We start from the raw sequence: 113,588 nt of genomic DNA on the forward strand, positions 1-113,588 counted from the left end.
ATATCATCCTGGGATCGGTTCCTATATGTGGAAACGATCCGGTTGGAAAAAAGCAGTTTTCTGAAGTAAACTCCCATATTTGGACAGGTTGAGTTTTGTTGTCTATTCTTGATCTTCATGAATTCCTCATGTGTAAAATAAAGTAGCAGTCTCTTTGTCCTTAAATTCTTCTCATTTTTCATAACTGATATTTATTGCCTGTGGATCAATCTTCTGGTTGTTCTGTATGGTTTTAGACCGATTTTGCTCGCCCAATCATTCAGGTCCTTATGTCCATCATAAAGCCCGCTCTGGTCATTGAACTTAGGGTCAAGGGAGACAGCATATTGGGTAAGGTTCTTTCCAGGAGGATCATTATCTAGAAAAAGGGAGACTTTTTCATGGGCTTTGAACTTCGGTAAAGCCCTCCCAAATAGGGAAATACCGTTGAGTACAACGAAATCTACTGAATCTGGGCCTATTCCACGGTTCAGTGTCCGAAATGTCAGGAAATCCATGAATCCTTCGAACACCATGACCTCTTTGTTACCTGATAATATACTGGTGATATCCTTTGGAGAACTACTTCCCTTGAAATACGGATTCCTGAGTTCGAGACCGCCATGGTCATTGGCGAATCCAATTCCGAGATAGGATCTGTCGCGTACCCTAAAGGTTATCTCCCTACAATATTCATCAGCGATCGAAATCGATACCCTTCTTTCCTGGATATACCTCATTAAACTATCTGAACGTAGAGATACGTTACCAATGATTTCCATTTTATGATCAGCATGGTGCTGTGTCTCGGGAAAAGCTATCCGATGCGGGCGTAAATTACCTGAGCCGGAAATGTTTTTTATGAGTTCTTTAATGCTCGTGCCCTGATGGATGATAGCAAAATCAATGAGATTGCCACCTTTTCCGATTCCATAATCATACCAACGGTTCAATTTCCTGTTGATCTTGAAGGACGCTTCGGTTTCATGGCGTAGTGGTGAGAGATACCAAAAATCATTTCCCCTGATCCTCTGTGGAGATATTCCACAACTGGCAAGGTAATCCACCAGATCCAAATCCCGGATCTGATCAAGGATGTCATGTGGGTTTGAAGGTTCCATTTCAGCATCTGAGTTACAACGGTCTAATTTCAGGATCAGATTCCAAATCTGGAATACATATATAAAATCGGCAATGGGTCCAATGGAATAATACACCGTTGGAAAGTATATCTGATTTTTATTTCCTGGGTTTGTATAGGGGGATTTTGGTGGAATAGAATATCGGATCATTTTCAAACCTATAGATTCATCTTTCTTTACAAGAATAATGTCATATACCCTTCGACAAGAGATACGTGCATAAGCTTGTCTGGAACTTTCAGCCAAGGCATCCTCCTGAGCTTTATATCGGGCCAGTAAAGAAACGGCCCACAAATTAGAGTGGGCCGTGGTTTGTCTACAGTCTTTTCACTATAGAGTTATAAACCGGATCTATTCTTCATTCCATAATTCCTGGACCCTTTCCACAAAAAGCCCTATGTGGTTGCCATCCATCAATCCGTGATGTCCATGAATGGAAACAGGCATTGTTTTTCGTCCGTTATCCTCTGTTACTTTTCCAAAGGAAATTTTCGGCGAACTGTCAGGGTAGGAGAAACTTCTGGCGTGGGAGAGGGCTGTGAAGTCTATCCATGGAATGGCCGAAAAGTGGATGACACCTTCGCCAGAAACAGCAGGGATTAAATTGTTGGACTGCTGTACTCGTTCAATCTCTTTAAGTGCTGCTGCATAAAAATCGATTTCGTCCTTGTAGTAATCCATATAGGCAAAGCCAAAAGTGCCATTTGGTCGGTTGATGGTAGGCGATGCATCTATACTGTCAAAGAGATACACCTGCCTGTCGTGGATCCTGTAACGGAAATTTTCTATTTCGTTGGCGGCCCTTAATGCTCTGAATAAATAGTATAGAAAAAAGGAATTTCCCTTTTCTTTGGCGGTTTTATATGCCTGTGTGCAGTCAATGTTAACCGTTGCGCCAAAAAACGGTTCTTCAAATTGGGAAAAGAATAGGAAATGTTCCTTTCTGTTCCACTGTTCAATGTCAATCAATGTTTTCATATCTACAAATAGTTCAGGATTCCGTCAATGCTCTTCAGTTCCACAAAATTAACGTGTTTCAAATTATGTTCATGCTGTTCGTATGTCCATGTCACATGGTAGGGAATGTGTCCGCCGTATCCGCCCAATTCCAGAACAGGCAGTATATCCGATTTAATGGAATTGCCCAACATCAGGAAATTTTCCGGCCTGCAGTCCAAATTTTTTAACAGCTTTTGATAATCGCTCACCTTTTTATCGCTCATTATTTCGATATGATCAAAATAGTCCTCCAATCCAGATCTTTGCAGTTTACGTTCCTGGTCTAATAAATCACCCTTGGTGGCTAATATCAACCTAAACCTGCCTTTCAACTGTTCCAGCGTTCTGGGCACGCCCTGCAGTAGTTCGATAGGTTTTTGTAGAAGTTCCTGTCTATTGGCTATGATTTTATCAATCAGTTCCAATGAAGCAGTTCGGTTGGAAACACGGCTAGCGGTTTCCATCATACACAGCATAAAACCTTTCACTCCGTAGCCATAGAGGCTCAGGTTCTTCATTTCGGTATTAAACAGTTCCTGCGATACCGAATGCTGGGGCAGATAGTTTTCAAGCAATTCGCAGAATTGTTTTTCCGCTTCCTGAAAGTATGGCTCGTTCATCCATAAAGTGTCGTCTCCGTCGAATGCTATTGTTTTTATACTGTCTTTCATTTATTTACTTTTGTATTATTGAAATGCAAAAATCAACAAACTGAAAAACTAAAAAAAGGACATTTGTCCCGACCGATATATGTTGCGAACTAACCAAACTTTTTTAGGGTATGTGAAAGAGCTTTACGATAATCAGCAACGTAGGGAAAATATTATGGAAAAGCAATATTCCAAAGGGCAGAAGTTGTTCTTTCAAAATGAAAGGGCAACTAAAGTTATGTTTATCAAAGAGGGTGTCGTCAAATGCTTTTTTACGGAAGACAACGGCAAAGAATATATACTGGAGTTTTTAGGCAAGGGCGAAATCATTGGCGAAATTGAATTTATCAGAAAAATCGTTAGTCTTTGCAATATCGAAGCAATGACGGACGTAACGGTTTATGCTGTATCTCCTGGATATTTTGCGGAACTAATAAAGAATGACATAAAACTTAACAATCTGTTACTAGATGCTTTTGCGGAACGTATAATCAATACGGCAAGTCGGGCTTCATTCCAACAATTGTATACCATAGAGCATAGCTTGGCTAAACTCTTGGAGCTACTATCCAAACAGGACATGCACATGTCAAAAGAGGATATCGCTTCATATCTCGGTATTACAGTAAGAAGTCTTAACAGGGCGTTCAAAGGTCTTTCGGAATGATTTAGGAGATCCAAAAAACGGCCGATTTCTTTGGACGGTCTCCGGGATAATTTTGAAGGTCCAAAAAAGAGAATAACCACCCGTTAAATCTCTACAATTTCTTTAAAATAACATTGCTGATATTTTAGTCAGATATATTGGCATAAATCTGCATTGTGCGATTTCCTTTTCCTTACTTTTTTACCAGGATACCATGCGGAACCCCTTCGGTAAAAAAGCTTTAAAAAAGGTAAGGCTTGTCAAATAACAAGTTTTTTTCATAAGGGAATCCGATTCTTTGTGGGAATATTCAGCTAAGTGCTGAATCCTGCATACTTTCCATTTACTTTAATCCTACATATAACCTGAACTTTCCATTTTTCTCCCAAGCGGTCTTTTTAAGTTAGTATATCTCTAACGATTAAAAGTAACTTTTTGGTAAACCTACTTTTTCCAGCTTTCTATCACCATACCAAAAAAATATTTTCATGCCTTTTTTTATCATTGTGGTAAGTATTAATCCACCGTGAAGTTATTATTCGTTTTCATGAAATATTTGCAGTGGTGCTATTCAAGGATTGATGATAAAATCCTAAATTAGGAATATATAATTTAAATGGGCGGATGTTGGACATAATAGTAAATAAACCATAAAGTTATAGCAACGATATGAAAGAATTTTGGGAAGAACACTTTATTGATAAGCAGGAAATGTGGGGCTTTGAACCTGCCAGGTCTGCTCTGATAACCAGAGATTATTTTAAAGAAAATTGTGTGAGGAATTTGCTTATTCCCGGTATCGGCTACGGACGAAATGCCCAAGTTTTCAAACAGATCGGAATAGATGTGACCGGCATAGAAATATCCCAAACTGCTATTGATCTAGCAAGGAAACACTACGGAAGCGGAATGGTCATTCATCACGGTTCTGTAACTGAAATGCCTTTCGATACCATCCAATATGATGGTATATTTTGCCATGCGTTAATTCATTTGTTGAACAGTAAGGAAAGAGCCGCTCTAATAGCGGGTTGCTATGACCAACTAATCCAAGGAGGGCTTATGGTATTTACTACCATTACGAAAGAAGCCCATACATACGGTCAAGGTAAATATATCAGCAAAGATCGTTATGGAATGTTTGGCGGAGTAACGATGTTCTTTTACGATAGAGAGACAATACAGGAGGAATTTGGGAGATATGGACTGATTGAAGTAACCGAGGTGAATGAAAATTACCCATTTTATTTGATAAAATGCAAAAAATAGTGAAGGAAATGAGGGAGTTATATAATACATGACCTTATAGATCATAAGATTGTTATTTCATTCCAGAGGACAATTCTTCTAATTTAGAGCTCCTCCTTTGATGAAAAGATGATTAGTGATCCCTTATTCGTGTGTGTACCTTCTGTTTATGCTCTTTTTGGATTTATTGAAAGGTGCTTGATTGTAATCGAGGGGCATAGCATATCCGTGAAAAACCGGTCAGTGCGCTTGAGCCACATCCTTTATCTAAGTTAATTCCTCGATTTAAACGATACCTATTAATAGGTTAAAAATAGTCCTCGGTAGAGTTTAGATGGTTTGAAATAATCTGAATGACCAAAATGATTATTATCAATAAAACGATTACAAATACAATCGATATCAAATCGATCATTTTTTCCTTCTGTTCGTTATTTTCCATTATTGGCCGGTTTTGGAGGTCTTACCGAAACCAGATCAGGTCCCAGATTTGTTTCCTCCAACAAAAGTAAACAAAATATGGCTGGAGCGGAAATTATTTTCGTCATTCTAAAGATAAATATTGATATTCCGTAATATTTTTTCGGTTCTGTATTTATGTTTATAGCGGGCCGTTTGGTTTATTGCTCTCCGATAGGTATCTTTCTGAGGCCCATCTGGCCATCTTGGCGTTCGAACGTTTTGCAAACCACGTATCCTATGGTAAATTCCGTCTTTCAGCAGGAATTTTAATGGTATTATATTTTTGTTGTTTTTTTGTAATCCCAATGCAAAGTACATAAAGAATCCTTTGACTTATATCGGTGGTTATGTTTTCTAAAATCATTGGTCATACATTTTCCAAGGTAGCTGGTATCGTTTCCAATAAAATTTTCCTTTATCAGTTCACCATCCTGCCAGTTGACCAAAGGAAGTTAATCCGGTCCATATCCCTAATGGATATCGGAATAAGCAATCGGCCCACCATTGAAGTTCTCTCGGGAATTCCTATTAAATAGACTACAAAATTGCCTGACATAAGAATACACTCCGGAGAAGAAAATGAATGGAATTTTAACGATGAGATTATTATAAATCTCACTAGATATTCTTTAGAGATCAAGGGGAGATTATTTAAAGGAGTATATAGAGAAATCTTTATCAAATCATTATCCGTCGGCTCCATGCATATTTGGCAAAATCCTCAGTTTCCCCTAAGATATAGTAAAGTACCGATCCTAGAGTATAGAAAGCAATTGTATTTTTCCCAATGGGGTTATTTCAAATTCATATGGATAATTTAGCAACTTATCTGTCTCCTTTTTCTTTGATGCAATCTTGGACTTCTTTAATAGCCTTGATAGAGATTGTTTAAATTCCGGATAAACCTCCAGATCAAGTAAACTCATATTGTGATATACCCTGTTCAGGATAACGTGTTCAAGATTTAATAACTCCATAACACATTTGTATAAAGCCATAATTTTTATCAGAAGAATTAACGTTTTAGTTAGATATGATTTAACGTTGTGTATTATACAAAAACCAAAAGGAATTGTTTTATATTTTTTTGAACTTTTGGGATTTTCCGTTGTACTATATATAATCGATGACTTTTCCATTGTAATTATAGTAATTGTTTCAAGATGGTACAATGGTGCCATCTTTTTTTGAAAGTATATCTTCCCAATAATTCCATTTGACTAATTTCAAAAGACAACATGTAATTTAATTTTTTTTGGTTAGCTTTAACCTGATAATATTAGTCACCCTGCCGTTGGGTAAATTGGTTCGCAAGCCTACATTACTCGATCGTAGGCTTGTTTGTTTGAGTTATAAGGGTCGAATTATTACTGGGCCGGAAAACATTAGCGTTTTTTTATTCTGCTAGGGACCCATGGTAGTATTTGCTATGGATAGCATTAAACAGGATTTTCCCTTTTTCGGGGGCTCTATTTCATTACATTCTATGGTTCCCAAAATATTTATCTGAAGGAAATTTTTACAACGTAGTAAATCCAATATTTTTTATTCCAAAAATAAAAAAACCACTCCGAAGAGTGGTTCTGAGATGAATAATTATAGAATAGATTATTTAATCCGCTTTACTGTTAAGGTTTGTGTCCGCCAAAGCCGTGAGATTTTTATCGCAAGCTTTTTCCTCCTTTAGTGTGGCCAAAAGTAATTTCACTGCTTCCTTGTGCCCTAGCACCTTGGCAAATGCAGCCAAAGTCCCATAAGTAGCTATTTCGTAATGTTCAACCTTCTGTGAAGAAGCTATTATACCTGCGTCCCTAACGGGTCCCACCTCAGTTTCCTTCATTATTCCCTCACTTTCCTCCAATAGACCAGCCATTGCATCGCATTTTTCTGCCGAGGCCTTCTTACCTATGGATTTAAAAACTTCTTCCAACCTGGAAACGTGTTCCTTGGTTTCTTCTAGATGGGATTGCACCGCTGATTTCAATTCTTTAGCTGTAGCATTTTTTTCCATTTTAGGTAGAGCTTTCACCAATGCCTTCTCTGCCCAATAGATATCTTTCAGGCCATCCTCAAAAAGGCCTTGAAGATCTTTTGCTGCATCTGCTTTTGCTTTAACTTTTGTTTCGTTGGTAGGACTTTTTTTTGTTGTAGCCATAATTTTAAAATTAGATTGTCTTTTTAATAGTAAACACTAACCATCCTTTGTAGTTTTATTTTTTTTTATTTTGAACGATAGATATCTGCAATTTTAATTTTCAGCCAATCATTCGTGCGGAACATTAAATGTGTGTTTTGATAAATTGTAATTACGCGATTGTCATATTGCGATTTATTGACTTCATTAATTCAGGATTATTCCTATATTTCTGGAATGAAAAACACCATCACGGCTAGGATGACTATACCCAACCATATATTCTTGGAGCAGGGTGGTCTATCATACCTTCAAAGTCAGATCAATATAATCTCAAAAGACCTGCAGCAAGAATATGGATATAATCACATTGAATATCTTGATCATAAATTGGAGGATTCTCATATGGTTACTGCCGATTCAGACCATCTCGTATTTGTGATAACTTTTGGAGTGGAATAATTTTTATCTTGCCTCAACCTTTTTATTGGAATTATAAACCTGCATATTTTATTATTCAATTCGAATGGATAAGGAATCCTTATTATCTTAAATAATTTGCATAAATGGTTTAATATCCGTTTTATTAAACTTTCCTTAAAATTTAACTTCCCTCCTTCAGCCATCCCATTTCGAAAATATTAATTATGAATAGCTCTAATATTGAAATTAGATAGCAGGACGCCTATACTTTCTTAACATTTTGTGGAATTATTACAAAATGTGGTATCTTTTTAATTATTAAATTTATAACATGGAAAAATTAGCTCATTTACCATTGGATAAAAGGGAACAGATTTTGGAAATTCTTGAAATCATTAAGGATGTGGCTTTACCTGAAAAAGTGATCTTATTCGGGAGTTTTGCTAGAGGGGACTGGGTGGATGATGAATATCTAGAAGGAGGAGCAACCTATAGTTATCGAAGCGATTTTGATTTTTTAGTTGTAACAAATGGATCTAAACTTCAAGAATTTGAAATAAAAAACCGTATTGAAAATAGAACAGGGAAATTTAAACATCCTGTAAATCCTTTGGTCCATGAAATTGATCATATAAATTATGGGCTAGAAAGAGGTCAATATTTTTTTAGTGATATAATTAAGAATGGAATATTATTATATGACACGTTTAGGACAGGTTTTATTTCTACAAACCCTCTTTCAATTCCACAGCAAATTGAGAATGCTCAATTTTATTACGAGAATTGGGTGGAAAGTGGGAGTAGAATGTTAGATCATGCAAAATTAATTTTTGAATCCTCTATTTCTAAGGGATATAAATTAAATGAGGTGTTGTTTTTACTACATCAAACAGTAGAAAGGTTATTTGCCGGATTAGGTTTGATATTTACGGGTTACAAACCAAAAACACATAGTATAAAAGAATATAGAAACTACACAAAGTCAATTTCAGAAGATATTAATAATGCGTTTTGTTTTCCACCTACCTCAGAAGAAATTAGATTATTTAATATTCTTCAAAAAAGTTATATAGATGCTAGATACAAATCAGATTTCTTTATAGACAAATCTGATCTCCAAATGTTAATAAATAAAGTGGAAATATTAGAAAAATTGGTGATTAAGTATTCAAAAATGAAAATAAAAAGTTTGAGAGCTTAGCTTCTTCTTTTTTTGCGTGTTGAAATATACTTAGGCATATCTATTTCAAAATTAAATAATTCATTTGGCTGAAGTTCTAAAGCTTTACATACTGCAATTAGACCACTAACTGAAATGTTATTTTTTCCTCTAACTATTCTATATACCTGACTGTAACTAAACCCAGTTCTATCTTCAATATCTTCAAGTGTGATATCCTTTATTTTCGCAGTCTCCCAGAGTTTATTTCTAATTAATTCTAATATCTGTTTGTCAATGTATTGTTCAGGCATAAACAAATAGACATTTAAAAAAACGAATTTGTTATTCCAAATTTGGAATAAAAATTAATTATTAATATCTTTGTTAAACATTCATTGGTCAGGCGTGAGAAACCTAGAACCAATTTGAATGAATATTATAAACTTACATTTCCCTATAAAAAATTCAGGAGAGGCCTCCTTTGGTTTGTGGACGCGTAGTTTCTCACGCCCAACCATGGGACAAAGGAGCGGCCTTTTCTGTCAGTACAGATCAGATTCATTATATCTGATCTACGACCTTAATAGGTTGGTGATCTCACCTCCTGAATGATATTAGTCTTAGTCCTAAACTGGACAGATCAATAATTTCTTTCGACTATTATTTCTTAAAATTCTTTGGTGCCGTTCTGATCAACAGAACAGTGTCCAAAGGAAATATTACCAATTATGAAAACTTATTTTTTTTATTCAGCTCGAAAGCATTTAAGATATATGCATTTGCTTTCATATCCATTTATTTTCACTCGACTCATAACCCGTCTATGTATTAAGTGGAAATTATCCCTAATAGTACCAACGTTAATCTGCTTTGTAAATGTGTTAAATGCCCAGCAGATCCGTTCAAATCAAGCGAACGGGGAAATTCAGCGATTGGAGATCTCTGAAGGTGCACACCTACCGGAACCAATCTGGAACATTTCTGTGGACCTGGTTAACCATCCTAGCGGAAATTCCAGAATGTCGCTGGGGGAAATCGCGAATACTGAGCTTGTGGTCCTGGATTTCTGGGCCACATGGTGCGCACCATGTGTTGCCGCCATACCAAAGAACATGGAGATCCAGCAGGAATACAAGGACCGATTGATGTTTGTTCTGGTTAGCAGGGAAGATCGGGAAACTCTAAAAGGATTTCTGGATAGACAGTCATCAGATCAGGGTCTATGCCCATCCTGGACCGTATGGGGAGACAGTATCCTTCACAGGACCTTTCCAACAAGGCTGATCCCAAATTATGTGATCATACATAAAGGGATCTATAAAGGAGCGTTGGAGGCAGACCAATTGACCCGGGAAAATATTCAAAGGATGCTAGAGAATGACTGGGAAGGAATAAAGTTCAAAAAAAAGGAGAAGGCAATTACACATAGGTATGATGAGAATGGTCTTCTCTATGTTGATGGGAATGGTGGAGGTAAGGAGTTTATAGCATACCATTCCGTCTTCGGACCGTATAATCCCTCCTTGGGATATGGTAGTACCAAAGGGATCATCCCAAGTGAAAATGGAGGAAGGCTGAGCTTTCTGAACATATACATACCATGGTTCTACCAGGTGGCCTACGGTGCTGGGAGGAACACCTATTACCAGCTGAACCGGGTGGTTCTTGATGTTGCCGATCGATCAAAGCTGATACATACGGACTCGGGCCTCGATGCAAAGGAGTGGATAGAGGCAGGGAACGTCTATAATTATGAACTTTCGGTCGGCCCTGCCCTAGGGGACCGGTTCTATGAGATCATGAAGCAGGATCTGGCCAGGATCTTTCCCCAATATACCGCCCATGAAGAGATCAGGGACATGGACTGTTGGGTGCTGAAGATCATGGATAGAAACAGGCTGGATGGCCACCGGACCAGGTCACTTAACACCCGCACAAAATTTGATATGTTCGGGATCTCGCTTGAGCGGATCTCCCTCAACGGTTTTTTTTCAATGATGAAGGACTATTTCATGCAATCCAGTACGGAGCCTTTGATCGCGGATTTCCAGTATCCGGATCTTATCGATATCGAACTATCCACCCAGATGTCGGATATAAATAAGGTCAATGATTCCCTGAGGGAATATGGAATCCGGTTCATTAAGGAGAAAAGGCCCCTACAGATCCTTGTGATCAGTGATAACCCCAAAAAAGATCAAGATGAAAACTAAAGATATAATAGTATTCCTGTTCCTTATTTTTCTGGGTATGTGCCAGAACGCCAATTCCCAGCAACTCCTACGGGGAGTCGTACTGGATGCATCCAGCCACGTTCCCATCCCACAGGCCGTTGTCCTGCATAACGGAAAAAGAACTATGACCGATTCCGTTGGAGCATTCCACCTGAGGGTTCGGACCGGTGATAGGATCAGGGTGACAGATATTGCCCACCATCCAAAGGAACATGTTTTTTCGGATGCGGATGGAACAGATCTGACCATATTACTGGAACCATTGGTAGAGCAGCTGGAGGAGGTTGTGGTCAGTTCCGGGTACCAGGAGCTCTCCAAAAAGGATGTCACGGGATCCGTAGCTGTTGTTTCCAGGGCCGAGCTGGATAAGAACCCAGATCCGAATATCCTGTCCAGGCTCCGTGATGCGGTCCCGGGATTGATATTCAACAAGCTGGACGTCCTACAGCGGCAGAGCATTTCCATAGGTGGGAAATCCACCCTGTTCGCCAATTCCGAACCATTGGTGATCCTGGACAATTTTCCCTACGAAGGGGATATTTCTGATATAAACCCCCAGGATGTCCAGAGTATCACCGTGCTCAAGGATGCTGCAGCTGCAGCAATCTGGGGAGCGCGGGCAGGGAATGGGGTCATCGTGATAAAGAGTAAAAAAGGGATAATTGGACAATCCAATAAATTCAATGCTTCCATGAACCTGGGTATATCGGATCCAGTCGATCTTTTCTACAATGCCAGAATGACAAGCCCCGAGTTCATAGATATGGAAAAAAGACTTTTTGAAAATGGATATTACCGTTCCCAGGAGTCATCCCAGAGCAATACGCCTCTATCCCCCGCGGTCGAACTTATGATCGCTCACCGTGAAGGTCTGATCAGCGCCGATCAGCTTGACCTTTCGCTCATGGAACTGGGCGCACATGATGTCCGTAAGGACCTGATGAAGGAAGTGTACCGGCCTGAAATGCGCCAGCAATATGCAGTTTCCCATTCCTTTTCCGGCAGGGGTAATGCGGGCATGGTTTCCCTGGGCTACGATAGGAACAGGGAGAACCTGCAGGGGAATTCCAACGACCGGCTCAACCTGACATTCAACCAGCAGATCAAGGTATGGAAGGATCGGATTACCATTACGCCCGGGATAGGTTTTACCCAAAGGGCGGGTGATAGGCCAAATAGGATCCCTGTCGATCTGCGTTTCGGTTCGACCTCCATATATCCCTATGCGGTCCTGAGGTCACCCGAGGGCGATCCCTTGGCAGTAACGAGGAGCTACCGTAGAAAATTCCTGGAATCTGCGCTGCAGCAAGGGCTTTTGGACTGGGAATATGTCCCCCTTTCGGATGTGGAACACCTCCAGTTCAGGACCAACGACAGAATGCTCAGGGCCTCCCTGAATGCAGACCTTGAACTGCTCAGCGGTCTGAAGCTATCGGCAGACTATCGCTGGTTAGGGAGCTGGTCCTCCGGGAAGAGCCTCTATGGTCCCCAGAGCTATTATGCACGGGACATGGTGAACAACTATACCTTCCTTAACGGCGGACAGCTGCAGTATGGAATTCCACAGGGAGGGATCCTTGATGGCAGGTACGGGAACGGGAGTTCCCATAATCTCCGTACCCAGCTACAATATGATAAGGACTGGGAAGACCATCGGTTTAACATCCTGGTCGGAGGCGAGGTGTCCGATGCAAATTCACGGACCGATTCATACCGCCTCTACGGATATGATCCCGAGCACCATGTAAGTGGTCCGGTGAACTATCTTGTCAACTATAAGCAGTACAGCAGTCCGTTCTCCAGGAGGATTCCCTATCAGGATTCCGGATCGGACCTGACGGATAGGTTCCTTTCCTATTATTCCACATTGGGATATTACCTGAAGGACAGATATCTGTTCAATGCCAGTGCCAGATTGGACCGCAGTAATATTTTCGGGGTCCGGAGCAATCAGAAGGGCATTCCATTGTTCTCCCTTTCTGCTGCTTGGTCACTGGATAGGGAGGATTTCTTCCGTCCCTTGAGCCACCTTTTTTCCGGTATGAAACTTCGTTTGAGCTATGGACATACGGGGAATGTGGATAATTCCCTTTCCTCCCTGATGGTCGCTCAGAGAAGTCCCGTGACAGCCGACCACACTGGGCTGCCCTATTCGACCATTATGAATCCGGCAAATCCCGAACTGAGATGGGAACGTGTGGCAATAAGCAATATTGGGATAGATATGGTACTTTTAGGGGGGAAACTCGACGTGACCCTGGATTCATATAGGAAAATTGGAAGGGACCTGCTGGGCAGCATAGATTTCCCAACGTCTTCCGGAATTTTCAGCTTCTATGGCAATACCGCGGGTACAAAGACCTGGGGGACCGATATCTCCCTGAAGGGTAGGTTCCCGATCAGTGCAAAGGCCTCCTCGACCACTTCCTTCATGTTCTCCTACAATAGGGATGAGGTCACCCATTACACGCTGGAACATCCGGTGACAAGTGTCCTTTCCGCGGGCCAGATAGGGAGCTTCCCCGTTGTCGGTAGGCCCATCCACAGTATCTTCGCGTACCATTGGAGTGGTCTTGATTCCGATAATGGTAGACCGCTGGGCATGATCAATGGGGAGGTTTCGGGTGATCATAGAAAGATTATCCAGTCCTCAAAGTTGGAGGACCTGCTCTTTGTTGGGACCTCCAGGCCAAGGATGTTCGGATCCCTGCGACAGGAATTCATCTATTCCAACATGAGCCTTGCAATCGGACTTTCCTACCGGTTAGGATATTGGTACCGTAGGGAGTCCGTCAATTATAACCATCTGTTCACGGCGACCAGGGCGCATGGGGATTTTTCAGAGCGTTGGAAGGTCCCAGGCGATGAACTTTACACACAGGTCCCCTCCATGCCGACGGTAAGGGATAATAACGAGGTCCTGTTCTATACGAACTCGGCCATTCTGGTGGAGCCCGGTGACCATATACGGATCCAGGACATTCGGGCACAGTACCGTTTCCAAACAAGGGAAATCCCCGGTACAGTGGCACTGTTCGGACATATTGAAAATGTTGGGATGCTGTGGAAGAGCAGCGGGAAGAAGCTGGACCCGGACCATCCCAACCAGAAGGCCCTGAGGTACTGGACATTTGGTATGAGGATCGATTTTTAGGATTATTTATTATGATGAAGATGAAAAATAGATTTATGACGATGGCCATGATCGGTATAACAATGGCCATTCTGGGATGCGGAAAGGATTTTTTGGAGAAAAGGAAGGATATTTCCCTGGCCGTACCCCGGACACTCGAGGATGCAGAGCTTCTGCTCAACCATACCAACCAGAACTTTGGGACGACCCCAGGCCTGCAGATCATCTCTGCCGACGAATACACTATGGAAGAACCGAACCTGAACTCCCTCAGTATTACGGAAAGGAGCAGTTTCCTATGGTCGCGTGATTTCTACCAGGGGGAAAGGTTCAATCTGGATTGGACCTATATGTTCTCCCAGGTATATTACGCCAATACCGTGATTGAACTGATCGATGGGATGGGGGCGTTGGAAGGACCACAAAAGGACCGTGCCGATGGCCTACGGGGCAGGGCGCTGTTCCATAGGGCCCATGCCAACTGGTGGCTGGCCCAGCTGTTTGCGGAGAATTACAGACCGGGACAGAACGACGGTTCACTGGGCATTCCACTTAAGAGGACCGGGAATATCCATGAGGATCTCAGGGTCTATTCCCTAAAGGAGACCTATGATTTTATCCTTTCGGACCTCAGGGAGGCAGAACGGCTGCTTCCGGCAGTCCCGAGCGGACTTTCCAGTCCATCCAAACTTGCCTGTGATGCATTTTTTGCGCGGATATTCCTGGATATTGGAGATTATGGCCAAGCCCTGGCACACGCTGACCTTGCCATCCCGAAACTTTCCCTAATGGATTACAATCAGTTCGGACTGGAAAACGATAGCAGGCGCCCGTTCCCTGGACTCTTTCCCTCGGGGAACCCTGAAGTAGCCTTTTTCTCAAGTGCGATCCCCTACGGTTGTCCCGTTTTTGGCAACGGATGTAGGGTGGACCCGCAAATCTATGCTTCCTTTGAGCAAGGTGACCTTCGAAAGAACCTGTTCTTTTATCGATTTGACGACCAGCAAAACGTTATTTTCCGGGGCTCCTATGGCGGAGCTTCCGTGTATGCACTGTTCACTGGCCTCGCATTGGACGAACTCCTGCTCATCAAGGCCGAATGCCTGGCAAGGGAGAACGAAGGACCAATGGCGGTCAAGGTCCTCAACGACCTACTGGAGACAAGGTTCGATCCGGCCTCCTTTTCCCCAAGGGTCCATACCGATGATCGGGGCACCCTTGATATGGTACTCATGGAACGCAGGAAACAGCTCCTGGCAAGAGGGCTCCGCTGGTCAGATCTGAAAAGGCTGAACAGGGAAGTAGGTCGGGAGGAATGGTTGAAACGTTCGTTTCCTAAAATGGGCGAGTTTGTACTTTCCCCCGAGGATCCCAGATATATTTTCCCTATTCCAATGGAGGAGGTTGAGCGTTACGGCCTTGAGGTATATCCCCGATGATCTGGGCCTAAAGTAAGGGGAGGTTGACCAACCCATTGGCCTAGCCCCCCTTACTTCCTATTTCCCATGCAATGGGGACAGTTTATATTAGGGGGGCTGATGGCACTTCCCATGGATACATTCAAATGATGCGGAGGTAAGGAGCCGCTCTGATTGCTGGCCCCCTTATTATCATCTAGATTGCCCGGCGCATTCCTTTCCAAAATAATAGGGCTGATGAGTTCGCCAACCCCCAATAGGAAACAAAGTGGGGAATTTGCCTATAAATCGTAAACTACATCGAGCCTATTCCGACCACTGGCATTAACCCCAGCTAAAACAGGTGCTACCACTGTTCCATTTCCCAAATGGCCCAGGTATTGCTTCGCCGGTGTACAACCAACGGGATAAGAGTGGGCCATCCTTTTAGCTCAATGCTCCAGAACCCAGAGACCCGGGGCTGGAAATGGCAGTAATCCTAGAAACAGATAGAACCTTGTATCGACCATCTTTATGAACATATGATCGGTTGCCAATTTGTTCTAATTTTCCCAATCGACAGTGCATTTGACAATATATGGAAATTACTTTGCTTTCCCGGCTACAGTGAGCCGCCTAATCCATTTTTGCCATATCGAGCATATTAGGTATTAGGTTCAGTTTCTGACCAACGGAGGAAACATATAATAAATTGAGTTATTAAAATTTTATCTTTATATTCATGCCAATAAAATTTAAGGAGAAAGGTTTTATATTTGGACAGCGAACTAATTCAATGGACCATAGTTGTCATCCTGATCGTTTTCATTGTTCTGGATATCCTTCGTGTCGTTAACAGACATGGAAGGGACTGACCATGCAGACTGATCTGATGGCCCTATTGTGTACCAGAATGTAAACCTTCACTGATTATGTCCTGTTGGTCGATCTGAACGGCTGCATTGCCAACCTCCCTACTGTGCTGATCCAGTGTCTTTGGCCGATAGCAAAAGGTTCCCTCCGATAGAGCTTGGTTAGAATGGAACAGATCTGTCATCTGTTGCGCACGGGCAGACCGGTACGGCCCTATATTTTAAGGAATTCTTTTATGCTCCTGTTATTGCCGTATATCACAATGATCTCTCCTTCCTGTAATATGGTATCAGGCTTAGGGATGCCATGTAGAACTGTGGTTACTATCCTGCTCCTGCCGATAAGTGTATCACGTTCCGTTTTTTTGAGGATGGTCAATACCAGGATCTCATAATGCTCTCTAAATCCAATCTCCTGGATCGATCGACCCACGTACTTCTGTGGGATGATGGCCTCAACGATACTGTAGTTGGCATTTAGTTCAAACGAGTCCACCAAACCACTAAGACAGAGTTTTTTTGACCATCTTTCAGCAGTTTCCTCTTCGGGATGGACAATTTCAGAGATCCCGATGGCATTCAGGACCTTCTCATGTAGACTGTTTACCGCGCGGCTTATGATCCTTTTGACGCACGCTTCCTTGCACAGTGCAGTTACCATTATATTTGCTCCCTCGTCCTCGCCAATGGCAACAATGACCACGTTCGTGTTTTTCAAAGGAAGGGAGTTGAAAGCAACCGGATCGGATGCATCTAAGGCAATGGTATGGGTGATGTGTTCCTTTAGAGCTGAAACGCGTTCCAGCTTGATATCCACACCTATCACTTCGTTACCCTGTGCCGTAAGTTTTATAGCTAGGGATGCGCCAAAATTTCCAAGGCCAATAATAATGAATTTCATAAGTCTAGTTAATGGTTAGTTCTTCCTTTGCATACCGGTATCCGGTAAATTTTACCTTCCTGAAAATCGCGATCATAATGGAAAGCATCGTTACCCTCCCTATGAACATCAAAACGATCAGCACGGCCTTGCTTGCCATGGACAGCTTAAAGGTGATCCCGAGTGTAAGACCTACAGTGCTATATGCCGAGAAACACTCAAAGGCGATCTGAATCAGGGTGAAGTCGTTTTCAAAAACACTGATTAGCAGGATGCAAATCCCTATGACAAATAGAGACAGGGTCATGGTAGCGAATGCCCTTTTGATGGTGATTTCCGCGATCTCCCTCCTGAAGATCTCCAGCCTTTCCTTTCCTCGCACCAGGCTCAGGATGTTCAGTACGGCCACAGCAAATGTACTGGTCTTGATGCCCCCACCCGTTGAGTTCGGCGAAGCCCCTACCCACATCAAAAAGATTACCAAGAGGATGCTGTGTACCTGAAGGTTGGCGAAATCTATGCTGTTGTACCCCGCAGTGCGGGGGGTGCTGGCCGTAAACAGGGCAGTTATCCACCGTCCAATAGTGCCATGCCCACTGAAGGCTGACTGGCCCTCCAATAACCATAGAATGATGGTAGCAGTTAGGGTTATGCTGAATGTCGTGATCAGGTTGATCTTGCTATTGATGTTTATTACCCAGGGTTTGGAGGGATATTGGTCCTTTGAATATCTGTTAATCAGTCGATTGCTTAGGTGCTTGATGTACCGTAAAAGGTTGATCACGATTGGAAAGCCCAATCCTCCCAGAACGAACAGAATGATGATGATAAGCTGGAAGGGGTAATTGTATACCAGGGTTTCATCTGCAAGCCCAGATTCGAGCGTAGAGAAACCAGCATTGCAGAAAGACGAAATGGAATGGAATGTACAGAAGAACATATGCTGGACAAATCCATTCCCGACAGGAGGGGTGCTGAAAAAAAGTAGGGCTGCCCCAACCGCCTCAATGGCAAAGGTGATGAGTATGATCCGCTTCAAAAGAAGGAATACTTCGCCCAACTTATCCGAATTTGCAATGTCCCTACTTGCTAATTGGTTCTGGTAGGAAGAACCCCCTTTGAAGAAATAGGCGAAATATGAAGCAAATGTCAATATGCCTAGTCCACCCAGCTGGATCAGGATCATTATTGAAATCTTGCCAAATGTTGTGAAGGCCGATGCAGTATCCACGACAATAAGACCAGTCACACATACTGCACTCGTTGCAGTGAAGAGTGCGTCTATCCAGGACAGCTGCTGGGTATTGGACACTGGGAGATGTAGGATCATCGCGCCCAATAGGATCAGAAAAATAAAACTACCGGCAAAAAGCTGGGCAGGGTTGTAAATTCTCTTCAATTCTAGTTCCTTTCTCCAAAATTAAAAAATAGTTGCGAAAAAATCACAGATGCTCCAATTTATCTGAATACTGTCCTGTGTGGTTCAGTTTATTTTTTCCATGCCTTTTTTGGATCTGTGTCGGAAGATGGCCCACCATCCAACCTTCTTTCTGCTTTTCGGCACTCGGGAAATTCAGTACTATATTTCATCTTTCCTGAATGTACAGCAGGGACCCAAAGATGGCTCACAGGATCTTTTTGTTGTTCATCAGGAACCAACTGGCATTCCTATACCGATCCAGTTCCTTTTTCAGTAGTTCTGGCCATTTTTCCAGGGATGAAATAATAAGTTCTTCACCATCACTGTATTTCCTTTTTGATCTGGCCAGTAACTGTAGCTGGTCAAGTTCGGTCTGTTCGGGATATTTTTCCATCGTCTCGCATAATATTGGGGACCCCCATATTTCCTTTCAGATCTCTGTATGTGCCCCCGGGTTTCCATGATAATAGATATGGTCAAAAATATCAAAAAATATCACGGAACGTAAGTCATCTACTGATCATAAGAACTCTGGGAATGCTGGTTAGAGGGCGCTGGCTCCAACCAATTCATGGGATTTTTTTTTCATGACACTGCGTTTCAGATTTTTATCGGTATATTTGTTTACGTTTATTATGGTAACTTGAACAAAGTTTACTATCCATCCCACCTTCTTCAATGAGGGTGGGATTTGTTCTAAATATGGGCCTCCGGATCTGGGCCAGGCCGTGTGTCTATCGATCGGGAATCCCTAAGCTAAATTCGATCCTTAAAACCCTGTGGAAATCCTACCATCACCAGCTCTTATTCATCAAGTGCGGAGATTAGGGTTGATTTGACCGAAATCTTTTATATATTTGGGTGTTTGTCAGAACACCCTTGATGCGCATAAGCTCAAGGTAAACAAAATGCAAAGGTAAAATTTGATTAGGATAGTACCTTCGGGTACTATCTTTTTTTGGTAAGTTTCATAAAATCACTAGTATATTAATTGATCGGTCCCCGCTTATATTTTGGCGGGGATTGTTCATTTGGACCAGGTGAAACGGGGACTCCCTGGTTTTATCCAGGAGATTTAACGGAGATCCCATCCAAGGCTGACAGATAGCATACTTAAGGGCGGGAACGGGCTTTGAAATCATAGGTCTTTGGTCAATTTTCCTGGCTCCTGTTCGTGCAGTGCACGCTGGGGACAGTGAAAGGCACCATATCTGGAACCCGCAAAATCCCTTATTTAATGAAATGGAACCATTTTTAGAATCAGGTACAGCTGTAGTTTGGCTGTATTTACCGTATTGTATGTAAATATCCATTGGTAAAATTTTCGGCCAGGTCGAAGTGCTCTCTCGGTTCGGTTCCATCACATGTGGGATATTATCCCAATCTTGTCCATATGTTCCTTGACATTTATCACCGCCGCACCATCTATCGGTTTAAGGACCCAGGAAATGAAGTTTGATATCTTACAAAAACATTCAATTTGGACAAACCGATTGCACCACCCCTACTGAAGCTGGTACATGTCATTTCCATCAGCAACAATTCCAATCTCCACATAATAATTTGAAAGTGGGGCTTGGACCACATTGGTCAACGATGAAGATCGATGAGAATTATGGACCATTTAGGAAGCAAAAGATAATCGAAGGCTGACCAAAAAAAGGATGGACATGGAAACAACAGAAGTATTCGGGCCGACATCCTAGTGGGTTGGTCAGGTCGCATGAAATGCCATTCCTCAAGGATTGATGAGGTTCTTCTTTTCAATTGGAAAACCGCATTCAAGGCCATTTCTTGACTGGGTATGCCTGCCAATGGACAGATTTTTAAGGTAGTCCCAAACGATCTACGATGAACTTGTGGCTGTCTGTTAGGGACTGTTTAATTTGGTGAGTTCTGCATCAGCACCCTAGAATGCCCGAATTGTCCTCATGAATGGTAAGCATAGCGATCCGGATAGGGTACCAATTGATAGAGGTGGAGACATACCTGGATCGATCGCCCAACTTGGAACGGATTTCGACCTTTTACCTTCAAAATATCCAGGTCTGCAAAATGGGATAGGTGGTCCGTCGTTTCAATACACGTCTTCGGGAGCGCATTTACCTATTGGGAGGGAATTGGGTTAATTAGTGACGATTGAGGCCTTTTCTATCCAGATTTCCACTCGTTTTCTGTCCATTCCGTTAAGGACCGTTTTTCCCCTTATCAGTATGGGCCTGTCGGAAGCCCTTACCTTTTTCCCTCCGGATAGTGTCACTTCTACCATGGCGGGTATCCCGTCCTGTCCACAGAACATACATTGATCGATAGGGAGAACGGACAGCAGGAACCTATTGTGCCTGAAGCCGGGTTTAATCGGGACGACATATCCTTGTAATGCTACCATTTTGCCATCCATGGCCTCTAGCCTCGGAGGAAAATGAGGTGCATAGACTTTTTTGCCTTTTTCGGTAGTCACCCTGTACATCAGCAGATCGAACGTTTCCCAAGCGCTGTTCATGATAGGTACATGTTCGGTAAGATGCTTGGCTTCGTTTATATTCTGCTGGGCGGAAGCCGTTGGGACCACCGTAATCAAACAGACCAATAAAATACTTCTAAGTGATAATCCTGTCATATCCTGATGATTGGTAGTTTTCAAATATATAAAAAAAATCAATATCGCAACAATGTTGCATTTAATAAAATTTATGATTACTTTTGGACAAAGACATATATGAGTGCTATACCCAAAAGTTTTGAAGAGTGGAGGATCTGCATCGAGCAGAGATGTGGTATCCCGCTGACACTGGAATTTGCAGAGGAACGCCTGTCCATTTATTTGGATGAAAATCTCCCGGAGACACAGCGTTTTGTGAAGCTTTATGGTGGGGGTCACCTTTGCAACATTAGGGAATGGCTTTCCCGGGCCATTTCAGAGAAACGAAAGCCGGAAATCTAATTAAATATTATACCATGAATAAGAAACTACCTGTAACCGTGTTGAGCGGCTTTTTGGGGGCTGGGAAGACCACACTATTGAACCATGTTCTGCATAATAAGGAAAATCTGCGGGTCGCTGTAATCGTCAACGATATGAGTGAGGTCAATATCGATGCGCGGACGGTGGAGCGGGAAGAGGTGTTATCGCGTACGGAGGAAAAACTTGTCGAGATGAGCAACGGCTGTATCTGCTGTACACTCCGTGAAGATCTGATGGTAGAGGTGGAGCGTTTGGCCAAAGAGGACAGATTTGACTACCTGCTGATAGAGAGTACCGGTATCTCCGAACCGATCCCGGTTGCACAGACGTTTAGCTATGTGGACCAGAACAATGGAATTGATCTTTCATCCTTTAGCTATATCGATACGATGGTGACCGTGGTGGACTGCTATAACTTTTTCAATGACTTTGGCAGTGCTGAGACACTGAGCGACAGGTATCTGACGGATGACGATCTGGATAATAGAACCATTGTCAACCTATTGACCGATCAGATCGAGTTTGCCAATGTGATCATCCTCAACAAATCCGATCTGGTGTCTGAAGAAACATTGGGTATCCTTGAAGCCGCGATCCATAGACTAAACCCGGGTGCAAGAACTCTCCGTGCCCAATTTGGCAAAATTGATCCGAATGATATCATAGGTACGGGATCATTCGATTTCGATGTAGCCTCATCATCCGCCGGCTGGATCAAAGAGCTGGAAACTGAACATACTCCCGAAACAGAAGAATATGGGATTTCTTCTTTTGTATTCCATTCGCAGAGACCATTCCATCCCCAACGTTGGCACAACTATCTTAATGTAGGTTACCCGCACAACATGATCCGGGCAAAGGGACTGTTCTGGCTGGCCTCACGTCCAGATGCAGCGATCAGCTTCAGTCAGGCCGGAGGAAGCCTGCGTCTTGAAAATGCGGGTTCGTGGTGGAGCAGTATGCCCGAAGAAATGCGCTATCGGTATCCAGGATATGCCGATGTACGTAATGACCTTTTGAAACGTTGGCACCCGGAGTGGGAGGATCGCAAAAACGAACTGGTGTTCATCGGCCAGAACCTTGATAAAGAAAAGTGCCTATCAGAACTTGAAGCCTGTCTTCTCACAGAAGATGAAGCCGATGACTGGAGATTTTCCTCGTGGAAGGATGAATTCCCAAAGAACCTCTAATCACTTTCGTCGCTATAAAAAGACGGGACTGGATCATTAAAGCTGGGTTTGGAGATGCCATTTGGAAGCTCCCCCTGAAGATTATTCAAAAAAGTATGCTATGAAGGAAAAAACGAATTTTGATGTTATTATTATCGGTGGCAGCTATGCCGGACTGTCTGCCGCGATGTCCTTGGGCCGCTCGCTCCGTGAGGTGCTGATCGTTGACAGTGGTCTTCCCTGTAATCGGTATACACCACATTCACACAATTTCATTACGCACGACGGTGCCGTACCCGGGGATATCGCAGCGAAAGCTAAAAGCCAGGTCCTGGAGTACAGGACAGTGGCCTATCACCAGGATATTGCTCTGAGCGGACAAAAAATCAATACCGGATATCAGATCAATACCCGGTCCGGTAAAACATTTCAGGCAAAAAAACTCATCTTCGCAACGGGTGTAAGGGATATCTTTCCGGCCATTAAAGGTTTTGAAGAGTCTTGGGGGAAATCGTTAATCCACTGTCCGTACTGCCACGGTTACGAGGTTAAGGGGCAGAAGACCGCTATTCTGGCCAATGGAGAAAGGGCCATACATGTAGGTGGTCTTGTTGACAACCTGACCAAGGATCTTACGGTTATAACGAGAGGGAAAGCAGATTTTTCGGAAGAACAATGGAAATCGTTGGAAAGAAACAGGATCCGGGTCATCGAACGGGATGTGGTCGAGGTTATGCACTATAACGGTCAGATAAAAGCAGTACTATTTGATGATGGCACGCATGAAAATTATGATGCGGCCTATGCGGCCATTCCCTTTGAACAGCATTGTGATATTCCGGTATCCCTTGGCTGCGAACTGACCCAGGCGGGACATCTGAAAGTCGATCAGTTCCATCAGACCAACGTTGGCGGAATTTTTGCTGCGGGGGACTGTACCTCAATGTTCCGATCTGTGGCAAATGCCGTTTCTACCGGTAATATAGCAGGTGCAATGGTCAACCACCAGCTTGTTCAGGATAGCTTTTAACCACTGGTACGAATTAACTGTCCATCCCTTCGGTCAAGGGGTATAGGCCCTTATTCCCCCGATTCCAGGAAATAATTGCCAACCCCAACCGGAGCGTTCAGGGGACATGATCGGGTGCTGCAACGGTAGGGTATGGTTGGCTGGAAATCGATGGAACAAGACGCCCGTTGGACCGCGGTCCCGGGGAAACTATGGATTATGACCTGGAGACCTATATTGAACCGATACAAAAAACCTCTACAGAGGGGATTGGGATTACCACCCAGGTAGAGCAAAGGATGAAACTGCTCTATGGGTTTCGGGAAGCTTTCTGGTATTTGTCGACAGTGTCTCCCTAAACGTTAAAACTTTCCTTGTCAAGAAGATATATCCAGCCAGGTTCCTACCCATCTTTGGTCGGTTAATCGGACTATCCATCAACCTCTTTTTTATGTAAAGAACTTTGGATAGTTCCCAACTTGTACAAAAAATCCAATTCCCAGGCTTAAACAAATATAGTTCCTCCTTTTAGGAAACCCAGGTGAAGCTCCTGCATACGTCCAAGAATTTGCTATTTGGGTTTTACATGATGACCACGCAATGGGATAACCTCATATGCTGTGTGCAATCCAAAGCGATTCATCCAGATTCCCGGAATCCTGATCGCCAACACAGTTAGGGAGGTTTTTGGATGCAGGGAGTTCTTACCTTAGGAACGTAGCCTACAAGTCTCCTGACGGAAAGTTAGAATTTCAAGATGTGTAAGGAGTAAGTTAAAGCTTGAACCATCCTTTGAAAGCCGGGGGGACCAAATAAGGTGGCCATCAAATGGACGGCCACCTCCGTTATGCTTAGCTCCTGGTATTACGGAAGCTCATAACTTCCCCTGTCGGATAGGGGTGTTCCTGAGTTCTGCTCCGGTGTCTCTGTTTCCGTGGGCGGGGCTTCAAACCGGAACTTGCATACCTTGCTAGGATCCGGTTTACAGGTGTGGAGACCATCTACTGGTATCCACTGGTTGGTTGAATAGTCGTACCCATAATCCATTGTGGGAGAATTTGAGTACGCACTAGCAGTAATTGCAGCCGCTGCGAGCAAGGTTCCTCCGAGTATCCTTTGGGAACCTCTTGATAGTTTTCTGTTCATGATATGATTGTTTAAAGTTTAACTGTTCTTTTACTTTCCATGGCTAGGGCAGAAATTCCCAATCCGACCAATACCAGATTGAATATCAGGTGTTCAGTCCAGTTCAAGGATTCAATTAGACCAGAGCAGCTGCACTGTGAATGGTGCATCCCAGTCACCATCATGATGGTGATATATATGGTGAAGGTCCCCATCAGCACTACTGAACACCATAACCCGATCCTTTCATATCTGCCAAAAGCGAACAGCAGAATGGAAGAAAGGCATAATTCAAGGATCGGTAGTGCCGGAGCTATCACCGGGGCGATGCCCCTCACAATTGGAACGCTCTTCAACTGGGTCCTGAATTCTTCCAGACCAAGCAGTTTATCCATGCCCGAATAAAGATAGATTAGGCCATAGACGGATCTGGCAATATTGAAGATCAACCGATCACTTACGGAGTATCCTCTTCCAAGATTTCCCTTTACGGGGTGGGGCGATCCGATATCTGCATTGCTGCATAATGGATCATTCTGCCCTGGCACATCCAAACCGCCTTGCAGTTGGTGTCCCGATGACTTTCCGATATCCCCTTGCGGGGATTGGAAGACCGCCGATTTTCTGTTGTGGATCTTTCTTTCCATGAGTATCAACTGTTTTTGACAAATTTACCGACCGATTTGGAACGGGGATGGAAGGTCTGGGCATGCCGAATTATCTGTTTTGCCCATTGAATAGTAGAAACCGCTGCATTTTCTGCACGGTATCCCTTGATATTCCCAGAAGATCGGCCTGCTCCCTTTGTGTGGTAAGTTTCCGAAGTTCCGGAAAAAGGCGGTCGAACAACAGGTACCTTTCCGATGGGGAGGTGGATTCTTTGACGGTCAACATCTTGGCCAACGCCCTGGAGTTGTTGTTTGAGAGAATGTTAACCAGGCATGCCGTATTGGGGTCCTGTTCTAATCCCTGACGTATTTTTTTATTGCCAATGACAAGTATCAAAGATTTCCTAAGGGCGACAATATCCCCCATGATGCATGTGGTACTGTAGGGATGTATGGTAGTGGAGATGGACTGGTACTGTCCAGCGATCAGAACTAGCCTCCTGCGGCCCTTCCAGCTACCTTCCTTTTCCCGGGCCAGAAGTCCGTTCATGACCAGTCCGGTTATTTTAAGGTTCGAACCTTCATGGAAGAGGTATTCTCCCCGTTTCAGGTTCAGGATTTCAAAGGATTCCATGGCCCATTGGAGATGGTAGTCTTCCAAGTGGCAATGTTTTGCCCAGAATTCCATCAGATCTAGGAAGACTTTTGGGGCCTTCAAATTTCGGTTCATTTCAAATTGTGGCTAACTGCTGGGGAAACTGCTGGCTCATGTGCCTGTTCCCCGCCCGGACATACGGTTACAAAAGTGATTTTTTTTGTCCACCTACCATCTATGTTTCCTCCGAACGCACATATTCCATGGATAAAAAGCAGTTTGCATTTGTTAAATCCGTCAACCGGCATTATATATATTTTATATGAAGATTGGGCAGAGATGGTTTGCACATATCGCCTGTAAGGGACAAATTTGGGTAGATCGATTCAAAGCCTTCTTGGCCGGAAGCCGTAAATCCGATGCGAGATCGGATACATTGTTAAACAAAAACCGGACATACTATGGATTTATCAGCATTGGTCTCCCTAATAGAAGTCCTTTCAGAAACTCCAGTTTCAGTCGAGGGAATGAAGGATCTATTTTCAGGGGACTCATCTGAGAGGAAATGCAACATTGTGTTTCCGTTTTAACTGACCCAAAGGTGCGCATTTACCTTTGCGCACCTTACCTGGAAAACCATTTACGGATCCATGGCTTGCCCTGAAGCTTTGATTGACCATATGTTATTAACCAATAAGACCTTCTCTTTTCCGCTGGAGGAGAAAAGCTGGCGGGAATTCGCCTACTTTTCTGCCAATGTGTGCCATATATTCGGGCCAAAAAATTTTAAGGATGCATTTTCATTGTTCGAAAGGGCAATTGTGTTCTCGCAGATTCAATCAACCCACCATTTCCAGAAAAAACAGGAAATCGAACTCGACCCTAAGGGGGCAGGGCAGGATCCTGAACTGTTTGTCACCTTCCATTATGGCAAGTACAGGATGCTCCCTCTGCTCCTGATTACCTCTGGCAGATCGGTGGCGGTGGTAATCTCGGAGGAAGTATATGAAAAGTATTCGCGATTCTATTCTGGATGGATGCAGACTGATAATGGTGGACCGAGGCTTTTTCTTGAAAGGGCCGAGAACCCATTCCTGGGCCTGCGAATTAGAGGGCACCTTGAGCGGGGAGTAGATATTTTTGTATACGCTGACGGGAATTCGGGTTCGAAAGGTTCAATTGTTCCCGATGGACTAAGGGACCAGCAGCTCCTAATGGGATCAATCGGTATAAGGAGCGGATTCATGGAACTGGCACACCTGCTTTCTATAAGGACCCGATTCGTGCTGGAAACCTCAGCCAGCGTGGACGCTGAACCCTATTTGCAGGTCATCGAACGGTTTGACCCAAAAGAATTCAGGGACAGGTCGGATTTCGTCGATACAAGTATACGGAGGATATATGCCCGTTTTTCTGAATATCTGAAGGATTCACCAGTGAACTGGGAATCCCTTTTCTACCTCCATCAATCAAGGCCTATATTGTCCGATAAAAACATCTGGAGTCCTGAACACAGGGTCATGCCCCTCTACTTCCCAAATATACTGGACAGGTTCAGTTATAGGGTTCATCAGGTCGATTCCCAGACCCATATTGGACTTTGTAAATTACTTTTGGACTGAAGCGACGGATTTCGTATTTTAAGGGCAGCAAGATATGCCCACATCCAACAAAGGACCAGAGCCATGAGGAACCAGAGGAATTATTTGATCAAATTGCACGTGATCAGTTGGATGGTCTACGCCCTGCTGTTCTATGCCATCAACAAGTTGGGCAACCAGGACCTTTCCTTCTGGACCGTTCTGGTGTCACTCCCTTTCTTTGCGTTCGTATTCTACGGCGTGAGGACCATTCTAAAGAGGTGGATAGGAACAGGCAAAATCTTGGCAGGGATCTGCCTTCTTGGAGGGTTCCTGGTGATATGCGGGCTTTTGGTCTATCTGATGACCTATGGCTGGCAACAGAAAGGGATCGTATACGGTAAATATGTCGTTCAGGGAAAGGATTTCGATCTCCGGGAGTTTATCCAGACCTGCCTTATCATGTTGGGACATTTCACTTTTCTGGCAATCCTTGATTTCCTGAATTCCAAAAGAATGAACGAAATTGCAGAGAAAATCGAGCAGATGGAGATGAGGTTCAGGGAAGAGACACTCCGTAAGGACTATGAATACCATGGTCAGGCTGAACAGATCCCATCACATTTTCTGCTTAACGTATTCCAGATGTGGGAAAGCCAGTTGGGGACGGCAAATTCGCAGATCGGATCCCAGCTCACCCAGATGTACCAGCTGGTGGAATATTTCATGGGTTCTGGAAGTGTGGACGGGGGACGGGAAATCCTGTTGAGCAAAGAGATAGAAATGGCAAGGAAATACCTGTCGCTCCAGATGCTGATCTCCTCCAGAAAGCCACAGATGGAATGGAAAGTCTCGGGGAACACCAAGGGAGTGGTCATACCACCAACTACCCTTCTTGGTCTGGTGATGAACATATTCAAGCATGGATCGGCTTATGATCCCCTGCACCCGGCAGTTATCGAGGTGGATGTGCAGAGGGATTCCTACAGGATTCTGGCAAGGAACAAATGCAATCCTTCAGGTCATGGCCTGATCAGCCATGGGCTTGGCCTTGTTCATATGAGGAACCGTTTGGATACACTTTTCAAGGACCGCTGCCAGTTGAAGATCGAAAGGGACCAGGATATTTTCCTGGTCGACATCTTAGTAAGGTTAATCTAGGCATTATGATGAGAAAACTGTATACCATCCTGGTCGATGATCAGGAAGTATTTCTGGAAAAAATGAGATCGGAATTCAAAAAGATAGAATTCGTGGAATTAGCAGGTAGCTTCACCAACCCTATGCATGCACTGCGGTTCCTGCGGGTGAACCCGGTTGACCTTATCATTCTGGACGTCGAAATGGAAGGCATTAACGGATTCGAGTTCATGGATGCCTCCCCGAAAAGGGAGGTCCTTACGATTCTGTGCACCGCCCACCAGAGGTTCGAGGAACTGGGGTACGACAAGCGTGTGGTCGATGTCCTTTTCAAGCCTGTTGAACCCTTTCGCCTTAAGGTCGCACTTCAGCGTGCCCTTGATGCCCTTAATTTCACGAACCACCGAATGGACAATCAGTGGAATGAAATCGAGGACAACTATGACTACTTCCACCTGAGTGGCCCCGGAAAGGGCCAACGGGTAAGGGTGTTCCACCGGGACATCGTCTATCTTACCGCGGTGGATGGAATGGTGGAGATCACTACCATAAACAGGCACAGTATCCATATGTCCTATAGATCCATGAAGGATATCATAGGGGGTACATCACAGGGACTTTTCCTACGGTGTTCCAGGAAATATGCTTTCAATGTTAATTTTTTTCATTCCTATCGTGACCATAAGGTCTACCTGAACCATACCGAAGAACCATTGGATCTGGGAAAGATCAGATTATCTTCGGAGTTCAAGACATTTCTTGATACGAATAAAATTTAGAATTAGGGTCAGTAAAACTTTGCCGCCTTCTCAGAAGGATAAATCATAGGTTCGGTCTATTTTATCACTAAGATGGAAAACCCGACTTATAAACAGATTTATTTTTTCAAAAATCTACTTGAACTGATCATCGTATGGAGAGCAGAAAAATTTCCTCCGCCAGATCTACCTGATAGGACCGGACTGTTCAAACAAATGCAGGAATATTGCGGAGAGTTCCAAAAATCGCTCGAGGAAGAGCTGCTGGGACCAGTGGAATCAATGGAACAGAAGAAGAAGCTGATGGACATGTATGTCCAATTGCAGCAGATACTCAGCGGAGGGTGGGTTCTTTTGGAAATGAAGTCCCCCCAAAGTGAAGCGGATTTGGTCTTACAGGCTGTGGTGGGCCATGTTTCTGAAATGATGAACTCCATTCTGGAAAAGCTGGAATGTCCGATCCCCGGATCGTCCAAGTATCCGGACCTTGCGGATGATAGGGAGCATATTGCGGATCTCTTTGAAAAAACAAAACCTTTCTGGACAGGGGACCTCCACATGGGGCTCATGGGGGAAAGGATCAAGGAGTACATAATTGGTACTGATCTGAGGTTCTTTCCAGGTAAGGATGCAGGGCAGTATTTTTTAAAGGTGCTCAGCTCGGTTGGCGGCTGGGACTGGTCGGAGGATCTGGCCCACCCATTTTCGCCAAGTGGAAGATTCCTATTCTACATGAACTATAACTCCAAGGCATTTATGGACGATCTAGTTCGTTGTATCCAGCATAAGGTCTCCGAGCAGCCCACATGGGATGCCAAGTTCGTGGTACTCTTGGATTGCCGAAAAAAAATGCTGCAGATGCACTTCCGAAAAGATGCCGTCCTCAATCCCGCCTATCAGGGGGTCCGGGAATATCTAGAGAGCTGGTTCGAGGCAGAGATCTTCTATTTGGAAAATGCGGGGGTATTGGTGGAAGGGAATAAGCCAAGAACAGTGAGGACAGAGGTAAATCCAGCAAATAAGTTGATGTGCAACCTATCGGCCGACCAACTCTCGATCCTTCTAAGGGCAATGGATGAGATCCGCCTGGTAGAGGCAAGGTCCCTCAGCCAGGTCTATAGGATGATCGTGCCGTATCTCTCTACAAAGAACCGAAAACACCTGTCCGCTGATTCCCTACGGGTAAAGTCCTATCAGGTTGAACGATCGGATAGGGAGCAGGTATTGGAGGTTCTGGATCGGATGGCATCGAAGGTCAGCGCCCTTTGATCTTGGCGCCATCCAAATGGAAGCATAAATTTTATTGGATTGAATAATGGTCCGTAATAAATTCAGGACGGGTCATTAGTTCTAAAAATTATCCTTCTATGGTCGTTGTATCGTCCAAACCTAATTCCTTTCTTTCCATAGATCTGCGATTATCCGTTAAAGGCCTCCGTAAAGGATAACAAAGCACCGCAATTGGAAAAAATAAAGATATAAAATGCCGGTGGTGAAAAGGAAAAGGTGGATCCTATTTATTGCTAGATGTGCCATATCCGCATCGTACCCAATCCTGGCCTAAGTAATCGGAAGAAAAGTGAGGAAAAAATACAGTACCACCCTGGTCCAAAGTGTTTTAGGTACACCATCTGGGACTGGTGTACCTAAAACCATAATAGTTTTTATTATGGCAGATTCCTGTGACTCCTTGCACCTTTTCGATCAATGCCCATGATGGTACAGTACTGTTATCATTCTTCTAATCCAAAAAAATAGGTTTCTATCCTAAGTTCATTCGAATCAGGCTTTCCCAAAGAATGATGAAATTGGAATACAGTTTCAGTCCTGGTGCCTAAACCTACATTCTGTACGAACAGCAGTAGGACATAAAGGATTCTGACCATAACCACTCCGGGGGTAGATAATTAATATGGTGATCCAAAAGGACATTGAAAATGCGCTTGGCATGAATTTATATCCTGTGAGGTTCTGATCCTTAGATATCGTATTATAAAAAATCCTTGCCAAAATAAACTGGCAAGGATACTAAAACAATTATTATTAGGGATTTAATTTAGCAATCAAAAAATGGGCAGTACCAGAAAGTACCACCCTTACAAGTTATACCTAATCATTTACCAGACCTGATATTTTATCAACCAATAGCCTGATGAACATTTAAATCTAATTAATTTTTTTAGCTATTACAAGCTAATGACGAGGAGTTGTGGCATGTCTGGCAAATGTATATCAACACAGCACCGGATGCTATAAACTTTGATTCGTAGACCATTCCAACAATAGAAAAAGGGGTAGCATTTTTAAGTGCTACCCTATTCACATTTACCTAAGTAATCCACCAGAATCAATTTCGATTATTTAATAAATCTGAGAATCATTCAAATATATTGAATATTCCATAAAAAACAATCCCTGTCGGAAAGGGGCCAACAGGGAAAATTAAATTAGATGTGAGAATGCCATTACTGTATAAAGGTAATCGAAACCTCGTGGAAACGGATATTCCTATCCGTTAATTTTTGTATAAGGAATTGTTAATAATCGGGCCATTGTCTTTTCAAAACCTCCATGGCTCTCCACATTTTCTTCATGTAGATTAATCTATAAGTACTTAATGTTCTTTATTATGACATCTATCATAGCTGTCCCAAAAAGAGTAAGCAGGACAAGCGACTGGCTGACTGCCCTGTTCATATTATTTATTAAAGGTATCCCTTGGAGGTATTATCAGGAATAGGAGTTTATGTTGAATTAATATGAAGTAGAGTACGTGTTGATCTCCTCGTTCGGGAACCGATCTTCAGCACAGGTTTCGTTATTCGTTAATATGACCGAAAAGTGGAGGCCGTAGGACATGATGGGTTAAATGTACTTTAATTCCCCATGTCAGAAATCAAATTGGTATTATCGACATATGGTTTCTGATAATGTTTATTTACCGTATTACCTCCTTTCCAACGGCTCTTACCATCTGGTCCTTCCGCTGTATTTTATCCAGTCACTGGGATAAAATTTTTAATAAGCGAAATATGCGTAATTACGCTTATGTTTGGGATGAATATTGCTTTATTTACTCCGAACTGGCAATTCCTGCAACTAACATCAATATTCCTTAAAATAGAATGATGATGTTAAATTATTTGGAGAACGTTATCCTTTATAGGGTATACCAAAATAAGAGTTTATTGGATCTTGAGATGCATCCCAACTTTAAACCTACGTTAGTGAGATTGGTTCGGTCCTCCAAACTGGTCCCTAAAAATGATAACGGTATAATTTCGGAATACCCTATGAATTCGAGATAACCAAATTGGGGATTCGACAATTGTTCTCCTGAATCGATCGATTGGTGGTCATATTTCCGGGCATGGCCATCCTTTAGGATAATTCATCTTTTTTTTCCGGGTAAAGTTACTGGTGGGGCTTGGCAATATATATCTGGTGGCTTCGTTGGTCCGGATCAGATCCCAAGAAGGTGTAGGTGGGGCATAATATCCTCCCGAATATATTTTGATCCCGCTTGATCTTGCGATACCTTACCGACGATCGGCTCGATCCGACTTCAACCACACAGCTAAATACCTTCGTTTACCAGTTCAACCTGCCCAATAACCTTTAGGCAGGCAAACCACTTGCGTTTTTGGGAGTGGAATAAAGTATCTGGACAAGGCATCCCAGCGGAACCGTCACGCCATCTCACCGAGAGGAATTTTTGCCATATTCATCGTGACAATTCTCTTATACAGAATGGGTTATGGCCTGTTGGGGTCCATATGGCAAACTTAGCAGTGTTTCCATGTTCCTATTAATACACCGATCCCTCGCTCCATTTTCCAGAACAACCCCATCATTTAGCAAAATTAAACAACCTTGGTCCATTTGGTTCTTCTGTTTCCATAAGCTGGTCCCTTTTTGTCCGGTATTGACACAAAATATCTTGCATCATGCCTTTGATAGAAGTTCGTTCTCCCAGAGAAGGGTTACTATTTATAAAAGGGGCAGTTTAAAATCCATCCTTTGAGCCGTTATTTTATCCCCCCATTATCGATCGGTCTGCGCCGATGCACTGGGATCCATGTCTGCATGGGTACAATTCTGGGTACAGGTCCATATTGTACTTGACCCATCTATGTTAATGGACTTTCTTTGGTCATATTGTTTTGCATAGTCCGAGAAGGATGTGTGAATGTGGATCCTGCCCCGTGAGGGGAATGGATTTAACTGTAACGATCGAATAGACATTTTTGAACCCTCCGGTGTGCTCCATGGTGCAATGCACAGGAAAATTACATGCTAAGGGATGCAACACCGCAGGGCTTCATTTTAAACCAGATATCTTATGAGAACACCAAAAAAGAACAGGGACTCCATTCCTGGAAAATTCAGTTTCATTCGCACCATGCTTTCACTTGCATATGTGCTGATCGTGCAGGGCAGCATATACGCCCAGGATGGGATTTCCGGAATAAACGAAGCTAACCAAAGGGTTAGGAGCTATTTCGATGCCGGAACGAACCTCATGTACGCAGTGGGAGCCCTGCTGGGGCTCATAGGCGCGGTGAAGGTCTTCCAGAAATGGAACAATGGAGATCCTGACACAGGAAAGGTTGCCGCAGCATGGTTCGGAAGCTGTGTATTTTTGGTTGTGGTGGCGACCGTTATCAAATCCTTCTTCGGTATTTAGCACCTAAGGAATGGAAAAATTCAGGATCAACAAAGGCATCAACACGCCACTGGAATTCAAAGGTCTGAAGGCCCAGTACATCTGGTACCTGGCCATAGCTACTCTGGCACTGCTATTCCTATTTGCTCTGCTGTACTATCTGGGAATTCCATCCTGGATTTCGTTGGGCCTAATAGGATCATCCGGTGGTACTATGATATGGGTAACCTATAGGTTTAGTGATCGGTTCGGTCAGTACGGTCTGCAGAAATGGGCTGCCCGAAGGAGGTGCCCTAAGGTAATAAGGATCCGTTCAAGGGCCATATTCAATAACCCAAGTATTAAGGAACATAAAAACTTTCTGGGATGAAAAGAAAAACCGATATCAGGGAAGGATGGCCGATAATAGGGTACCAGGACGGTTTCCTTTTGGGCAGGAGGGGAGAAGTGAGCAGGGTCTATTCACTTCAGCTCCCTGAGATTTTCTCACTTTCGAGAAAAGAGTATGAGAACTATCACCAGGCATGGACAAAAGCGATCAGGTTGCTGCCGGTTTCAAGTATCGTCCACAAGCAGGATTGGTTCTATACAGGAAAATATTCTCAGGACCTAAATAGGGATTGCGGATCCTACATCTCGCAGTGCAGTGAACGTTACTTCCACGAAAGGCAGTACATGCAGCACGAATGTTACCTAATCCTGAGCATGGTGCCCAAAGGACGTGCAAGAATGATGTCATTCGGGAGGACGCTCCTCCATGGATCACCTGTGCCCAGGGATATCCTGGATCCTCAAGTGGTAATCGGCTTCAAGGATGCCTGTGGACATTTTTGCCAGGCCCTCTCGGACTCTGGCCTGGTCCAGGTAATGCCGGTTGGGAGCGATGGACTGTTCAGTACACCGGACTCCCCTGGACTATTGGAGCGGTACATGTCCCAGGGTCAATCTCCTGGTGAAAGGATTTTGGGTGATATTGATCTTTCCGGAAAGGACATCCGAATCGGAGATAGGGAATTAAGGATCTATAGTCTTGGTGATGTTCAGGATCTCCCCCAGTTCAGCATGCCCTTTACAGATTATGAACCCTATAGCAGTGATAGATCGGCCTTCCCCGTAGGATTCGGAAGTTTACTCGGTCAGCTTATGCCCTGTGACCATCTGGTGAACCAATATATATTCATAGGGGATGTCAGCGCAAGGTTGGATCAGCTGGAGCGTAAAAGGCTCCGGTTACAGTCTCTTGCTGCCTATAGCAGGTCCAACCTGATCGCCAGGGACTCGACAAATGATTTCCTGAACGAGGCCATAGTCCAGCAGCGCATGCCCATCAGGGCTCATTTCAATGTCATGGTCTGCAGTTCCGAGCAGAGTGAACTTCATCGGATGTCCGGTCTGGTTGCCGGATCGCTCAATAGGATGGGCTGTGGTATAAAGGTGGAGAGTGTTGGCGCCCCACAGATCTTCTGGGCCGGGATACCTGGGAATGCTGCTGAAATGCCGTTGTACGACTCTTTCGATACCTTCACCCAACAGGCATGCTGTTTTCTCAACCTGGAATCTTCTGCCATGTCATCCAAAAGTCCTGTAGGCCTCAGGCTAGGGGACAGGCTGTCCGGGAGACCCCTACATGTGGATATAAGCGACGAGCCGATCGAAAGAGGAATAACGACCAACCGGAACAAGTTCATTCTGGGCCCGTCGGGCAGTGGGAAATCGTTCTTCACGAACCATCTAGTGCGGTCCTACCACGGGAGTGGTGCTCATGTGGTCCTTGTTGACGTTGGACATTCCTACCAAGGGCTCTGCCGCTTGCTGGGCGGGTATTACTTTACCTATAGTGAGCGTGATCCCATAAGCTTCAATCCCTTCCACATACCTGATGGTGAACTTCCCGACACCGAGAAGCGTGAGAGCGTAAAAGCACTGATCCTTGCTCTATGGAAAAAAGATGACGAACCCTTCAGAAGATCGGAATATGTCGCTCTTTCCGGGGCCATCACCGGTTACTTTACGCATATGGGCCAGGATGGAGGATTTGCATGTTTCGATGGATTCTATGAATACCTGAAAGGTCCCTACCGTGAACAGATCCGGCTGGAAGGGGTTAAGGATAGGGATTTTGATCTGGAGAACCTCCTTTATGTACTAAGGCCATTTTATAAGGGCGGCGAGTTCGACTTCCTTCTTAACGCCAGGACAAACCTGGACGTGCTGCAACAGCGCTTCATCGTTTTTGAGCTCGACAGTATAAAGGACCACCCCATCCTATTCCCGGTGGTAACATTGATCATCATGGAGGTTTTCATCTCCAAGATGCGCAAGCTTCCTGGGATCAGGAAAATGATCCTGATCGAGGAGGCGTGGAAGGCCCTTATGAAGGATGGGTTTGCTCAATATATCCAATATCTGTTCAAAACGGTCCGAAAGTTCTTCGGAGAGGCGATCGTGGTCACCCAGGAGATCGATGATATCATCTCTTCTCCCATCGTTCGCCAGACAATCATCAACAACAGTGATTGTAAGATCCTTTTGGACCAGAGGAAGTACGAGAACAGGTTCCAAATAATCGAGGAGATGCTGGGACTCAGCGAAAAGGAGCGGGCTATGGTCCTTTCGCTCAACCGAGCCAATGAACCGAATAGGAAGTACAAGGAGGTATTCATTAGCCTTTCGGACACTTTTTCCAGGGTTTACCGTACGGAGGTGTCCCTGGAGGAATACCTGTGCTATACCACAGAGGAGCGAGAAAAGAAAATGTTGGAGAAATTCGTGGAATCCAAGCTTGGGGACTACACCGAAGGCATTAAGGCCATGGCGGAACACCTGAGAGGAAAAACAGGGGGGGAACATGAATAAGATAAAATCCTTAGCAACTGCCCTTTTGGCAATATCCCTAGTCCTTCTCCCTATGGGAAGATCCCATGGACAGCTGGTGCTTGCAGAAGTCCTCCGGCTGGCGATAAAACGTGTAGTCAAGGCTTTTGATCTGAAGGTTCAGAGATTGCAGAACGAAACAATATGGTTGCAGAACGCCCAGAAGGTCCTGGAAAATGCCCTTTCCAAACTCAAGCTCCAGGAGATTTCCGAATGGACCCAGAAGCAGAAGGAGCAGTACCAGGTATACTTCAATGAGTTAAGGACCATACGAGAGGTCATCGCCAGATACAGGAGGATCCAGCAGATCGTAAAGATGCAGTCGGACCTTCTCACCGAGTACCAGGAGGCGTGGAAGCGTTTTTCCTCCGACCCGAATTTCTCGCACAAGGAGCTGATGGAAATGGAGAGGATGTATGAGGGAATGCTCGATAAGGGACTTGATAACCTGGAAGCGGTCCTTCAGGTCATCCGGCCATTCAACCTTGAGATGACCGACCAGCAGCGTATGGAGGGGATCGACCGCGCAGCACGGACCATGGCGGCCATACTGTCCGATCTGAGGGCCTTCGGAAGGCAGAATGTTCTGCTCAGCCTGGAACGCTCAAAGGACGAAGCCCAGAGAAAGGCAGTTCAGACCCTTTACGGAATTGGGAACAACTAATAGTTTAATCACCATGAGAACAATATTTTTTATGTCATTATTTGTGGTCCTGGGCCTCCAGAGGTCCAATGCACAGACCCTAGGGGAGTGGACAAGACAGAATGCCACCCAGAAAAAATACCTTATGGCCCAGATAGTGGCAAACGGTGCATTCGCGGAACTCCTTTCCGGTGGGTACGGTCTTGCCCGCTATGGTCTTGCCATGGTGGGCGATCTCTCGAGGGGGGAATATTCTCTCCATCGGAGATATTTCGACTCGCTCTCCTGGGCATCCCCTGGAGTACGCAGTTCCTGGTATTTAAAGGAGATCCAGGAGATCTATGGATCGATTGCAAGGCTTGCCGGGTTGTCCGAAGGACCGGAAGAGCTGTACGGGATACCAGGTAGTGAAGCCTCTGTTCTACAGGATGACCTATATGAACGCTCTGCTGAACTCCTGGATGCACTCATCGGGATCCTGCGGAGCGATGGCTTCAGGCTATCGGATTACCAAAGGATCCAACGTATCGAAAAGGTCCATGGATTGGTCAGGCTGGCACACAGGCAAATCTTGGAACAACAGCTCCAGAACAGGGCAATAAGGTACCTGCAGCAACGGGATGTCCAGCAGCTAGAATTTTTAGGTAGATCCTACAGGTTTAAATAAATGAAAGGGAAGAGATGAAAAAAAAGTTATTGATCGGTATTGTGCTATTGGTACTGATTTCGGTGCAGGCCCGGGCCCAATCCACCGAAGTACAGCAGCTCCTGTTGAATGTGGAAAAATTGGCCCAGTTCAAAAAGGTGCTCAAGGATATGGAGGAAGGGTATGAGATACTTAAAAACGGTTATAACCATATCCGGGATATCTCCAAAGGGAATTTCGGATTACACAGGTTATTCCTCGATGGCCTATTAAAGGTGAATCCGGCGGTCCGGAACTACCACAAGGTGGCTTCCATCTTATTTATGCAGAAACGGATACTCGAGCTCTCCATTGGCCATACCGGGGACCTGGTACGGCAGGGAGGCTTTGATCCAAAAGAACTGGAGCATCTGGAAAATCTGTATTCCAAGGTACTCCAGGGCTGCCTAGAAGAACTGGGCGAACTCACTATGGTACTGTCCGCTGGTCGGGCAAAAATGGATGATGGAGAACGGCTACGCACCATTGATTCGGTCCATGAGAGGATGGAGCGGCACCTTCGGCTAATAAGGTCATTGACCGCGTCTAATAGTATCCTCGAATACCATCGTCAAAGGGAGTGGGATCATACGGGTTCCATGAAGAGTTTGCAGGGAATAACAAACCGTTAAATATTTTACAGAAATGAAACGAAGACATTTTATGGTGATCTTTTTTGGTTGCCTGGCCCTTTGCCCCCAGATGGTCCTGGCCCAGGATCTCGGGCAGGATCTCCTCAGCCTTCGAGAGGTCCTCGAGCAGCTTTATTTAGAAATGGTACCCCTCAGCCAGAGGCTGATGGGTGTTGGCCAGGGGCTGGCAGGATTCGCTGCCCTACTGCATATTTCCATAAGGGTATGGAGGCACCTGTCAAGGGCAGAGGGCGTAGATGTCTACCCCTTATTGAGACCGTTTGCGATAGGACTGTGCATTGCCTTCTTCCCTGCATTCATGGGGCTTGTAAACGGAATCCTTTCACCGACTGTTGCTGCTACCAATGCCATGGTGGAAGATTCGCAAACAGCCATTGAGGTGCTCCTTGAAAAGAAAAGGGAAGCTGTAAAGCAGACCATCCCGTGGCAGATCTATGTGGGTGAGGGTGGTGAGGGGGATAGGGACTTATGGTACAGATATACATACAAAGATGAAGACCCCACAGAAGAAGGGCTACTACAGGGCATCGGCAACGACATCAAGTTTGCCATGGCAAAGGCAGCATACGGTTTTCGAAATGGGGTAAAGGAATGGATGAGCGAAATCCTTGAGCTCCTATTCCAGGCTGCAGCTTTATGCATAGATACCCTCAGGACTTTCCAGTTGGTGGTACTTACCATATTGGGACCACTGGTCTTCGGACTGTCGGTTTTCGAGGGTTTCCACCACACGCTCACCGTCTGGCTTGCCAGGTACATCAATATCTTTCTCTGGTTGCCGGTGGCCAATATATTTGGGAGCATCATCGGCAGGATCCAGCAGAAAATGCTACTGATCGATCTGGCCCAGATCCAGGTAATGGGCGATACAATGTTCGACAGGACCCATCTGGCCTACCAGATCTTTCTGATTATCGGGATCGTAGGGTATTTCACCGTACCATCAGTGGCGAATTATATTGTCCATTCAAGTGATGGCAGCGTATTTGGTGTTCGGGTTACCCAAATGTTCTCCTCAACGGCAGATAGGGCAGTAGTTGTTTCATCCTCAGGATTATCGATGGCAAGGGATTCGTTCGGTGATGCGGCCTCGTCGATGGGACAGGGGATGGCTCAACAGGCTTCCAATTCTCCCTATTTCAACGATCAACAGGGTTTCCGGACAGGTAAGGGCAGGAATTCCGAATAATATCCATAAACCAGATTCATCATGTTCAGAAAATTCAACAACCTTGATACCGCCTTTCGGCAGGTTCGTAACTTTTGCCTCTTGATCGTGGCCATTTTTGCTGGCATCTGCCTTTATTCGGTGCACAGGAACGGCCAGATCTCAAAGGATTCCAATCAAAGGATTTATCTGTTGGCACCGGGCGCCGTACTCCAGGCTGTTGCCTCAACTCGGGGTGAGAACCTCCAGGTGGAGGCACAGCAGCATGTGGAAAGCTTCCACCGTTATTTCTTCACCCTTGACCCTGACGAAAAGGTGATCCGTGAGCAGCTCTCCCGTGCGCTCTACCTGGCTGATGCCAGCGCCAGGAGGAGCTATGAGACGCTGCTCGAGAAAGGGTATTATCGGGATATCATTGCAGCGAACATCAGTCAGCGGATCAGCGTAGATAGTATAGTCATGGAGATGGGTTCCCATCCCTATAGGTTCACGTTCCATGGTTCCCAACAGATCATCCGATCCAGCGTGGAGACCACACGGCGTCTGGTAACCATGGGCCAGCTGCGGGAGGTAACAAGGAGTGCCAATAATCCCCATGGATTTCTAATCGAGGGCTGGAGGACGACCGACAATTCAGAGCTGAGGACCATCGAAAGGAGATGAAGAAGGAAATGGACACAAAAGCATCAGGAAATTTCCATAGGTTGATCAGGAACAGCATAACCTCTCGGATCAGGGGATTACGTAAAGGTATCTATTTTTTTTCACTGCCATTGGTGCTCCTTCTTGCCCTATGTTTCGGTGAGCGTTTCAAATGTCCCACCAACAGCGGGGAAATGTCCCCTACCAGAAGGTTTGGCAGGGTGGTTCAGGTCTCGGAGCAGCCCTCTGATGAAGTACAAAATACTATTTACCTAAAGCGATTGAAATCCCATAGGGATTTCCTGGAGCGGATCATGGACTGCAAGGCCCTTGGATGCGAGGAACTCCGTAGCTCCTTGGCCCGGGAACATGCAGGACTCCTGGATTCCCTGTATACAGCTATCGAATTACTAAAACACAAAAAAATCTCTAAAAATGAAAATCATAGATCAACTCAAAAGTAGATTGAAGGGAAGTCCCAAGGGCACTTTCCTTGCCATCAGCCTTGCCATTGTGGTCATTGGAATGTTCATCCTGAACACCTTTGGCGACCAGTCTGGAAGAACGGTTCAAAAAGATGGACTAATAGGCGAGGTGCCTAGTCCTAATCCTGATGGGGATCTGGTTGTCAGTAAATTGGAGCACTACGAGAGGTTGTCCAGGGAACTGCTAAATGAGAACCTCAGCAATGGTGTGCAAACCGATACACCTTCATGGGGCGATTCGCTGGAGGAGCAATGGGCTCTTCATGAGCCAGGATCCTATGGCCGAGACCGGCCCATCACATCTGCCCAAGAACAGATCTACGATCGTCTTGAACAGATCGGCCGTCTAATCAAAGATCCTGAACCAATGGTCCCTCAGGATGATTATGCAAAATTGACTTACATGGCAGGTTCGTCAATGCCTACCAGCCCACAGGACGCTTCCATCAAGCAGCTTGAAGGAATAATGGCAGATTTCACACGATCAGATGGGCAGGATGAGGAACTGCAGCAACTGGGAGTGCTTCTGGATAAGATCCAGATGATCCAGGACCCAAGTAGGATACCGATGGACGATGGAATGGAAGGGATTGCGAGAAGGCCAGCGGTACATTCGGTTTTTAGACCTGATCCTGGAATATCGGACCTAACCCTGGATACGCCTGATCGAATGGGGGAGAAGGGTGCGTTCCAAAATATTGAACTGGAGGGAATCGAAACCACCGGCGATAATTCATTCCGGGCCATGGTGGAGATGGACCAACTGGTACAGCACGGCTCCATCCTCAGGTTACGTCTTTTGGATGACTTGACAACGGCTGGGCTGAGGTTCGAAAAACAAAGTCTCCTGTTCGGAGAATGTTCGATCTCCCAGGGCCGGCTCCGGGTCAGGATAAGCTCCCTGTATAAGGGAGGGAAGATCCTTCCCGTAAATCTTGAGGCCCATGATCTTGATGGAATGTTGGGGCTTTACGTTCCGGGCACACTACTTTCAGAACCTGGTGCGAATACACTGCAGCAACAGGTCAACAACATAGCTATATCGGACCTGGAAAACCCCGGCGTGGGAAGATGGTATTCCAAGGTTGCCGGCATCGGTGTGGACGCTGCACGAAAGGTCTTATCCAAAAGACCGGGTAACAGAAAGATCAGGATCAGGGCAGGGCATCAACTACTGCTCGTCGACTCGGAATCCGAAAATATTAAATAATAGGAAATGAAAACAAAGCAACATTATGAGAACAGTCAAATTCACAATATCATTGGTCCTGTTTCTGAACTTGACCTGCCTGAATGGCCAGCAACCCTCCGCCCAGCTTTCTAAAGACAGCATACTATTTAAGGAGATACTGATCTCCGATAACATGACGACACATATCGTCTTCCCTGACCAGATCACTATGATCAATCTGGGCAGCAGCGAGATAGCTGCCCAGAGGGCGCAGGGTTCAACGAACGTGCTACAGCTCAAGGCGATTTCCCCCGAATTCCAAAGGACCAACCTTACGGTGATCACCAGCTCGGGTTCCCTGCACTGTTTTGCCGTAGGTTACACAAAGGAACCAAAGGTGATGATTTATAGGTTCAAGGATACCACCCATACCCCTTCCGCTAAATTCATCAGACCACCAGTGGACCTAATAAGGATCAGGTCCATTGCGCAGAACCTGGTCTTGACGAAGGGTCGCCGGTTGACCCGGAGCCACCGGGTAGGAGGGGTTAAAGCAGATCTGCAGGGGATATACCTCCATGGAGATCAGTTCTATCTTCCGATAATCCTTTACAACACGGGCGCCGTGGGATTCCAGGTACAGGGTATTTCCAGCAGCCTGGTCCCCAGGTCCCGACATAGGGAGACCGCAATCCAGCACCTGGAAATCAAGCCATTGATGGTCCTTGGACAGCAGGAACTGGATTGCCGTATGGATAATCCGGCAGGAATGGTGGTCGTACTTCCTAAGTTCTCCCTGGCCCAGGATCGAAAGATGGTTATACGTATACTGGAGAGGGAGGGCACGCGGAACCTGGAACTGAACGTTAAAAATCAGCATCTGGCCAAGGCAAAGGTGATTTTAGAAGAAAAAACCGATAATTATGAACCATAAAAATTATGAATATCTCAAAGAACAGCTGCTCTACAGCGGTTTCGGTAACGGGCTTGAGGATTCTCTGAAGGACAATCTACAGAGACAGCCAGAAGGCTTCCAGTTGCTCTTCCAGACTGGAATGGGAAAGGGAAGGATCCGTGCGGAACTCAATTTTTCGAGATCCAGCCAATCAGATATGTACTTCTTCAATTCCTATAGGCTGGAAATTGTGCCCCAGGGTACCGAACAGAGAAGGGCCCAACTCTTCTATGTTAACGGCAGGGACCGCTATACATTGAAGGAGGCCTATAATCTCATGCATGGTAGGTCTGTATTCAAGGAACTATCAAATCGCCAGGGGGATCGGTATGAGGCATGGGTCCAATTGGACCTCAAAACAATGGACATCAATGGAAACCACCGTTTCAGGCAGTTCCATAAGAATTATGGGTTTGATCTGCAGTCGGAGCTCGATAGGTACCCTATCAGGGAGCTCGAAATGCCCGATAGGCGACAGGACCTGATCGATGCCCTCCAACTGGGTAACCGCCAGCCTGTGACCATGGAACTGGAAAAGGGTGAGACCAGGTTGTACCTACAGGCCAACCCCCAGTTCAAAGTTCTCAACGTCTATGACGAAAATGGAATCAGGCAGGAATTCCTGGGGCCTGAGAAGGGAATGGACTTAACCATGGAAAAGACCGATAGGAAGAAACTTTCCACAGGTGAGCTTTCAGAGGCAAAAAAAAAAATACACGGACGAAAACGCGGTTTGGGTGGATGACATGGTCCAGTTTCATGAAATTGGAGGAAACACTTCCCCGGATATTCCATGGACTTCGGTATGATCACAGGCTGGGGATGTCCCATCTGGCAGTTTATATGGCACTAATGGAGCAATGGTACACCGATGGTTTCCAGGAGCACCTGGAAACCTATGCCCGAACTACGGCCAGGTTGGCCAAGGTTTCCCTTGCTACATGCTACGGCTGTCTTTCGGACCTGGATTGTTACGGATATATAAGCTACCAGGCCAGCTTCGATCCTAGGATCGGTAGCAGGATCGAATTCAAGATTGGTCCTGACGATCCTAGGGGGCAGGGTGGTCTTCCCATCCGTCCGGATTGAGCGGACAACATTCCAATGGGTAAGGGGAGTCGGGAGATCAAGTGCCAAAGGGAAGGGTTGGGAACGGGATTGATTTACCGGTTGTGGTTTTTTTTTATAAGCAAAAAGGTAATGGATCAGGGAAGAGGTCTGCGTAATGTGGACAGATTTACAGAAAAGAATGAATTCGAAGGATTGATGGATCAATTAAAAAAGTTCGAAGCTATGCTGAAGCTCCGGCAGAGTGAACCTGCGGGTATGGGCATGGATTATCATCTGGAACATGGTGATTCATTCCTCCGGCTGAGGGTATATGGCTGATCGCTCATCCCAAAAATGGGCAGCGGTCATTCCCAGCAGCACGGCTGGGAATCAAATGGGGATCTTATATTTATATCCGTAGATCCCTTATTGCCACAGCCCATCTGCCCTGGGCGCACCTTGGACAGTCGCCTTTTTCTGGAAGGGATTCCAGCACATTTCCGCAGAACATGCATGCTATGAATTCCAACATGGGGAGGGTATAACCCTTAAGGGAGGCTCACCTGTCTTCCATAGGAGGGCTGACCAGGTTATTACGGTTAGGTGGGTCTAAACAAAGGGTTGGACCGATCGAACGAAAGGAAATAAATTGGGAATACGGGACATACTTCAGGTAGATATCTTCCCGGATGAAAATCGGTCATTCGGGGATGGCCATATTTTCCAGGTAGCTGGTTTTTCCTTTCTATCCACGAACAAAGAGGCCGATATCTTGCGTTCCCGAACTCTTTGGCCATTTGTTTGTTCCCTCTTTAGATAGGACAGGGGGATGGTTTCCTGAATCGAAAACTTATGTTGGATGTTCTGGACACCCGGGGGAGGTTTTCGTTGGCAAAAAAATCTGAAAAGGACGGTGTTGATGAGTTCTCCCAACGGAAACTATCGGCATTTGGCAGGGTTAGCCTCGGGCAGTCTGGGACCATGGCCTTACATCTGTTCGTTACAATGATCCATCTCCAGAAGATTGATCCTTCCTGGACAATCCCTTTGACCCTTAGAACCATATTCAATTAATATCAAAAGTTAAGGCCATGTACTGAATGGTATGCAATGACCAAGAGACAATTCTCCATGTATGGATTCTTGGTCCTTTTCTTGCCTGTTGGGGTTCTTCGATGCAGGTCAATTGATAGGACCGGATAATTGGTCTATACATGGTAGCTGGTCCTGCCATGGGTCTTGATTTCAATGGTCTATGCCCAATTATTCCAGAGATATGAGCTGGGCACTCCTTTGGCCACCCTTTGCATCAAGCACTTATGCTTGTCCTGAAATTACGCAGAGAAGAGGTTCCCCGGCAATTAGGCAACAGGAATTTTCCGGTTCAGTGGGGTGGCATTAAATATGATGATCAACAGAATATTTATTTTGGATACCGAACGGTATTTTGTATATTTAACTGTTTGTCAGCCACGGTTTGATAGTCGTAGGATCAAAGGCGTGGGATCGCATAGGTATGATTTCAGGGTAGTACCACTGGTGCTATCCATTTTTGCAAGCTTCATAATAACTACAGTATAATTGATTAGTTCCCTATCAGGCATCCTGATAGGGATTTTTTATCCTCGTATTTTTAGATTGGGGCGGGAGGAACATTTCCTTTATGTTCGCTGCTTTCCTTGTTTACACCTTGATGAAATGCTGGGGACCTGGATAAACTATACCATGCCGTGGCTTCCCATCATATCCAGCCTTCCTTTAGGGATCTTATCAGGAGTTCCTGTATGCTCCTACAACCGGTTTTCCTAAGGATATTCTTGCGGTGGGTACGGATGGTATGCAGGCTTCGGTTGGTGATCTGGGCTATCCTTTTACTGTCCATCCCTTCAACCAGAAGTCCCAGTATACCGAGTTCGCTGGAGGTCAGCTGCAGCTTTTCAACGGAAAACCTCCGGGCTGGCCGAACATTGATGTAGGATGGAAGCCCCTTGAGTCCGATGAAAGACAATCTCATCTCCTGGAAGGGAGCTATGTCGGTTATATCGGTATGAAGGACCAGGTTGCGCATCACGTTCCCCGAATCATCGGCGGCAATGGTAATGGTCTGCTGCAGGATGTGTACGAAATCCCCGTCCTGTTTCCTCATGCGGTAGTTGTACCTGGTCTTATAACTGAAGAGGTCCTCCAGGGCCAGTTTCTTCTTGAATTCCACGACTGTGGCTTCGATATCCCCAAAGAGAGGAAGGTCCTCGGGATGCATATTATCCATGATGTATTGTACCGAGAATTCATCTGCCGGTACCCCGATGACCTCCTGGATCCCATTGGAGACCATATCGATATGTTTCAGAAATGGGTCGAACAGGAAAAAATAGGAAGCACCCGGTTGCACCATCTCCAAAAGCTGTCGGTAAAGGGCACTATCTAACTTACCGACCCAATCGGTACCCCGTGAACCTATATCCGACCAACCCTTGTATACCTCACTTATGATTGGGTGTTTCATAATGCGCTGATTAGATCCTGATATTATCTACAGGATGATGTTCTACTGTTTCAGTCCAATTCTAAGCTCCCTCCGATGGGAAGAATGAGCAGCTCCTTATCCCTCTTGGAGAACTCTCCAATGCTTCTTGCCTGGTCGATCCGGATCAGCTCCGATGTGTCGAAATGCACTGCAAGCACTCTGTTGCATTTGATGAAATCGGATGCGATGATGGCCTCAGAAACATCCATGGTGAAATTTCCCCCAATCGGAAATACGGCCAGATCTATTTGAAAGAACTCAGGGATCAATTTCATTTCGGCAGTCAGGCTGGTATCTCCCGATATATAGATCGTGCTCAGCGGACCAGAGAGTATGAAACCGGCCGCTGTTCCTCCGTAGGAACCGTCCAAAAAACTTGAGGAATGGGATGCGGGGACCATCTTTAGGGTTCCGAAGGGGAACTCCCAACTTCCGCCGACCCCCATGGGGTGGCCCTTGATGCCCTTTTGAGCATAGTGGTTTACGATCTCAAAATTCGATATCAGGGTTGCTCCGGTCTTCTCTGCAAAGAATTCCAGATCCAGGGTATGGTCATAGTGGGCATGGGTCACCAGGATATAATCCGCACGGATCGCATCAATGTCGATATGGGAGGCCTGGGGGTTCTGACGGATGAACGGATCGATCAAAAGATGTGTATCGTCAATCTGGATCCCAAGGCAGGAATGGCCATAGAAGGTTATTTTCATAGGTATGGTGGTTATGGGTGCCTGATCCCCAGGGAGGGCACATTTGGTTATTTATGCCAATATACGTTTTTTTGGGCAATACAGGAGTTTATGAGAGAAAAAATTGGACTCGGTAGGAAGATCCCAGAATTCCAGCCTATCATCCAATGACCGCTGGCAGGAACATGGTGCCACACCGGAGACAGTTCGGGGGTGGTAAAGGATGGTTTCTGCCAGCCCTTTGAATTCTGGGGGCAGATTGGACGGTAGTCTAAATAACATGGTCCGGACAAATGGGATCCCGGACCATGGATGTAAGATGTAAGGATTGTCTAGAACCTCTCGAACATTGAAAAGAAAAAGTTTCCCTCGATGGCCGCATTTTCGTCAGAGTCCGAACCGTGGACTGCGTTGGCATCGATCGATTTTGCATATTTGTTACGGATCGTGCCTTCAACCGCTTTTGAAGGGTCGGTTGCACCGATCAAGGTACGGAAGTCCTCAACAGCGTTCTCTTTTTCAAGGATGGCAGCTACGATAGGCCCCGAGGTCATGAACCTGACCAGTTCCCCATAGAAAGGACGCTCCCTGTGCACTCCGTAAAAATTACCAGCAGTCTCTTCGTTTAATTGGATGTACTTCATTGCTACGATCTTGAATCCACCTGCGATAATGTCGTTCAGGATAGCCCCAATGTGACCATTTGCTACTGCATCTGGTTTGATCATTGTGAAAGTTCTATTAGTTGCCATATAAAATAAAAAAATTTTTGCAAATATAATGAAATAGTCTTTAGGATAAAGCGTTTAGTAAAGAGTTTACCTATCTTTGTACTATGGCTAAGAATTTACAGGTTACGATCGATAAGGAATCAGGTTTCTGTTTTGGGGTGGTTTATGCCATAGATATGGCCGAGGAGATCCTTGACCAGCAGGGGTATCTGTATTGCTTGGGAGATATCGTACATAACGATGAAGAGGTGGCCCGTCTGAAGGCCAAAGGCCTCCGGATCATTGCCCATGGAGATCTTCAGGGACTTCAGAACGAAAAGGTGTTGATCCGCGCCCATGGAGAGGCTCCGGAAACATATAAGATCGCCCTGGAGAACAATATTACGCTGATCGATGCTTCCTGCCCGGTCGTCCTTAAGTTACAGAACCGGATCAAGACCTCCCATGATGATCGGGAGAAGATTCTTATCTTCGGGAAGCATGGCCATGCAGAGGTGATCGGATTATCGGGGCAGACCAATAATGAAGCCATTGTATTCCAGGATATTGATGAGCTGGATAATGTAGAGCTGCCGCCCAGTTTCACCCTGTACAGCCAGACCACCAAAAGTGTGGATAGGTTCTATGCCATAAAGGATGAACTGCTCAGGCGCGGTTACCAGGTGAAGGCCAATGATACCATCTGCCGCCAGGTTTCCAACCGGTACGAAGATCTCGGGACATTTGCACAACAGTACGATAAGATAATCTTTGTCTCGGGTAAGAAATCATCCAATGGAAAAGTGCTGTTCGATGTCTGCAGACAGGTCAACCCGAATACGGTTTTCATCTCAGATCCCGCAGAATTGGAGCCAGGTCTGTTCAGTGACAATCAGACCGTCGGGGTCTGCGGAGCGACATCTACGCCAATGTGGTTGATGAAGAAGGTAAAGGAGACCATCGAATCCTATTAGCGAAGAATTTCCATCCGTATTATCTCCATCATGGTTCTGGGATATCGTCATCGGAATATAATAATACAGGGCAATCTCGCTTTATCCTTGCCATATAGGCCACATTTGCCCTAATTTGTCGTAGTTTTGTGTTAATAATGAGTAAAAAGGCTAAAAAGGGAGTTTTATTGGTGCAATTGGGTACCCCCAATGCACCCACAACGGGCGAAGTTCGCAAGTATCTAACAGAGTTTCTGATGGATCCTAGGGTAATGGATATACCCTACATTTCACGTTCATTGCTGGTCAAGGGGATCATCGTGCCAAGAAGGGCACCCAGATCCGCGGATACCTATTCCACCATCTGGTGTGAGAAAACCGGATCACCGTTGATGAGGTACAGTTTGGACCAACAAAAGATGCTGCAGGCCGATCTGGGTGAAGAATATCATGTGGAACTGGCCATGCGCTATCAGGAGCCTTCCATTCCCAAGGCAATGAAGAACCTGGAAGGGATGTTCTTGGAGTCTTTGACGGTTATCCCCCTGTTCCCACAATATGCATCAGCTACCACCGGTTCGGTTATTGACCGGGTGATGGAACTGATGCGAAGTTGGCAATACTTTCCCAAATTGAATTTCGTCAGTAGCTATTGCGAGGATCCTTTGATGGTGGAGGTCATATCAGACCATGCACGGTACCATGACCTGCAGAGGTTTGACCACTTTTTATTCAGCTACCACGGATTGCCTGTAAGGCAATTGGCCAAGATCGACCCGAAAAAGGAACTCAGCTGTCCTGATTTTGGTTGTGAAAGCTGCAAAAAGGAAACAAAACCGTTCTGTTATCTGTCCCAATGTTATGCCACCACCAGAGCTGTGGTTGCTAAACTGGGTATCCCAGAGGGAAAATATACCGTTTGTTTCCAATCACGGTTGGGCAAGACACCTTGGATACAGCCTTATACATCAGATTCTTTGCATGAACTGGCCAAATCAGGAAAGAAGAGAATACTGGTTTTTTCACCAGCTTTTGTGGCAGACTGTATAGAGACCCTTGATGAGATCAAAGTGGAATATGCCAAAGAGTTCAAGGAATCCGGTGGCCAGGAAGTAGAAATGGTGGAGAGTTTGAACAATAATCCAAAATGGATTACGGCGTTGAAAAAAATGGTGCTGGAAAACGGAAATTAATAGATGTTAAAGTTAAACGCGGTCATATTATTCCTCTTGGACTTTTATATATTTTTTGCCCTGCGGGCAACAAAAATCAAGTTCATGCGTACCAGATGGTTTACGATCCTATGGTGGGGATATTCCCTTATCCTATTGGTCGGTCTCTATATTTCCTTTGCATATTCCATCCCACTGATGGTCCGTTCCATCATACTTGTTGCCTTCTTCATCACGGCGGTGAGCAAATTTATCTATGCAGTGGTTCTTGTCATCGATGATCTGCGAAGGGGGGGGATATGGGTTTCGCGCCTATTCTCGGGTAGGAAAGGACAGAATCTGCAAGAAAGGCTCGAGGAGTTGGAGGAACCTCTCCCCGAGGTCCCAAAAAAAGGCATCTCACGATCTGATTTTCTGCTGAAATCCGGGATCATAGTGGCGGCATTACCGATGGTCCCATTGGCCTGGGGGGTAATCTCTACAGCATATGACTATCGCATAAGGCGCCAACGATTAATCCTTCCGAATCTTCCCAAAGAGTTCCATGGTCTAAGGATCGGCCAGATCTCCGATGTACATTCGGGCTCATTCTATAATAAAAAAGCTGTTCTGGGCGGTGTCGAGATGCTATTGCAGGAAAAGCCGGATGCCATATTCTTTACCGGGGATCTGGTGAACAACGTAGCGAATGAAATGCGTGATTACCAGGATATCTTCAGTAGGGTCAAGGCCCCATTGGGTGTTTTCTCCACCCTTGGCAACCATGACTATGGCGATTATTTCTATGGTCCGACGGATTCTCCAGCGAAACGTAAGAACCTTCAGGATGTCATCGAAACCCATAAAGTGATGGGTTGGGATCTGCTTATGGATGAAAACCGGACATTGAAAGCGGGGAACGAGGAGATTGCTATTGTAGGTGTCCAGAACTGGGGTACGGGACGTTTTCCCAAAAAAGGCGACCTACGGAAGGCTTTGGTCGGCACGGAAGATAAGGCCGTGAAATTATTGTTGTCGCATGATCCATCCCATTGGCGTGCGCAGGTATTGGATACAGATATTGACGCTATGTTTGCAGGCCATACCCATGGAATGCAGTTCGGTGTACGTGGGGAGAACTTCCAATGGAGTCCTGCCAAATATATTTATAAGGAATGGGCGGGCCTTTACAGAGAAGGCAATTCACAACTCTACGTAAATACTGGATTTGGTTTCCTAGGATACCCTGGGAGGGTAGGTATAGCCCCTGAGATAACTATTTTTGAACTTCTTCGGGCATAGGCCGATATTTCTGGAATCTGCCCCCCACCCATATTTCTTGATACGGGTTTCAGATCTTTGGATCCCCTTTTGCCGTATGGATATGGCAAGACTGTGGGCATTTTGGTCATCCCTGCCCTAGATGACCCATTCGTTGTCCTCGGAACATATACCCTCCCCATTTTTGCTCTTCCCTTGAGATCGAACTGACCAGAAGTTGGCGGTTTGGACAGTTGCAACTAGAATTGGTACGCGTCTGCCTGGGCAATTTAACCCAAATCGGCACTCAATGGGACACTTTATCCATTGTTTTTGGAAATAACTTACTATTTTTGGTCCTGCACATCAAACCGGTTGCCATGATACTTATAGTGGATGATATCCAGGAGAATATTTTTTCGTTGAAGAGGCTTCTTGAATCCAAGGGCTATCAGACAGATTCTGCGCCATCAGGGGAAGAAGCGCTGAAATTGGCAATCAGGAACAATTATGTGCTGATAATCATGGATGTGCAGATGCCTGATATGGATGGCTTCGAGGTAGCAGAGACCCTCAAGGGGCTCAATAGGACAAAGGACATCCCGATTATTTTCCTTACGGCGGTTAATCGCGATAAGAGTTTTATTGCCAAAGGCTACCAGAGTGGAGGGATAGACTATGTGACCAAACCGATCGATCCGGAGATACTTCTGTTGAAGGTTGGTACATTCTACCGGCTATACGAGCAGAACCAGATGCTCATCAATACAAAGGAGGCCCTTAGGCATGAGGTGGAAGTGAGAAAACGTGCCGAGCAGAATCTCTTGAACAGATCTGAATACCTGCAGGGGATCCTTGAATCCATTCCCCAGATCGCCTTCACCACCGACAGATCGGGCACGATCGAATTCACCAACCAGAAGTGGTACGATTACTCGACCTCCCAAACGGAGTTTCCCCAGGGATGGCCCGGGGAGAGTTGTTATCTTGCCGAATGGCTGGGAAGAACCTATGTCGGTGAAACATACCAAAGGGAAGTTCGGATCAAGAATCTAATTTCCGATGAATTCCGGTACCATCTTTTGAGGATCACTCCGGTGAATCTACCCGGTGGGGAATTTAATTGGGTAGGGACCTTTACAGATATTGAGGACCATAAAAGGATAGAGAAGAAAAAGGATGCCTTTATCAGTATCGCATCCCATGAGCTAAAAACACCGCTCACCGGGATCCGGGCATACGCCCAACTGGCAGAAAGAAGCCTTAAGGATTCCCAGGACACCAAAGCCTATGGATTTGTTAAGAAAACTCTGGAGCAATCCGAAAGGCTCAATGCCCTTGTTACTGATCTGCTTGATGTAGCGAACATTGAGGAAGGTAGGATCAAACTGAGGAAAAAATTTTTTGATCTGGAAAAAGTCATCGAAAATGTTTGCATGGGCGTAGTGCAATCCTACCCGCAGCGTAGTGTAGAGATCACCAGGCATGGGGAACCACTTAAGGAAAAGATCTTGGGTGACCAGATCAGGATCGAACAGGTGCTCAACAATTTTCTGGGCAACGCGGTAAAATATGCTCCCAACCATGACCGGGTGGAACTATCCACCGAGATCTCAGATGGGGAGCTGAAGATAAGCGTGACCGACCGTGGAATTGGAATCCCGCCGGAAAAACTACCCTATGTATTCAATAAGTTTTACAGGGTGGAGGAATCCTCGGTAAAATTCCAGGGCCTTGGCCTGGGGCTTTTCATCTGCCAGGAGATCATTCAGGGCCACGGAGGAATTTGTGGCGTTGAAAGTACACCGGGGCTCGGCAGTACGTTTTATTTTAAGATCCCTTTAATATATGACAATGAACAATAGGAAACTCTTCAATCTTCAATTGGGTTTTGCCTTTTCGGTGCTGGTTATGATCAGCTGTTCGGTAATAACATACCTGAGCCTAAAGGACCAGCAGGCCAATAAATCCCTCGTGGACCGAACAAAATATACCATAGTCTCCATGAACCAGATCCTATTGGACCTCCAGAATGCGGAAACGGGCCAGCGGGGCTATCTTCTGACAGGGGATCCCAAATACCTTGCCCCATACAAAAGGAGCAAGGACTCGCTATTGATAAACATCGAACAGGCAGGGGCCTTTTTTTCGGATAGGGACCTCCAGAAACAGCGTTTCGATTCCTTAGGTGATATTGCCAGGAAACGGATGGACATCTTGGACCAGGTCATGGACCAGAAGGTCCGAGGCGATGCCCAGTGGATGACGACCTTGGGAAAGGGAAGATCGCTGATGGATTCATCCAGGAGAATCATAGGCGACATAATTTCCAGGGAAGAGGCTGTACTTGAGGATCATAGCCGTAAACTCGAATCCTCCTCCAAAAGCACGGGGGCCTTCATTATCGTGGCATCCATGCTCTCGCTGATCATCACAGGGCTACTTTTCTGGAGATTGAGGGCGGATCTTTCCAAAAGGAACCTCCTGCAGTTACAGTTAATTGAGAAAGATAGGGAGATCAGTGGTCGGATCAACAGTATAAAGGAGATCGCAAACAGGATATCCCATGGACAGTACGATCTGAGTGTGCAGGACTTCAACCAGGATGATCTTGGCAACCTTGCAGAATCCATCTCGCGGATGACCCAGTCCCTTAAGGCCTCCTTTGATGAACTGAAGGAAAGTCAGTGGAAAAAGACAGGCTTGGCCACCTTAGGTCAGCATATAATGGGTAATCTTACCTTTCAGGAACTATCGCAGAGGGTCCTTGCATTCCTAATGGATTATCTGGAATGTTCCAACGGAAGTCTATACCTTTTCAATAGGGGAACATTGGACCTGGTGCATTCTGCCGGGATGGACGGGGAGATTAGGGACTCCTTCATTCCCGGGCAGGGGATCATTGGACAGGTCTTCTCGGAGGGTCGGACCCGGTTGGTATCCGGGCTGGAAGATCCCTCGCGAAACTTTATTTCCTTTTCCCAGGGAAACCTTCCTGTTGAACAGATATTGGTCATACCCATACTCCATGAGGGAAGAGCGGTGTCGGTCATCGAATTGGGAAAGTTGGGGCCATTCAGACCAAATGCCCTTGATCTGGTGGAGATGGTGAATTCGAGTATCGGACTGGCCTTTGCTGCGGCAGAGAACAGGAAAAGGATCCAGGACCTACTGGAGGAGACCCAGGCCCAAACCGAAGAACTCCAGGTTCAGCAGGTGGAGCTCGAGAACCTGAATACCGAACTGGAAGCGCAGGCCACAAAGCTCAGGGTCTCTGAAGAGGAACTGCGTGTACAGCAGGAAGAACTGATAAACTTTAACCAGGAACTCGAGCAGCGAAGTACGATGCTCGAAGAAAGGAACCAAAGGATCGCGGTACAGAATATGGAGATCAAGGAACGTGCCGAGGCACTTGCCATGAGTACCAGGTACAAATCCGAGTTCCTTGCGAATATGTCGCACGAACTGCGCACACCATTGAATTCCATATTGCTTCTCTCGAAGATCCTTTCGGAGAATGAACAGGGCAACCTGGATGAAGAACAGATGGAATCCTGTAAGGTGATCTGGACATCTGGCTCTAGTCTTCTGAACCTGATCGATGAGATCCTCGACCTTTCCAAGATCGAAGCGGGGAAGATGCAGCTGGAAATCCGCCAGGTGGATATCCCTTCACTGAGCAGGGATATCAAGGGTATGTTCGACCCTCTATTCAAGGATAAGGGGGTAGACCTGAAGATCGATTACAACATTCAGGAGGTTGGCCTGTCATCCTTCCATTCCGACCGATTGCGATTGGAGCAGATACTCCGGAACCTTATTTCCAATGCCCTAAAATTTACCCATCAAGGAACTGTTTCCATCCAGGTTTCCTCCTCGGAGAAAGAGGTCACTTTTAGGGTCCGGGATACCGGCATTGGAATTCCGGTGGAAAAGCAGAAGATCATATTCGATGCTTTCCAGCAGGCCGACGGTTCGACCAAAAGGAAATATGGAGGAACAGGTCTCGGTCTGTCCATCAGTAAGGAGCTTGCCAAACTCTTGGGAGGGGACCTGAGTGTCGAGAGCGTAGAGAATCAGGGGAGTACATTTACCCTTCGTCTCCCGCTGGACCTATCCATGGATACAGGCAGTCCCGATGAAGGTCCCATTGCGAAACCAGAGATCCAGGAGCCCCTACAAAATTTGCCGGTAACTCCCCCTGAAGGGTTCGATCTGGCCGCTTTACCCGAACCTGTCGCCGACGATAGGTATTCCGTGGGCCAAGGCGGCAGGTTCCTTCTGATTGTTGAGGATGATATAGGTTTTGCCAAGGCACTATTGGATTATTCACGTAAGAACGGCTATATGGGGATCGTTGTTACTCAAGGTGATCACGTCCTTCCCATAGCGGTCAACCTAATGCCGGTTTGCATTCTACTGGATATCCAACTTCCGGTAATGGATGGCTGGCAGGTGTTGGAACAGCTCAAGGGAACTCCATCCACTAGGCATATCCCGGTGCATATGATGAGTTCACAGGAGGCCAGGAAAGAGAGCCTCAGAAAGGGCGCCATCGATTTCATCAACAAGCCGATCGCCTTCCAACAGATGCGCGGCATGTTCACGACAATTGAGAGGGCATTGGAAAAGGGCAGCCAGAAGGTTCTGATAATAGAGGAAAACCCTAAACATGCCCAAGCACTCGCCTATTTCCTGGATAACTTCAATATCGTATCGGAAATAAGGGACAATGTTAAGGACAGCGTAGACTCACTTACCCAAGGAAATGCAGATTGTGTGATCCTGGACATGGGAATTCCCGATAGGATAGGTTATGAGGCACTGGAAGCGATAAAAAGCGTCAAGGGATTGGAGAGCCTTCCGATCATTGTCTTCACGGGAAAGAACCTCTCCAGCAAGGAGGAGCTAAGGATCAGGGGCTATGCAGATTCGGTTGTGGTTAAAACCGCACAGTCCTACCAGAGGCTTCTTGATGAGGTAAGTCTTTTTCTGCACCTGATAGATGAAAAACCAAATGACCAAGCCCTTCGCAAGAAAGCCTATGGCTCATTGGGTGAGGTACTCAACAATAAGAAGGTACTGATCGCGGATGACGACATCCGAAATATCTACTCCCTTACCAGAGCGCTCGAAAGGTTCCAAATGGAAGTGTTCTCTGCACTTGACGGTAAGGAGGCGCTGGAGGCCCTAGAGCTCCATCCGGAGATCGATATCGTTCTCATGGATATGATGATGCCCAATCTTGATGGATACGAAACCATCAGTAAATTGCGCAAAGATAGGAGGTTCTCGGATCTACCTGTAATAGCAGTAACCGCCAAGGCCATGTCCGGGGACAGGGAAAGATGCATTGCGGTTGGAGCCTCGGACTATATCTCCAAACCCGTGGATGTTGATCAGTTGATATCCCTATTAAGGGTATGGATGTACGCCAGTTAAAAAAATGAAACATGAATAAGCGAACCAAGATCTTGATCGTCGACGACGATCCCCGGAATATTTTTGCCCTTAGTTACGCCCTTAAGGTCAAGGGCTATGATGTGCTTAGCTGCACCACGGCCCAACAGGGGATGGAATTCCTCATCCAGACCCCCTCGATCGGAATCTTACTACTGGATATGATGATGCCTGAAATCGATGGTTTTGAAATGATGGAAATGATAAGGGAACAAGGGCTTGAACGGACCGTAGGGGTCATCGCGGTCACGGCACGTACCATGGCAGGAGATAGGCAACGGTGCCTTGATTCCGGTGTGGACGGTTTCGTTTCCAAACCCATCGACCTGGAGGTGTTGCTGGCAGAAATTGAAAGACTGCTCAGTACAGACGGCAAACAGGTAGAATGAGGTCCCAGGTTCAAGAAATCGATCGGTTCCTCGAGGAACTCTACCTGAAGTTCGGACTCGATTTCCGGGGTTATAGCAAGCCCTCGCTGTACAGGCGTGTTTCCAGGTTCCTCTCCGAGAATAAGTTATCCTCGGATCCCGCGGCGTGGATAGAGGTTTTTGAGAAGGACGGATTTCTAGATCGATTCCTGCAGCAGGTCACAGTAAACTATTCGGAAATGTTCAGGGATCCAAAATTCTACAGTGCCATAACCAAGGACATTATCCCTTATCTGGCCACTTTCCCGAGCGTACGCATATGGGTGCCCGGATGCGCCGCGGGTGAGGAGGCCTATTCTTTTGCCATCATGCTCAAGGAGGCAGGTATCTACCATAAATGCACCATCTATGCCACAGACATCGATCCCCACTGTCTTCAGATGGCCCGAAAAGCGATCTATCCCTTGGACATGTTAAGGACCTATTCGAGAAATTATCTTCTTGCAGGTGGGAAGGAGGATTTTTCGACCTATTATACCGCAAATTATGGTTATGCACAGTTCGATAAGTCCCTCTCAGAAAGAATAATCTTTGCTTCGCACAACCTGGTCTCAGAAAGTGCCTTTAATTCCTTTCAGCTGATATCCTGCCGCAACGTACTGATATATTTCGGAAGGGAGCTCCAGGAAATGGTACTTGATAATTTTAACAGAAACATAGAGGGATCCGGCTACCTGTGCCTTGGGTCCAGGGAAACAATCCAGTTTTCAGGTATAAAGAATCAGTATAAGCAGATTTCGGACCAGAAAATATATAAAAAAATATATCTTTGAAAGCTATGAAACAAAAAATTGCCTTGGTTTTTGAGGACGATCCTCATGTTCTGGAAATATATGAAATAGTCCTGGAGGGAATGGGATTTCATGTCAATAGCTCCATGACCTCCCACGATGTCCTGGAAAGAGTGGAAAAGTCACGACCGGACCTGATAATTATGGATAATTGGATCCCTGATATTGGAGGTGTCCAGGCCACGCAGCTTCTAAAACAGCACGATACGTATAATAAGATCCCCGTACTATATGTTTCTGCAAACACAGAGGTGGAATCACTTTCAAAAATGGCCAGGGCCGATGCCTACCTGGCCAAACCATTCAGTCTGGATGAGCTGGAGGGTCAGATTCTTGCAGTCCTGGAGGGATCCACCATCTGATATAGGCGTATCCTATTTCCGGCCCCATGCACGGGGGATCCGGATCCTTCGGACCTCAATCCAAAGAACCCCGCGCATTAGGGGTTTAGGAACAGGGCCGGTACATGTTCAAACATTTATTTTGTTTTCATGCCGGAATATGGCAAAAAAATGTTAGTTTAATCATCGGAATGCACATAATCCTTTTCCCGGAGAAAAAGGGTTAAATGGGACTTAGTGAACTTTTAGCAATGGTTGTTTGTAATTATATTGGTCGTGTCCCGATCGTGAATGGTTAATGGGGTTTTTATTGGACTGTGTATTGGAAACTGGCACTTCCAGGCACCTATCCGGTATGAATCCGTACAGATTTTTCTAATCTATTTTTGATGGAATTTAAGGACTTATGTGATTTTTTGGATGTACCCCTGGTGCTACTGAAGGTAAACGGGCCCGGAACAGTTATTCTCGATTGTAACCTGGCATATTCCGAGCATTCAGGGAAAACTTCTGAGGACCTGCATGGAAGGCCTTTCTTTGAGGTCTTCCCAGATAACCCCTTTTTGGATTTTGGGACTCCCTGGGCAAATATTTTTGATGGTATAGACGCTGCAGGGCCAGGAGTGGGTTATCTGGTCCACCGTTGGGAGCTCTCACCGGAACTCAAGGTGGAGTCCTTCCGTGTAAAGCATAAAATGGTAAGGTTACCTGAATATTCTGAACAGGTACTTCTGCGGGCCCTATATCCCATAAATACTTCGGGAATGGGCCACCTCCCATCCCATCCAACCTTTCCAATCCACCCTCTACCATGGAGCTATGATCCAAGTGACGGGAGATTTATCCTCTCACCTGAACTTCGTGCAGACCTGGGGATTCACCACGATGGAGATTTTCCAAAGGAGCTCTTCAAGGACCAAGGGGAAAGAGATGATTTCCATAAGAGGTTAGAGGCCTGTGTTTCCCAAGGTGTTCCATTACGTTTACTGTACTCCCGCCATGATGACGGAATGGGTCCAAGGATCTGGCTGATCTCAGGCTTTCAGGGATCCGGAAGTGCCCCAGGAATAGTACTAGGTGATTTTACAGAAATACCTGATGCTGGCATCCATGGCAAAAATGATCCGTTGGAGGAAGATCGACTCAGAAAAATGGTTTCCTCGATAGAGGCGATCATCTGGGAAGGGGATGTGGGTGATCTTAAGACAACCTATGTAAGCCCAAAGGTATTTGATATTTTGGGCTATACCCAGCAGGAATGGATGAGCTCAAGACGGAAATGGGAAGAGATCCTCCATCCCGAGGATAGGTCCAGTACGCTCCATCAATTGGAGGATAAATTGAAAGGCACAGGTAGATTTGATGCCGTATACAGGTTGGTCCATAAGAAAGGGCATTCCGTTTGGGTAAGAGACAATGTGGTACTTGTGCCTCAGGGAAACGGGAAACTCTACCTTCGGGGGGTTATGATCGATGTATCGGATTACGAGCGCTGGAATATCTTCAAAGAAATGGAGGGCCGGCTATTGGAATCGATTCCTTTGGAACATGATGGTTTTGTGGACGGCCTATCATATTTCCTGAAAGGTATGCAGGCCATATTTGAAGGAAAATCATTTCTTCTTGTAAGCCATTCGCACAGGGGAGATGTTTTGCTGGCCGGCCCCCAAAGCCTGATCAATGGGCCAAGTGCTCCAACATGTCGTCATCTGGTACTTCAGGAGCATGGGAAGCAGGGTATCCAGCTATTGGAATATCCATCCCTACCTGCCATGGGGGCTCAACATCTTTCAGAGCTATTTGATCGCTGTCTATCGGTGCTGGGACTGGTTCTTGGCCATCGGCAGAAGACCATCCAGGCAACAGAGCTCCTTGAACTCAACAGACAGGTCCAGCAGATGGCAAACTTCGGATTCTGGCAATGGGACCTGGCTTCAGGAAAGCTGGAATGGTCAGAGGAACTCTTCAGGATCCTTGAAAAAGATCCCCTTCAGTTCCATCCATCCAGCGAGAACTACATCCGAATGGTACACCCCCATGACCGCCGAAAGGTTACCAGGATATTTCAGCAGATCCAAAAGGATCTCAAGGAGTCCGTGTTCGAAACAAGGATTATAGTTCCGGATGGAAACGTCAAATATCTGAGATGCTGGGTCAAACGGGCCTTACATGGGACAATTCCGCAGGCAAGGCTCTTGGGCGGCTGTCTGGACATAACCAATATCCACCAGGTTGAGCTCCAGCGCGAGAACCTATTCCAGCATGTGCTGATGCAGATGAGAAAACTTGAAGAGAGTAAGGTAAAGTACTATGGTCTTTTTCAGCAGATCCCAATGGCTGTGCTGTTGGTCAGAAACAGCGATGGAAGGATTTTGGATGCAAACCAGGCTGCATTGGATGCCTATGGTTTTACGCATGGAGAGTTCCTCAAAAAGGATTTGGGTCAGCTTATCGTTCCCAAGGACAAGTATAACCAATCGGAAACAACCTTCATCAAGGATATGGTCGATATCCCCAATATTGCTATCCACAGGACCAGCTCAGAGGATAGGATAGTGGTGAAAATGGCCCATTCCAAGTCAAGTTCACCAAGTGATGGGGCAACCATAATCCTATTGGAGGATATCACGCAGAAAGTTGGCGACATGGTCGCCATACGTAAAAAAAATTCCGCATTAAGGAGGATTTCTTGGATACACTCCCATCTGGTCCGCGCTCCACTGAGCAGGATACTTGCAATCTCAAGGCTCCTTGAAGACTGGGGGCAGCAGGATCAGGACCTACAACATTACGGTCTGATGCTCGAAAAAATCAAGGATGCTGCACATGAGCTCGATGCGGTGATAAGGGAGGTAACAGAAAGTTCCCACCAAGAACTAAACACAAATGATAAAATAGATGGAGAGTAATAAAGAAGTGATCATAATTGATGATGACCAGGTTTTTCAACTGATCCTCAAGGTCCAGATATCCACGGTCGCCCCCGAGGTAGCCATCAGCGGTTTCATGAATGGAAAGCTGGCACTTGATCATCTTTTATCAAGGGACTTAAAGGAAATGAATGGGCTAATCCTTTTGGACCTCAACATGCCGGTGATGGATGGTTGGGAACTCCTGGACAAGCTCGGGCAGGAATTACCGAGGATCGGCGATCGGATGAAAATATATATTGTTTCTTCCTCCATAGATCCTCTGGACATAAAAAGGTCGAGGGAATATGACCTTGTCTCGGGATTCCTTTCCAAACCCCTGGAGGTGAAGGTACTTCAAAAGCTGCTGCTTGAATGATTCCAGGTACAAAAAGTAAGCTTGGATCTCATAGGTGCGGTTGGTCTGGAGAAAAGTAGGCCCATTGAGGAATTAGTGGGGCGATCTTCCATGGAAGTGCACGAACTGATCAGCATTTCCGTGTGTACCTAGAACAGTCCTGCCCCACTGGAACCGCAACGTTTTTTTTGAAAGGAGAGGGCTAAACCATTTGTCTTCTCCATGGACATTTTCAATGGTTCCCCATGGATGGGCAAACCTTGAAATCAACTGCAGGGGATCTTCTTTTTTCCGCTGCCGTTACCCACCAGGATGGTTCTTCCATCCACTAATTGCGTAACCTTTATGATGTTATCACCCTGTAGGGCAGTGTTCCATTTGAATGTATTGAATGTGTTCCCATTGAACAGCTCCAATTCATATAACGGTCCTCCGGAGACCTTGGAGCCGAACAGCGTTACTTCGCCTTTTTTTCCGATCACGACCTTTACCAGAGGATTTGAGGTGGTACCTTTCATATTATAGACAGCACCGATATTGTTGCCACCTTCGGAATTTATACCCTGATAGAGCGATCCGTCCTTGAACCTTATGTTCTGGGATGAAGATGCACCCCTCTCGAACTGAATTTCCCTAGCAGCAAGCCTTACGCCGTTCAGTTCCATATTGAAGGCATTATCGAGTTCGGTTATATCGAAAACAAATCCGTAATCAGCACCCGGGGCGATAATGGTCCTGGAAATAGTTTCCCCCCTTGCGTAGAAAACGTTGTCCTTCCATATGCCCGAAACACCTCCGTAAAAGGATTCTGGATAGTTCCAGTTCATTCCCTGGACACTACCGACATTTTCCGTACAGGTCTTGAAATTCAGTTTTAGGGTATAGCTTACCCCTGGGGTGATCCTGATTTTTGGTATGGAGAAGTTGGTCTTTGTCTCGTCATCGATCGTTATGGTACCGAAATTTAGGACCCCAGTGGTTGTGGCCGGTGAGATCAGGAAACTTGGAGTACTTGTCATAGTCCTTGATCCTAGTTGCGATGTGGGGAAAACAACCGGACAGCCAGTCTGTTTTTCCATCAAATAATCAAATGAGTCGCCAGTGAAACTATAGGTCGCATATTCATATGCCGGTTTAATGGAACTGTTAGAAATATTGTTGAATGTTCCCACGGTCGTCGGATCTGCTGTCAGTTGTGTTGTGATCGAACTGTACCTGTGTTTAAGGATTATGCTCAGAAGGTTCACCCCGACATTCAAGCGGACCTGCTTTGTAAAGGTCATCAGATCACCAGCAACCTTGGAAAGCTTTACGGTGGAGAGTTTTTGCTTATCAATGATCGTTGGTAGGGTATTGGTTGAATTTATGGAAAAAGCAAGGAAGGTATAAGTTTTCTCACTGTCCAACAGTAGGGGCGCCACACTACCTTCAGCACCGTAGTTATAGTTCCTCTCGGTGACATAGTTCCCCTGGTCATCATAGACCAGGACGGAGTAGGCGATATTATTGCCCAAAGGCTTTCTTTTGATAGCAGCCCGCGAATCTGCCTTCAGGGAATTTTGTTTGGTCTTCAAGGGGCCCTTGTCCTGAGTCCAGGAATATTCAACCAAAGTATGATCCGAATAATTTATCGATCCTGAAGACTGCCTGATGGGCGCCGAAGATATTTTTTCCGGATTTTTGGTCAAATAATCCTCCTCTGACTCGTCAAGGGAAGATATCGTGACCTCGACCTTCGCCTGATTACCTTCGGCTAGGTCCTGATTCTCCTGTTTACATGAGTGGAGGATACCAACAAAGAAAATAACCAATAAATTTAACAATAGATTTCTAGGGGTCTTCATCATCTTATCTATTAAGTTACCAATCAATCGAGCGGCTTGGCTCTTCTTCCTCTTCCCATTCCTCAATAATCTGGTTGTTCGGGTTATGTGGCCTAACTGTTGCTGAACCAGCACAGATCCCTGATTCCAGCTCTATCTCAAGAACTGTTATCATTGGTGCAATGTAACTCATGATGGTGATGTTTTATTTAGTAGTGTAATTCTGAGGACAAATCTATGTGATAGAATCTTATTGAAAGAAGAGGGTTTAAGTTTATATAAATTTTGTAGAGGTAATTCGACCGACCATTGCTTATCGTGAATATATTTGTTGTTCTAACATCTAAAAAAGTTGTATAAATTAATTGTTGGTTTGTTCTGGACTTCACAACAGGACCTATCAGCGAATTTTGCCAATGCGTGAACATGTGGTACGATGGGAAAGTTCCTCTGTCAACCAGACGGAATTTGAAGCTCTGGATCCTCATTCGGAATATAATGGAAATTAACAACCAGGTGTTTTGTCATCTCCTTCGCTCCTCAGGCAATCGAACAGGTCGTTCCAATTTCCCATGAAGATTTTCACTTGCTGTGCTGCACCTGTGAAAGTAAAGTCCAGTAGCAAAAAGTGTTACAGCGCAGAAGCCATTATCATCCGGTACTATAGATTTGATAATACTGGTCTTTGTTTACGTAATTGTGGTATCGATAATAATTCCACATGGGGTCTATGTCAGAAATTTGGTAAAGGAGAGGACCTGGGATCCATTTTGCACAAAAAATAAGTCCCTCAAGGGAATCATTCTAAGGGTGTTCCCAGGCTAATTATCGGTAAGGATCTTAATATCGATCTGCGTCCCGTTCGCATCGGACCTTAAGCGTATTTCCCCATTGAGTTTTTCTACACGCCTCTTCATCGACTTTAGGCCATAACCTTCAGCCCTATCGTTCGAAAGACCAATGCCGTTATCTTCAACGATCATGTGGATGGATCGGGAGTCTGCGGTGATAGAAAAATTCACTGAGCTGCCCTGGCTATGCTTGGCGCAATTATGGAAAGCTTCCTTGAGTATCAATAGCATGTTGTACCTAACCTCTGCATATATACTGGATCCAGGATCTTGTAGGTTGGATTCAGCTTTAAATAAAATAGGGGTCCGCTCGAAATATTCCCTTCCATATCTAATGCAATATTCCTCGAAATTCTTCAGATTATCGTTTTGCGGGTTTATTGACCATAGCATTTCTCGGATGGACTTATTCATATGGTCGGCAATGTTGATTAGGGCGTCCAGGTCATCGTGGTTTAGGGTATTTGAACCTTGTTTCTTAAGGATTTCAGATTGTAGTTTTATAGCAGACAGGCCCGCTCCAAGTTCATCGTGCATGTCAAATGCAATGCGCTCCCTCTCAAGGTTCAGGGAGTTCTCTTTTTCCTTCTTTTCTGTCTCCACCAGGTACTCCAATCTTTCTATTTCATTCTTCTGTTCACTCTCTTTGGTAATTATGGCCAAAAAGAAGAAGCAGAAACAGATTATGATCTCAGTTTGGAACAGTAGGTATCCGGAAATATAGCGGTGGAGGCCGAATAACTGATCACCTGTATATATCAGCACCGCACAGGTGATGACGGTAAGAAGGCCATATAGGATGTACAGGTAATATCCGGTCCTTTTTTTCCAAACATAAGATATCATCACTGCTATTATATACAGATCTACAAACGAATATAAGGATCTATAGATAGAATTGATGGATGAAAAAAGGACGGAACCTGATATTAAAAGCCTCGAAATCAACCCTATGCTAATGAAGATCATCCCGGATATCAGACTAATCCTAACAAATTTACTTCGCCGTATATCCAGGAAAGATAGGATAAATGCATAGAAAAATATTACCACTGCTTTTCTGGAGATACGGATCCAGGTATAATCCCCGTTCACAATCTCCAGGCGAAGTATTAAATTTGTGGTAAAGGAAAGGCTGAGCAGGGCCAGGAACAGATAATATTTATTGTTCTGTTCATAAAAGTATTTGAAGATCAGATACAACATAAAACAGATGTTGAATCCAATATTCAATAGACTGAAAATAGTTTCGTTCAACATGTTTTTCCGCTAGTCGTACTTCCGTAAAAAGTTGATTGCTTCCACCTTATTTTTTACGCCCAGTTTTTTGTAGATGTTACTGATATGTTTTTTAATCGTTTCTACCGAAACATGCTTGTTATGGGCGATCTCCTTATAGGGTTGTCCTTTGGCCATCATTTCCAATACCATTAGCTCAGTAGGGGAAAGATCGGGTATACGATTCTGTTTTTCAGACTGTTTCCTGAAGAAGTTGAGGACTTTTTGTGCGATGGTTCTACTCATCGGTACACCGCCGTTATATGCCTCGTGGATAGCTTTGGTGATGTTTTCCAGACTTTCCCCTTTTACCAGATACCCTACGGCTCCCGCGCGTAGCGATTCAAAGACTCTCTCTTCCTCCTCAAAGCTTGTAATGACCACAAAAGTGCTCTCAGGCATTTTTTCCTTCAAAAGCCTGATCAGATCGCTGCCTAAATAATCCTTTAGGTGGAGATCCATCAAAACTAAGTCCGGCCGCACCGATGGTAATTGAACAAGTGCATCCGCTCCTGAATATATCTGGGCAACACAGTTGAATTCCTTGTGCAGGTCCAACACTCTCTTAAGGGTGTGGTTATAGAATTTTTCATCCTCTACAATGGCGATAGATATCATGTTGGTCATTTTAGCAAATATTGGGAAATTGATATTATTTACCAATAACTATTTTTCGTTATGGTACCTCCCCTGATCCTATTCCAATCCCATGAGCCTCATGCCCCACGGACGTTTTTATTGCCTAATTGTACTGGTTGGAAATGATAATCCTTTTGAAAAAGTGGGATTCAGGAAGATTCTTCCATCAGTTTGAATCACTGAGGTATTCAGACCGGAATGACCGATGAGGCGTCTTCCGATTTCTATGGGACCTGAGTATGACAAAGGTCGGGTATGCGATATGCTACCTGTGTGATTTGGGAGGAAGGGATGACCGATGTTAATGGTACTGTTCCTAAGGAAGAGTTAACGGAAATGGAGGAGGGGGACGCTCAGCTGATAGCGTTCCTTAAAAAGAAGTATGTTTGGTAAAGTTCATATCCGATCGTTCCATGCCATTCCCCCCAAGCAGGAAAACCAGTTATAACAAATCTAAAGGGTGAGTGGTTCACCTGCGGATTGGATTGGCCTGGAACGCGTGGTACGGACCTACCTAAAAGTAGGAAACATTTGTCTGTAGGATCTTACCGGTGGAAGGGGCACTTTCCTTAACGACCTTTCCATCAATGATGATCTGTGCTTTTAGCGTGGAACCATCATCAGGTCCTGTGCCATTGGCTGAGGCCATAGGTGTTTTGGTAGATACGCCCACCTCACTGGTCCATTCACTGCCAAAGGAACCTGTCTTTGAAACGGGTGTGTCACCATCATAATAGACGATCGTGGTGATATTCACACCTGCAGAACCAATGATCTTGTACTGAACCTTCCTTTCCACCTGATCATCTGATGGACCATCGTCCTTGCTACAGGATGAGAAGAAGATCGGAAGAACCAATAGGATCAGGGATAATAGTTTAAAGTTTTTCATAAATTATTTTTATATGTCCCGATAATCAGCAAATATGGAGCCAGATTCTTCAGTGGCAAAAAATCGATCCCTTGATTTATTCTGATCCTTCCAATAGGTAACGGCCATGGAAACAACCGGTATAAGGATCAAATAATGGGATGGTAACTGATATCCTCCTTTAACCGAAACCATGCCCTGCAAAACTGATGGGGATAGCCGGTTAGCTACATTTTCAACAACTCGTGACGGATAACTTGTCCATTATCAGACATATGTCTTATTTTTGCTGCATATTTTTCGCCAATATAATTCGTTGGTACGCCCATCCGGGCATAGTTAGATGTGATGTCCATCCCCCCTCCCCGGTGGGATGGACTTATTTTTTAGTCACATGGCCAACCATACATTTGAGGCACAGGGGAAAAAGAATTAATGTCCTATTGTGGAATTTTCAGCATTGAAGGACAGTTCCTTAATAATCAGCCGCCGGTAAGGCAGGGAGCTGGGCAGATGTCCAGTTCAGGTCCCTGACACATTTGATATTGGCCCCACGGTTCTTAGCCATACTGGATAAACTGAAGTTCCCTGAGGTAGAACCGCTTGAAACGATACTTAACATATATGCATTGGTGCTACTGGACTGGTCCCCGGACCAATAATAGCCATAGGCTGTGCCAGAGGAGGAGATATTATATCCGGTGACCGCATAGCTGTTCACGTTCCTATATCCATATAAAGGGAACGAGAGCCTGTTTTCGGGATCGTAAGGGTTATCCGAACCAGAGAAGTCAAACCTTAACAAACGTATGGTCTCCCTTCCTCCATAATGGCGGAATTGTCGTGATGAATGCGATGAGAGCCTATTGATGTCTGTGTTTGTTGGCATCTTCCATCTACCGGCAGGATATACCAATGCACAGGGATCGTTCGTTCCCGAACTTGCCGCAGTTGCGCCCGATGATAAGGCCCGCCAGTTCAGATATTCACCTTTTGCCTCACTGGTGGACCCCGAAGCCACTATCCTGTAGGCATTGGATGCGGCATGGAAACGCATCCTATATTCCGCAGAGGGGGTTCCGCTGCCCTTTACATATAGGTTTCCCCTTGCCCATTCGGTCCGGGAAGTACCAGATCCTATTGTTTTGGGCGTCATTATCAATGTTATGGTGACCCTATAACGCTTATTGTGCTGTGGTGTGAACGGTGTGGCCACCGTGAACTCGCGATTTGTGAATACAATGGGATCCCCCCATTCCGGATAGAGATCTCCTCGCAGGGTCAAAGTGGAAATGTTCACCTTAAAGTTCGAGATCTGGTTCTGGGCATCTACAGTGTAGAAATTCGTTCTTCTTACCTGGTCGGAAAGAGCAGCATTATGGTTCACAAAATCCGAATTGGAGCGGTTGACCAAGGGTGCGTTTGAATAGGAAACAAAATTTCCTGTCCTTAGGTTCAGGACACCGTTCTTCAACTGTCCCGCTGTCATATTGCTTACCTGTATATCACCTATCGTTCCGAACATTCCCCTGGCATCCACAACCAGTTCTATTATCGCGGACTTTTCCTTGAACAGGATGTTCAGTTTGTTGTTGTAATTCAGCGTATTACTTGTTGTAATTGTTCCCGACGCGTACAGCAGTCCCGAATTGCCAGAAAGCGAAATATTCGGGTTGGCATCATCGAAGTTCCCTGTAAAGGGTACGGAATTGTTGTAAGAATATGCAAACCAGGTGTATACGCGATTCCGGAAGGCCCCGGAAAAAGTGAAGGCTGTTCCAGAGGTTGCGTTCAGTGTAGCGACCTGTGTACCTCCTTCGTAGAGTACGACCCGGTAGGTCCTGCCGATCGGCATGTCGGTGCTCGAAAGTTTAACTCCGTGTTCACCAGTTGACCTGGATCCTATGGCGGATAGGACTTTTTTGCTCGTCTGGGCATTGGTCGGGACTTCGCTCAGGCTCACCACCGCATCACAGAATTCATTGAACGGTTCCTGCTTCTGGTATAGGATACTTTGTGGGGAATGAGAGGCCGCATGGATTTTGGAAATCTGCTCCCTGTTCACATCTACGACCTGTGTCCCGTTGTCGATCCCACTTATCTCAAAAGTGATGGAAGTCCCATCCCCTTGCTGGCCAGCAGTCCCGTCCGGATCATTTTCTTTGCTACAGGAACAACAAAAAAAGAAAAGGCAATATATTAATATCAGGTGTTGTTTCATATATTTCTACTTATCCGGTTAAAGGTCAATGGAATTGTTGTACCCATCATCTGTGGTCCAGTCATCGATTTCTGGTTGGTAATTGGAATTGGATCCTCCAGGGGTAATCGAGGCCGATCCGGCGGCAATGCCATTTTCCATTCTGATATAGACAACCGAAACTTCCGGCGAGATGTATTTCTTTTTATTGCCCATGATGTACTCTGCTTTTAAACAAAAGGATTAAACTTTTAATTGCCACAAAACTAGGCTTTTCAATTGTTTTTGGACGTCAACAGATGTGCTGGACATGGTGAAAATAAAAATTTGTAAAGGTATTACTACGGGAATGCGGACTCAATCCCTGCCAATAGAATGCTGAGGTACAAAATCATGCAACAAAATTGGATATTGCGGAAAGGGATACCCTACCCCCTCCAGAGATTAGGTAGGATCCCCTGAAATTGGGAAAGGTGAGATCGAGGTTGGTCCTATCAAGTGTCCTGAATTCTGAGGCAGTGGATAAATATTTGGGACTTTTTGATGGATATAATAAAATTGGAATACCCATTCCGATAGCCGCTTGAACAATTCTCTATGATGAGGAATTGGCTGCAAGGACCGCTCATTCCCTGAAACCCGAGTCCTGGTTGGGTACCTCAATATTAACCAAGCATATTTTTTTAATCCTTTCAGCCTCCTGGAAAAAAGGGGGCTATGTTAAGATCAGGTATACCAAAGCTTCCGGTCCATACCATCATGAGCGGTCGGATGCTTGATAGAGTCAGCGGACAGATCGTCCAGTTGATTCAAAGTCGGCACTTTTATGGTCAACGATGGGTGGTATGCTGGTCGTCTGATTTGAGAGACGGGATCAGTACACATTTGTCCCTACGCAAGGAGGTTTCGGAATTCGTTCGTAACTGTCCGTTCGGAGAGGCTGGGAGAGGTATAGGGCTCAGGAGGCACCCGATTATTTGGGATTGACAAAAATAATCAATAGATTGTGGGCTTATTAATAGTTTGTGTAACGCCCGCAGGACGAATATGGATTGCGGGCATTCATTTGATGGCCTTCTCAATGGTTACAAATATCCGTGAATTCCCCCATCATGATCACCCATGTGTTATTCCCAATCCCATTTTCCGGGATGTTATTTAAATGGTTCGCCGGAGCGATTCCCCATCGTTCCAAGAATGTCCATCTGAAGTTTGTTGTGGGAGCGAAATTCATCCAAAGACCCGCCATTCTCCCACCGGGGTATATTTCTGTGGTGCCAATCCACCCGATGGTTCTTGATCCCAGCCCAAAGATCATTTCCTGTGTTGTAAAGCAGGAAAAAAACATTAACTTTAATCTATAAATTTGTGATAAGTATTCCCGGGATTAAATAATAGGGGAAGATTTATATCCATCGACCTAACCTAAATTTCAGCAATGTCAAACACATTCCCAAAAATCCTGTTCGTTATTTTACATGTTCTTCATTTTGTATTCTTTCCTATCGGATCAATTGCCAGCCCCGGAACCTCTCCGGTATATTTAGGTGATCCCTTTGTGCTGCTCTACGATGGAACCTATTATGCCTACGGAACATCAAGTGCTGACGGTATCAGGGTGTATACTTCCGATGATCTAGAGACCTGGAAAGAGCCAACGCGTAAACTTGCATTAAATAAAGCGGATGTTTGGGGGGAAAAATGGTTCTGGGCTCCGGAAGTGCATTTCCATAAGGGTAAGTTCTATATGTTCTATACTGCTGAAGAGCACATCTGTGTCGCCACATCCGATAGCCCGTTGGGACCTTTTACACAAAAGGAAAAAAAGCCGATGATAGCCGATGAGAAATGTATAGACAATTCGCTGTTCATCGATGAAGGTAGGCCATATATGCTGTACGACAGATTCAATGATGGGCTGAACATATGGATTGCGGAGCTCGAACCCGACCTTTTACATATTAAGAAAGGAACGGAAAAACCGGTCATCCAGGTATCCCAGGATTGGGAAAAGGTATGGCCCAGGGTAAACGAAGGCGCTTTTGTCATTAAAAACCATGGGAAATACTATCTCACCTATTCCGCTAATAGTTATGAAAGCCCGTTCTATGGGATAGGTTTCGCCACCTCCGATAAGATCACTGGACCTTGGAAAAAATACGATGCCAATCCTATCTTCCAAAAGCCTAAAGACCTAGTTGGGGTGGGGCATTCTGCAACTTTCATCGATAAAAACGGAAAGCCAAGGATCGTTTTCCATTCCCATCACGATCAGGAAAGGATCCATCCCAGGATCATGCATATCGGTGAGGTGTATTTTGAAGAGGAAAAGGGCGAACAGGTCATGCGGGTCAAGCCAGACTTCTCAACCCCTACTTTAATTAGGAAGGACCCCACCTTCAAGAATCCGGTTTTCCAACCTGTTCTGGCCGATCCATCCGTTATAAAGGATCCAAAAACCGGATTATACTATGCCTATGGAACCCAGGATAATTGGGATGATGGCAAGGGATCTAGGTTAGTGCCCATTCTGGAATCAAAGGATATGGTGAATTGGAAATATGTTGGCTCTGCCTTTCAGACCAAGCCAACCTGGAAAAATGCCGGGGGCATATGGGCTCCGGATATCAATTACGTGGACGGAAAATATTACTTATATTATTCCTTTTCTACTTGGGGCGATCCAGACCCTGGAGTGGGTCTGGCCATTTCCGATTCTCCAAAAGGGCCTTTTATCGATCAAGGGAAATTGTTCAGTAGCAAGGGTATTGATGTACCCAATTCCATCGATCCATTTTATCATGAAGATCAAGGAAAGAAATATCTCTTCTGGGGATCGTTCAATGATGGGCCGAAACAGGGAACCTTTGCTGTAGAATTGGATAAGGATGGTAAAACTCTCAAGAATACAGAAAAGGTCAAGATCGCCGCCGGTGATTTTGAAGCGGTAACCATTTATAAAAAGGGCGAATATTATTATTTTTTGGGTTCTAAAGGCTCTTGTTGCGAAGGAGCAAACAGCAAATACCATGTTTTGGTAGGTCGTTCCAAACAGCTATTAGGTCCCTATGTTGATCAACAGGGACGAGATCTTAGAGAGCGTGGCCATGGCACCCTTATCCTTCAAGGGACTCCGGAAATTGCCGGGCCGGGCCATACCTCTGGAATCATTGCGGATGACCAGGGAAAGGAATGGATCTATTACCACGGCATAGACAAAAAACACGGAAAACTGCCCAACAATACTTCGCGTAGGATGCTTTTTTTGGATGAGGTCAACTGGAACAATGGCTGGCCAATTATCGGAGCTGGGAAGGCCAATCTGAACGATATTCCGATGCCTACTGTACGGCCGACAAACCGCCAGCCAGAAACCTTGCCCGGAAATCCATTAAAAGTGGCATTGGGTGATCCCTACATCATTTATGATGATACCTCCGACAGATATTATCTTTATGGAACCGGTGGAACAAAAAACGGATTTGTTGCTTATTCCTCCAGTGATCTAAAGGATTGGAAAAAGGAAGGGGTAATATATACCAACATTCAGGAGAAAGCTTGGGGAACCAAGGATTTTTGGGCACCTGAAGTCTATAAATGGAATGATAAATTCTACCTCTTCTATTCGGCACATTGGAAGAACAACCCCAATAACGAACTGGAGAACTATAAAATAGGGGTGGCGGTTTCCGACAAGCCGACCGGACCATTTGTGGATATGACCGGAGAACCACTTTTCGACCCAGGATATCCCATCATCGATGCCAATGTTTTTGTGGAGGAAAGTGGAAAAATGTACCTCTATTATTCCCGATGTTGTTACAAACATCCCGTGGAATCTGAAATTTCCCAATGGGCAAAACAACAGGGCATCTTTTCGGAGATCGAGGAGAGTTGGGTTTATGGGGTAGAATTAAAACCTGACCTGAGTGGGGTGATCGGGGAACCTGAAATGCTTTTGAGACCACCACTGAAAATGGACGATGTACAGGCAGAATGGGAAAGCCGATCGGTAAACAACAAGGAAGTCAACCGCCGTTGGACTGAAGGATCCTACCTGATAAAGCAGCAGGACACCTATTATATGATGTATTCTGCGAACTTTTATGCCGGAAAATATTATGCGGTAGGCTATGCGACCTCCAAAAATCCATTGGGACCGTTCAAAAAATCCAAGCATAATCCGGTATTGGAGAAGAACACCGAAAAGGGTGGAGATGTGACAGGAACCGGGCACAATTCCATCCTGGTAGGAAGAGGAGGGAAAATGTATTGTGTTTACCATGGAAGGACTACACAGAGCGGGCAGGATAGGGTCGTTTTTATCGATGAAATGGAAATTGATAAAAAAGGTGTGTTAAAAGTACACGGACCAACCACGAAATAAGGATTGATTAGTATATTAGACCCACCTAAATATTAATAAACCGGTCCATGTTTGCAATAAACGACATACCCCATACCCGTATCAATCTCCTTACAGGAGAGAAAATATTGGTTTCTCCGCATCGCAGTAAGCGTCCTTGGCAGGGACAAGTGGAAGATCTAGCCAGCGATAACCGTCCTGCCTACGATCCTAAATGCTATTTATGCCCTGGGAATAACCGTGCAGATGGCGATCATAATCCCCAGTACAAAGCACCATTCGTTTTTGTGAATGATTTCTCTGCCCTGCTGAAAGATAGTCGGCAAGGGGAGATCAATGTTTCTGATCTATTACTGGCAGAAACGGCAAGAGGGATCTGTAAGGTGATCGCTTTTTCGCCAAGACATGATCTGACCCTTCCTGAAATGACTGTAGAGGACCTGAAGTTGGTGGTAGAAGTTTGGAAAGGAGAATTTCAGGAATTGGCCTCGCATGAATGGATAAAATACATCCAGATTTTTGAAAATAAGGGGGCGATCATGGGATGTAGCAACCCGCATCCACACGGACAGATATGGGCACAGAATTCCGTTCCAGTAGAGGTCGAAAAGGAAGAACAAAGACAAGTGGAATATTTTGACACACATGGGCGTAGTCTGCTATCGGCCTATTTGGAAGTAGAGCTTCAGGAAAAGGTCAGAATATTGATCGATGCTGAACATTTTGTGGCGTTAGTTCCGTTCTGGGCATCCTGGCCATACGAGACCATGATCATCAGCAAACGTCATGTGCAGGACATTCGTGATTTTTCGGAGCTAGAATGTGAGGACCTGGCCAAGGTACTGAAGGAACTGACCACCAAATACGATAATATATTTGAAACATCCTTTCCATATTCCGCAGGGATGCATCAGGCACCTGTGAATAGTGGGGATCAGGGTTTCTGGCATTGGCACATGCACTTCTATCCGCCTTTATTGCGTTCTGCCACAGTTAAAAAATTCATGGTAGGGTACGAAATGTTGGCCAATCCACAACGTGATATCACACCAGAAACGGCCGCAGAGACCATCAGGAATCAATCAAACATACATTATAAAGAAAGAAAAGTTTAATGGATAGAAAAGAGATCAGTGACCGTTTTAAGGAGGTTTATGCTGTTGATCCGGATTTGGTCGTCAAATCACCGGGGCGGATAAATATTATTGGGGAACATACCGATTACAATGAAGGGTTTGTACTCCCTACTGCAATTGATAAGGCGGTTTATGTAGGATTGGGCAAACGTGATGATGAGGAGGTACTTCTATACGCAGCAGGTTTCAACGAATCTTTTCAGATTGATCTAGCCGACGTGGAACCGACGGATAAGGGTTGGCCAAATTATATATTGGGCGTGGTGAACCAATTGAAGGAAAGGAATAAGGCCATTTCAGGGTTCAATCTATATATTGATGGAGATGTACCTGTTGGAGCTGGACTATCCTCCTCCGCAGCGGTAGAATGTGCTGTTGGATTTGGGCTGAACAGCCTATTCGACCTGGACCTGGATCGGGTGGATATTGCGAAGATCGGTCAGTTGGCAGAACATACATTCGCAGGAGTGAAATGTGGCATCATGGACCAGTTCGCATCTGTACTGAGCAAGGAAGGATATGTGCTTAAGTTGGACTGTCGGGATTTATCCTACGAATATGTTCCATTGGAATTGGGTGATTATGAGCTCGTGCTGCTCAATACGAACGTTAAGCATTCTTTAGCAACTTCTGCTTATAATGATCGTCGTCAATCCTGTGAGAAAGCGGTTTCATTGATCCAAGAGGTCTATCCGCAGGTTAAAAGTTTAAGGGATGCGACCATAGATATGTTGAACGAGACGGTGAAGGATATCGATAAGGCAGCCTATACCAAAGGGAAGTTTGTGATAGAGGAGAATATCCGTCTTCAGCAGGCCTGTGATGCCCTAGTAAGTGGAAATATAGCAGAACTGGGCAGACAGATGTTTTTGGCGCATGATGCGTTGAGCAATGAATATGAGGTGAGTTGCAGGCAATTGGACTTTCTGGTGGAAAATGCCAAATCCCATCCACAGGTTGTTGGTGCCAGGATGATGGGGGGCGGATTTGGAGGCTGTACCATCAACATCGTAAAAAGGGGATATGGCCAAGCCTTGGTGGATGCGCTGGCTCCGACTTATGGGGAAGTATTCGGTTTGGAACTGACCCCCATTTTTGTGGAAACCAGAAATGGTTCAGAATTAGTATATTAGAATTCAATTATAAACTTAAAATGAAAAGAAATATAGCTAACCTCTTCCTGGGTGGCGCGCTGATAGGCCTGATGTCCTGTCAGCAACCACAGAAGCAAACTGCCGAAAACCCATCCGACACGTTACATACTATCCTTGATTCAGCATCCTTTGGTTCGAAGGTAGCTGGTAAAGATGTAAAGTTATACACCCTGAAAAATGCTTCGGGTTCTACGGCTTATCTGACCAATTTTGGCGCTCGTTTGGTAGGACTTATGGTTCCGGACAAGCATGGTACCTTAACCGATGTTGTGCTTGGTTTTGATAAGGCAAGTAGTTATAATAACCCTGCCGAACCCTATTTTGGGCCGATCGTAGGTCCATTTGGAAACCGAATCGCCAAAGGGAAGTTTACCCTGGATGGAGAGACCTTCACTACACCGACAAATAATGGCCCGAATACCTTACATGGCGGAAAAAAAGGCCTGCACTTTGCCAATTGGGAAGTAAAGGAAGCCAATGCTAAAATGGTCACCTTTACCTATACCCTTCCTGATAGACACGAAGGTTTCCCCGGGAATATTAGCATGGAGGTAACATACAGCTGGAGTGATAACAATGAATTGACAATTCATTATCAAGCGACCTCGGATAAGAAAACAGTGATCAATCTAACCAATCATGCTTACTTTAATTTGAATGGGGAGGGTAGCGGTACCATCCTGGACCATCAATTGAAGGTCTTTGCGGATAAATATACGCCTGTAGATAGTACTTTGATCCCAACCGGAGAATTGGCCCCTGTGAAAGGAACGCCATTTGATTTTACGGTTAGCAAAACCATCGGAAAGGATATCGAACAGGACAATCAACAGTTGAAGTTCGGGAAGGGATATGACCATAATTTTGTGTTGAATGAGACCAAGGTCGATGGGCTTAACCACGCAGTAACCCTAACTGGTGATAGAACAGGAATTGTCATGGAGATCTATACCCAAGAGCCCGGCATACAGTTCTATTCCGGAAATTTCATGGGCAATAAGGTGACCTTGAAAAACGGAAAAACGGATAGCTTCCGTACAGGACTATGTTTAGAACCACAGCATTTTCCTGACTCACCGAACCAACCTAATTTCCCTTCCACCGTTCTAAACCCTGGAGATACCTATTCTACCAAATCAATCTATAAATTCAGTACAACCAAATAGTATGGAAACCAAAGACTATATCGTATTCCTCTGTTATTTTGTCATCGTTGCAGGATACGGACTTTACATTTATTACAAAAAGAAATCAGCCTCTGGTGATTCAAAGGATTATTTTTTAGCCGAGGGTTCATTGACCTGGTGGGCAATCGGGGCTTCCCTGATCGCGTCGAATATTTCTGCAGAGCAGTTCATCGGTATGAGCGGTTCCGGTTTCAAGATCGGACTGGCCATAGCGACCTATGAATGGATGGCAGCAGCTACCTTGATCGTTGTAGCAGTATTCTTCTTGCCGGTATACCTCAAGAACAAGATATTTACCATGCCGCAGTTCCTCAATGTCCGGTACAATGGTACTGTTTCCATGATCATGGCGGTTTTTTGGTTATTATTGTACATTGTGGTGAACTTGACCTCCATATTATTCTTAGGGGCATTGGCCGTTTCTTCCATCTCCGGATTGGATTTCCAGATGTGTATGATTGGCCTTGCTGTTTTTGCCATTATCATTACATTGGGCGGAATGAAGGTAATCGGTTATACGGATGTGATACAGGTTTTCTTCCTGATCCTTGGTGGTTTGGCAACAACCTATCTCGCCTTGGATCTTGTGTCTACCCACTTTGGCGGTAACGGCATCCTGGATGGATTCAACCTTGTCCATGAAAAGGCAAATGATCATTTCCATATGATCCTGGAGCCGGACAATCCAAATTATATCGATCTACCGGGTTTGAGCGTGTTGATCGGGGGTATGTGGGTCATCAACCTAAGTTATTGGGGCTGTAACCAATATATAACTCAGCGTGCACTTGGCGCTGATCTTGGAACGGCCAGAAATGGCCTTCTGTTCGCTGCGGTACTTAAATTATTAATGCCATTGATCGTCGTGTTGCCAGGTATTGCAGCTTATGTTCTTTACCAGGATGGTAAATTCCAACAGGAGATGTTGGCAGGTGGAGAATTGAACCCTGACCGCGCCTATCCCGTACTGTTGAGCTTATTGCCTACAGGATTGAAAGGATTGTCTTTTGCTGCACTTACTGCTGCGGTGGTCGCATCTTTGGCAGGTAAGGCCAATTCCGTAGCTACGATATTTTCGCTGGATATCTATCAGAAGATTTTCGATAAAAATGCATCTGAAAGGAAATTGGTGAACGTGGGTAAAATTACCATTGTGGTTTCCATGGTCTTAGCGATCATCATTGCACCACACTTGGGAATCGATAAAAAAGGCGGTTTCCAATATATTCAGGAGTATACCGGATTTGTGTCACCAGGAATTTTTGCGATGTTCCTTTTAGGGTTTTTCTGGAAGAAAACAACCTCCAATGCTGCCCTATTCGCTACCATTGGTGGTTTTTTGATGTCCATCGTATTGAAATTCCTTCCGAAGTTCATGGATCTTTCATTCCTGGCATCCACAGGATTCTCTGTACCCTTGAACGGAGTATATGAGATTCCATTTATCGATCGTGTAGGATTTGTGTTTATTTTCTGTTTGATCGGGATGTATTTTATCTCTTTATTTGATAATAAGAGAGGCATCGTGCCGAAAGGACTCGAGGTGGATTCTACCATGTTCAAAACCAAAACGGGTTTTGCTGTTGGGGCTTTGATCGTGTTGGGTATTACTGCTGCATTGTACACTGTTTTCTGGTAAGTGCTGTCAATAAATGGAATTTTTTTATTGCTGTTTTAAGAGCTGGGACCATGATCGATGATTGGGAAAAGGGCATGCCATTTGACTGACCGACCTATTTTATATCTTTGCCTGGAGAGGAAAATTGTTAGGATCGATTTTTTGGTCAAAACATTGACTGAATTTTAATCGTTGCACTCGATGGAAAGAACGTACTGAGATAAAAGATTACCTACGGATTAGTGACATAGGCTGGTTGTTTATTTAAGGATTTCCCTGTTCTGTTCGATCAGAACAGGATGTCCATGTCCGTGCTGCTACTCGGTTTAATATCATTTAATTTTCGCTCCAGGTCTAAAACTTCCTAAATTTAACAATTCGAGGGAAGATTTTATTTCTAATCTTTAAATTGAAATATGAATAGAAAAGCTGGCATCACCTTATTATTGATAATTGCCCTATTGGTGTTGATATTCATTGTGGGTTTTAATTTTGGCTATAAACTAATGTCCATACTAAGGTAATGGGTCCCGATAACATATAATAGTTAATTTCAGCATTATGGATAAGGAGGATAAAATACTAAGGATATGTTTGATCATCGTGTTCATAATGAGCACAATAATCGGTTATTATCTCTATAACAGGTTGTTCAGGTAATTTCCTGTATTTGGATTAACAAAATTATGGAGTGGGCATCCTGATCTTCAATAATAATTTTTTCTTTTCTTTAGGATCTTCCTTTAGGGTCTTTTTTATAAAATTCTCGGCTTCTTGCAGTGAATAGTTCTCTTTAAACCAGAGGGCATGTCTGAAAATAAACGCGGTGAGGTCAAAATTTGATTTCGTTTCCATTTCGTTTTTATAAATTGAACACGGTCATTTTGGAACAAGTTCAGTTTTTTTAAATAATACGTACAAATACCACTTATAATAGCATATCCTAAATAACGCCGCCTCTCGAGGAAACGTCTAATTCCAATTGGACATTTGCCCCTTGGAAAGTAATCTATCCGATTTTTTTGATGATATGAGCCCCTGAGGATATAAAGTGACCTACTTCATTTACAGAAGCATAGAACTTTATTGGTTTGAATTGGAACCAGACCTCCCATTTGGAAATGGGTACCTCTACCAAAGAACAAAATCAAAGGAAGGGTTAATAGGATATCCAACGATGAATCTTACTTTTCCGATGATCAAAAAATATCCAGATCAATAAATGGTAATCCTAAGGGGCAGGATATCCATATATGGATAATACTAACCGTTCTCGATTTCAATATTAAGAATAGAAGAGATCTGGTTAAAATAGAGAAAGTTTGGAAATCGTAAATACGAAATTTGGCTACAAAAATATTTTCCTTTGTTCAAACAGGGGTGTTCTATAATATAAAATGATAAATTTGATTTGGTTACAAACATTACAATTTACTTTCAATCAAACCCACCATCATTTGAAGGTGGGTTTATTTTTTGTCCGTTTCCATTAAGTAACGATTTGTAGGTCATCTTCGACAAAAAAGGGTCTTATTTGTCAAAAGGTTCAGCAGCTTGACAGATCTGGATCTTATATCAATTATGCTTTTAAATCACCATAGCTCGAGAGGTTCTTTTTTAGTAGTTTCCTTGCGGTACGGATCCGGGTTTTTACAGTCCCTTCAGGCACATTCAGATGTTCGGCTATCTCATAATACCTAAATCCTTCAAAATGCATGAGGAAAGGAGTAAGGAACTTTTCTGGGACCGTTTCCATAACCTTTTGAAAATCCTCCATGAAGAATCTGTTTTCACTTTTGTTGTTTGTTAATCTTAGTTCGGGATCATTTTCAGGATTAGCGTTTTTTATAAAATTATTCATTAAATTCTGTTTCCTGCAATCGTTCAAAAAACAGCTTCTCATTATTGTATATACCCAGCCTAGAAGATTAGATCCTTTTGAATAATTTTTATGATATCTCAGGACCCTCATCAGGGTGTGCTGCAAAAGATCTTGAGCATCAGTTTCATCCTTGGTAAACCTTTTGGCGTACTGCAATAGAGTCTGCGAATGAACCAGCACTTCTTTTATTATAAAATCATTGTTCATGGTTAAAACTATTTTGTAAAAAACTGTTATATCCTGAATGACAATTCGAACTGTTGGGTAGTATTGATAAGACTGGATATCAAACCTCGCGTTAAAATAACCAGTCTTATCAAACAAAAGGTTGTATATCAGATGTAAATCAAATCGAATGCCAAATAAGGGTCTTCTTCTCGTGCTTAATACGTGATTATTCTGGTTTTATCCAGGGCCTAACGGGTTTTTTACCTATGGGACTGGTTAGTATTTGTTAGTACACTGCACCCTCCGACACTAAAATTAATCCTGTCGCATCATGTTGTACATTATCCATTCTTTTATCGGTATGTAGCCGACTATCTTTTTCCATATCCTTATTTTTTTCTTTTTTAATCCCCGAAGAAAACATTTTTTTAAAGCTGGTCCCGTAAGGTAAAACAGGTTCTACAAGAAATGATAGGGGAAGTGTTTCTTGCAATCTAACAATAAGGTTATTTATCAGATGCCAAGGTATATGGTCCAGATATTTGAAACTCCATCATGCTTCGGAATACACCGTAATAAGGGCATGCATGATTTTTGGGGACCTGTTTATATTTGTCCCTCCCCCACCATTCCACAAAAGTGTCAACCTAGAATGGAAATTTCCAAAACCTATTGTTCGGATAACTGTTATAGAAGGATGAGGTGTTCCTTATCCAGGAATACTCTTGATTTGAACCATCGATTCGAACCCATGTCAAAATCTAGAAAAATCAATTCATCACTTAATAGCGGAGTCACTCTACCAAGTTTGATCTTTATCCTTGCCGTGTGTTTGGCTTCAGCGATATTCCCAGGGAGGGTTAGCACGGTCCTGGATGTGGTAAAGAACTTTATTTTCGTGAACCTGAATTGGGTATATGTCTGGGCAGTAACTGTCTTTGTTCTGTTCCTGCTATTCCTGATGTTCAGTAAGTACGGAGATATCAAATTGGGGCGAAACGACAGTTCTCCGGACTATTCCTTCTTTTCCTGGATTTCTATGCTCTTCGCAGCCGGTATGGGTATAGGATTGATGTATTTTAGTGTTGCTGAACCTATGCAGCACTATTCCAATGAGATCTTTGCCAACAGCAGTTATGTCAATAGTGCTAAGAACGCACAACTGTATACTTTTTTCCATTGGGGCATCCACGCCTGGGCGATATATGGCTTGGTAGGGCTGGCACTTTCCTATTTTGCCTATAGATATAAACTTCCCCTCTCGCTGAGGAGCTGCCTCTATCCGATTCTTAAGGACAGGATACAGGGCCGCTGGGGGAACACCATCGATGTATTCGCCCTTTGCAGCACCTTTTTTGGAATAACCACCACTCTGGGTTTCGGCGTTGTGCAGATAAATTCTGGTTTGCACATACTTGGGATAGTTCATGAGACCGGCTTCGTCAATCAGGCTATTATTGTGTTTATCCTGGTCTCGATCGCAGTTTTTTCAGCGACCACCGGAGTGGATAAGGGCGTAAGGATCCTGAGCAACCTCAATATCGCAGTGGTTATTTTGCTGATGTTGTTCGTTCTTTTTCTTGGACCGACCGTCTATCTGATAGGTAGCTTTACAGAAGGATTGGGGAACTACATCAATAATTTCTTTAACCTGACCTTCAATACCCATGTTTATGAGGATGCATCCTTACCTTGGTTCTACAATTGGACGATCCTATACTGGGCATGGTGGATTTCATGGTCTCCTTTTGTGGGCCTCTTCATTGCGAAGATATCAAAAGGAAGGACTATTAGGGAGTTTATTGCAGCCGTACTGATCCTTCCGACCATATTCAATTTTATGTGGATGTCCGTTTTCGGCAACAGTGCCATCTGGCTGGACAGCCATGTTTCTGGAGGTGCTCTGAGCGCATTGGCAAACGATCCAGATGCCCTGATGTTCAGGTTTCTGGAATATCTACCGTTTACCAAGGTCATTAGTTTTATGGTTATAGCGATCATCATGATATTCTTTGTGACCTCAGCAGATTCGGGGATGTTCGTCATGAACAGCATTGCTACCAAGAATGCCAAGGTTTCTCCGAAATGGCAGATAGCCGGATGGGGAGTGTTATTAGCCGTTTTGGCCCTATTCTTATTGAATGCAGGAGGATTGGAAGCCCTACAGAGCATGACCCTGATCACGGCACTTCCCTTCTCGATCATCATTCTAGTCATGATAGCCTGCCTTGTAAAGGCCCTGTCGATAGACAAAAAATATTATGAGCAGGAGTTTTCGGTATCTACCGTTCCATGGTCCGGAAAATTATGGAAGGACCGGTTAAGGCAGATAGTGAAAGTTGATTCCCAGAATGATATTGATTCCTATATGAGGGATATTGCCGGAAATGCGATACATGAACTCAGTAACGAATTTATCAAGAATGGGATCGAGGCTAATATAAATCAGGGCAAAGAGCCAAATTTTATTGAAATCGAGATCCGGTATGATTTGGTGAACAATTTCATCTATGGTGTACGGAGTGAGACTAAGGATTTTCCGGAATATTTCCAGAAGGAGGAAAACCTCTCGGATATGGAAGATGGGCAAGCCTACTTTCCTCTGGCCTATTTTGGTGATGCAAGGCAGGGTTATGACGTGAGGTTATTTACCAAGGACGAACTGATCGCAGATATCCTGAAGCATTATGAACGATTCGTGGCCATAATTTCGGAGGATAAAAATAAGATGTTCATTAGTAGCAATGCAAACAGGAGGATAAGGTAGTAGATCAGAATCCCCGCTTTTCATCAGGGACCAGGCTGGAAATAAGGGTTTAGATTTGGACAGCATTACCGTTATTTATCGGTGCTGGGTAGCTCGACATAAAAATTAGCGCCCTTATCAAAATTGTTCTCGTACCATATCTTACCTCCGTGAGCCTCTACTATCCATCTGCAGATAACCAGGCCCATTCCGAAGGATTCCTCCCCGTCAGTACAGGGGTTACACTTGTTGTACAAATCAAAGATCGTCCCTGATATTTGTGAAGGGATTCCTGGCCCACTATCCTTACGCTCACTAAGACTTTCGATACCTGTTTGATAGCTGTGTCTTCCATTTGTGCTCCATGTGGAGCGAATTTTATGACATTGGTTATAAGATTGCTGAATACCCTCCACAGTTGTTCATTTTGGGCCGGGATGAAAATTATATGGTCTGCTTTTAGGATTATTCTCTGGCCTTTGGCCATCGCTTTTATTTCGAGGATCTTGGTGCAATAACCTAACAGTTCACGGATGTCAAAGGTCTCTGTCGGTAATCCCTCGCCCTTGAATTGCTGGTTAAGCAGATTCTCCATCAGATTAAAATCAAAAGTCGAGGATGATTAGGATCAATAAACCGTGCTAACATTTAAACATATATAACGCTTCCATTTTAACCTCTCGCTTATTTTATCGAGTCAAACCATTCACTATCAATCAAAATCGAAAAATTCGGATAGGAATGATTTTTTCTTTTTTGGATATCTTTGTTTTCCATAATCATCTCGATGCTGTCCCTGCCAATGATCTTCATCTTTTCTGTAATATTTATCCTCCCTTTGGTCGATGGTTTGGTTTCTGTCAACGGTCTGTTGCGACTGGGGAAAGTTATTATGGTTTGCAGCATAATCGAGTAGTTTATCCAGTTCACCTTTATCCAGCCAGATTCCTCTGCAATTGGGACAGTAATCTATTTCCACACGATTCCTTTCTGCGATTAATAAAATTTCATTACAATTTGGACATTTCATAGTACATGATTTATAATCCCAAAATAGACAACATATTACAATAAAACGCATAAATTAAATTTAATTTTGCTTTATTTAACATCTTGTGCCAGCCAGATGTTATAAACGTTTAAATTTCTGGGTAATGAGGATAAGGGTTTATTTGATTGAGTTTTTTTTGAAAAGTACCTCAACAATTACATCCTGTTTTTCCATATGTCCACTTTTTCGTTTGAAATGGTTACCTGGTGACAAGCCGCAGACCCTATTTGAAGAGTCCAATCTTTAGTTGCAACTGACAGATTAGTCTTTTGTTTAATTGTATAGATAATAGGTTTGCATACCAGATTTAGATCATGTCAATGATCCGAGGAAATTGAGTTAACTGCAGGGGGTACTTACGGATAATTCTCAACGCTGGGGTTACTTTAAAGTTTTGGCATTGGTAAAGAAAGGTTATTCCTTGAAATAGAGGGAACTTAATTAATTTCTTAACTAGGAACGTGTTATTTCAGGGTAAACATCATTTATGCTTCCCCTTACCCTACATTCAATCTCGGAGTATGCACATGTCGCCAAAATAGCCCAATTGCTTAAGTTGGTTGATGGAAGTATCCTAATAACATGTTTTGTCCTTTCAACATCGTTGTTTATCCCATTAAAACTCTGGACACATTTTGGATAGCTATGGATGGGATCAGATGGTCCAATAAATTCGTGCATGATGGCAAGTCGACCGTTCAAGAATCTGAACTTCCAGTTTTGGTCCTTTTAATATTCAAAATGAAAAATTCAGGATTTCGATTCACTCGCTCCTTTCCGAAGAGGGTATTAATTGATCCAGATAGCAAAAGATTACTGCAGGAATGATTTTTGGAATAAATCCCAAGAAATTTTTGATTTTCTGTTTCCTATACGAACATGTTTACGGTTTCCTTGGATGTTGTGATATAGTTGAAAGAATATTCATATTGGATACTATTGTTCTTAAATATCAAAATTGGAAATTTGGGTCAAGAATCGGGAAGAGGGCAGAGATGTTCGAAAAACTTTTATTAACTATGTGTTTATAAAAGTGGAATATTCAGTCTATACCCATTATAGACTTCAATAGGACCTTCCTGGGTTCAATAAATAGTGTGATGTGATGTTGTCCCATTTGGGACAACATTTTTTTTGATTCTTAATCGTGCCATCGATTTGAGGAGGAAAAGGGGAGGCAAACTCTTTGTATCGGTAATATCATATGTGGTAAAAATTATTCTTATAAGATTCCGAATCCAGTTCATATTCCTATTTTCAAAATCGAAAAATTTTATTTAAAAATCCTATCGAGCAATAAATTTCCATATACTCTGCCAACCTTCCGAATTGTTGATGTATTTTCCCAAAACCTTAGGACAATACGATTTTGTTGGATTATCTTGGTTCAGAACAATATTTAATCGATAATAGGAATCAACCATATGGATCTCTATAATGAATTTTCGTTTCAGAAAGATATTTTGGTGAAATTTTTGTTAATCTTCCAATTAATCCGATTGTATGAATAGAAAGATCCTATGTTTTCTCATAAATGGTAAAGAATTGCTCGAAAGGAAGGACAGTCTGCCCGAATTACTATCTTCCTTCGAGATCCTAGAAGTATCGAAGATCATTGAAACTGCTGCGGGTCATTTTGTATTGGACTCAAGGATCTTTGTTCCACCGACCTTGGAAATTGCAAAAATATGCCCCATATCTGAATACTTTTTTTTTGATACAGTTCTATTCTATGACAACCATATAGCGGAAATCTTCAAAAACAGGAAAAGTGATTTCCATCAATTCCGTATATCCAAGAAGGAGGCCGCACACTTGAAGGTGATTAACGATATGATTAAGACCTACCAGAATGACGATGAGGAAGAATCAAAGGAACTGTTGATCTCGAATCTTTTGAAGAATAATGTGCTCCATTTGAAAAAGGTGTTCGAAAAATCAAAGGATTTAGGTAGGAATGGTCCAGTTTCTGATAATGTCCCGATAACTTATCTTAACACAGCAGAAGCCTTCAAAGGATTGGTAGCATTAAATGCAGTAAAGGAGAAAGGGGTGACTTTTTATGCTGAATCCCTAAATATTACAAATAGGACCCTTTCTAACATAACCAGAAAGGTTATGGATAGATCGCCTAAGGAAATAATAGATAGTTACCTCATTGAGCTTGGACAAAAAATGCTGGAGGACACAGGACTTTCAATCAAGGAAGTTTCCTATTCATTGGGTTTTAGATCTGCAAACGGGTTCAGCATGTACTTCAAAAAACTTTATGGAAAATCGCCAACAGAATATAGGGAATTTCTAGGACAGGGATTATAGCAATCCATAATATACTTAAATTCAACGCACCCCGCCCGGGATATCCTGTGAAAACCGGAGCTGTATTTTGTTCCATTTCCATCGTAAAAAGATGACCACTGGAAATACCCGGATTGGCCCAGGAGTAATTTTTTGAAATGTCCAAAAATCCATGGGGAATTAAGAGTGTGGATCAGGTATTGACTAATCCCTCATCGGCCTTAGTAATAGTAATTCTGTTTGAAAATTTTGTTTTAGGGAGGGAGATCATTGATTTTTACCATTCCTGAATGGTACAGGAAAAGGTACCTTAAAAATAAACCAGAATAAATTCGGTCTACGAGGAATATAAATCGGGCTGTTCCAGACGATGGTCCCAATTAGGGGGGAGTTGAAAAGAGAAAAGGGAGTTTTTTTCGGGGAGGTAGGCAATTCGGTAGAATGTGGACTGGAATGACCTGGGAGAACTGGGTATCTTGGTTTTTGAATAGTAAAATCCATTTGATCTAATATATACTAAATCTTCCAAAGGATGGATCCCACACATCCTTGATTCCAGTTTCGCTAATCGTACAAGTTGTTGATTTGGTCTTTGGACCAAAGGGTATTTCATGGTCCAGTTGTAGATGATATAAATATCCTTAAATTCGCAGTGCCATTTTGCTGGTATTGACAACGCAAGAACGTTGGGTCATGGGCGATTGTTGGGAAAGATCCTTGTTCAAAAAATATGATACTGATTAATTTCTTTTTTTTGTGAAAAGTTTTCCTTTATTTATCAAGCAGATTTATATCAAAATAATCCGTCTCTACAGATTGGTCCTGTCCCATAGGAAAGTATATTCGGAAAATCCCTACATTCAGAACAAAAGGAATCAGATGGTCCGGACAATTGCTTGGATGTGCGTATTCCCTACATTATATTTCGCATTGGTTAACCTAGAAGATCAAAGGTTCTTGTTGGCATCCATAAATATCCTGAATTCCCTAAGTTCCGCCACTGTTCTCGTACTCTTGCACTATCGGAGGTTTGAAAGTGCGAAGGCTGTTCTGCTTGGGTTCAATTTTATATTTTTTCTTGCCGGTGCTATCCTATTCAAGAATGGTGCGGAATATTTTCTGATAAGTATCCTCGTGGCCTCTATGATGCTCTATGATCAAAGAAAGGTTCACATCTTCTTTGGTGCAATGGTAGCGGTATCAATGGTTGCCATATTTATCCTGGGCGAAAGGGTGAACATCACTGAACCTTTGCCAAAGGCAAGGGTTCTGGTCAACATGATTAGTTCAATAGGATTTATCATTTTGGTAACCAATTCTTTTCTCCAGATCATAAAGAACAACCTTCTCAAGATCCAGAAGCAGAAAAGAGCATTGAAGGAATCCAATCAAGAGAAGGAAAAAGTGTTTTCTATTATTGCCCATGATGTGAAAAGCCCTTTGGCAAGTCTTGAAAACCTGGTGCTTGCCTTGAAGCATCATATCTTCAACCAGGAAAAATCCATCGAATTCATCAGCGATATCCATGCCCACATCCTAAAGCAGAATCAGATCCTGGATGATCTTCTAAAATGGGGTAGCAGTAATGTAAAGGGCGCCACGGGTGAAAAAACGAAAGTCTGCCTATTGCCAGTTGTAAATGATACCATCAATAATTTTCAGGAACAGATAAAAAGGAAGAGCCTCCATGTTTCCTGGGAGATCTCACCCGAGGATTCTGTCGTTGCGGATATGGAACACATTCGCATAATCATAAGGAACATATTGAGCAATGCGATAAAATTCAGTTTTTTTGGGGGGAAGATAAAACTATCGGTCAAGGTTGAAGGGACTAGGACGTATATATCTATAATCGACCATGGTATTGGGATAAGTATGAAAGATTTGTCCACGCTATTCAAATCTGTTCAGAGGAATTCATTAGGGACTGCAGATGAAAGGGGATCGGGGATTGGACTTCTGTTGATCAAGGACCTGATTGAACGGAACCACGGAACTGTAGAGGTACAGAGTAAACCAGCAGAGGGCACCGTTCTGCGAGTGGGATTTCCAAATGTGCCCCAAATTGGGAAAACTTGACCTATTATATGCCCTCCTGCCTGTACTTTACAGCAAAAAGGCCCTTTGGCAGTGGTTTGGCAGACAGATAGGCTCCCATGATAAAGATCTATCCTAGATTTTTTTCTGTGGATAGATCCTTTCCTCGATCCCCAAGCTTTGATTTAGGTACACCGGAATGCTCGTAGCTCAAAATCCATTTAGGATTCTTTTTAAAGGAAGCCTGGAACACGCTAACTGTACTATTTTCTGGCTAACATTCTGTTAATAGTCCTCCATTTCTTTAATGACATGAAGAGGGATCAGCCCAGTGCTGTTTCAAAGTCCTTAATAAGGTCCTCTATGTTTTCAATACCCACTGAAATACGTATAAGTCCCGGATATATACCAGATGTCTGCTTTTGGTCCTTATCATGGTGGCCGCCCCACATACTTGCTGGATGTACCACCAAGGATTCTACTCCTCCCAGACTTGCGGCATTGGCAAAAATGGTCAATCTGTTCAGAACCTCTTGAGCATAGGAATATGCCTGTTCATCATGATCAGCCGATAGTTCCACACATAACATGCCCGTTCCTCCATTCATCTGTTTTTGTGCCAATGCATATTGTGGATGTGAACTCAACCCAACATAGGCTACTTTTTTGATGCGGGGATGTTTATCCAGCCATTGTGCCAATTCAAGGGCATTCTCATTGATCTGTCTAACCCTCATAGCGAGTGTCTTCATCCCCCTTAACAACAGCCAGGAATCAAATGGGCTTAAAGATCCCCCCAGGACCAAGGATCTCCGCCATACCTTGTTTATGTAAGATTTTCTACCGCACACCGCTCCAGCAGTAAGGTCACTATGCCCCCCAAGATATTTCGTTGCGGAATGCACGATAATATCTATACCAAAATCAGCAGGCGTCTGGTTGATCGGAGAGGCGAAAGTATTGTCCACCATCGTGGTGATCTGTCCTTTCTTTCCCAGTCCGGCAATGAATGCAAGGTCTGTAATGTCAAGGTTTGGATTGGAAGGGGTTTCCACATAGATCAGTTTTGTGTTTGGCTGAATGGCCTTTTCAAAGGCCTGGTTGTCCTTTTGGTCCACATATGTAACCTCTACCCCAAAATCCGACAGGAATTCCTTAAAGAAGAGCATAGCGCCGGAGTAAAGGGAATGCTGGGTAATGATGTGATCTCCAGTTTTCACCACGGTGAGAATTGCCGTACTGATCGCCGCCATGCCTGTGGCCAAGACCAGCGCATCTTCCGTCTTCTCCAAAGAGGCTAATACAGCGGCCGCCTGGGAGTTGGTCGGATTACCATGCCTATGATAAAATCCAGGATGTTTTGTCTCCGATGCAGCGGTAATGTATTGTTTTAGGTCCTCATCTGCAATATATGTGGACGTTTGGTAAATTGGTGTAACAACAGCTTTACTTTCATTGAATTCACTTCCTTTGTGAATGAGGTCGGTTTCTAAATGAGCCATAATAGGTTGATTTAAAATAAAGGCCTAAAAATTAAAAATTATTCCTATAAATCCTTAATTTGAAGACCTAAATATGTATAATATTTTAATCTAAACAGTATTACTAAATTATGAAAAGATTGCTCAGCATCATAGGCTGTTTTTTCACTATTTGTGTTATGGCACAGGTGAAATCGCCCTCCGAGTTCCTCGGTTATCAGGTGGGTACCAAAGTTACGCCTTATTGGAAGGTCTTGGACTATTATGCGTACATCGCCAAGGAATTCCCCAACCAAGTGAAAATGGAGTCCTATGGTACTTCTATTGAGGGGAGGCCGTTGCAGGTTTTTTATGTTTCTGCCGCAAAGCATATTTCGAAATTAGAGGAAATCAGGAACAATAACCTAAAACTTGCCAAAGCTTTGGAAGGGGAGGGAAGCAGTAACATTCCTGCAATTATCTGGATGAGCAATAATGTGCATGGAAATGAAACATCGTCTATTGAAGCTTCCATGCTGACGCTTTTCGAATTGCTCAACCCGAAGAATCAAGAGACAAAGCGCTGGTTGGAAAACACCTTGGTCATCATCGATCCTTGTCTGAATCCGGATGGGACGGAACGGTATAACAATTGGCATAACGGTGTTGTGGGCGCGCAGTATAACCCAGAACTGTATGCCCGGGAACATCGGGAACCATGGCCTGGAGGTCGATTGAACCACTATTATTTCGATATGAACCGCGATTGGGCATGGCAGACCCAACAGGAAAGCAGGCTACGTGCGGTGATCTATAACAAATGGCTGCCGCATATTCATGTCGATTTTCATGAGCAGGGCATCAATGCACCCTATTATTTTCCGCCAGCGGCAGAGCCTTTGCACGAGGTGATCACCCCATGGCAAAGGGAGTTTCAGACAACCATCGGAAGGCACAATGCAAAATATTTTGATTCCAAAGGTTGGCTATATTTTACCAAGGAACGTTTTGACCTGTTCTATCCTTCTTATGGGGATACCTATCCGATCTATTCAGGTGCTATTGGGATGACCTTTGAAAAGGCCGGTAATGGTTCTGCCGGTTTGGGGGTGTATACCGATAATAAGGATACATTGACCCTGGTTGATCGCGCAATCCAACATCATGCATCCGGTATCAATATCGTAGAAGTGGTATCGCAGCATGCGGACAAGGTCGTGGCGGAATTCAAGAAGTTTGGTGAAGATGCCATAGCAGGTAAATTATCCTCCTATCATAGTTATGTGATAAAATATGATGCTGCAAGGGAAGGCAGTTTGCGGGCTCTTTTGAAATTATTGGATAAGAACCAGATCAAGTATTATGCAGGAACGGGTTCGGTTAAGGGAATGGATTATTTCAGTAAAAAAGAAGCAAATTATACCCTGTCGGAGAAAGATGTGGTCATTCCGGGAAGTCAAGCTAAGGCAGCATTGATCAGGGTATTGTTTGAGCCTGATGCAAAATTGACGGATTCGGTCACTTATGATATCACCGCATGGGCAATGCCTTATGTTTATGGTCTCCCGGCCATTGCTTCTATGGCAAAACCGGCTAAACTCCAGCCTTATTCTTTAGAAAATTTGGAAAATCCGGCTGCAGCAGGTTTTGGCTACGCGATAAAATGGGATGGGTTTTCCGCGGCACAACTCACGGCAGCCTTATTGAAAAGGAAAATTAGTTTGAAATCTTCCGATTATGCCTTTAAGTTAGGAAAAGAAGATTTTCCGCGGGGATCCTTGTTGATCATGAAGAACGGGAATAAGCAGGCCGATGCGGAACGGATCATCAAGGAGGAGGCGGATAAGCTTCAGGTAAGGTTATATCCGATCCAGTCTGGGATTGTGGAAGGCGGTAGAGATTTAGGAAGCTCGGATGTAAAAACTGTGAAAACCCCTAAGGTGCTGATGATGGCTGGCGAGGGGATTAGGGCAACCAATGTAGGCGAGATCTGGCATTATTTTGATGAAATGCTTAAATATCCGATAACCTTGATCAATCCTTCGGATTTTTCTCGGGTAAAATGGAGCGACATTGATGTGTTCATCATGCCGAATGGTAATTATTCCTTTTTAAAGGATACCAATCAAAGTAAGGAATTTGCGAGTTGGCTGCGGGCAGGTGGAAAGGTGGTGGCATTGGAGTCTGTCGTCGGGCAATTGGCGAGTCAGGAATGGTCTAAGCTAAAGGCTGTGAAAGCGGATACCAGTGCGAAGAATAAACCAAATCCCTTGAAAAAATATGCAGATAGGGAAAGAGGGGCTTTGGAAAACTATACGGCTGGAGCTATCTATAAGGTCACATTCGATGATTCACATCCTTTGATGTATGGAATTAAGGATTATTTCACCTTAAAAACAGATGCTAACCTATACCAGTATTTTCAGAACAGTGAAGGCTGGAATGTAGGATATATCACAGAGGGCTCTAAAGTAAGTGGCTTTGTAGGACACAACCTGAATAAGAAATTGAAGAATGGCCTGGTATTCGGAACGCAGCAGATTGGTCAAGGAACGGTAGTTTACTTGACGGATAATGTGCTTTTCCGGAATTTTTGGGAAAGTGGGAAGCTTTTGATGGCAAATGCTGTGTTTTTGGTAGGGGAATAACCCCTACCAATTATGCCATTTCTTTCAGCAGCTCTATAGCATACTCAATGCTATTGACATTGTTGACCGCAATCCTTAATTGACCTTTCACTTCTTTCAGATTCGCGATACTTCCATGCTTCTGAACAAATGCCAATACCTGCCCGAATTTTTCGGATTGGTAATAGCTCGACTTCGGATTGCTTACAAAAAATCCTTTTAAGGTATCTTTCTTAAAGGAGATTTTCTCCAATCCGATTTCCTTGCCCAGCCATTGCAACCTTAAGGTATTGAACAGTTCGTAAACTGGCCCTGGTACAGGTCCGAATCGATCCATTAAGGATTGTTCAAATGCCTGTAATTGCGTCTCGTCCTTCAGTTTAGCAATATCATTGTACAGGTTATATCTTTCAGATATATTGGTTACATACTCATCCGGGATCAATACTTCCAGATCCGTATCGATCTGGGTAAAGCTTACATATTTACGATTTGTCTCATCGGCAAATAGATCACCAAACTCATCGTCTTTTAGCTCCTGAACCGCTTCATCCAATATCTTATTGTACATCTCAAAACCAATCTCTGCGATGAATCCCGATTGTTCTGCTCCCAAAAGGTTCCCTGAACCGCGGATATCCAGATCGCGCATCGCCACATTGAATCCTGAACCTAATTCCGAGAATTCTTCAATGGCCGATAACCTTTTGTATGCCTCATTGGTCAAGGTGGACAATGGTGGGCTCATCAGGTAACAGAATGCCTTTTTGTTGGTCCGTCCCACACGACCACGCATTTGGTGAAGATCGCTCAATCCAAACATATGGGCATGGTTGATCATGATCGTATTGGCATTTGGTATATCTAGGCCCGCTTCGATAATCGTGGTAGCGACCAAAACATCGTATTCATGATTGATGAACTTCAACATTACATCTTCCAGTTCATCACCTTCCAATTGCCCATGCGCTATACCAACTCTCGCTCCTGGGACCAATTTCCGGATCAACATGCCTAATTGAGGAAGGTCTGCCACCCGATTATGGATGAAGAACACCTGTCCGCCACGGTCCAGTTCAAAGCTAACCGCTTCCTGGATCAGACTTTCATTAAACACATGAAGTTCTGTCTGTACAGGCTGTCTGTTCGGTGGTGGGGTAGAAATAATGCTTAAATCCCTTGCTCCCATTAGGGAGAAGTGTAAGGTTCGTGGGATAGGTGTTGCGGTCAAGGTCAGGGAGTCGACGTTTGCACGCATGACTTTCAGTTTCTCCTTTACCGATACCCCGAATTTCTGTTCCTCATCGATGATCATCAATCCAAGGTCCTTAAATTTCACATCCTTGCTCACCAAGCGATGGGTTCCGATAATGATATCCACTTTTCCTTCTTCCAGTCTTTTCAAGGTGTCCTTGATCTGTTTGCTGGATTTGAAACGGTTGATGTAATCGATATTCACCGGAAAACCTTTCAGCCTTTCGGAGAAGGTTCGGAAATGCTGTAGCGCAAGGATCGTTGTAGGGACTAAAACAGCCACCTGTTTGCTATCTGCTACGGCTTTAAACGCCGCACGGATGGCAACTTCTGTTTTTCCGAAACCAACATCACCACAGACCAAGCGGTCCATAGGATGAGGGGACTCCATATCTCTTTTCAGATCATTGGTAGCCTTTTCCTGATCTGGGGTATCCTCATAGATAAAGGAGGCTTCCAGCTCGCGCTGCAAATAGGTGTCCGGACTGAACGCATTACCGGTTTGGGCCTTGCGTTTGGCATATAACATGATCAGGTCGCGGGCAATATCCTTGACCTTCTTTTTCGTCGTTTTCTTTAGTTTGTCCCAAGCATCTGTTCCTAACTTGTTCATCTTGGGAACAGTGCCCTCTTTTCCGGAATATTTGGAAATCCTGTTCAGGGAGTTGATGTTGACATATAGGAGGTCATTATCCGCATAAACCAACCGAATCATTTCCTGCGTTTTACCATTCACATCTACTTTTTCCAACCCCGCATACTTACCAATGCCATGATCGATATGGGTAATGAAATCACCTGGTTTTAATTCCCCAAGTTCTTTTAATGTGATGGCTTGCGAACGTTCGTAACCCTTTTTCCGCTTGTATTTATAATAACGATCAAAGATCTGATGATCGGTATAGCAGGCGGCTTTTAGAACATCATCCCTAAAACCTTCTCTAAGCGCTTTGTAGATTGGGGTAAAACTTACGGTCTTATCCAGATCATCTAAAATCGCATAAATTCGTTCAATTTGTTTGGTGGAATCGGAAAAAATGTAATTGTGGATGCCATGTTTCTCGTTTTCCTTGAAGTTATGGATCAACAGATTGAAGTCCTTGTTAAACGAAGGTTGTGGATGTGTATCGAATTCTAGTTGTTCATCCGCATTGTAAAAAAATTGTTTTCCAAATTCGATGATGGGATATTCGAACAACATTGCATTGAAATTCTTCTCATCGGTGAATGTAAATCGCGGATCTAACAATTCCGGATTTGCTTTCAGGTCTTTCTCTGTTAAAGCTTTCCAAAATTGGGATGCTTTTTTATAACCATCCTTCAGGATATCCAAGGTGAATTGAACGTCCTTTATCCATACTACGGAGTTTTTATCGATATATTCCAATAAAGAAATATGGTTGTTCGACAAGAATTTCGCTTGTACATTAGGTACGATCGTTACGGTATGGATTTTATTGACGGATAACTGATTTTCAATATCGAAGGTTCGGATGCTCTCAATTTCATCCCCAAAGAATTCGATGCGATAGGGGAGGTCGTTGGAAAAAGAGAAGATATCCACAATTCCCCCACGGATGGCGAACTGTCCAGGTTCATAGACAAAATCTACCCGCTCAAAATCGTATTCGTATAAAAATTCGTTGATGAAATCGATACTGAGTTTGGTGTTCTGTGTAATGGGCAGGGTGTTCTTTTCCAGATCCTGTTTGTTGATCACCTTTTCCGCAATGGCTTCGGGATAGGTGACCACAATTTTAGGGAGTTCCGAATTTTGGTTCAAAGAACTCAAGGTCTCAGCCCGCTGAAGCACATGCGCGCTATCCAGTTGTGTAAATTCGTAGGGTTTTCGGTAAGAAGCCGGAAAAAATAAGATCTGTTTATCAAAAAGACTTTCCAGGTCGCTCAAGAAATAAGAGGCATCCTCATGTGTAGGAAGGATGAATACATTTAATCTTTTTTCCAGTTGATAACATGCGGCAGCAACCATGGCATCCGCCGAACCCACCAATCCCTTTAAATGGATCTTGGGTCTCTTCCCTTGAATGCTTTGTTGTAAGGCTTTTACTTGAGTGGAATTACTGTATTTTGTTAATAGTTCTTGAATGTTCACGCGGAAAGGATGTTTTTACAAAAATACTAAAAAGTAATTAATCGATGTTCTTCAGCAAAAGATATGACAGATTCCATTTGTGGGTTGAGATCGAACTGTAGATCTTCATGTAGTTTGTTGAACAAGCCATTTACATTTTTGACTCTTCCCATAACGTATTTATGAAGCTTCATGCCAGGTAATAATGCAGTTGGTCCAAAAAGGACAGGGAATCTTTCGAAGGCTTCTTGAAGCAAAATCAATCGACACTCCACGACAGAGAACTTATCTTTTGTTACTTTCTCATGTTCATTGATCCAACCACTTGCTTGCCTCATCAAGCTGGTCAATTCTCTATAATTACTATATAAAGGCAAGTTCTTAATAGTTGAAGAAGCCTGATCGAACAAACTTTCCAATCTGTCCTTTAGGACTTTTATGCGGTCGGCCAGATCGGCCTCATCCTCCAATAATTCATAATGCAGTTGCTTTAAGAGCATTTTATCCTTATTGATCAATCGCACCAATAGCTTATCTTTTTCTTTTTCGGATAAGGATAGGACAGCTTGTTTTAAAGGTAGATCTTTATGTAGTGACATGTTTAAAATTAACTATTTTCCAAGAGATACCTTGTATGATAGCAAAAATGGTACTAATTCATGGGTATTTAGTCTTCCTATAATAGCAAAAAGTAATTATTACCATTGATAACCCTTTTTGTACCATCCAGAATGGTAGTAATTGTCTATTTTTGTAGCTGATGGCAAAGATACCTGTAATAGAACAATGTACGGTTTCCTACAAGGAGAACAAAGACTTCTTGGTAGATCGCCTGGAGGTATATCTGGAGCAGAATAAAAACCTGGTTTTTCCACACCGCCATAATTTTTACCATATGGTACTTTTCCTTGCAGGAGGCGGATCACATGAAATTGATTTTAAGGAATATGCGGTAGAAAGGGGGCAGGTATATATGATGGGGCCTGGTCAGGTACATTCTTGGATGTTCCAAGGTGAAATGAAAGGTTTCATTGTCAATTTTGATATTGATTACTTCAAGACACTTTTGGTTCAACAGGATTATGTGGAACGGCTTGGGATATTTTCTTCCTTGACAGAAAGTGTATTTGTATTGGACGAATATCAACTGCGGGAAATCATTAACCTGTTCAGCCAATTATTGGAATTGAATGATCGAGTGACCACGGATTTACAAAGGACCTTATTGTTATTCATTCTGTTAAAACTGGATCAAGCTTATGCACCAAGCTTGGAAGGAAAAAGCTTAGATTACCATCTGGTGCTGATCAAAAATTTTTTGGCCCTTTTGGATCAGCATTTCAAAGAGCTACATTTGCCGAAGGAATATGCGGAATTATTATTTGTAACTCCCAATCATTTGAATGCGGTTTGTAAGGAATACATGGGATTGCAGGCGGGGGAAGTCATTCGGAATCGGATATTACTGGAGGCAAAACGCTTATTGATCCTACCGGATTGGACCATCTCACAGGTTAGTTATGAATTAAATTTTAATGATAATTCGTATTTCACAAAATTTTTTAAGAAAATAGCAGGGATTACCCCTGAAGAATTTAGGAGATCACAATGGAAATAAATACAAACATGGAAACACAATATACTATTCCATCGGAATTAAAGAGTGCAATTGACGGGAAATGTCCAAGATGTAGAACTGGAAATATGTTTGCTGGCCCACTATTTAGTTTTAAATCAAAAAAGATGTTGGATAGATGTCCGGCCTGTGATTTGAAATTTGAGAAAGAGCCGGGTTATTTTTATGTAGCGATGTACGTGAGTTATGCTTTGAGTGTTGGCGAGTTGATCGCAGCATGTGTCGGTACGTATTTGCTGACCGGTAACTTGGAAAACCCTTGGTTATATGTGATCGTAGCATTGGCCGTAACCTTGATCATGGCGCCTTTTAACAATCGTTATTCACGGATTATCCTTTTGTATTGGATGACACCGATGTTCCGCTTCAATCCGAAGATCTATGCCCAAATAAAGGAAGAAGGAAAGTAAATTTTAGGAAACAGTAAATGGTTTAAAATAGGAAACCCTGTAAATAAGTTTACAGGGTTTTTATTTTAATATCTTACTGGATTGGATTCTCGTGCAAATATTTTTCCCATTCCCAGGCAGAAGCCATCATTTCATCAATCCCTAATTGAGCTGTCCATCCCAATTCTTTGGTAGACTTATTCACATCACCCCAAACCTTGATAATATCCCCTTCTCGGCGAGGACCGAATTCGTAATTCAATTTTTGGCCGGAAGCTTTCTCAAAAGCATGGATGGCTTCCAAAACAGAGTATCCATTTCCCGTACCTACATTGAAAATATCATAATTACCGTTCGGATTTCCTTTTTCCAATAACTTTATAGCGGCCACATGTGCTTTTGCCAAATCCACTACGTGGATATAATCACGGATAGCAGAACCATCAGGTGTATCATAATCGTTTCCAAAGACCGTGATCTTTTCGCGTTTTCCGATGGCAGTTTGGGTAATGAAAGGCAGAAGGTTTGCAGGTACGCCATTTGGCAATTCACCGATCAAAGCAGATTCATGCGCTCCTACCGGATTGAAATAACGTAATGCGATTACATTATAGTTGGAATTCGCCTTTGCAGTTTCTTCCAAGATCTCTTCTGCAATCTGTTTGGTGTTTCCGTAAGGTGAAGTCGCTTTCTTTACAGGTGCCGCTTCATTTACTGGCAATACATCCGGTTCGCCATACACTGTACAGCTTGACGAGAAAACGAAATTGATCGGTTTTTCACGATATGCCTCCAACAGATTGATCAAGGAGAAGAAATTATTATGGTAGTATTTCAATGGATTCTGAACAGATTCTCCAACAGCTTTTGATGCCGCAAAGTGTATGATTCCAGCAATATCAGGGTGTTTACCGATAAAATCATTCACCTTTTCGTTATCACATAGATCGAATTCATAGAATTCTGGCTTTACGCCAATGATCTTTTCGATCTGATCCAATATCTTGATGCTGGAATTGGAAAGATTATCCACCAAAATCGGGGTATAACCCGCTTTATGTAATTCCACAACGGTATGTGATCCAATATATCCCGTTCCGCCTGTTACTAATATTTTGCTCATGTTGATGTATTAAGTCTAGTGTATGTTACTATTGAATAATGTCTGATAATAGTGAATGGTTTTCATTAAACCTTCTTTTCTGTTTACTTTAGGTTGCCAATCCAGCACCTTCTTGGCTTTGCTAATATCCGGGCGCCTTTGTTTCGGATCATCAATCGGTAATGGTTCAAAAACAATGCTTGATTGACTGGATGTTAAGGCAATAATCTCTTTCGCCATATCCAAGAGCCTCATTTCATCGGGATTACCAATGTTGATCGGCAAGCAATAATCGGAAAAAAGCAACCTATAGATGCCCTCCACCTGATCGGATACATAGATAAAGGATCTCGTTTGCATACCATCCCCAAATACCGTTAAATCTTTATGCTGTAAGGCCTGAGAAATGAAAGTGGGCAAGGCCCTTCCGTCTTCCAATCGCATCCGGGGGCCAAAGGTGTTGAAGATCCTGGCAATTCGCGTTTCCAAGCCATGAAAATTATGGTAGGCCATGGTCATGGCTTCCTGGAATCTTTTGGCTTCATCATAAACCCCTCTTGGGCCAACTGGGTTTACATTTCCCCAGTATTCTTCGGCCTGCGGGGATACCAATGGATCGCCATATACCTCAGAAGTTGATGCCACCAGTATCCGTGCCTCTTTGCTTTTTGCCAAACCTAATAGGTTATGGGTTCCTAAGGAACCTACTTTCAGCGTTTGGATGGGGATTTTCAGGTAATCGATCGGACTGGCCGGCGATGCAAAATGTAAGATGTAATGTAATTCTCCCGGCACATGTACGAACTTTGAAACATCATGATGGTAGAATTCGAAATTGGGTAATTTGAAGAGGTGCTCGATATTTTTTAGGTCCCCTGTGACGAGGTTATCCATCGCGATGACATGGAAATCCTCTTCAATAAACCGATCACAGAGGTGTGATCCTAAGAATCCAGCCGCTCCAGTTATTAATATTCGTTTGCGCTTGTTCTCCTGCACAATAGTGAAATTGAAAAGGTTTAAATATCTTTGACGAAGATAAGCAATATTTTAACATTATGCGTTTCCTTTACCAAGCAGGCATCTTTTTATACGGGCTACTTTTACGTATCCTGGCACCATTCCATGCGAAGGCTAGGCTTTGGGTAAATGGCCGAAAGGATCTTTTGAAAAAGATCGAGCAAACGGTTGAACAAGGGCAAAAACACATTTGGTTTCATTTTGCTTCCTTGGGTGAATTTGAGCAGGGGAGATCGGTTTTGGAGCAGATCAGGAAGCGTTTTCCGGATGAAAAAATAATTGTAACATTTTTTTCCCCATCAGGATTCGAGATCCGAAAGAATACACCATTAGCCGATCATGTATTCTACTTGCCAGAAGATACAGCCGGCAATGCCCGCAAATTCATCGAATTGATCAATCCCAAATTTGTCGTTTTTACTAAATATGAGTATTGGTATTTTTATTTCAGGGAGCTGAAAAGACGTAATATCCGTTTATTGATGATTTCTGCGATCTTTCGGGAAGAGCAGTTGTTTTTTAAGGAATATGGTGGGTTTTATAGGAATATTCTTAAAAATGTATCCTATTTCTTTACGCAGAATATGGATAGTGTGCATATGCTGAAATGGATTCGGATAACCAATGCTGGTTTGGCCGGAGATACCCGGTTTGATCGCGTGGTGGAATTGCCGAAAGAGCATAAGGAGATTGAGGTGGTGCGGGATTTTGTAGGAGGGAATCGGGTTTTGGTAGCTGGAAGTACCTGGGGACAGGATGAAGGATTGTTGAAAGTTTTGTTGGATAATCATAAGGGTTGGAAAATGATTTTAGCGCCACATGAGATCCATAAGGAACATATTAATCAGTTGATGGGCTTGTTTCCTAAGGCGCTGTTGTTTTCGAAGTATGAAAGTTATTCCGATTTGGAAAAGGAACAAGCGCAGGTTTTATTGATCGATAATATTGGGATGTTATCCTCGCTTTATGCGTATGGGGATATGGCGTATATAGGTGGGGGATTTGGTGCGGGAATCCATAATACCTTGGAAGCAGCGACCTATGGGATTCCGGTGATTTTTGGGCCAAAGTATTCGAAATTCCAGGAGGCGGTGGATTTGTTGGAGTTGGGTGCTGGTTTTTCCATTGGGAATCAGGTGGAGTTGAATGAAGTTTTTGAGGCATTATTGGCTGATGAGAAAAGGTTGCCAGCCGGAACGGCAGCAAAAAACTATGTGCAGCAAAGGGCAGGTGCCACCCATATTATAATGAAGTACCTGGAAACGGAGAGGTTGCTGGGATAGATACGTCATTGCGAGGAGGCACGACGAAGCAATCTTTCGACTTCGCTCAAGATGACAAGCGGAAAGATTGCTTCGTTCCTCGCAATGACGCGAAAAAAATCCTAATAATACGTATATCTCCTAACCCCGGCAATATACCTAGCCAATCTCATCACCTGATGAGAATACCCATATTCATTATCATACCACACATAAATCACCGCAGATTTTCCATCAGCAGAAACAATCGTTGCAGGCGCATCCACTACAGAAGCCGCTGTAGAACCCACAATATCCGAAGAAACCAATTCTGCATTTTCGCTATACTTAATCTGCTCCACCAAATCCCCTTGCAATGCTGCCTTTTTCAACAAATCATTGATTTCTTCTACCGAACTTTCCTTCTTCAGTTCCAAACTAAGAATAGCCAAAGAACCATTAGGAACCGGTACACGGATCGCATTAGACGTTAATTTTCCTGCCAAAACCGGTAATACCTTCGCCACAGCACTTCCTGCGCCAGTTTCCGTAATCACCATATTCAACGCCGCAGCACGACCTCTTCTTGATTTCTTATGCATGTTATCCACCAAGTTCTGGTCATTGGTATAGGAATGGATCGTTTCGATATGCCCCTTAACAATACCAAGCTCTTTTTCAAGAACCGCCAGCACAGGCGATATCGCATTGGTGGTACAAGATGCAGCAGAAAAGATAGTATCCTTCTGCGTATCTGCATCATTTTCATTCACCCCATAAACGATATTGGAAACGCCTTTTCCCGGAGCGGTCAATAAAACCATGCCTGCACCTTTGGCCTGAAGATGTCTTGCCAATTCCTTATCATCACGAAACGCTCCGGTATTATCAATTACCAATGCATTTTCGATTCCATATTGGGTATAATCGATTTCTTCTGGGTTCTTAGCCGTGATCATCTTCACTGGAAAACCATTCATGATGATGGATTCATTTTCCTGATCAACACGCAATTCCCCATCAAACTGTCCATGTATCGAATCCTGGCGCAACAAATTTGCACGCTTAATCAATGACTTCTCATCAATCACATCCCGTGTTACAATAGCCCTCAATCGCAATTGTCTTCCGGCTCCAGCCTTGTGGATCAATTCCCTGGCCAATAAACGTCCGATCCTACCAAAACCATAAAGAACCACATCTTTAGGTTCAAAGCTCTGGTGATTAGCTGCTCCCGCCAACTTCTCTCCAATAAAAGAAGGAATCTGATCATCTGAAGCCCTTTGTTGACGGATTTCTAAAGCCAATTTTCCGATATCGATTCTGGATGGTGCGAGTTGTGCATCAGCAATGGCTTCCGCTACTTTTAAGGTTTCTTCGATCGATAGCGCTTGGTCAGCATATACCTTACTCTCCTGATGTAGGTTAAGGATAAAACTCACTCGACGGTCGATCAATTGGTTCCTGAATAGAACTAATTCGATGGATTGGTTGTACCATAGATCGCTGACAATCTGTATCAGCTTTACGCAGGCATTTTGATTTGATTTGTAACTCTTGATCTGATCTTCAAAAGCAGTTTGTTGTGTCATAATTTTTCAAGCATGGAATATTGCCGCAAAAATAGACATTTTATTAAATAATAGGGGGTAAAATTTATAAATTCGTATTTATTCCGCATTTCGTCCTATCCCAATTAGGATTTTGTTAAAATAAGCCCTTCTTGTTCGAGTTACATTTATTGTAACTAATCAATTACATGAATTAGTTAAAACGTTTTAGTTATTATCTTTAATAAGGCCGAAACGCCATAAACCTAAAGATGATGAACCAAAAACTACTCAGCAGTATCGCCATGCTCTGTTTTGCGGTGCCTAGCTCTGCACAAGATGCTGATCGTGCTTTTGCAGATTTTAACAGTCAATTCCTGGATTCGGAAAAGCAGATCTACATGGTCTATCCACAAAGTAAACAAGTGGCAGCTATTTGGACACAAGCCATTTATTGGGATATGGCTATGATGGCTTATGAGAAAACAAAATCTCTACAGTATGCCAAGCTGATCAAACAGATATACGAAGGTAATTATAAACATTACGATGGCTATAATTGGAACAACAGCACCATATGGTTTATCTATGACGATCTAATGTGGTGGATCATTTCTTTTGCACGAGCCTACGAACTCACGCAGGATCCCACCTATCTGGCGCATGCTGTACTCGGATTTGAAAGAGTATGGTCAGGCACCCCAAAAGTAGCAGATAAGGGATCCTATGATCCTGAACGAGGAGGGATGTTCTGGGGATGGAAATCCGATCAACGCGGAAAAACAGCCTGCATCAATTATCCTTCGGTAGTGGCTGCGGTCCATCTTTACCGCGCTACAAAAGATAAATCCTACCTGGAGAAAGCAAAGTCCGTGTATGCCTGGTCCCGGGAAGCTCTTTTCGATAAACAGCAAGGAAAGGTGGGAGATCATCAGGTTCCAGGACATAAGACCAATTGGACGGTCAACCTATATAATCAGGCGACCTGTATTGGAGCAGGCGTGTTGCTATATGAAGAAACCAAAAACAAGGATTACCTGGAGGATGCAAAGCTTGCAGCGAACTATGTCAAAGATTCCATGTCGGATCCAGAAGGGATTCTACCCTTTAAAAACGGCATCGAGCAAGGAATTTATACCGCCATTTTTGCCCAGTATATCCAGCAGCTATTTCCTTATGATAAAAAAGATGTGTATAAGAAATGGTTAGCCAAAAATGTAGAAGTTGCATGGAAAAACCGCGATGATAGGGGTTTGATGGACAAGAATTTCCACCGCAAGGCTCATGAAAAGACCGAGGTTTATGATGCCAGTGCTGCTGTGGCCTTGATGCAGATCCTTCGCTAGAACAACGATCCTAAAGCTACCTAATCATAAAAAGCAACCTAAATCTATTTGATATGAAATCAGTTTCATTTTTTCTGCTCTCGCTTTTCGTGCCGATCTTCCTTCATGCACAATCCGTAAAGAACAGCCTAAGAGCTCCAGCTTATCCCTTGATCACCTTAGACCCTAATATGAGTGCTTGGTCTTATTCCGACGAACTCTATGAATCCAGTCCGAGACATTGGTCCGATAAAAAATTACCTTTATTGGGTGTTCTTAAAGTAGATAATGAATACTATCGATTCCTCGGTACCGAAGAAATGGAACTCCTCAGCATGCTCCCCAATGGGGAAGATAAACCTTGGGAGGCCAAATACCTGACCAAGGATCCTGTCGGCGACTGGACAGCCATCTCCTACGATGACCAATCTTGGCAGCAAGGAAAAGGAGCTTTTGGTACCTTCGAAAATGAACCCCATAGCAAAACAAATTGGACGAACGCTAAAATCTGGGTAAGAAGGACCTTAGATCTGAAAGAAGATCTATCCAACAGTTCCATCCTCTTGGAATTTTCCCATGACGATGATGCCGAAATATTCATCAACGGCATACAAGTGGTCAAAACTGGTGGTACTGGTAAGAACAAAAGAGTGAAGTTGAACGATGCGGTGTTGAAAACATTAAAGCCGGGCAAAAATGTAATTGCCGCCTATTGTTTTAATGGTGGAGCGAATGGGTTTCTCGATGTGGGTTTATTAAAAGAACGTACCGATCAAGCTTTGTTCCCAAAGACGGCCAAACAGATCAGTGCAGATGTACAACCTATGCAGACCCATTATGTATTTCAATGTGGAGATGTGGAATTAAAAATAACCTTCACCGCTCCACTTTTCTTGGATGACTTAGTCCTATTGAGCCGACCTGTCAATTACCTAAGTTATGAAATCAGTTCATCTAAGCCGAGAACGGTAGAACTCTACCTGGAAGCATCACCAAATTGGGCCTTGCATTTACCCACCCAAGCATCCAGCTCCAGCACTTTTCAGAAAAATGGAATTACCTACCTGAAAACAGGATCTGTTGCGCAGAAGATTTTGGAACGAAAAGGCGATCATGTCCGAAACGATTGGGGCTATTTTTACATGGCAAGTGATGCGAAGAACATACAAGCAAAAGTGGAATCTGGCGAAGTTCAAAAACTTGCTTTCCGAACCAATATCCAAGTAAAAGGCAAGGCGAAAGGCAAATTCGCCATTGGCTACGACGATGTGTTTGCCATCCAATATTTTGGGGAAAACCTTAGACCTTATTGGAATAAGGATGGCAAGAGCAGTATCGAACAGCAGTTTGAGCTGGCCTTTAAGGATTATGATCTATTAATGAAAAAAGTGGCCGATTTTGATCGGAATTTTATGCTGCAATACCAACGTTATGGTAAGTCCTATGCGGAGCTTTGTGCGCTCGCATATCGACAATCCATTGCTGCCCACAAGCTTGTACAGGCACCCAATGGGGATCTGCTCTGGTTATCCAAGGAAAATGACAGTAACGGTTCCATCGGTACGGTGGATATTACCTATCCTTCGGCGCCGCTATACCTTTATTACAATCCGGAATTGGCGAAAGCGATGATGAACTTTATTTTCTATTATTCCGAATCCGGCAAATGGAAAAAGCCTTTCCCTGCACATGATATCGGCACCTATCCGGTGGCGAATGGGCAGACCTATGGAGGAGATATGCCAGTCGAAGAGGGCGGTAATATGTTGATCCTGACCTATGCCATCGCCAAAGTAGAAGGGAATGCCGATTATGCGGCAAAACATTGGTCGGTATTGAAAACCTGGGCAGATTATCTGGTGGAAAAGGGATTGGATCCCGAAAATCAATTGTGCACTGATGATTTTGCAGGTCATTTCGCCCATAATGCAAATCTTTCCATAAAAGCCATTATGGGTATAGCATCCTTTGGGTATCTCGCAGAGATGCAGGGGAAAAAAGATTTGGCCAATACCTATTTGTCTAAAGCTAAAGAGATGGCGAAAGAATGGGAAAAAATGGCGAATGATGGCGATCATTATCGTTTGACTTTTGATAAACCTGGTACCTGGAGCCAAAAGTACAACATGGTCTGGGATAATCTTTTTGATATGCAGATTTTTGATCCCAAGATACGGGAGAAGGAAATCCAATATTATTTGACCAAACAGAACAGATATGGGCTTCCGTTGGATTCCCGAGAAACCTATACCAAGACCGATTGGATCCTATGGACAGCCAGTATGGCGGAGGATCAGGCAACCTTTGAACGATTTGTGAACCCTGTCCATCAATTCATGAACGAAACGGTCAACAGGGTTCCGATGTCCGATTGGGTATTCACCGACAAACCCGAAAGAAGGGGCTTTAAGGCCCGATCTGTTGTCGGTGCTTATTTCATCAAAATGCTGGAAGAAAAAATAAAATCTAAAAACTAGGCTGGGAAACGCCCCAGCTTTTATTGGCTTTATCACCCATCAGTAATTCCAGGGTTCCACCCTTGGCAATATCTACATGGGTGATTTCCGTACTGTTCCAAGGCTTCCCATTTAATTTTGCCGATTGGATATACTTGTTTTTATCCGAGGCATTTTTTGCTATTACCGTAAAGGTCTTGCCATTCTCCATGCTTATGGTTGCTTTGTCGAAAAACGGCGAACCTATGCTGTAAACGGCAGATCCTGGAGTTACAGGATAGAATCCTAATTGGGAAAACACCACGAAAGAGGATAGACCGCCGCCATCCTCATCACCCGGTACGCCCATAAGATCATTCCTGAACCATTGTTTGATCAAGGTTTTAATTCTTTTTTGGGTCATCCAGGCCGCCTCCGCATAATTATAGAGATAGGGAATATGCAAGGAAGGTTCATTGGCCATGGAAAACTGACCTACATTTCCGGTATGATCCGGTAATTGTTGGTAGAAATCAAATTTGGATTTTCCCAGTCCCTGATTGAACATCTGGTCCAGTTCTTTTACGAACTGTTGCTTTCCACCCATCAGCTGGATCAGATCCGGAATATTGTGCTGTACATCCCAACGGTAAATCCAGGCATTGTTCTCCCCATAGGTTTCACGTGCGCCCTGACCTCCAGAAAACACATAATCAAATGGTTCCAGGAATTTCCCCTCCGCATCTTTGGGATGGAAGAACTTGGTCTTTTCATTGAACAGGTTTCTATAGTTAAAGGAAAGTTGAAGGAACTTTTCATAATCTGCTGTTTTCCCCAATTCCTTTGCCAGTTGGGCCAAGCACCAAAGGTCATAGGAAGTTCCTAAGGTAACCGCAACGGGTTGTCGTTTTTCAAAACCATGGACTTCCGGATAAATTTCCTTATCTCCGGGTCTTAAGGCCGGGATATATCCTTTTTCGTAAAAGAACCTATCCATTCCACCGGCCGGTTTTCCGGACCATGGAGCCAAGGTCTTCTCCGTAATAGCCCCCTTTGCAGCTTGGTAAGCACGTTCGACCTCAAAGCTCCGGATACCTTTCTTATAGGCGTCCAAAATGGCTGCAACACCATGGTTGGAATTCATCCTACGGCTATCTCCATTGATCTCTGGAAAAGTAGGGAACCAAAAGTTGGGCATCTGCTCCGACATGCGGACAAAGGATTGCAGGATATGACTTTCCTTGGTCGGTTCGATCAGGACGTTTAGGGGATGGTGCGCACGATAGGAATCCCAGATCCAATCATCCGTATAGAATGGTATGCCACTATCCTGATGTACCTGACCGTCAAAACCACTAAAATAACGCCCATCCTCGGAGATGTTTACCGGTCTTTCAAAAGTTCTATAGAGCGAAGTGTAAAATATATGCCTGTCATTCTCCGTTCCGCCTTCCACCTTTAATTTACCCAATGCCTTGTTCCAGGTGTTTTTACCGTAATCTTTAACCTTTTCTAAATCATAGGTTTTGATTTCCCTTCTGAGGTTTGCCTTTGCCTGCTCAGCATCAATGAACGATATCCCATAACGGATATTAATTTTACGCTGCGTTTTGGGGAATTGTAGGATGATGGCAGCTTGATCGCCATTGGCTGCAGTGCCCTCCAAAAGTTTACCATCCTTTAACAGACCTACTTTTTCAGGTTTTACATCGGCTTCAGCATAGAGATAGACTTTGGTTCGGTTCCCAATATCCTGACTGCCGGAAACCCCATCTTCATCCCATTTCATTTCGCCACGTCGGGAATTGAATATGAACTGAGGGTCATCAGTTCCTTCAAACTCAAGTTGATATATTGCAGATTGATGGGAGACCGCATAATCTACCTGGATCTGTTCTTCATCCAAGTAAACGGAATAGGAATAAGGATTGATCTGCTCCTGATCGTAGCTATAGGAGATGATCGGTTTTAATTCCTTCTGTTTATTGGCAATAGGACTTAAGTTAAAGGCCGAACTCCCACGATGGGATGTTACGATGAGCGGTAAACCTCTTATCCTATCCGCAGTATAGTCTCCACGTTCAGGATAAACCCTTAACAGGCTGTTCGGCAAATGAACGGTAGGATAGGTAGGTACCAAAAGATGGGAAATATTCCCCATATAAGGGTTTACATAATCGACCGCTGAGGAGGGGGATTGTGCGTGAAGAGCGGTAGTTCCAAATGCACTGAAATATAATAGTAAAAAGGTTTTTACCAATCCCTGTTGGAATTTATTAAATCTGATTTTAGGCATATGCTCAAGATTAGGTTCTGTGCTCAGCAAATGAAGCTTAAAACCAAATTTAATAAAAAATTATCAACCTTTTGAACGTTGCATATGGTCCAGGCTTTTTCCCAATAATGTTTTCTTTCCCATCACTTTAAAGCCCAAACGTTCGTATAGATTTTTGGCTTTAGGGTTGTCATCATCCACTAATAAACCCAGGGTGAGGTTTTGTTTTTCTACATATTCCTGGATTAAAAAGTCAAGGACCTTGCTGCCGATCCCTTTTCCCTGCTGTTTCGGATTGACCCCAATGCAATCAATATAATATTCGCCCGGTTGGGTTTCATCCTCTGGTTGGAAAGGTCGGTTAAATTGCCGCTCAACCAATTCTTTGACGGGTTTTCTCAAGCGATCCAGATCGGCGCCATTGTACACTAATGCGGTTGCCACAATTTCGCCATCCGATTCGATGACCCAGTTATGATGATAGGAATATTGGTTTCCTTCCTGTTCTACCAATGTTTTTAAGAAGTGATTCGCTTGCTGCTCGTCCCTTTGGCCGATAAATAGGTAGGCAATTTCCTCCATAGCGAGCATGAGGTAATTAGCAATGGCAGCTGAATCGGTTTTTTCTCCCTGCCGAATAGTTATCATGTGTACTTATTTTTTCTTCTTTGTTTTTTTCTTTTTCTCCAATTGCTCAATACGCGCAGACAGGGCGCTAATGGTTACTTCCTGAGATTGAATAGTAGCATGCTGCGCAGAGATTACTTTTTCAAGTGCATCGATCAAGACGGTATTCTGTTCCTGTAGATCTATTTTTGAAGGTAGGGTGATCGCCATTTCATTAGACTCTTCCGGGCGTAGCATATCTCCAGACCCATTCAAAAGCCATTCCGGACTGATGTCGGAATAAGTGGATAAAATTGTAGCCACTGCATCGGATCCCAATGCCGAGTTTTTCTGAACGCCCTTGAAATTAGCGTAAGATAATCCTATACCCTTAAAAAATTCCACTTTTTGAATCCCTTTGGATTCTGCGATGAGTAAAACGCGCTCTTTAATGTTCGTCATTTAAATCGTGTTAATAACCTAGGATAATGTTTGCCTAATTTATTAAAAATTGTAAGACATCCAAGACTTTTCATGTTAATAAATTGGTAAATAATATCCATGTATTTGATGAAGAAGAATAAGATTTCTACCTTTAGGAAATTGTAACCAATATAAAAATTTATGGAATTACCTTGGGCAGAGCCCTACAAAGTGAAGATGGTAGAGGAGATTTTTCAATCTACTCGTGAGCAGCGCGAGAAGTGGATCGAAGAGGAAGGCAATAATCTGTTCAACTTGGCAAGTCATTATGTTTTTATCGATCTATTGACCGACAGTGGCACTGGTGCCATGTCCGACCGTCAATGGGCAGAGATCATGATGGGCGATGAAAGTTATGCCGGTTCCCAATCCTACCTGAAATTGAGGGAAGTTATCCGTAATACCTTAGGCTTTCCGTATTTTCTACCTACCCACCAAGGCCGTGCGGCAGAGAATGTACTCTTCAGTATTTTGGTCAAAGAAAATAATGTTGTTCCGGGGAATTCCCATTTTGATACCACCAAAGGGCATATAGAATTTCGTAAGGCACATGCGATCGATTGTACCATTGATGAAGCTTTTAATATCAACGATCTGCATCCCTTCAAAGGAAATATTGATCTGGATAAATTGGAGGAGGTCTATAAATCGCATCCGAAAGAGCAGATTCCGTTCTGTATGATCACGGTGACCTGTAATTCTTCCGGGGGACAGCCTGTATCGATGGAGAACATCAAAGCGGTGAAGAAACTTTCCGATCAATACGGCATCCCTGTATTTATAGATGCCGCCCGTTTTGCGGAAAATGCCTATTTCATCAAGGTTCGCGAAGGAGCTTATGCGGATAAATCCATCAAGGAAATTGTGAAGGAGATGTTTTCCTATGCAGATGGATTTACGATGTCGGCGAAAAAGGATGGCTTGGTGAACATTGGAGGATTATTGGGCTTAAGGGATGAAAAGCTTTACCGTGCCTGTGGAAATATGGGGATTATCTACGAAGGGTTTATCACCTATGGTGGATTGGCGGGAAGAGATTTAGCCGCACTGGCACAGGGTTTATTGGAATCTACGGAACTACCTTATCTGAAGGCACGAATAGACCAAGTGGAATATTTGGGGAATAAATTGATCGAGTATGGGATTCCTATCCAAAAGCCGATCGGTGGACATGCGGTATTTGTGGATGCCCTGAATTTTCTGCATCGTGTTCCGAGGGAGGAATATCCGGCGCAGACCTTGGCTATTGAACTGTATAAAGAATCCGGTGTGCGGGGTGTGGAGATCGGAACCTTATTAGCGGATCGGGATCCGGAAACCAGACAGGATCGTTTTCCAAAATTGGAATTACTGCGTTTGGCCATTCCGAGGAGAACCTATTCCTATAAACATCTGGATTATGTGGCTGCAGCGCTTAAGAATATTTTCGATAGACGAGAAGAGATCCAGTCGGGACTTGAAATCGTTTGGGAATCGGAGATATTGAGACATTTTACCATTTTATTGAAAAAAAAATAGGAGGGGTTTTCCCCACCTACATATTACACTTTCGACTTTCTAGCCATGAAATTATTGCCTTTTATACTAATTTCTATTCTGTTTACAGGAATATCCTTGCGGTCAGATGCCCAACCTGCTATGGTTTCTAAAGAAAGTGCAGATGTCAATGAAATTTTGCAACAAACCTATTCAAAATTGAAGGACATCAAAACCCTGCAATATGAGACCTTTCGATACATCAATTATAAGTCCCAGGATTATGAGAATAAATTATTAGGAGTTGTGTTTGTCGAATTTGATGAGGCTATTCCTATTGTAGGTTTTAGGTACCAATTTGACAATGAAGTCAGCAAAGTGGTTTTTAACGGTTCCGGAAAATTTTGGATCGATAAGAAGAACGCAAGTATGGAAAGTCTTCAGGCAGCAGCATTGAAAAAGGAAAAACTCCAGCAAGATTTAAATGCAGCATCTTTTTTTTATAATTCTATCCTGTGCTTAAGAAATGTTATTCCTCATATATTAACTGATACATCTATCAAAAAAAGGTTAGGGGATACCCTTATTGATAGCAGGTCTTACCATAAGGTGCTACTTGAAATGAAAAGCAAGTCATTTACGGTAAATGAAGGACTGAAACAATTGACTGCGGATATTAGGATCTATAATCAGATCTTAATCGATAAGGTTTCCTATTTGCCTTATCAAGTGGTTCAATCCAATAATTTTGAACCGGAAGATTATGTCTTGGTGAAATTTGATCAGATAAAAATCAATGGGCCTCAGATAGAAGAGAATTCATGGTTTGCTTCTTCCTATCCCGGTCTTCAAATAAAGGGCAAGGAGGACTTACAATTAATTGCTGCAGGGGCAAATGCGCCTGCCTTTGAATTGGAAGATTTCCAGACGGGTAAAATGGTTACTATGTCTGATTTTAAGGATGATTTGGTTCTTTTGGAATTCTGGGTCAAAAACTGTAGCTATTGTATCAG

General features: G+C 43.9%; 100 protein-coding genes (1 of these 100 only partly in view). 57 read left to right on the plus strand and 43 right to left on the minus strand.

Annotation, left to right across the window (positions count from 1 at the left end; translation table 11 throughout):
- The 4 genes in view from VJ786_RS02270 to VJ786_RS02285 are tightly spaced (at most 57 nt apart) and all read right to left on the minus strand, a layout consistent with a single transcriptional unit that may run on beyond the window.
- Positions 1 to 182 carry the 5' portion of a plasmid mobilization protein gene (locus tag VJ786_RS02270; protein WP_336557165.1) on the minus strand. 157 nt of this gene lie to the left of the window's left edge, so the window shows 182 of its 339 coding nt (coding positions 1-182); the start codon lies at positions 180 to 182; its stop codon lies off the left edge, out of view.
- 9 nt (positions 183 to 191) lie between these two features.
- Positions 192 to 1,415 carry a DUF8464 domain-containing protein gene (locus VJ786_RS02275; protein ID WP_336557166.1) on the minus strand — a complete coding sequence of 408 codons (1,224 nt, stop codon included), beginning with the start codon at positions 1,413 to 1,415 and terminating at the stop codon, positions 192 to 194.
- A gap of 57 nt (positions 1,416 to 1,472) precedes the next feature.
- The gene (locus tag VJ786_RS02280; protein ID WP_336557167.1) at positions 1,473 to 2,099 is read right to left on the minus strand and encodes a CatA-like O-acetyltransferase; all 627 of its coding nucleotides are present in this window, start codon (positions 2,097 to 2,099) and stop codon (positions 1,473 to 1,475) included.
- Between the two features lie 2 nt (positions 2,100 to 2,101).
- Positions 2,102 to 2,791 carry an HAD family hydrolase gene (locus tag VJ786_RS02285; RefSeq protein ID WP_336557168.1) on the minus strand — a complete coding sequence of 230 codons (690 nt, stop codon included), beginning with the start codon at positions 2,789 to 2,791 and terminating at the stop codon, positions 2,102 to 2,104.
- Positions 2,792 to 2,870: 79 nt separating this feature from the next.
- On the opposite strand from VJ786_RS02285, the gene VJ786_RS02290 reads away from it, so the two are divergent.
- Both VJ786_RS02290 and VJ786_RS02295 read left to right on the plus strand, forming a co-directional pair.
- On the plus strand, positions 2,871 to 3,437 hold the full coding sequence (locus VJ786_RS02290) for a Crp/Fnr family transcriptional regulator (protein ID WP_336557169.1): 567 nt from the start codon (positions 2,871 to 2,873) through the stop codon (positions 3,435 to 3,437).
- Between the two features lie 648 nt (positions 3,438 to 4,085).
- A complete protein-coding gene (locus VJ786_RS02295) occupies positions 4,086 to 4,685 on the plus strand; it encodes a class I SAM-dependent methyltransferase (RefSeq protein ID WP_336557170.1) in 600 nt (199 codons plus the stop codon).
- A 1,196-nt stretch (positions 4,686 to 5,881) separates the two neighbouring features.
- On the opposite strand, the gene VJ786_RS02300 is transcribed toward VJ786_RS02295, so the two are convergent.
- Together VJ786_RS02300 and VJ786_RS02305 are read right to left on the minus strand one after the other, a co-directional pair.
- Positions 5,882 to 6,307, minus strand: coding sequence for a hypothetical protein (locus VJ786_RS02300; RefSeq protein ID WP_336557171.1), 426 nt, complete (start codon positions 6,305 to 6,307; stop codon positions 5,882 to 5,884).
- Positions 6,308 to 6,738: 431 nt separating this feature from the next.
- Entirely contained in the window at positions 6,739 to 7,281 is a 543-nt protein-coding gene (locus tag VJ786_RS02305) for a YciE/YciF ferroxidase family protein (protein ID WP_336557172.1), read from the minus strand.
- A 216-nt stretch (positions 7,282 to 7,497) separates the two neighbouring features.
- On the opposite strand from VJ786_RS02305, the gene VJ786_RS02310 reads away from it, so the two are divergent.
- Both VJ786_RS02310 and VJ786_RS02315 read left to right on the plus strand, forming a co-directional pair.
- Entirely contained in the window at positions 7,498 to 7,722 is a 225-nt protein-coding gene (locus VJ786_RS02310) for a hypothetical protein (RefSeq protein ID WP_336557173.1), read from the plus strand.
- A gap of 292 nt (positions 7,723 to 8,014) precedes the next feature.
- Positions 8,015 to 8,884 carry a HEPN domain-containing protein gene (locus tag VJ786_RS02315; RefSeq protein WP_336557174.1) on the plus strand — a complete coding sequence of 290 codons (870 nt, stop codon included), beginning with the start codon at positions 8,015 to 8,017 and terminating at the stop codon, positions 8,882 to 8,884.
- Here VJ786_RS02315 and VJ786_RS02320 read toward each other — a convergent pair.
- Positions 8,881 to 9,156, minus strand: a complete 276-nt coding sequence (locus VJ786_RS02320; RefSeq protein ID WP_336557175.1) for a helix-turn-helix domain-containing protein — start codon at positions 9,154 to 9,156, stop codon at positions 8,881 to 8,883. The two genes, VJ786_RS02315 and VJ786_RS02320, sit on opposite strands and share 4 nt — an antisense overlap.
- A 567-nt stretch (positions 9,157 to 9,723) precedes the next feature.
- On the opposite strand from VJ786_RS02320, the gene VJ786_RS02325 reads away from it, so the two are divergent.
- Genes VJ786_RS02325 through VJ786_RS02335 form a run of 3 tightly spaced genes read left to right on the plus strand, consistent with a single transcriptional unit; the run spans position 9,724 to position 15,651 of the window.
- The gene (locus VJ786_RS02325; RefSeq protein WP_336557176.1) at positions 9,724 to 11,058 is read left to right on the plus strand and encodes a TlpA family protein disulfide reductase; all 1,335 of its coding nucleotides are present in this window, start codon (positions 9,724 to 9,726) and stop codon (positions 11,056 to 11,058) included.
- Positions 11,048 to 14,233, plus strand: a complete 3,186-nt coding sequence (locus VJ786_RS02330) for a SusC/RagA family TonB-linked outer membrane protein (protein WP_336557177.1) — start codon at positions 11,048 to 11,050, stop codon at positions 14,231 to 14,233. Before VJ786_RS02325 ends, VJ786_RS02330 begins: the two co-directional genes overlap by 11 nt.
- Before the next feature lie 11 nt (positions 14,234 to 14,244).
- Complete coding sequence (locus tag VJ786_RS02335; RefSeq protein WP_336557178.1) at positions 14,245 to 15,651, plus strand: RagB/SusD family nutrient uptake outer membrane protein; 1,407 nt, start codon at positions 14,245 to 14,247, stop codon at positions 15,649 to 15,651.
- Positions 15,652 to 15,911: 260 nt separating this feature from the next.
- Here the strand turns inward: VJ786_RS02335 and VJ786_RS02340 are convergent, their stop codons facing one another.
- From VJ786_RS02340 to VJ786_RS02360, 5 genes are all read right to left on the minus strand, one after another.
- Entirely contained in the window at positions 15,912 to 16,052 is a 141-nt protein-coding gene (locus VJ786_RS02340; protein WP_336557179.1) for a hypothetical protein, read from the minus strand.
- A gap of 455 nt (positions 16,053 to 16,507) precedes the next feature.
- Complete coding sequence (locus tag VJ786_RS02345; RefSeq protein ID WP_336557180.1) at positions 16,508 to 16,666, minus strand: hypothetical protein; 159 nt, start codon at positions 16,664 to 16,666, stop codon at positions 16,508 to 16,510.
- Between the two features lie 29 nt (positions 16,667 to 16,695).
- Entirely contained in the window at positions 16,696 to 17,382 is a 687-nt protein-coding gene (locus VJ786_RS02350) for a potassium channel family protein (protein ID WP_099365353.1), read from the minus strand.
- 4 nt (positions 17,383 to 17,386) lie between these two features.
- Positions 17,387 to 18,760 (minus strand): TrkH family potassium uptake protein, encoded by a 1,374-nt coding sequence (locus tag VJ786_RS02355; protein WP_336557181.1) that lies wholly within the window; start codon positions 18,758 to 18,760, stop codon positions 17,387 to 17,389.
- Between the two features lie 226 nt (positions 18,761 to 18,986).
- The gene (locus tag VJ786_RS02360) at positions 18,987 to 19,175 is read right to left on the minus strand and encodes a hypothetical protein (RefSeq protein WP_336557182.1); all 189 of its coding nucleotides are present in this window, start codon (positions 19,173 to 19,175) and stop codon (positions 18,987 to 18,989) included.
- A gap of 1,537 nt (positions 19,176 to 20,712) precedes the next feature.
- Between VJ786_RS02360 and VJ786_RS02365 the strand changes: the two genes are divergently transcribed.
- Positions 20,713 to 20,910 (plus strand): hypothetical protein, encoded by a 198-nt coding sequence (locus VJ786_RS02365; RefSeq protein ID WP_336557183.1) that lies wholly within the window; start codon positions 20,713 to 20,715, stop codon positions 20,908 to 20,910.
- On the opposite strand, the gene VJ786_RS02370 is transcribed toward VJ786_RS02365, so the two are convergent.
- The gene (locus VJ786_RS02370) at positions 20,907 to 21,443 is read right to left on the minus strand and encodes a hypothetical protein (protein ID WP_336557184.1); all 537 of its coding nucleotides are present in this window, start codon (positions 21,441 to 21,443) and stop codon (positions 20,907 to 20,909) included. The two genes, VJ786_RS02365 and VJ786_RS02370, sit on opposite strands and share 4 nt — an antisense overlap.
- Positions 21,444 to 21,739: 296 nt before the next feature.
- Here VJ786_RS02370 and VJ786_RS02375 point away from each other — a divergent pair, with 296 nt between their 5' ends.
- From VJ786_RS02375 to VJ786_RS02385, 3 genes are all read left to right on the plus strand, one after another.
- Entirely contained in the window at positions 21,740 to 22,936 is a 1,197-nt protein-coding gene (locus VJ786_RS02375) for a GTP-binding protein (protein ID WP_336557185.1), read from the plus strand.
- A gap of 100 nt (positions 22,937 to 23,036) precedes the next feature.
- Positions 23,037 to 23,945 carry an NAD(P)/FAD-dependent oxidoreductase gene (locus VJ786_RS02380; protein WP_336557186.1) on the plus strand — a complete coding sequence of 303 codons (909 nt, stop codon included), beginning with the start codon at positions 23,037 to 23,039 and terminating at the stop codon, positions 23,943 to 23,945.
- Between the two features lie 191 nt (positions 23,946 to 24,136).
- Entirely contained in the window at positions 24,137 to 24,283 is a 147-nt protein-coding gene (locus VJ786_RS02385) for a hypothetical protein (protein WP_336557187.1), read from the plus strand.
- Positions 24,284 to 25,081: 798 nt separating this feature from the next.
- Here the strand turns inward: VJ786_RS02385 and VJ786_RS02390 are convergent.
- Positions 25,082 to 25,696, minus strand: coding sequence for a MauE/DoxX family redox-associated membrane protein (locus tag VJ786_RS02390; RefSeq protein WP_336557188.1), 615 nt, complete (start codon positions 25,694 to 25,696; stop codon positions 25,082 to 25,084).
- A 70-nt stretch (positions 25,697 to 25,766) separates the two neighbouring features.
- Positions 25,767 to 26,387 (minus strand): Crp/Fnr family transcriptional regulator, encoded by a 621-nt coding sequence (locus VJ786_RS02395; protein WP_099365360.1) that lies wholly within the window; start codon positions 26,385 to 26,387, stop codon positions 25,767 to 25,769.
- 545 nt (positions 26,388 to 26,932) lie between these two features.
- Here VJ786_RS02395 and VJ786_RS02400 point away from each other — a divergent pair.
- The 19 genes from VJ786_RS02400 to VJ786_RS02490 all read left to right on the plus strand — a co-directional run bounded on the left by VJ786_RS02400 (position 26,933) and on the right by VJ786_RS02490 (position 45,796).
- Positions 26,933 to 27,874 (plus strand): hypothetical protein, encoded by a 942-nt coding sequence (locus VJ786_RS02400; RefSeq protein WP_336557189.1) that lies wholly within the window; start codon positions 26,933 to 26,935, stop codon positions 27,872 to 27,874.
- 63 nt (positions 27,875 to 27,937) lie between these two features.
- Entirely contained in the window at positions 27,938 to 28,993 is a 1,056-nt protein-coding gene (locus VJ786_RS02405; RefSeq protein ID WP_134778138.1) for a histidine kinase, read from the plus strand.
- A gap of 5 nt (positions 28,994 to 28,998) precedes the next feature.
- A complete protein-coding gene (locus tag VJ786_RS02410) occupies positions 28,999 to 29,751 on the plus strand; it encodes a LytR/AlgR family response regulator transcription factor (protein ID WP_167554341.1) in 753 nt (250 codons plus the stop codon).
- Between the two features lie 72 nt (positions 29,752 to 29,823).
- Positions 29,824 to 30,999, plus strand: coding sequence for a hypothetical protein (locus tag VJ786_RS02415; RefSeq protein WP_336557190.1), 1,176 nt, complete (start codon positions 29,824 to 29,826; stop codon positions 30,997 to 30,999).
- Between the two features lie 3,133 nt (positions 31,000 to 34,132).
- Entirely contained in the window at positions 34,133 to 34,417 is a 285-nt protein-coding gene (locus tag VJ786_RS02420) for a DUF4134 domain-containing protein (protein WP_099365416.1), read from the plus strand.
- 10 nt (positions 34,418 to 34,427) lie between these two features.
- Positions 34,428 to 34,766 (plus strand): DUF4133 domain-containing protein, encoded by a 339-nt coding sequence (locus VJ786_RS02425; RefSeq protein WP_336557191.1) that lies wholly within the window; start codon positions 34,428 to 34,430, stop codon positions 34,764 to 34,766.
- Positions 34,763 to 37,252: a TraG family conjugative transposon ATPase gene (locus VJ786_RS02430; RefSeq protein WP_336557192.1), complete on the plus strand. Its 2,490-nt coding sequence runs from the start codon at positions 34,763 to 34,765 to the stop codon at positions 37,250 to 37,252. The genes VJ786_RS02425 and VJ786_RS02430 overlap by 4 nt, the downstream gene beginning before the upstream one ends.
- Positions 37,245 to 37,934: a conjugal transfer protein TraI gene (locus tag VJ786_RS02435; RefSeq protein ID WP_144038082.1), complete on the plus strand. Its 690-nt coding sequence runs from the start codon at positions 37,245 to 37,247 to the stop codon at positions 37,932 to 37,934. The genes VJ786_RS02430 and VJ786_RS02435 overlap by 8 nt, the downstream gene beginning before the upstream one ends.
- Positions 37,935 to 37,947: 13 nt before the next feature.
- A complete protein-coding gene (locus VJ786_RS02440) occupies positions 37,948 to 38,580 on the plus strand; it encodes a hypothetical protein (protein WP_336557193.1) in 633 nt (210 codons plus the stop codon).
- A 14-nt stretch (positions 38,581 to 38,594) separates the two neighbouring features.
- Positions 38,595 to 39,230: a TerB family tellurite resistance protein gene (locus tag VJ786_RS02445; RefSeq protein ID WP_336557194.1), complete on the plus strand. Its 636-nt coding sequence runs from the start codon at positions 38,595 to 38,597 to the stop codon at positions 39,228 to 39,230.
- Between the two features lie 13 nt (positions 39,231 to 39,243).
- Complete coding sequence (traJ, locus tag VJ786_RS02450; protein WP_336557195.1) at positions 39,244 to 40,440, plus strand: conjugative transposon protein TraJ; 1,197 nt, start codon at positions 39,244 to 39,246, stop codon at positions 40,438 to 40,440.
- A 21-nt stretch (positions 40,441 to 40,461) separates the two neighbouring features.
- Positions 40,462 to 41,082, plus strand: a complete 621-nt coding sequence (gene traK, locus VJ786_RS02455) for a conjugative transposon protein TraK (RefSeq protein ID WP_336557196.1) — start codon at positions 40,462 to 40,464, stop codon at positions 41,080 to 41,082.
- On the plus strand, positions 41,079 to 41,525 hold the full coding sequence (locus tag VJ786_RS02460) for a hypothetical protein (RefSeq protein ID WP_336557198.1): 447 nt from the start codon (positions 41,079 to 41,081) through the stop codon (positions 41,523 to 41,525). Before traK ends, VJ786_RS02460 begins: the two co-directional genes overlap by 4 nt.
- Entirely contained in the window at positions 41,497 to 42,756 is a 1,260-nt protein-coding gene (traM, locus tag VJ786_RS02465) for a conjugative transposon protein TraM (protein WP_336557199.1), read from the plus strand. The genes VJ786_RS02460 and traM overlap by 29 nt, the downstream gene beginning before the upstream one ends.
- Positions 42,757 to 42,781: 25 nt before the next feature.
- The gene (locus VJ786_RS02470) at positions 42,782 to 43,651 is read left to right on the plus strand and encodes a DUF8473 domain-containing protein (RefSeq protein WP_496196876.1); all 870 of its coding nucleotides are present in this window, start codon (positions 42,782 to 42,784) and stop codon (positions 43,649 to 43,651) included.
- Positions 43,641 to 44,417, plus strand: coding sequence for a hypothetical protein (locus tag VJ786_RS02475; protein WP_336557202.1), 777 nt, complete (start codon positions 43,641 to 43,643; stop codon positions 44,415 to 44,417). Before VJ786_RS02470 ends, VJ786_RS02475 begins: the two co-directional genes overlap by 11 nt.
- A 14-nt stretch (positions 44,418 to 44,431) precedes the next feature.
- Positions 44,432 to 44,761: a hypothetical protein gene (locus tag VJ786_RS02480; RefSeq protein WP_336557203.1), complete on the plus strand. Its 330-nt coding sequence runs from the start codon at positions 44,432 to 44,434 to the stop codon at positions 44,759 to 44,761.
- A gap of 111 nt (positions 44,762 to 44,872) precedes the next feature.
- Positions 44,873 to 45,061: a hypothetical protein gene (locus VJ786_RS02485; protein WP_336557204.1), complete on the plus strand. Its 189-nt coding sequence runs from the start codon at positions 44,873 to 44,875 to the stop codon at positions 45,059 to 45,061.
- 513 nt (positions 45,062 to 45,574) lie between these two features.
- Complete coding sequence (locus VJ786_RS02490; RefSeq protein ID WP_336557205.1) at positions 45,575 to 45,796, plus strand: hypothetical protein; 222 nt, start codon at positions 45,575 to 45,577, stop codon at positions 45,794 to 45,796.
- Here VJ786_RS02490 and VJ786_RS02495 read toward each other — a convergent pair.
- From VJ786_RS02495 to VJ786_RS02510, 4 genes are all read right to left on the minus strand, one after another.
- Positions 45,789 to 45,956, minus strand: a complete 168-nt coding sequence (locus tag VJ786_RS02495) for a hypothetical protein (RefSeq protein ID WP_336557206.1) — start codon at positions 45,954 to 45,956, stop codon at positions 45,789 to 45,791. The two genes, VJ786_RS02490 and VJ786_RS02495, sit on opposite strands and share 8 nt — an antisense overlap.
- Positions 45,957 to 46,463: 507 nt before the next feature.
- Complete coding sequence (locus VJ786_RS02500) at positions 46,464 to 47,228, minus strand: LuxR C-terminal-related transcriptional regulator (protein ID WP_336557207.1); 765 nt, start codon at positions 47,226 to 47,228, stop codon at positions 46,464 to 46,466.
- Between the two features lie 50 nt (positions 47,229 to 47,278).
- Positions 47,279 to 47,959 (minus strand): metal-dependent hydrolase, encoded by a 681-nt coding sequence (locus VJ786_RS02505; RefSeq protein ID WP_336557208.1) that lies wholly within the window; start codon positions 47,957 to 47,959, stop codon positions 47,279 to 47,281.
- A 311-nt stretch (positions 47,960 to 48,270) separates the two neighbouring features.
- Positions 48,271 to 48,690, minus strand: coding sequence for a nucleoside-diphosphate kinase (locus VJ786_RS02510; RefSeq protein WP_099365389.1), 420 nt, complete (start codon positions 48,688 to 48,690; stop codon positions 48,271 to 48,273).
- An 83-nt stretch (positions 48,691 to 48,773) separates the two neighbouring features.
- On the opposite strand from VJ786_RS02510, the gene VJ786_RS02515 reads away from it, so the two are divergent.
- The 10 genes from VJ786_RS02515 (at position 48,774) to VJ786_RS02560 (ending at position 62,320) form a co-directional block, all read left to right on the plus strand.
- Positions 48,774 to 49,622, plus strand: coding sequence for a 4-hydroxy-3-methylbut-2-enyl diphosphate reductase (locus VJ786_RS02515; protein WP_336557209.1), 849 nt, complete (start codon positions 48,774 to 48,776; stop codon positions 49,620 to 49,622).
- A gap of 137 nt (positions 49,623 to 49,759) precedes the next feature.
- Positions 49,760 to 50,794 (plus strand): ferrochelatase, encoded by a 1,035-nt coding sequence (gene hemH, locus VJ786_RS02520; RefSeq protein ID WP_336557210.1) that lies wholly within the window; start codon positions 49,760 to 49,762, stop codon positions 50,792 to 50,794.
- Between the two features lie 3 nt (positions 50,795 to 50,797).
- On the plus strand, positions 50,798 to 52,054 hold the full coding sequence (locus VJ786_RS02525; protein ID WP_099365392.1) for a metallophosphoesterase: 1,257 nt from the start codon (positions 50,798 to 50,800) through the stop codon (positions 52,052 to 52,054).
- 338 nt (positions 52,055 to 52,392) lie between these two features.
- Positions 52,393 to 53,877, plus strand: coding sequence for a hybrid sensor histidine kinase/response regulator (locus tag VJ786_RS02530; RefSeq protein ID WP_134778113.1), 1,485 nt, complete (start codon positions 52,393 to 52,395; stop codon positions 53,875 to 53,877).
- 46 nt (positions 53,878 to 53,923) lie between these two features.
- Complete coding sequence (locus tag VJ786_RS02535; protein WP_336557235.1) at positions 53,924 to 57,454, plus strand: response regulator; 3,531 nt, start codon at positions 53,924 to 53,926, stop codon at positions 57,452 to 57,454.
- An 11-nt stretch (positions 57,455 to 57,465) separates the two neighbouring features.
- On the plus strand, positions 57,466 to 57,861 hold the full coding sequence (locus VJ786_RS02540; protein ID WP_134778111.1) for a response regulator: 396 nt from the start codon (positions 57,466 to 57,468) through the stop codon (positions 57,859 to 57,861).
- Positions 57,858 to 58,673 (plus strand): CheR family methyltransferase, encoded by an 816-nt coding sequence (locus tag VJ786_RS02545; RefSeq protein ID WP_134778110.1) that lies wholly within the window; start codon positions 57,858 to 57,860, stop codon positions 58,671 to 58,673. The genes VJ786_RS02540 and VJ786_RS02545 overlap by 4 nt, the downstream gene beginning before the upstream one ends.
- Positions 58,674 to 58,678: 5 nt before the next feature.
- Complete coding sequence (locus VJ786_RS02550) at positions 58,679 to 59,053, plus strand: response regulator (RefSeq protein WP_134778109.1); 375 nt, start codon at positions 58,679 to 58,681, stop codon at positions 59,051 to 59,053.
- A 368-nt stretch (positions 59,054 to 59,421) separates the two neighbouring features.
- Positions 59,422 to 61,941 (plus strand): PAS domain-containing protein, encoded by a 2,520-nt coding sequence (locus VJ786_RS02555; RefSeq protein ID WP_336557211.1) that lies wholly within the window; start codon positions 59,422 to 59,424, stop codon positions 61,939 to 61,941.
- Complete coding sequence (locus tag VJ786_RS02560; protein ID WP_336557212.1) at positions 61,931 to 62,320, plus strand: response regulator; 390 nt, start codon at positions 61,931 to 61,933, stop codon at positions 62,318 to 62,320. Before VJ786_RS02555 ends, VJ786_RS02560 begins: the two co-directional genes overlap by 11 nt.
- A 245-nt stretch (positions 62,321 to 62,565) precedes the next feature.
- Here VJ786_RS02560 and VJ786_RS02565 read toward each other — a convergent pair whose 3' ends face one another.
- The 9 genes from VJ786_RS02565 to VJ786_RS02605 all read right to left on the minus strand — a co-directional run bounded on the left by VJ786_RS02565 (position 62,566) and on the right by VJ786_RS02605 (position 70,177).
- Positions 62,566 to 64,146, minus strand: a complete 1,581-nt coding sequence (locus VJ786_RS02565; protein WP_134778106.1) for a hypothetical protein — start codon at positions 64,144 to 64,146, stop codon at positions 62,566 to 62,568.
- A 13-nt stretch (positions 64,147 to 64,159) separates the two neighbouring features.
- On the minus strand, positions 64,160 to 64,297 hold the full coding sequence (locus tag VJ786_RS02570; protein ID WP_336557213.1) for a hypothetical protein: 138 nt from the start codon (positions 64,295 to 64,297) through the stop codon (positions 64,160 to 64,162).
- Between the two features lie 646 nt (positions 64,298 to 64,943).
- Positions 64,944 to 66,233 (minus strand): sensor histidine kinase, encoded by a 1,290-nt coding sequence (locus VJ786_RS02575; RefSeq protein ID WP_134778105.1) that lies wholly within the window; start codon positions 66,231 to 66,233, stop codon positions 64,944 to 64,946.
- A gap of 9 nt (positions 66,234 to 66,242) precedes the next feature.
- On the minus strand, positions 66,243 to 66,878 hold the full coding sequence (locus VJ786_RS02580) for a response regulator (protein ID WP_336557214.1): 636 nt from the start codon (positions 66,876 to 66,878) through the stop codon (positions 66,243 to 66,245).
- Between the two features lie 526 nt (positions 66,879 to 67,404).
- Complete coding sequence (locus VJ786_RS02585; RefSeq protein WP_134778103.1) at positions 67,405 to 67,782, minus strand: MmpS family transport accessory protein; 378 nt, start codon at positions 67,780 to 67,782, stop codon at positions 67,405 to 67,407.
- A gap of 9 nt (positions 67,783 to 67,791) precedes the next feature.
- Positions 67,792 to 67,956: a hypothetical protein gene (locus VJ786_RS02590; protein WP_167554337.1), complete on the minus strand. Its 165-nt coding sequence runs from the start codon at positions 67,954 to 67,956 to the stop codon at positions 67,792 to 67,794.
- Positions 67,957 to 67,988: 32 nt separating this feature from the next.
- On the minus strand, positions 67,989 to 68,117 hold the full coding sequence (locus tag VJ786_RS02595; protein WP_336557215.1) for a hypothetical protein: 129 nt from the start codon (positions 68,115 to 68,117) through the stop codon (positions 67,989 to 67,991).
- A 119-nt stretch (positions 68,118 to 68,236) separates the two neighbouring features.
- The gene (locus VJ786_RS02600) at positions 68,237 to 69,982 is read right to left on the minus strand and encodes a fibrobacter succinogenes major paralogous domain-containing protein (protein ID WP_134778102.1); all 1,746 of its coding nucleotides are present in this window, start codon (positions 69,980 to 69,982) and stop codon (positions 68,237 to 68,239) included.
- A gap of 18 nt (positions 69,983 to 70,000) precedes the next feature.
- Positions 70,001 to 70,177, minus strand: a complete 177-nt coding sequence (locus tag VJ786_RS02605) for a hypothetical protein (RefSeq protein ID WP_167554336.1) — start codon at positions 70,175 to 70,177, stop codon at positions 70,001 to 70,003.
- Between the two features lie 881 nt (positions 70,178 to 71,058).
- Here VJ786_RS02605 and VJ786_RS02610 point away from each other — a divergent pair.
- The 6 genes from VJ786_RS02610 (at position 71,059) to VJ786_RS02635 (ending at position 79,443) form a co-directional block, all read left to right on the plus strand.
- Complete coding sequence (locus VJ786_RS02610) at positions 71,059 to 71,325, plus strand: hypothetical protein (protein WP_134778101.1); 267 nt, start codon at positions 71,059 to 71,061, stop codon at positions 71,323 to 71,325.
- 74 nt (positions 71,326 to 71,399) lie between these two features.
- Positions 71,400 to 74,348, plus strand: a complete 2,949-nt coding sequence (locus VJ786_RS02615; protein WP_336557216.1) for a family 43 glycosylhydrolase — start codon at positions 71,400 to 71,402, stop codon at positions 74,346 to 74,348.
- A 47-nt stretch (positions 74,349 to 74,395) separates the two neighbouring features.
- A complete protein-coding gene (locus tag VJ786_RS02620) occupies positions 74,396 to 75,442 on the plus strand; it encodes a UDP-glucose--hexose-1-phosphate uridylyltransferase (protein ID WP_134778100.1) in 1,047 nt (348 codons plus the stop codon).
- Positions 75,442 to 76,596, plus strand: coding sequence for a galactokinase (gene galK, locus VJ786_RS02625; RefSeq protein ID WP_336557217.1), 1,155 nt, complete (start codon positions 75,442 to 75,444; stop codon positions 76,594 to 76,596). Before VJ786_RS02620 ends, galK begins: the two co-directional genes overlap by 1 nt.
- A gap of 20 nt (positions 76,597 to 76,616) precedes the next feature.
- Entirely contained in the window at positions 76,617 to 77,783 is a 1,167-nt protein-coding gene (locus tag VJ786_RS02630; protein ID WP_336557218.1) for an aldose epimerase family protein, read from the plus strand.
- 1 nt (position 77,784) lies between these two features.
- Positions 77,785 to 79,443 (plus strand): sodium/sugar symporter, encoded by a 1,659-nt coding sequence (locus tag VJ786_RS02635; RefSeq protein ID WP_336557219.1) that lies wholly within the window; start codon positions 77,785 to 77,787, stop codon positions 79,441 to 79,443.
- 663 nt (positions 79,444 to 80,106) lie between these two features.
- Here VJ786_RS02635 and VJ786_RS02640 read toward each other — a convergent pair.
- The 3 genes from VJ786_RS02640 to VJ786_RS02650 form a co-directional block, all read right to left on the minus strand.
- The gene (locus VJ786_RS02640; RefSeq protein WP_167554334.1) at positions 80,107 to 80,277 is read right to left on the minus strand and encodes a hypothetical protein; all 171 of its coding nucleotides are present in this window, start codon (positions 80,275 to 80,277) and stop codon (positions 80,107 to 80,109) included.
- Between the two features lie 724 nt (positions 80,278 to 81,001).
- Positions 81,002 to 81,511 carry an RNA polymerase sigma factor gene (locus tag VJ786_RS02645; protein WP_336557220.1) on the minus strand — a complete coding sequence of 170 codons (510 nt, stop codon included), beginning with the start codon at positions 81,509 to 81,511 and terminating at the stop codon, positions 81,002 to 81,004.
- Positions 81,512 to 81,758: 247 nt separating this feature from the next.
- Positions 81,759 to 81,965, minus strand: a complete 207-nt coding sequence (locus VJ786_RS02650; RefSeq protein WP_336557221.1) for a hypothetical protein — start codon at positions 81,963 to 81,965, stop codon at positions 81,759 to 81,761.
- 258 nt (positions 81,966 to 82,223) lie between these two features.
- Between VJ786_RS02650 and VJ786_RS02655 the strand changes: the two genes are divergently transcribed.
- Positions 82,224 to 84,239, plus strand: a complete 2,016-nt coding sequence (locus VJ786_RS02655) for a BCCT family transporter (RefSeq protein ID WP_336557222.1) — start codon at positions 82,224 to 82,226, stop codon at positions 84,237 to 84,239.
- Positions 84,240 to 84,310: 71 nt separating this feature from the next.
- Here the strand turns inward: VJ786_RS02655 and VJ786_RS16585 are convergent, their stop codons facing one another.
- The 3 genes from VJ786_RS16585 to VJ786_RS02665 form a co-directional block, all read right to left on the minus strand.
- Positions 84,311 to 84,475 carry an ATP-binding protein gene (locus tag VJ786_RS16585; protein ID WP_367575540.1) on the minus strand — a complete coding sequence of 55 codons (165 nt, stop codon included), beginning with the start codon at positions 84,473 to 84,475 and terminating at the stop codon, positions 84,311 to 84,313.
- The gene (locus VJ786_RS02660; protein ID WP_245153237.1) at positions 84,400 to 84,813 is read right to left on the minus strand and encodes a sensor histidine kinase family protein; all 414 of its coding nucleotides are present in this window, start codon (positions 84,811 to 84,813) and stop codon (positions 84,400 to 84,402) included. The genes VJ786_RS16585 and VJ786_RS02660 overlap by 76 nt, the downstream gene beginning before the upstream one ends.
- Positions 84,814 to 84,930: 117 nt before the next feature.
- Positions 84,931 to 85,197: a TFIIB-type zinc ribbon-containing protein gene (locus VJ786_RS02665; RefSeq protein ID WP_437129004.1), complete on the minus strand. Its 267-nt coding sequence runs from the start codon at positions 85,195 to 85,197 to the stop codon at positions 84,931 to 84,933.
- A 1,575-nt stretch (positions 85,198 to 86,772) separates the two neighbouring features.
- Here VJ786_RS02665 and VJ786_RS02670 point away from each other — a divergent pair.
- Positions 86,773 to 87,588, plus strand: a complete 816-nt coding sequence (locus VJ786_RS02670) for a helix-turn-helix domain-containing protein (protein WP_336557224.1) — start codon at positions 86,773 to 86,775, stop codon at positions 87,586 to 87,588.
- Between the two features lie 858 nt (positions 87,589 to 88,446).
- Entirely contained in the window at positions 88,447 to 89,646 is a 1,200-nt protein-coding gene (locus VJ786_RS02675) for a sensor histidine kinase (RefSeq protein ID WP_134778091.1), read from the plus strand.
- Positions 89,647 to 89,927: 281 nt separating this feature from the next.
- On the opposite strand, the gene VJ786_RS02680 is transcribed toward VJ786_RS02675, so the two are convergent.
- Entirely contained in the window at positions 89,928 to 91,106 is a 1,179-nt protein-coding gene (locus VJ786_RS02680; RefSeq protein ID WP_099366523.1) for a trans-sulfuration enzyme family protein, read from the minus strand.
- A 110-nt stretch (positions 91,107 to 91,216) separates the two neighbouring features.
- Between VJ786_RS02680 and VJ786_RS02685 the strand changes: the two genes are divergently transcribed.
- On the plus strand, positions 91,217 to 93,712 hold the full coding sequence (locus tag VJ786_RS02685; RefSeq protein ID WP_336557225.1) for a M14 metallopeptidase family protein: 2,496 nt from the start codon (positions 91,217 to 91,219) through the stop codon (positions 93,710 to 93,712).
- 10 nt (positions 93,713 to 93,722) lie between these two features.
- Here the strand turns inward: VJ786_RS02685 and mfd are convergent, their stop codons facing one another.
- Together mfd and VJ786_RS02695 are read right to left on the minus strand one after the other, a co-directional pair.
- Positions 93,723 to 97,058 (minus strand): transcription-repair coupling factor, encoded by a 3,336-nt coding sequence (mfd, locus tag VJ786_RS02690; protein ID WP_336557226.1) that lies wholly within the window; start codon positions 97,056 to 97,058, stop codon positions 93,723 to 93,725.
- 26 nt (positions 97,059 to 97,084) lie between these two features.
- Entirely contained in the window at positions 97,085 to 97,636 is a 552-nt protein-coding gene (locus VJ786_RS02695) for a hypothetical protein (RefSeq protein ID WP_336557227.1), read from the minus strand.
- 161 nt (positions 97,637 to 97,797) lie between these two features.
- Here VJ786_RS02695 and VJ786_RS02700 point away from each other — a divergent pair, with 161 nt between their 5' ends.
- Together VJ786_RS02700 and VJ786_RS02705 are read left to right on the plus strand one after the other, a co-directional pair.
- On the plus strand, positions 97,798 to 98,655 hold the full coding sequence (locus VJ786_RS02700) for a helix-turn-helix domain-containing protein (protein ID WP_245153236.1): 858 nt from the start codon (positions 97,798 to 97,800) through the stop codon (positions 98,653 to 98,655).
- Positions 98,656 to 98,663: 8 nt separating this feature from the next.
- Positions 98,664 to 99,083 (plus strand): DUF983 domain-containing protein, encoded by a 420-nt coding sequence (locus VJ786_RS02705; RefSeq protein ID WP_336557228.1) that lies wholly within the window; start codon positions 98,664 to 98,666, stop codon positions 99,081 to 99,083.
- 73 nt (positions 99,084 to 99,156) lie between these two features.
- On the opposite strand, the gene galE is transcribed toward VJ786_RS02705, so the two are convergent.
- On the minus strand, positions 99,157 to 100,185 hold the full coding sequence (gene galE, locus VJ786_RS02710) for a UDP-glucose 4-epimerase GalE (protein WP_134778084.1): 1,029 nt from the start codon (positions 100,183 to 100,185) through the stop codon (positions 99,157 to 99,159).
- A gap of 15 nt (positions 100,186 to 100,200) precedes the next feature.
- Positions 100,201 to 101,163 carry a UDP-glucuronic acid decarboxylase family protein gene (locus tag VJ786_RS02715; protein WP_134778083.1) on the minus strand — a complete coding sequence of 321 codons (963 nt, stop codon included), beginning with the start codon at positions 101,161 to 101,163 and terminating at the stop codon, positions 100,201 to 100,203.
- A 59-nt stretch (positions 101,164 to 101,222) separates the two neighbouring features.
- Here VJ786_RS02715 and VJ786_RS02720 point away from each other — a divergent pair, with 59 nt between their 5' ends.
- Positions 101,223 to 102,467 carry a 3-deoxy-D-manno-octulosonic acid transferase gene (locus tag VJ786_RS02720; RefSeq protein WP_134778082.1) on the plus strand — a complete coding sequence of 415 codons (1,245 nt, stop codon included), beginning with the start codon at positions 101,223 to 101,225 and terminating at the stop codon, positions 102,465 to 102,467.
- A 101-nt stretch (positions 102,468 to 102,568) separates the two neighbouring features.
- Here VJ786_RS02720 and VJ786_RS02725 read toward each other — a convergent pair whose 3' ends face one another.
- On the minus strand, positions 102,569 to 104,017 hold the full coding sequence (locus VJ786_RS02725) for a glyceraldehyde-3-phosphate dehydrogenase (RefSeq protein WP_336557229.1): 1,449 nt from the start codon (positions 104,015 to 104,017) through the stop codon (positions 102,569 to 102,571).
- A gap of 230 nt (positions 104,018 to 104,247) precedes the next feature.
- Between VJ786_RS02725 and VJ786_RS02730 the strand changes: the two genes are divergently transcribed.
- Positions 104,248 to 105,321, plus strand: a complete 1,074-nt coding sequence (locus VJ786_RS02730) for a glycoside hydrolase family 76 protein (RefSeq protein ID WP_336557230.1) — start codon at positions 104,248 to 104,250, stop codon at positions 105,319 to 105,321.
- Between the two features lie 53 nt (positions 105,322 to 105,374).
- Positions 105,375 to 107,777, plus strand: a complete 2,403-nt coding sequence (locus tag VJ786_RS02735; RefSeq protein ID WP_336557231.1) for a glutaminase family protein — start codon at positions 105,375 to 105,377, stop codon at positions 107,775 to 107,777.
- Here VJ786_RS02735 and VJ786_RS02740 read toward each other — a convergent pair.
- The 3 genes from VJ786_RS02740 to VJ786_RS02750 form a co-directional block, all read right to left on the minus strand.
- A complete protein-coding gene (locus VJ786_RS02740) occupies positions 107,767 to 110,031 on the minus strand; it encodes a GH92 family glycosyl hydrolase (RefSeq protein ID WP_336557232.1) in 2,265 nt (754 codons plus the stop codon). The two genes, VJ786_RS02735 and VJ786_RS02740, sit on opposite strands and share 11 nt — an antisense overlap.
- 63 nt (positions 110,032 to 110,094) lie before the next feature.
- Entirely contained in the window at positions 110,095 to 110,658 is a 564-nt protein-coding gene (locus VJ786_RS02745; RefSeq protein ID WP_336557233.1) for a GNAT family N-acetyltransferase, read from the minus strand.
- Between the two features lie 6 nt (positions 110,659 to 110,664).
- The gene (locus VJ786_RS02750; RefSeq protein WP_336557234.1) at positions 110,665 to 111,078 is read right to left on the minus strand and encodes a hypothetical protein; all 414 of its coding nucleotides are present in this window, start codon (positions 111,076 to 111,078) and stop codon (positions 110,665 to 110,667) included.
- A gap of 162 nt (positions 111,079 to 111,240) precedes the next feature.
- Here VJ786_RS02750 and tnaA point away from each other — a divergent pair, with 162 nt between their 5' ends.
- Positions 111,241 to 112,617 (plus strand): tryptophanase TnaA, encoded by a 1,377-nt coding sequence (tnaA, locus tag VJ786_RS02755; RefSeq protein ID WP_134778076.1) that lies wholly within the window; start codon positions 111,241 to 111,243, stop codon positions 112,615 to 112,617.
- A gap of 45 nt (positions 112,618 to 112,662) precedes the next feature.
- The coding region (locus VJ786_RS02760) for a peroxiredoxin family protein (protein WP_367575539.1) at positions 112,663 to 113,588 on the plus strand (926 nt) is incomplete at its 3' end.

It is taken from the genome of Sphingobacterium tenebrionis (assembly GCF_037126265.1).
In the GTDB taxonomy this organism is placed as follows: Bacteria; Bacteroidota; Bacteroidia; order Sphingobacteriales; family Sphingobacteriaceae; genus Sphingobacterium; species Sphingobacterium tenebrionis.

Bases quoted from the DNA above. Each gene is read 5' to 3' on its own strand.
- VJ786_RS02545 (WP_134778110.1), top strand. From the start codon at position 57,858: ATGAGGTCCCAGGTTCAAGAAATCGATCGGTTCCTCGAGGAACTCTAC.
- VJ786_RS02405 (WP_134778138.1), top strand. From the start codon at position 27,938: ATGAGGAACCAGAGGAATTATTTGATCAAATTGCACGTGATCAGTTGG.
- VJ786_RS02495 (WP_336557206.1), bottom strand. From the start codon at position 45,956: ATGGCAGGACCAGCTACCATGTATAGACCAATTATCCGGTCCTATCAA.
- VJ786_RS02640 (WP_167554334.1), bottom strand. From the start codon at position 80,277: ATGGAAACGAAATCAAATTTTGACCTCACCGCGTTTATTTTCAGACAT.
- VJ786_RS02670 (WP_336557224.1), top strand. From the start codon at position 86,773: ATGAATAGAAAGATCCTATGTTTTCTCATAAATGGTAAAGAATTGCTC.
- VJ786_RS02565 (WP_134778106.1), bottom strand. From the start codon at position 64,146: ATGATGAAGACCCCTAGAAATCTATTGTTAAATTTATTGGTTATTTTC.
- VJ786_RS02400 (WP_336557189.1), top strand. From the start codon at position 26,933: ATGTTATTAACCAATAAGACCTTCTCTTTTCCGCTGGAGGAGAAAAGC.
- VJ786_RS02460 (WP_336557198.1), top strand. From the start codon at position 41,079: ATGAAGAAGGAAATGGACACAAAAGCATCAGGAAATTTCCATAGGTTG.
- VJ786_RS02475 (WP_336557202.1), top strand. From the start codon at position 43,641: ATGAACCATAAAAATTATGAATATCTCAAAGAACAGCTGCTCTACAGC.
- VJ786_RS02315 (WP_336557174.1), top strand. From the start codon at position 8,015: ATGGAAAAATTAGCTCATTTACCATTGGATAAAAGGGAACAGATTTTG.
- VJ786_RS02295 (WP_336557170.1), top strand. From the start codon at position 4,086: ATGAAAGAATTTTGGGAAGAACACTTTATTGATAAGCAGGAAATGTGG.
- VJ786_RS02555 (WP_336557211.1), top strand. From the start codon at position 59,422: ATGGAATTTAAGGACTTATGTGATTTTTTGGATGTACCCCTGGTGCTA.
- VJ786_RS02305 (WP_336557172.1), bottom strand. From the start codon at position 7,281: ATGGCTACAACAAAAAAAAGTCCTACCAACGAAACAAAAGTTAAAGCA.
- VJ786_RS02430 (WP_336557192.1), top strand. From the start codon at position 34,763: ATGAAAAGAAAAACCGATATCAGGGAAGGATGGCCGATAATAGGGTAC.
- VJ786_RS02530 (WP_134778113.1), top strand. From the start codon at position 52,393: ATGATACTTATAGTGGATGATATCCAGGAGAATATTTTTTCGTTGAAG.
- VJ786_RS02365 (WP_336557183.1), top strand. From the start codon at position 20,713: ATGAATGGTAAGCATAGCGATCCGGATAGGGTACCAATTGATAGAGGT.
- tnaA (WP_134778076.1), top strand. From the start codon at position 111,241: ATGGAATTACCTTGGGCAGAGCCCTACAAAGTGAAGATGGTAGAGGAG.
- VJ786_RS02515 (WP_336557209.1), top strand. From the start codon at position 48,774: ATGGCTAAGAATTTACAGGTTACGATCGATAAGGAATCAGGTTTCTGT.
- VJ786_RS02410 (WP_167554341.1), top strand. From the start codon at position 28,999: ATGATGAGAAAACTGTATACCATCCTGGTCGATGATCAGGAAGTATTT.
- VJ786_RS02290 (WP_336557169.1), top strand. From the start codon at position 2,871: ATGTTGCGAACTAACCAAACTTTTTTAGGGTATGTGAAAGAGCTTTAC.
- VJ786_RS02695 (WP_336557227.1), bottom strand. From the start codon at position 97,636: ATGTCACTACATAAAGATCTACCTTTAAAACAAGCTGTCCTATCCTTA.
- VJ786_RS02415 (WP_336557190.1), top strand. From the start codon at position 29,824: ATGGAAAACCCGACTTATAAACAGATTTATTTTTTCAAAAATCTACTT.
- VJ786_RS02390 (WP_336557188.1), bottom strand. From the start codon at position 25,696: ATGGAAAGAAAGATCCACAACAGAAAATCGGCGGTCTTCCAATCCCCG.
- VJ786_RS02635 (WP_336557219.1), top strand. From the start codon at position 77,785: ATGGAAACCAAAGACTATATCGTATTCCTCTGTTATTTTGTCATCGTT.
- VJ786_RS02570 (WP_336557213.1), bottom strand. From the start codon at position 64,297: ATGATAACAGTTCTTGAGATAGAGCTGGAATCAGGGATCTGTGCTGGT.
- VJ786_RS02735 (WP_336557231.1), top strand. From the start codon at position 105,375: ATGAAATCAGTTTCATTTTTTCTGCTCTCGCTTTTCGTGCCGATCTTC.
- VJ786_RS02480 (WP_336557203.1), top strand. From the start codon at position 44,432: ATGAAATTGGAGGAAACACTTCCCCGGATATTCCATGGACTTCGGTAT.
- VJ786_RS02380 (WP_336557186.1), top strand. From the start codon at position 23,037: ATGAAGGAAAAAACGAATTTTGATGTTATTATTATCGGTGGCAGCTAT.
- VJ786_RS02685 (WP_336557225.1), top strand. From the start codon at position 91,217: ATGAAAAGATTGCTCAGCATCATAGGCTGTTTTTTCACTATTTGTGTT.
- galK (WP_336557217.1), top strand. From the start codon at position 75,442: ATGGATAGAAAAGAGATCAGTGACCGTTTTAAGGAGGTTTATGCTGTT.
- VJ786_RS02645 (WP_336557220.1), bottom strand. From the start codon at position 81,511: ATGAACAATGATTTTATAATAAAAGAAGTGCTGGTTCATTCGCAGACT.
- VJ786_RS02395 (WP_099365360.1), bottom strand. From the start codon at position 26,387: ATGAACCGAAATTTGAAGGCCCCAAAAGTCTTCCTAGATCTGATGGAA.
- VJ786_RS02720 (WP_134778082.1), top strand. From the start codon at position 101,223: ATGCGTTTCCTTTACCAAGCAGGCATCTTTTTATACGGGCTACTTTTA.
- VJ786_RS02280 (WP_336557167.1), bottom strand. From the start codon at position 2,099: ATGAAAACATTGATTGACATTGAACAGTGGAACAGAAAGGAACATTTC.
- traJ (WP_336557195.1), top strand. From the start codon at position 39,244: ATGAAACGAAGACATTTTATGGTGATCTTTTTTGGTTGCCTGGCCCTT.
- VJ786_RS02740 (WP_336557232.1), bottom strand. From the start codon at position 110,031: ATGCCTAAAATCAGATTTAATAAATTCCAACAGGGATTGGTAAAAACC.
- VJ786_RS02605 (WP_167554336.1), bottom strand. From the start codon at position 70,177: ATGGGCAATAAAAAGAAATACATCTCGCCGGAAGTTTCGGTTGTCTAT.
- VJ786_RS02750 (WP_336557234.1), bottom strand. From the start codon at position 111,078: ATGACGAACATTAAAGAGCGCGTTTTACTCATCGCAGAATCCAAAGGG.
- VJ786_RS02595 (WP_336557215.1), bottom strand. From the start codon at position 68,117: ATGGACATCACATCTAACTATGCCCGGATGGGCGTACCAACGAATTAT.
- VJ786_RS02440 (WP_336557193.1), top strand. From the start codon at position 37,948: ATGAGAACAATATTTTTTATGTCATTATTTGTGGTCCTGGGCCTCCAG.
- VJ786_RS02730 (WP_336557230.1), top strand. From the start codon at position 104,248: ATGATGAACCAAAAACTACTCAGCAGTATCGCCATGCTCTGTTTTGCG.
- VJ786_RS02425 (WP_336557191.1), top strand. From the start codon at position 34,428: ATGGAAAAATTCAGGATCAACAAAGGCATCAACACGCCACTGGAATTC.
- hemH (WP_336557210.1), top strand. From the start codon at position 49,760: ATGAGTAAAAAGGCTAAAAAGGGAGTTTTATTGGTGCAATTGGGTACC.
- VJ786_RS02525 (WP_099365392.1), top strand. From the start codon at position 50,798: ATGTTAAAGTTAAACGCGGTCATATTATTCCTCTTGGACTTTTATATA.
- VJ786_RS02510 (WP_099365389.1), bottom strand. From the start codon at position 48,690: ATGGCAACTAATAGAACTTTCACAATGATCAAACCAGATGCAGTAGCA.
- VJ786_RS02540 (WP_134778111.1), top strand. From the start codon at position 57,466: ATGAATAAGCGAACCAAGATCTTGATCGTCGACGACGATCCCCGGAAT.
- VJ786_RS02535 (WP_336557235.1), top strand. From the start codon at position 53,924: ATGATCAGCTGTTCGGTAATAACATACCTGAGCCTAAAGGACCAGCAG.
- VJ786_RS02580 (WP_336557214.1), bottom strand. From the start codon at position 66,878: ATGACCAACATGATATCTATCGCCATTGTAGAGGATGAAAAATTCTAT.
- VJ786_RS02590 (WP_167554337.1), bottom strand. From the start codon at position 67,956: ATGGTTTCGGTTAAAGGAGGATATCAGTTACCATCCCATTATTTGATC.
- traM (WP_336557199.1), top strand. From the start codon at position 41,497: ATGAAAATCATAGATCAACTCAAAAGTAGATTGAAGGGAAGTCCCAAG.
- VJ786_RS02575 (WP_134778105.1), bottom strand. From the start codon at position 66,233: ATGTTGAACGAAACTATTTTCAGTCTATTGAATATTGGATTCAACATC.
- VJ786_RS02420 (WP_099365416.1), top strand. From the start codon at position 34,133: ATGCTTTCACTTGCATATGTGCTGATCGTGCAGGGCAGCATATACGCC.
- VJ786_RS02335 (WP_336557178.1), top strand. From the start codon at position 14,245: ATGATGAAGATGAAAAATAGATTTATGACGATGGCCATGATCGGTATA.
- VJ786_RS02285 (WP_336557168.1), bottom strand. From the start codon at position 2,791: ATGAAAGACAGTATAAAAACAATAGCATTCGACGGAGACGACACTTTA.
- VJ786_RS02725 (WP_336557229.1), bottom strand. From the start codon at position 104,017: ATGACACAACAAACTGCTTTTGAAGATCAGATCAAGAGTTACAAATCA.
- VJ786_RS02470 (WP_496196876.1), top strand. From the start codon at position 42,782: ATGAGAACAGTCAAATTCACAATATCATTGGTCCTGTTTCTGAACTTG.
- VJ786_RS02490 (WP_336557205.1), top strand. From the start codon at position 45,575: ATGTTGGATGTTCTGGACACCCGGGGGAGGTTTTCGTTGGCAAAAAAA.
- VJ786_RS02560 (WP_336557212.1), top strand. From the start codon at position 61,931: ATGGAGAGTAATAAAGAAGTGATCATAATTGATGATGACCAGGTTTTT.
- VJ786_RS02330 (WP_336557177.1), top strand. From the start codon at position 11,048: ATGAAAACTAAAGATATAATAGTATTCCTGTTCCTTATTTTTCTGGGT.
- VJ786_RS02615 (WP_336557216.1), top strand. From the start codon at position 71,400: ATGTCAAACACATTCCCAAAAATCCTGTTCGTTATTTTACATGTTCTT.
- VJ786_RS02310 (WP_336557173.1), top strand. From the start codon at position 7,498: ATGAAAAACACCATCACGGCTAGGATGACTATACCCAACCATATATTC.
- VJ786_RS02360 (WP_336557182.1), bottom strand. From the start codon at position 19,175: ATGGAAAAATATCCCGAACAGACCGAACTTGACCAGCTACAGTTACTG.
- VJ786_RS02620 (WP_134778100.1), top strand. From the start codon at position 74,396: ATGTTTGCAATAAACGACATACCCCATACCCGTATCAATCTCCTTACA.
- VJ786_RS02700 (WP_245153236.1), top strand. From the start codon at position 97,798: ATGGCAAAGATACCTGTAATAGAACAATGTACGGTTTCCTACAAGGAG.
- VJ786_RS02500 (WP_336557207.1), bottom strand. From the start codon at position 47,228: ATGAAACACCCAATCATAAGTGAGGTATACAAGGGTTGGTCGGATATA.
- VJ786_RS02655 (WP_336557222.1), top strand. From the start codon at position 82,224: ATGTCAAAATCTAGAAAAATCAATTCATCACTTAATAGCGGAGTCACT.
- VJ786_RS02745 (WP_336557233.1), bottom strand. From the start codon at position 110,658: ATGATAACTATTCGGCAGGGAGAAAAAACCGATTCAGCTGCCATTGCT.
- traK (WP_336557196.1), top strand. From the start codon at position 40,462: ATGTTCAGAAAATTCAACAACCTTGATACCGCCTTTCGGCAGGTTCGT.
- VJ786_RS02505 (WP_336557208.1), bottom strand. From the start codon at position 47,959: ATGAAAATAACCTTCTATGGCCATTCCTGCCTTGGGATCCAGATTGAC.
- VJ786_RS02675 (WP_134778091.1), top strand. From the start codon at position 88,447: ATGGTCCGGACAATTGCTTGGATGTGCGTATTCCCTACATTATATTTC.
- VJ786_RS02485 (WP_336557204.1), top strand. From the start codon at position 44,873: ATGGATCAGGGAAGAGGTCTGCGTAATGTGGACAGATTTACAGAAAAG.
- VJ786_RS02705 (WP_336557228.1), top strand. From the start codon at position 98,664: ATGGAAACACAATATACTATTCCATCGGAATTAAAGAGTGCAATTGAC.
- VJ786_RS02680 (WP_099366523.1), bottom strand. From the start codon at position 91,106: ATGGCTCATTTAGAAACCGACCTCATTCACAAAGGAAGTGAATTCAAT.
- VJ786_RS02445 (WP_336557194.1), top strand. From the start codon at position 38,595: ATGAAAAAAAAGTTATTGATCGGTATTGTGCTATTGGTACTGATTTCG.
- VJ786_RS02585 (WP_134778103.1), bottom strand. From the start codon at position 67,782: ATGAAAAACTTTAAACTATTATCCCTGATCCTATTGGTTCTTCCGATC.
- galE (WP_134778084.1), bottom strand. From the start codon at position 100,185: ATGAGCAAAATATTAGTAACAGGCGGAACGGGATATATTGGATCACAT.
- VJ786_RS02345 (WP_336557180.1), bottom strand. From the start codon at position 16,666: ATGACAGATCTGTTCCATTCTAACCAAGCTCTATCGGAGGGAACCTTT.
- VJ786_RS02320 (WP_336557175.1), bottom strand. From the start codon at position 9,156: ATGCCTGAACAATACATTGACAAACAGATATTAGAATTAATTAGAAAT.
- VJ786_RS02375 (WP_336557185.1), top strand. From the start codon at position 21,740: ATGAATAAGAAACTACCTGTAACCGTGTTGAGCGGCTTTTTGGGGGCT.
- VJ786_RS02600 (WP_134778102.1), bottom strand. From the start codon at position 69,982: ATGAAACAACACCTGATATTAATATATTGCCTTTTCTTTTTTTGTTGT.
- VJ786_RS02350 (WP_099365353.1), bottom strand. From the start codon at position 17,382: ATGAAATTCATTATTATTGGCCTTGGAAATTTTGGCGCATCCCTAGCT.
- VJ786_RS02435 (WP_144038082.1), top strand. From the start codon at position 37,245: ATGAATAAGATAAAATCCTTAGCAACTGCCCTTTTGGCAATATCCCTA.
- VJ786_RS02385 (WP_336557187.1), top strand. From the start codon at position 24,137: ATGGATTATGACCTGGAGACCTATATTGAACCGATACAAAAAACCTCT.
- VJ786_RS02630 (WP_336557218.1), top strand. From the start codon at position 76,617: ATGAAAAGAAATATAGCTAACCTCTTCCTGGGTGGCGCGCTGATAGGC.
- VJ786_RS02550 (WP_134778109.1), top strand. From the start codon at position 58,679: ATGAAACAAAAAATTGCCTTGGTTTTTGAGGACGATCCTCATGTTCTG.
- VJ786_RS02340 (WP_336557179.1), bottom strand. From the start codon at position 16,052: ATGGCCCACTCTTATCCCGTTGGTTGTACACCGGCGAAGCAATACCTG.
- VJ786_RS02300 (WP_336557171.1), bottom strand. From the start codon at position 6,307: ATGGCACCATTGTACCATCTTGAAACAATTACTATAATTACAATGGAA.
- VJ786_RS02660 (WP_245153237.1), bottom strand. From the start codon at position 84,813: ATGGAGAATCTGCTTAACCAGCAATTCAAGGGCGAGGGATTACCGACA.